Genomic DNA, 115,343 nt, shown 5'->3' on the forward strand with positions numbered 1-115,343 from the left:
AGCCGGACCGGTTGAGGTAGAAGATGGCGTTGAGGACCTCACGCATGGGGACCTTGCGGGGCCGGCCGGTCGAGTTGATGGGGATGAGAGGCTCGAGGATAGCCCACTGCTCGTCGCTGAGGTCGGAAGGATAGGACTTACGCATGGGAATAATCCTCGGACAGATGTCGATCGGCCTGACTCCTTCTACAGGTGTAGGTTACGAAATTTTCGGATTACCGGATAGCCTCTAAGACGTTAGGAAACGCTAACAATGCGACCATCGGAGGTAGGCCACAAAACGGAAAATTTTCGGATGGGACGAGCCTGGACTAGAGGTGTTTCAGACGGATAAGATGCCGATCCTAATGAAGGATTGATTAGTCCAACCCGTAGTGCCGCACGGCTTCTTGCGAATCTGGTGGAAACGTCGCTTTGTTCAACGAAAGCCAAAGAATAATGACTACTCCCACAAAGCTGTCGCACGCTAATCAATGCGATCGCGGATTTACCCTCATAGAAGTTCTGGTTGTCCTATTTGTCGTCGGGGTGCTGGTGGCGCTGCTCTTGCCGGCCGTCCAAGCAGCTCGCGAGGCCGGAAGAAGGGCTCAGTGTACAAACAACCTCCGGCAAATAGGCCTCGGGCTGACGTCGTACGCGACGGCTTCCGGAGTGTATCCCAGCTCGATCGGGCTCTACTCCCCGCTTGCCCGGCTTCTGCCTTACGTTGATCAAGTGAACATTTACAATGCAATTAACTTCGATGACAAGATTTTCGAAAAAACTTTGCAACGCATAACAGTTGATACATTTTTATGCCCTTCCGATAGTTTGAGCTGGTCTAAGCCCGGCAGGTCAAACTATGGACTTAACGCTGGATTCGGAGGCTTCAGCAATGGGCCTTTCAGCTGCGACCCCCAAATATTCGGTCGCGTCGGGTTCCCTGCCGTGACAGACGGCCTCAGCAACACCGCTTTCGCCTCCGAATGGCTTTCGGGCGTAGCCTTCCCTGATCGAGCAGGACGACGGTCCGTGTACCAGACGCCCGTCGTTTTGATAAAACCGGCCGAGTTCGAAAAATTTGCCGACGAGTGCAAAAGCCTCGATCCGAAATCGGCCCAAATCAACGGAGTGTTTCTGGGCCAAACCTGGGCCAAACCAGGCTTTGGATATTCCCTGTATAACCACATTTTGTCGCCGGATGAGAACTCTTGCACGAACGGAACCCTTACGTTGCAGGGTGCATGGACCGCTGCAAGTTCTCACGGCGGGACTAACGTGGCTTTCGGGGACGGCCACGTCAAGTTCGTGAGTGAGTCGATCACGCAACCGATCTGGCGTGCCATCGGCACGATGAACGGACAAGAAATCACCGAAGGTTTGTGATCCGTTTTTTCTAATCAGATCCTGTTTCGTGGAGAACAGGACGAGAGTTCCCTTTTCGAAGGAAGTTCACACGATGACTCGTCATGCCGTCTTAGCGGCCTCGTTCAAGGCCATATTCGCCATCATGGCATTCAATTGCCTCACGACAGATGCCAATGCAGTGTCTTACATGCTGATACAGTCGCCTGCGGACGATGCTATTATCCCCTCGGCTCCCGGGAGTGTTGGTGTTTCTGGAAAGATTGTCAACGCTAGTCAATCGCGCACTGTGGAGGTAAGCACTTACATAGCGCAGGAGGACGAAAACGGTGATTGGGAACGGTTTGGGGGTATGGTCAAGAGTTGTGTTTGGGGATTTTCAGGCGGCGGTCTTTTCCTTGACGCCGTCCTTGAAGACGGTCCCTTTCACGACGTCCTGGAGCAACGGTGAACCGTTCAACGATCGCCAACTCTTTGATGCACTCTCCATCAGCTTGAACACCATCGTCAGGCAGGCGACCCGGCTCCCGCTCCCCTTCGTCTTGTCGTGCCTCAGTCGCACCATCGAGAACACGCCCTCGATCGGGTTCGTCGTCCGGATGTGCCGCCAGTGCTCCGCAGGGAAGTCGTAGAACGCCAGCAGTTCCTCCTTGTCCTTCTCCAGGCACTCCGTCGCTTTCGGGTACTTCGCACCGTACGTCTTCACGAACAGGTCCAGCGCCTTCTCTGCTTCCGCCTTGCTCTCGGCACCATAGATCTCGTGCAACGCCCCCTTCGCCTTCGGTTGCGCACCCTTGGGCAGCTTGTCGAGGATGTTCGCCATCTTATGCACCCAGCAACGCTGCTCCTTCGTCTTCTCCCAGACCTGACGCATTGCCTTCCAGAAACCCAACGCCCCGTCGCCGATCGCCAGGCTCGGCTCGACCTCCAGCCCTCGGGCCTTGCAGTCGAGCAGCAGTTCCTTCCACGACTGCTCGCTCTCCCGGTAACCGTCGGCGATCGTGATCAACTCCTTCTTCCCCTCCTCCGTCACCCCCATCGGGACCAGGATACACTGCCGGCCCCCTTCGAGCCGGATGTTGAAATGCACGCCGTCGGCCCAGACGTAGACGTACCGCTTCCCCGACAGCGACCGCTTGCTCCAGGCGGCGAACTCCTCCTCCCAGGAGGCCTTCAGCCGGGTGATCGTGCTGGCCGAGAACCCCGGGGCGTCGGGGCCGAGGATCACCTTGAGGGCCTCGGAGAAGTCGCCCGTGCTGATCCCCTTGAGATAGAGCCAGGGGAGCAACCCTTCCAGGCTCTTGGTCTTCCTCAGGTACGGCGGCAGGATGGCCGAGGTGAAGGCCTCCCTCTGGTCGACGGGCCTGCGGTCACGGACTCGGGGTTGCTGGACGTCGACGGGGCCGATCCCGGTCTGGATGATCCGCTCGGGCAGGTGGCCGTTGCGGACGACCTGGCGGCGGCCCTGGTCGTCCTTGAGATGGGCATGATCATCGATCCAAGCGGCGACCTCGGCCTCGATGGCCTGGGCCAGGAGCCGCCGTGCACCGTCCCGGAGGATGTCGGTGAAGACGTCCTGGGAGGGAGCCAGGGGCACGATGCGGATCTCGGTTGTAGACTGAATCATGGCGGGGGACTCCTCGGCCTCGTTGGCCATCGGTGTGCTTTTTAGCGATTGCATCACCAAGGATACCCCGCCGCCTTTCGATCCCCCGAACACGACTTTCGGTTATACCCCCCGCATAGAGCAGGTAGGGCATCACTTGCCCTTGGCGCACCTCTGGCTTGCGGGATACGACACAGGTATTCAGTATCGTGGTCCATCCCAGGTGCCGCCGTGGAGATGATCTCCCTGTTCGCCGATTGCCCGTGTTGCCGAGGCTAGGGGCTTGTCTCAAGCCCCGATCTGCCCGATCCTTGCCCGGCATGTCGGGGGCAGGGGTTCGTACTCACGCCCGAGGGGCAGACGATTCTGAAGTTGTGGAAGCTGGCGGATGGGTATGGCGGAAAGGAGGTTTAGGCCGACGGACCAGAAGTTCGCTAGTTCCCAAATTGCTTGGACAGGAAGGCCACGATGCGAGTGTTGATGTCGGCGAGGACCGCTGGTTCCGTTCCGGCTAACCCGTGTACCCCGCCCTGGACCGTGATGAGCTCATGTTCTATGCCCTTGCGGGCAAGTTCTCGGTCCATCAATTCCGACTGCTCGAGGGGCACGTCCGTATCCTTCGTCCCGTGGATGAGAAGAGTTGGAGGGAAGGTATTCATCACGTTGCGCAAGGGACAGAATGGATCGAGCGCCCTCGGCTCAACAGCGGGGTCGTATCCGGCCACTTCCTTGGTCCAGAGCCCCTGCTGTCGGCAAAAGAGATAGAACCGTGATCGATCGTTCTTGCCGGAATCCTCCGAGATCACTCTGCTGCCGACCGCCTTCCGTGCCGCATTCTCCGAGATCAGGGGCAGGCTACGATAGAACGGGTCGGGCCGACTATACCAGGGGCCAGCAATGTCCCCATAGCCATAGAATGAGACAAGGGTCTTGGGACGAGGCTCGACTCGGAATCCCGTCATCAAGGCGAGATATCCGCCCGCTGAGGCTCCCATCACGGCGAGCCCATCCGGCACGATGCGGAACAAATTCGGACCACGGTCACGAATCCAGCGGCAAGCATCCTGGACGTCTTCGATGATGGCTGGCAGCTTCGTCTCGGGCGCGAGACGATAATCGATGGAAACGACCACGTAACCGGCCCCGGTGAGGGCGCCGAGTAAGGCGAGGTCGTTCCTTCCTTGGGCGATGCCTCCACGATGGCCCATGATGAGCGCACCGCCGTGGATCCAGATGACCACGGGTCGCGCTACTTCACGCGAGGCGCCGTAGACATCGAGCTTGATGTGACAGCCGTCGACGACCTTGTAATCATACGTCTGGCGTGGACCAACCTCATTGGCTTCAGGTGCATGGGGCTCCATCGCCCACGAGGCCGTCCCCAATGCGGACAACCCAAGGAAAATTCTCCGGTTGAGGCGAGGTCTCACAGTTAGCCTCTTTCACGAGGTGCGAGCGATGGCGGAACTAAGAAATCACAACAGAAACACCGAAAGGAATCTGAAGCTGAACGAACATCTCAAGGGCCGAATATGAGACCTCAAACCCTGCAGTACAACTGTTAGAGCGGTAGCCACAGAACACATCTACAGTGAGAGTTTCTTTGAGTCGACGCAGATAGTCCTTGTGCGGCTTGATGTGCGACCATAGTGTCTGAATGTGGACCTCGAGTGGACGATCTCGGGGTACGGGCGCTGTGTACTTCCACATGTCGAAGTCGTGGGGACGAAATCTCCTGCTCGATCTCTCCTCTCTTCTGTAAGCGTCAGTAGGGTTCAATCCTAGAGCTTTACTGATTTCATCTAGGTCTGGAATCTGCCCAAAGATACGAAGAGTGGCGCTGAAATCAAAGTAGTGAGCTTCTTCTTCCAGCTCTGTCGTTTCATCTCCCACGTCTATCTCCGATAGATGAGTGAGTGCGCACAGGATGTCGCGACGAGACCTCATTCTGCTCGGAGTACGCGACTGATTGCCGTTAGCTTTATTGAAAGTCTACTGGGTTCCAGACCTATTTTCTAGTTTCTTTAACGATGCCAACGCGCCGTTCATCGGCCAAGTCGACACGGCCCAAGCCAAGAAGAATTCTTGCCCGGTGGGAATCTGCCCACTCCGGAGGTTAAATTGCACTTCAGTCACGGAGCCAGTTAGAACCATCCTGACGAAGAGCCTCCTTGGCTTCGTCTCGCCCCGTGCTCGAATGTCGAGGCCTCTTCTGGAGCGGAAAATGCGTTTCCTTTGCCTGATTCTTATCCGACACGCCATCCTGGTCCTGCCGATCCTCGGCGTGAGCACACACGCCCTGGCCGCGGCGAATCCGCTGGAGGGGGTCCGGCGCGTGGTCTTCCTCGGGGATAGCAACACGTACGCAGGGGGCTATGTCGAGGATGTCGAGGCCGTCTTGCGGGCTCAGAATCCCGGGCTGGCGTGCGAGTTCCTCAACCTCGGCTTGCCGAGCGAGACGGTCTCGGGCCTCTCCGAGCCGGGTCACGCGGGGGGCAAGTTCCCTCGGCCCGAGCTTCGCGAACGGCTCGGGCGGGTGCTCGAGAAGACGAAGCCGGGCCTCATCGTCGCCTGCTACGGGATGAACTGCGGGATGTATTATCCCTTCTCCGAGGAGCGGTTCGCCAAGTTCCAGGAAGGGGTCCGACACCTCCGGGACCAGGCGAAGGCCATCGGGGCCAAGATCGTGATCGTCACCCCACCGGTCTTCGACCCGGAACCGATCCGGGCCCAGACGCTCCCCGCCGGCCTCGCCGAGTACAGGCGGCCGTTCGAAGGGTATGACGACGTCCTCCGGCGCTACTCCGAGTGGTTGATCTCGCAACGGGACCAAGGCTGGGAGGTCGTGGATGCCCACGGCCCGACCTCGGCGTACCTCGCCGAGCAGAGGCGCAAGGATCCGACGTTCCGGCTCGCCGGCGACGGGGTCCACCTGAACGCCGAAGGCCACTGGCTGATCGCGCAAGCGATCTTACGGCACTGGGGCGCACTGGGTGAAGGTCCCGCCAAGGCGGCCCGGGTCGAGCAGGCCCTGGCGGAAATCCCCCATGGGGCCGAAATCCTGCCGCTCGTCCAGCGCCGACAGGGACGGCTCAAGGACGCCTGGCTGACCGAGACCGGCCACACGCGCCCGGGCATGGCCAAGGGCCTGCCCCTGGCCGAAGCCGAACGGCAGGCCTCCGAGGCCGACTCCAAGATCCGGGCGATCCTCAAGCCGTCGCCTTGAGGATCGAACCGGCCGCAGACGCCCTTCAAGCCTCATCTCAACGCGAAGCGGCCGGCGCCGCCTTGGACTTTGCGGCCGGGCGAGTCCCGATGTCCGATTCCTTAGGGTCTTGCTCGGTCACCTTGAGATCTTTGCGGAGCCTCGCCAACTCCTTCAACAGGTCCGCCTGGACCGCCGCGTACCCGGGCTCGCCATAGACGCTCTTGAGTTCTCTCGGGTCGGTCTGGAGGTCGAAGAGTTCCCAGGAATCGACGTCAGGGCCGTAGAAGCGGGCGAGCTTGTAGCGGTCGGTCACGACCCCGTAGTGGCGTGCCACGCTGTGCGGGCCGGGGAACTCATAGTAGTGGTAATAGAAGCTCTTGCGCCAGTCCTCGGGCGTCTTGCCCCGGAGGATCGGCAACAGGCTCCGCCCCTGCATCCCGGCCGGGACCGGCTGGCCCGCCGCTTCGAGGAAGGTCTCGGCGAAATCCAGGTTCGAGACCAGGTCCTTGTTGACGCGCCCGGCCTCGATCACGCCCGGCCAACGCATCAGGCAAGGCGTGCGCAGTGATTCTTCGAAGATCCAGCGCTTGTCGAACCAACCGTGCTCGCCGAGGTAGAAGCCCTGGTCGGCCGCGTAGACGACGATCGTATTCTCGGCCAGCCCTTCGTCGTCGAGGTACTTCAGCAACCGCCCGACCCCCTCGTCGACGGCCTTGATGCAGCCGAGGTAGTCGTGCATGTATCGGTTGTACTTCCAGCGGACGAGGTCGTCGCCCTTGAGGTTTGCCTTGCGGAACGCCTCGTTGCGAGGGCCGTAGTAGGCGTCCCAGGCCTTGCGCTGTTCGGCGTTGAGCTGCCCGGGGGCGGTTAGCTTGAGGTCGAAGGGGGTCATGGTCTTGGCGATGGTCATGTCCTGCTCGTGCTCGGCCTTGCCGCGGCCCGCGTAGTCGTCGAACAGGGTCTCCGGCTCGGGATAGGTCCGGTCGCCGTCGTGGCCGAGGTGCCGAAGCGCTGGGGCCCACTCGCGGTGAGGGGCCTTCTGCTGGCACATCAGGAGGAACGGCTTCGACTTGTCGCGGTTCTTGAGCCAGTCGAGCGAGAGATCCGTGATGATGTCTGTGGTGTACCCTTCGTGGGTCACCTTGCGGCCGTTGTCGATCATCGGCGGGTTGTAATAGACCCCCTGCCCCGGCAGGATGTGCCAGTAGTCGAACCCGGCGGGATCGCTCACGAGGTGCCACTTGCCGACGACCGCCGTCTGGTAGCCCGCCCCCCGAAGCTGCTTCGGGAAGGTCTCCTGCGAGCCGTCGAATCGGCTGTTTGTGTTGTTGTAGAACCCGTTGGCGTGGCTGTACTTCCCGGTCAGCACGGTCGCCCGGCTCGGCCCGCAGATCGAGTTCGGCACGAGGCAGCGGTCGAAACGGATCCCCTGCCGGGCAATCCGGTCGATGTTCGGCGTGGCGACGAGCTTGCGGGGGTCGTTATAGGCACCGATGGCCTGGTACGCATGGTCATCGGAAAAAATGAACAGGACATTTGGACGCTTCGCGATCCCCTCCGCTGCTGACACCGGCACACCCGGGCCCGTCGCCCCGAGATTCAAGGCCCAGGCAAGCGCGAGGGCCGCCGTCCATCTCGAGGTGCGGACGTCCCGCGAAAAATCCCCTATCCTGCTCATTCGACTCACTCCCTGATCGTATCCGAAAGCCCGGTTGCCCTTCATGCAGGTCGTCGAGGCCTTATCTTCATCCCATTTGCGGGGTTCTTTCCTCGCACGACCTCGAGGCAATCCTTGTTCTCATGCCGGGAACGCTTCGAGTCAAGGAGGCCCCGGCCGCCATTCGGTCTTCTCCCGTAAGCGGCAAGGCTGGCCGCGTAAATCCCTGTAAATAGAATGAGGGGACCATCGAACGTCACTGTCACGGCACGGACGATGTCGGTAAAATCCTGAGCGACGTCGTGATGATCACGCTCATCCGATGTAAAGTGGATGTCGGCCCGATTCCGCCCGGTCCGTGGGCATGGGTCATCGTTTGATACCTTCCGGGAGGGGACCGCCATGCCTGCGCTCTTCGGCTATTTCGGGCCCGAGACGACCTTGCCTCTCGCCTCCGCGGTCGCGGCCGTCGTGGGCGTCGTCCTCACGGTGGGACGGCTCGGTTACGCCACCGTCGTTCGCTGGGTTCGGCTCACCAAGTCCCGGGTCTTCGGGACCTCGAGCCGGAAGTCGCCCGAATCCGTCGGATCGCCGAAGTCGTGACGGCCTTGCCCCGAATCCCCAATCCGTCGGCGTGTTTCGGGCCCGTCAACGACCTTCGATCGTGATGAGATGAATATCAATAAAGTCATCGTCGTCGGCCTGGATGGCCTCGAGCCTTCGATCGTCGAACCGATGCTGGCGTCGGGCGAGCTGCCCAACCTGGCCTCGCTCCGCGACCGGGGCGGCCTCACGCGCGTCGCGACCACGGCCCCGGCGCAGACTCCGGTCGCCTGGTCGACGTTCGCCACGGGGGTCAATCCCGGCGGACACGGGATCTTCGACTTCCTTCGCCGCGACCCCGCGACTTACCTCCCCGACCTCGCTTTGAACCGCTACGAGCAGAAGAACGCCTTCACCCCGCCGAAGGCCGTCAACCTGCGCCGAGGGACCCCGCTTTGGGACTTCCTGTCGGCCGCGGGAGTACGCTCGTCCGTGATCCGATGCCCATGCACCTACCCGGCCGACTCGGTCCGAGGGCGGATGCTCTCGGGCATGGGAGTCCCCGACCTTCGAGGTGGCCTGGGCACGAGCACCTTCTACACCTCGCTCGACGGCGTGACCCCGGGCGAAGCCGAGCAGGTCGTCCGGGTCCAGCCCGACGCCTCCGGGACGATCAGCACCTACCTGATCGGGCCTCGAAACCCGAAAGATCGGTCGGATCTCAAGCTCGAGATCACGATCCACCCCAACCCCGACGCCGGGAAGATCCTCCTACGCTGCCCTGGTGCGTCGCCCGGCGAGCTCGAGGTCGCGTTGGGGCGTTGGAGCGAATGGCTGCGCGTCAAGTTCAAGCTCGGGATGCTCCGAACGATCCGAGGGCTTGTGCGGTTCCGCCTCGTCCGCCTCGGCAACGAGTTCGCGCTCTACGCCTCGCCGATCAACTTCGACCCCGACTCTCCCCTCTTCCCGATCAGCAGCCCCGAGGACTATGCGAGGGAGCTCTCCGACGAGTACGGGCCGTACTATACGTCGGGGATGATCGAGGACCACGCCGGCCTCAGCAATGGCCGGATCGACGAACGCGCCTTCCTCGACCAGTGCGACCAGGTCTGGGACGAACGCCAGCAGATGATGGTCCACGAGCTGGCGCGCGGCAAGGACGGGCTCACCTACTGCCTGTTCGACACGCCCGACCGCGTCCAGCACATGTTCTGGCGTTTCCTCGAGCCGGATCACCCCGCGAATCGAGGGCAGACGCCCCCTGAGGAATTCACCAAGGTCATCGCGCAACAATACCGGCGTGCGGATCGTGCCGTCGGGGCGGCGCTCGAGTTCGCCGACGACCGGACGCTCACGATCGCGCTCAGCGACCACGGCTTCGGCAGCTTCCGACGCTGCGTCGACCTCAACGCCTGGCTCCACGCCCAGGGGCTCCTCACCTTGAAGGATGGCGTGCGCCCCGGCCACGAGGCCGGCGACCTGCTCCGCCAGGTCGACTGGTCCCGCACGAAGGCGTACGCGCTCGGGCTCGGCGGGATCTACCTGAATATCAAAGGGCGAGAGGGTCAAGGGATCGTCGCCCACGACGAGGCCGAGCCCTTGAAAGAGGCGATCATCCGAGGCCTCCGAGGCCTCCAGGATCCTACCAACGGCGAGATCGCCGTGCGCGACGTCCGGACGCGTGAGTCGCTCTACAGCGGCCCCTATGTCTCGGAGTCCGCCGACTTGCTCGTCTTCTTCTCGAGGGGTTACCGGGTCTCCTGGGGCACCTCGATGGGGGGCGTCGGCGCCTCCGTGCTCGAAGACAACACCAACGCATGGGGGGGCGATCATATCGTCGACCCGTCCCTCGTGCCGGGTGTCCTGTTCATGGATCGGTCATTCCGCCAGGAAGGGGCGAGGCTCCTCGATCTCGCCCCGACGATCCTGGCGGCACTGGGTGTCCCCCCCGGCCCGGCGATGGAAGGGAGTTCTCTGCTGTCATGAAGATCCTGGTCATCGGACTCGACTGCGCCGCTCCTGAGCTCCTCTTCGGCGACGAACGCCTCGAGAACATCGGCCGACTCATGGAGATGGGCTGCTACGGCCGGCTCGAGAGCGTCATCCCCCCGATCACCGTCCCGGCCTGGATGTGCATGGCGACCAGCCAGGATCCGGGCTCGCTCGGCGTCTACGGCTTCCGGAACCGGGTCGACCACTCGTACAGCCGTCTCGGGATCGTGAACTCCCGCTCCTTCGACGCGATCGCGATCTGGGACCAGATCGCCCGCGAAGGGGGCAAGTCGGTCGTGATCGGTGTCCCACCGAGCTTCCCGCCCCGTAAGATCAACGGGATCTCCGTCGGCTGCTTCCTGACCCCCGACACCACGCGCGACGTCTTCACCCACCCCGCGAACATCAGTGAAGAGATTCGCAACCTCGTCGGCGAGTATCCCGTCGACGTCAAGGGGTTCCGGACCGACGACAAGGCCTGGCTTCGCGACCAGACCTTGGAGATGAGTCGGAAGCACTTCGAGGTCGTCCGCCACTTCCTCAAGAAGGCCGAGTGGGACTACTTCCAGTTCGTCGAGATCGGCCTCGACCGGATGCACCACGGGTTCTGGAGCCACCATGACCCCGAGCATGTCCTCCACGACCCGAACAGCCCGTTCCGCGAGACGATCCGCGACTACTACCTCGAGCTCGACCGCGAGATCGGCTCGATTCTCGAACTGCTCACGGACGACACGGTCGTCCTCGTGGTCTCCGACCATGGCGCCCGTCGGCTCGACGGCGGGTTCTGCGTCAACGAGTGGCTGATCCGCGAAGGGCTCCTCGTCCTGAACTCGTACCCCGAGAAGGTCACCCCGTTCGAGAAGCTCGACGTCGACTGGTCCCGGACGACCGCCTGGAGCGAAGGGGGCTATTACGCTCGCGTCTTCCTCAACGTCAAAGGCCGAGAGCCGAACGGGATCATCGACCCGGCCGACTACGAGCGTGTCCGGGACGAGATCAAGGCCCGGTTCGAGGCCACGACCGACCCGGACGGTAAGCTCCTCGGGACCCTGGTCTTCAAGCCCGAAGAGCTCTACAAGTCGATGAAGAACGTCGCCCCCGACCTCATCGTCCACTTCGGAGCCCTGGCCTGGCGCTCGGTCGGCGGCGTCGGCTATCCGACGATCCACGTCCTCGAGAACGACACCGGCCCCGACGACTGCAACCACGCCCAGCACGGCGCCTTTATTCTCTGCGCCTCGAACAACCCGCTCTCGGGCGAGATCGAAGGAGCACGGCTCCTCGACATCGCCCCGACGCTGCTGGAGCTGGGTGGCTACGACATTCCCCCCTCGATGCAAGGACAGTCGCTCGTCGCCGGCAAAGCCCCAGGCGGCGACGGGTCGGCAGGTGAGGGGGAAGGCGAGGACAACGGCGAGTCGATCGTCCGCGACCGGCTCCGAGGCCTCGGCTACATCGGTTGACGGCGGCCCTTCGGGGCCGTCCGAGCGAGAGAGAACACGCATGGAACGTTCGAACAACGGCCCGGCCGGGCCGCAGGGGGTCGCGCCGCCATCGACGACCGACGATTCGGGCCTCCGCACCCAGGAACCGGAGCCCAACCCGATCGTCGAGAAACCCTCGACCGCCCAGATCGTCCTCTCGACGGTCGCGCTGGCCGCCTGGTGTGCCCTGCTGGTCGGGCTCATCGAATTCGGCCTGTTCGTGGTCCGTGCGGAGACGCTTCGCGACGGATTCTATCGCAAGAGCCCGCACGTCCTCTGGATGATCCCCGCCGCGAACCTGGCGATCTTCGAGACCACCGGGCTTCTGCTCGCGATCCTCGCCTGCCGGTTCCCGAGGATCGGCCGAGTGGTCTTGAACTACGTCCTGGCGATCCTCAGCTTCCTCGGCCCGCTGTTGATGATCCCGGGGTTGAAGGGGACCGCCTGCGGCGTGCTCTCGCTCGGATTGGCCTCCTGGGTCGTCCCCTGGCTCAGGTCGCACTCCCTCGGGTTTCATACGGTCGTGGGCCGCAGCCTCCCGGCGCTCATCCTGGTCTTCCTCGGCCTGGTTGGGTTTTCGTACGGCCGAGACGTCCTGGCGGAGCACCGTGCGACCGCGGCCTTGCCGGAGCCTCGCAAGGACGCGCCCAATGTCCTGCTCGTCGTGATGGACACCGTCCGCGCCGACGCCACGAGCCTCCATCGCACCGACCGGGACACGACCCCGAACCTGTCGAAGCTCGCGGCGAAGGGGACCCGCTTCGCCTCCGCGATCGCGACCGCGCCGTGGACCTTGCCCTCGCATAGTAGCATGTTCACCGGACACCGAGCCTGGGAGCTCGGCGTGGGCGCCGAGCGGCCCCTCGACGCGAAGTTCCCGACCCTCGCCGAGGCCCTCGGTCGTCGAGGCTATCGGACGGGTGGGTTCGTCGCCAACACGGTCTTCTGCACGACCGAGTACGGCCTGAGCCGGGGTTTCTCCCACTACGAAGACTACGTCATCACCCCCCTCGAGATCCTCCGGACGTCCGCCCTCGGAGGCCTGGTCTGCCACCGACTCGGGACCCTCCTCGACCGCATCTACCCGGCAGTCGGGCTCGCCCCTCGGCATCCCCTCGAGGTGGAGCAGTACCGCAAGACCGCGTCGAAAGTGAACCGCGACGCTCTCCGCTGGATCGCCTCGGAGCGTGGTCGCCCCTTCTTCGCGTTCCTGAATTACATGGACGCCCACGACCCCTACCTGCTCCCCCCAGACGCCCGTCGACATTTCGGCGTCCAGCCGAAGACGCTCGCCGATTACCAGACTCTCCGCGGTTGGATCGCCGAAGAGCGCTGGGTCCCCAACGCCTCGCAAGTCACCCTCGCCCGAGACGCCTACGACGACTGCGTCGCCTACCTCGACGACCAACTCGGGCATCTTTTCCAGGAGCTTGAAGCGCTCGGAGCCCTCGAAAACACGGTCGTCATCGTCACCGCCGACCACGGCGAGCACTTCGGTGAGCACCAGCTCGAGGGAAAGCCGGTCTTCGGCCATCGGGCGACGCTCTATCAGCCCGAAATCCACGTCCCCCTGCTCGTCATTTCTCCCGGCAAGGTCCCGGCCGGTCGGGTCGTCCCCGGCCCGGTCTCGATGCGAGACCTGCCCGCAACCGTCCTCGACCTTCTCGGGCCCGACCCTCGGACCGCAGCGGATTTCCCCGGGACCTCGCTCGCGAGGACCTGGCGTCCGGGGAACGGCGAGTCGAACGGGACAGCCGATCCGGTGGAGTCCGAGTTCGCCTTCAACACCAAGCTCCCCCCCCTGCTCCGTTACGCCGTCCCCAGCGAAGGCCTCCGCCGGGCCCTCATCTCCGAAGGGACGGTCTATCACCGGATCGGTCAGACCCTCGAAGAGCTCTTCGACCTCGAGAAGGATCCCGGAGAAGCCCGAAACCTCGCCAAAGCCCCCGAGTTCCAGCAGCGCCTCGGCGAATCCCGCCAGGAGCTCAACCGGTTGATCCCTCCGGCGAAGGTCCAATCCGGCGCTCGTCGATAGCAACGCGGGACCTGTCTCGAAACCTGTTGTTTTTTTAAACAAATGGTTTGTGTTTGAGTTCACGTTGCTATAACACCCCTGAGGGGTCGCCGACGTCGAGAGCATCAGATACCCGTTGTTTAAGAAAACAACAGGTTTCGGGGCAGTCACCGATCGGAATTCGTTGACCTCCACATCGCCGACCCGGGCGAGTTGCATTGTCGAGTCCGGTCGACTACGTTGGGACTTGGGCCCTCTCCCCTCTCCCCGAGCGTCGCCCACGGACCGAGGCGTGAACGCCCGGGCCCCCACCGTCCTCCTCGACGATCGAGGCTCGCCCGGCGCCGGAGTTTCGCCAATGCTGGTCGGTTACGTCAGCGACGAACGCTACGTCGCGCTCCCCGGAGTCCTCCTCGAGTTCGAAGGACCCTCCGGCTCGTTCGAGACGAGCTCTCGGGCCTCCGGCTCCGTCCACATCGACCTCGAGCCTGGCCCGTACAAGGTCACACTCCAGAAGCTCGGCTTCGGCGCGAAGAGCGTTCATATCGAGGTCGGGGGACGAGAACCGCACCACTTCCGACTCCTCACGGACGGCCTCCTCGGCTATGCCTGGCCGAAGTGGGTGCGCTCGGGCGAGCGCTCCGAATTCCGCGTCCACTCCGTCGAACCGTATAAGCTCGGTCTCTGGCGCTACGGGGCCGAGCCGGAGTTCCTCAAGAACCTCGGCTGGTTCGACGAGCACGGGCCGCGCGCGACGATGCAGATCACACCCGATGGCGACTACACCCAGACCGGCGTCGCGTGGAACAAGTTCGGCTACGCCAATCCCCACCACAAACAAACCATCGAGGCCCCCGCCCGCTCCGGCCTGTACTACTTCCACGCCCGGACCGCCCGAGGGGCCAAATTCGCCTTCCCCTGGATCGTCGCCCCGTCGTCTCCGACCGCGCCGATCGCCGTGCTGGCCTCCAACATCACCTGGAACGCCTACAACAACTTCGGTGGTCGGAGCAACTACATCAACCCCGACCGGCTCCCCGACACCCCCACCGTCAACGCCCGACTCGAGCTCCGACGCTACACCGACGCCGACAGCATCACCTACGCCACCGACGACTACGCCCCGCTCTCGTTCGACCGCCCCGAGCCGATCAACAGCATCGACGAGTCGGAACGGATCACCGACCCGATCGAAGGCCGAGCGGCCTGCCACCTCGCCCCCGCCGAGTGGCGACTCCTCGGCTGGCTCGAGCGCGAAGGGATCGCGCACGACTACTACTCCGAGACCCAGCTCGACTCCGGCGTGCTCGACCTCGATTCCTACAAGGTGTTGATCATCAGCACCCATCCCGAATACTGGACGCGACGGATGTATGAACGCGTCAAGTCTTGGGTATTCGAGCGAGGAGGGCGACTCCTCTACCTCGGCGGCAACGGCCTGAACTGCGAGGTTGAGCTCGTCGAACCTTCGGCCGCGATCTACCGGAACGGCGACGCCCGCGAGCTGATCGCGAAGAAGCTGGAGAGCCGGTTCCACATGCGCGTCGAGTCCGAGGCCAACCTCCTCGGCGTCGTTTTCGACGACGCGGGCATCATGACCGCCGCACCGTTCCGCGTCGGCGACGCCTCCCACTGGGCCTTCCACGGCACGGGCCTCGGAGACGGCGACATCTTCGGGGAGAAGAGCTTGCACATGCGTTGCGAAGGGGGTGCCTCGGGGCACGAGACCGACAAGGTCTCCCCGAGCTCGCCCGCAGGGGTCGAACGCCTCGCCAAGGGGACCAACCGCGACAACGGTGGGGCCGACCTCGTCCACTTCCGGACGAAGAGCGGAGGCGCCGTGTTTTCCGCGGGGTCGATCACCTGGCCGAGCTCGATCCTCGTCGATGAGCACGTCTCCCGGATCACGCGAAACGTCATCGAACGCTTCCTGGAGGGCTGAGCCACGGACACATCCTTCCCCCCGACCTCACCGGACTCCCTCGAGCGGCCGACGAACGTCCGCTGGGTGGTGCTGGCGATGCTCGCCAGCGCGGCGATCATGTCATATCTCACCCGGACGAGCCTCTCCCCGGCCGTGACGACGATCCAGGCCGAGCTGCACCTGACCGACGTCGAGGTTGGCGTCGTGCTCAGCGGCTTCTTCCTGGGCTACATCTGGCTCCAGATCCCCGGGGGCTGGCTCGGCGAGCGGATCGGGGCGAGGTGGACGCTGACGATCTTCTGCCTCTCATGGTCGGCGGCCACTCTCACGTCGGGCCTGGCCGAGTCGTTCGAGGTCCTCCGTCTCTCCCGGGTCGCGATGGGGGCCGCCCAGGCAGGCCTCTTCGCCGTCATCATCAAGGCGCTCGCCGACTGGTTCCCGGAGTCGCGACGAGGGACCGCCGGCGCGGTCATCACCGGCTCGATGTCCGTCGGCGCCGTCATCGCCAACGGCCTGACCGTCCGCCTGCTCGACCCCTTCGGCTGGCGGATGACCTTCGAGGCCTACGCCCTCGCGGGCGTGGCCTGGTCCCTGGCCTTCTACGTTTGGTTCCGCAACTCGCCAGCCGAGCACCCCGCCGTCAACGACGCCGAGCGCGAGCTGATCCGCGTGACATCCACGACGGACGCGAAGCCATCGAAGGCACTCGTCGAGGAGGAGCATCGACCGATCCTGTCGGTCCTCACGAGCATGGTGCAGAGCCGAAGCATGTGGGCCCTCTGCATTCAGGCGTTCTTCCGCGCGTTCGGCTACGCCCTCTTCATTACCTGGTTCCCGGCCTACCTGGAGAAGGCCTACGGCTTCAGTCTGTCTCGAGCGGGCGACCTCAGCATGCTCCCCCTCGCCGGCGTCGTGGGCGGCAGTTTCCTCGGGGGGCCGCTCATCGATGCCGTGCTCGTACGGACGGGTCGCCGCTGGCTGAGCCGCTGCGGAGTCGGCGCCACCGCGCTCGGCCTTTGCGCCATCGCGACCTTCGTCGCCTCGACCGTCCGTCACCCTGGCGCGGCCGTCGCCATCATCGCACTCGGCGCCCTCTTCTCAGGAGTCGGCGGCCCCACCACCTGGGCCGCCACCATGGACATCAGCGGCCGGCACACCGCCCTCGGCTTCGCCATCATGAACATGTCCGGCAACATCGGCGCCATGGCCTGCCCGATCGCGGTCGGCTATCTCATCGACCACATCCGCGAATCCGGTGGGCACTGGGAATGGGTCCTCTACCTCTTCGTCGGCATCTACGTCGCCGGTGCGCTCGCCTGGCTCGCCCTCGACCCCGACCGCTCGGCCGTGGACCGGCCCCAGCGGGTCTTGCCATCTGTTGATTGAGAAACGAGAACCCCCGGCTTCCTCATGGAAGCCGGGGGTCACTGGCTCTCGATCATTGCAGCTTCGAGATGGTCCTCAACGAGCCATCGGCGTTGCCTTGACCTCTCCCAGGTCGCGAACCTCGCCGGGTTTGGTGACCGGATTCGCGAAGGCCTGGCCACAGTCGAGGTACAGACCCGGACGATTCGAAGCCTCGACCGAGATCCTGGCCCTGACGCCGGGCACCAGACCTTCGAGCCGGAAATACCCATGGGGGTCGGCGAGGACCGGCTCATCGCTCGGCCAGAGGGATCCCGGGCCGAAGGGGAGATTCTGGCCCCCGTCGAGTGTCATCATCACAACCTGAAGTTGGGCGCCCGCCCAGGGGCGGCCGTCCTCGTCGACGAGCTTCCCGGTGATCGTCCCGGCGGGGGCGAGTTTCACGTCCAGCGGCTCGGTCGATTTCAGGTCCTCGGCCCTCGAGACGATCGAGCCGGCGAGTTTTCGAGACTTGTGCGTGAAGATCAACTGGCGGGGATGAGACGCCTCCAGGCCTCGGGCTTCGACGATGCTTTCGTGGTCGAGCGTCCGCACGCTTCCCCAGCGGGCGACGAGGCCGTAGGCCTGGGCCCCGACGACGGGTTGGCCGTCGGGACCGACGAGTTGGACCTTGCGGCTCGCGCCTCGGGTTAGATTCAACTCGACCTCGAGGGGCTCGCCGCCAGCTTTGACGTCGACGTAGCGATAAGCGTGGCTTCCGCTAAACGGGGACATAATCGTCTCACCGTCGCTGAAGTCGCCGATCCCCTTGCCCCGATCTTCCGGCCTCAAGCGAGCGCAGACGTAGGGGTCGTCGTGCTCGACGACGGCCGCGGTGGCGAGGATCATGCCGGAGCCCGGCGGGAGCGTTAGCCCGAACTTCCCGTCGTCCAGCGGGGTATAGCCCAGCGCCACGCCACCGTCACCGGTCTGGCCCGGCGACCTGAGGAAGTCGGCATGCGACGCCGGGATCCCCTGCTTCGTGGTCCCGTCGACCAGGCGGCCCCTGACGATGACCCCAGGTGGCAAATCGATCGCCGCCTCGATCGGCTTGAGCCCTTCGGTGTCGTTGAGGATCATCTGATGCCCGAGGAACAGGTCGATCCCCGGCCTCGGGTTGAGGCGGATCTGGTAGAACTCGGCCTTGGGCACCCCTTCAAGGCGGTAGCGTCCCTCGGCATCGGACCGGGCGGTGACGGCCGTGTGGGTCGCGGGATCGGCCGCCTGTATGAAAGCACCGGCCACCGGCTTGCCGGATCCTTTCAGGCGGACGACGCCGGTGATCGGCTTGGTCGGGCTCGCGAAGTAATCGAACGTCGCGCCGACGAGTTGAGTCGCCTGGGGATAGCGACCCATAAACGCAGCCTCCCGGCCCATCATCTCGATGGCTCGATCGCGGGCCGGCCGCGATCGGGCCCGAGGCGAGGCCTTCGCGACCCGAGCCATCACGTCGATCGTGCCGGCCGCCAGGCCGCCACCCTGGAGTTCCAGTCGGGCGATGCGGTCGCGACCGATCCCCTGGACCTCAAACTGTCCTTTCGCGTCGGTCTTCCAGGCGTTTCGACCTCCAGGCCAGAACGACGACGCGTCCGAGTGCCAGCTTTCCGTGCGCTGGGGAAGCCCGAACGTGCGGGCGATCTTGGCCTCATTCAACTCGCCCGAGGCCAGGAGCGCGTCGAGGTCGGCGTTGGCACGGGGTTCCCAGATCATCTGGATTCGGACGACGACGCCCGGGACGGGCCGGCCTTGCGAGTCGAGCACACGACCACGGACGGGCACGTCGTCCTTGACGAGTCGAATGGCCTGATCACCACGATCGGCGAGGTCTCCCGCATCGATCCAACTCGGCGCGAATCCGGGGGCCACGGCCGCAATCTGGGTCTTCCGCCAACGAGGCCCTCCCTCGAACGAAACCTCGCCTGCCCCCTTGTCCAGGTCGAAACGGAAGCGTCCATCGGAGCCCGTCGACGCGACCTTCCCCTTCTGCCTCGCGGCCGTCGGGTCGATCGGCACCCATTGGATTTCGGCATAAGGACGCACGTAGATCTCCGCGCCTTCGACCTGACGACCGTCGGGGTCGAGCACCTGGCCCTCGATCGGGAGTGTCTCGACCTTGTCCGCGTCGCCAGTAGCCGGGCGGGGAGCACCGGGCTCGGCCAGGGCCACATCCCGAGCCTCGGGAGGCCGGACGTCCGCCATGTCCTTCTTGGCGGGTTGTCGCCCGTTGACGACCAGTGTGGCCGACGCCCCCCAGGCCAGCAGGCCGGAGGTGGCGAGGACGGCCGAGATCAGGGTCGCTTTCTGGATCAGCATGGTCCGCAACACCTCTCTGGTAAGTACCATAGCGGTCGTCGAGACGGTGCCGGCTGTCGTCGGGTCCAGCACGGCCAGGGCGGCCCGCACGGTCGCGCCTCGCCAGACGGCCGGCACGGCGGCCTGGGCCCCGCCGAGCCCCGGCATCCCGAGCACCACGCAACCTTGCGGATATCCTCGGCCGGCCAGCCTCAGGCCGAGCTGTTCACGCCCCTCCACCAGCCGACGACGGAGCGTCCGCTCGCTGAGGCGAAGCTCCGAAGACGCCTCGGCCTGGGGAGTTCCTTGCAGGTCGCAGAGGACCACCGCGAGGCGATACTTCCTCGGCAGCCTGGCAACCTCCTCGTGGAGAACACGCAAGAGCTCGTCCCGGGCCGAAGGCTCCGACTCCGAGGTCGACTTCGCCATCTCTCCCGCCCGCCTTTCGTAAGCCCGACGGCGGCCCGCGGCGACATTCGCCCGCATCGCCACACGTCGGGCCGCGAGATAGAGCCAACCTCCGAGCGCAACGGGCCCCCGGAACGACCCGGCCTTCTTGACCAGGATCAGGAAGGTCGCCTGGAAGGCGTCCTCCGCGTCGTTCGCGTCGTGCAGGAGCCCTCGGCAGACGCCCAGGACCATCGGCCCGTGGCGCGTCACGAGGGCGTCGAACGCGTCGGCGTCTCGGTTGCCGGCGAAGCGCCGGAGCAACTCCCCGTCGGAAAGGCCCGTCAGGGTCCCGTCCGCGAATAACCGGCCGATCTGGTTCGGTTGGCTCGTCATCATCTGGCGACTCGCGTTCGTGGCCCGTTGTCACCCTCGAACACCAGTAAAAAGACCGGGCCCCATGCCGACCGGCCAACTTTTCTGAGGTATCAATGACAAAGACCCCCCGCAGAGCATGCGAGGGGTCTTCAATGGGCAAAAGGGAGAGAGGGTTCACCACAACGGCACAAAGAGCACAAAAGCAAAGCAAGAAAACAAATAATCCTTTTTTGAATTTACTTTGTGCCTTCGTGGTGAATCCTCCCCCTCGATTTTCAGGCGAAGAGAGAACGGACCGGCAATCCCTTGCCGTCCTCGGTGGCGTAGAACGGGCGTTTCTCGACGTCGAAGGCGGTCTTGGGCGAGATCCCCATGGCTTCGAAGATCGTGGCGTGGAGGTCGGTGATCGTCACCGGGTCCTTGGTCGTGATCAGCGGGCGTTCGGGTGCGGTCTCGCCGTGGAGGTGACCCTTCTTCATCCCGCCGCCGAACATGAGGACGGAACCGGAACCGGTGAAATGCCGGTGCAGGCCGTAGTGCTTCAGCTCCATCATGACGTCGGAGCTCGCGCGCGATTGGTCCTTCGCGGTGCTGCCGGGGACCCCTTCGATCATCATGTCGCGGCTGAACTCGCTCGCGAGGACGACCAGGGTGCGGTCGAGCAGCCCACGCTCTTCCAGGTCGAGGATCAACTGGGCAATCGGGCGGTCGATCGCCTTCTTCATCTCCTTGGCGGTCGTGTGGCCGTTCTCGTGAGTATCCCAGCTCATGAACGGGACATATTCCGTCGTCACCTCGATGAAGCGGGCCCCGGCTTCGGTGAGACGCCTGGCGAGGAGGCATCCCTGGCCGAACCGGCCGGTGTCGTACTTCTCGAAGCTCTCCTTCGGCTCCTTGCTCAAGTCGAAGGCGTCGCGTTCGGCGGAGTTGAGCAGGCGATGGGCGTTGGCGAAGGCTCGGAGCATCGACTCCTGGTGATAGTCGCTCGCCAGCTCGCCGACGGGGCTCTCCTTCACGAGTTGCTTGAACGCACGTTCGCGGCTGGTGAAGCGTTCGCGGGTCATCCCCTTGGGGGGTCGGACCGCCGCGACGGCGTCGAGCGGATACGGAAGATTGAAAGGTCCGAATTCGGTGCCGAAGAACCCGGCGGTCGTAAACGCCTTCAACTCTTCCGACTCACCGACCCCGTCCAGCCGCTGGCCGACGTTGATGAACGCGGGGATGGCGGGATTCTTCGGGCCGAGCGCCTTGGCGATCCACGACCCGATGTGGGGGGCGGCCACCGTCTGGGGCGGGATGTACCCGGTATGCCAGTGGTACTGGTGCCGCGAGTGGAGGATCGTCCCCAGGTCGGCGACCACCTGCGACCGAATCAAAGTCGCGCGGTCCATCACCTTCGCGACGTCCTCGAGACCTTGCGAGATCTTGATGTGATCAACGGCCGTGTCGATCGCCGGGAAGGTGCAGAGGATCTTGTCGGAGGGGACGCCGACCTCGAACGGGGTATACCGCTTCGGGTCGAAGGTCTCGGGACTCGCCATCCCGCCGCCCATCCAGAGGATGATGCAGGTGTCCGCCGTCGCGACCGGCGGCTTGACCGCCTCGTTGGCGAACGAGAGCCGAGGTGCTCCCGTCGCGAGGGCCGCAGCCGCGGCCGCCCCCATGCCTCGGAGGAACTCGCGACGGCTCGGGTCTTCGCCCAGTCGGGGTTGATGTCCCATGGCTTCTCGTTCCCTTCTCATGAACCTGTCTTGAAACCTGTTTTTTTCTTAAAAAAAACGGGTTTCTGACGCCCGCGACTCGGACACGCCCTCACGGGATGTCGCTGTGCCCTCCCACAGAAACCCGTCTTTAAGAAAAAAACAGGTTTCGGGGGAACACACTCATCGGATCAGTTGGAATTCGGGGAGCACGAACACCACCCACAAGAAGTCGGCCAAACCTTCGGGGGTCGCCGGCGAGCCGACGAGCCCCAGGGCCGTCGCAAGCTCGTCGGCCTTGGGCCGGCGTCCGAGGGCCTCGACATAAATCGATTCGATCCGCTCTTCCGGCGAAGCCTTCGGGGCCTTCGCGAATAGGTTCGCCGCCCCCTTCAAGGCGGTGTTGGTGAGGGTCTCGCCGTTGGAAAGGTCCAGGGCCTGCAAGGTCGTCAGGACGTCCCCGCGGATGGTGACAACCTGCTCACGGTTCGGTCGGCCAAGTGATCGCATCAACGCGTCGGAGTTCACCATCGACGCTCGGACAACCGGCCTCGCCGAGGGGCCCGAAGCGTCGTCGGCCGCGGACTTGACCGGGGCGTCGGGCTTGTCCGGACCGGCGCCGGTGATCGTCCAGACGGCGTCCAGGAACACCTCCGCCGACATCCGCTTGACCTCGGGTCCTCGATAAACGTAATCCTCGGCCGACGCCTCTTTGGCCTGGGGCACGGACTGCGACTGATAGGCTTGCGAGCTTACGATGTGCTCGAGGAGGGCCTTCAGGTCATACTTGTGGTCGACGAGGTAGCCGGCCAGGTATTCGAGCAGATCCTCGCTCCAGGGAGGGTTCGCCATCACGTCGACCGGGTGGACGATCCCCCGGCCCATGAGTCGCTGCCAGACCCGGTTGACGATCGTCCGCGAGAATCGGCCGTTTTCGGGCTTGGTCACGAGCCGGGCGAGGGTCTCGAGCCGCTCCCCCTTGGGAAGACCGGCGTCGATCGAGCCGAGCTCGGGCCAGAGGAACTTGGGGGTCGCCGTGCGTCCGGTCGGCTTGTCACACCGGTGGATCTCCAAGGGCTCGTCGGCGATGATCGCCGCGAGTCCATAGGCGTCGTCGAGCTTCCAGCGGTCGATGAAGCTGTCGTGGCACGACGCGCACTTCATGTTGACGCCGAAGAAGACCTGCGAGACATTCTGCGAGAACTGGACCTCCCGAACCTGGCTCGCATTCACGCGACCTCGCCACTTGATTCCGTTGATAAACCCTTCCGACTCGGTCGCCGGGCTGATCAGCTCGTAAACGAACCGGTCATAGGGGGTGTTCTCGATCAGGGCCCGGTACAGCCAGCCGGTGATCTGCTTGCGGCCCCCGTCGATGTAGCCGGTCCCCCGGTAGTCGTTGCGGAGCAGGTCGTTCCAGAAGCTCAGCCAGTGCTCGGCGTAGTCGCGGCGGTCGCCGAGGATCCGGCCGACGAGCCGGCCCCGCTTGTCGGAGGTCGTGTCTTTCGCGAACGCCTCGAGCTTGGCGGGGGCGGGCAGGAGCCCCACCAGGTCGAGCGAGACCCGGCGGAAGAACGTGTGGTCGTCGACGTTCGCGGGGGGCGTGACCTTATGCTCCGCCAGGTACTGGTCGATGATCCGATCAATTGGATGGTCCCGCCCGTCTCGGGCCGGCGGGAGGGTCGGGCGCTTGAGCGACAACGGCGCGACATACTCCGCTTTCTTGAACGTGAAGCCGGCCTCCCACGTCATCCCCTGATCGATCCAGGACTTGACGAGCGCGACCTCCGCGGCATTGAGCCCGGGCCCCTCGGGGGGCATGCGTTCCTCGGGGTCGTCGATCGTGAGCCGGCGCAAAAGGTCGCTCTCGCCCGACTTTCCGGGGACCACGGCCTCGGCCTTGAGGATCGACTCGCGGGTGTCGAGCGAGAATGAGCCTTTGTACTTGCCGTCGGTGTGGCACTTCGCGCAATGGGCCTTGAACAACGGCACGATCTCGTGGGCGAAGTCGACGTCCTTCGCCACGGCGACCGACGGGCCCCCCAGCGCGACCATGAGCAAGACCAACAAGGGCCGAGCCATTCTCGTCATTCCCGCGTTTGCCATCATTCCTCTCGCTCGTCCCTACGTTCGTCCTGGAGTCTCCCGCGACCCGGCCGTCGGGAGTCGTTTCACGCGATCACGGAGTTGACCACCTTACCGTGGACGTCCGTCAGGCGGAAGTTTCGGCCCTGGAACCGGAAAGTCAGTCGCTCGTGGTCGATCCCCAACAGCCGCAGGACCGTCGCCTGGAAGTCGTGGACGTGGACCTTGTCCACCAGTGCGTTGTGCCCGAACTCGTCCGAGGCGCCATAGCTCATGCCGGGCTTGATCCCGCCGCCCGCCATCCAGATCGTGAAGGCATACGGGTGGTGATCGCGCCCCCACTGCTTCACGTCTTCGATCTTGCCCTGGAGGAACGGCGTCCGGCCGAACTCCCCCCCCCAGATGACGAGGGTGTCGTCGAGCAAACCGCGCTGCTTCAGGTCGGCCACCAAGGCGGCCGACGGGGCGTCGGTGTCCTGGCACTGGATCTTGAGCTGCGTGTTCAGGTTCCGATGCTGATCCCAGCCCGCGTGCATCAGTTGGATGAACCGGACCCCGCGCTCGGCGAGTCGCCGGGCCATCAGGCAATTATACGCGAACGAGCCCTGCCGCTTCACGTCCGGGCCGTACATCGCGAGGACGTGTTCGGGCTCGTTCGAGAAGTCGGTCAGCTCGGGAACGCTCGCCTGCATCCGATACGCCATCTCGTACTGGGCGATCCGGGTGGCGACCTCGGGGTCGCCGAAGTCTCGGAGCGTCACCTCGTTCATCCGCGCCAGATCGTCGAGCAGGGCCCGGCGAGCCTCCCGGCTCATCCCTTCGGGGTTCGAGAGATATAGCACCGGGTCGCCGCTCCCCCGGAACTTCACCCCCTGGAACTTCGAGGGGAGGAACCCGCTCCCCCAGTAGAAGTCGTAGAAGATCTGGCCGCACGACGCCTCCTTGTCGCGTGAGGTCATCACGACGAACGAGGGGAAATCCTGGGTCTCGGTCCCGAGGCCGTATGTCAGCCACGAACCCATGCTCGGGCGACCCGGCTGCTCGGCCCCGGTGAGGAAGAAGGTGATCGCCGGGGCGTGGTTGACCGCCTCGGTGTGCATCGACTTGATGAAGCAGAGGTCATCGGCGATCGCCGCCGTCCTCGGCAGGAAGTCCGACACCCAGGCGCCGCTCTGGCCGTGCTGGGCGAACTTCGTGATCTCGGGGAGGACCGGTTTGGCGGTCTGCCCACTGGTCATCGTGCTCAGCCGCTGGCCGCCGCGGATCTCGGGCGGGATCTCCTTCCCGCGCCAGGCCGCGAGCTTCGGCTTGTAGTCGAACAGGTCGACGTGCGAAGGGGCCCCGTTCTGGAACAGGTAGATCACCCGCTTGGCGGTCGGCGCGATGTGGGGTAGCTCGGGAAGGCCGCCGATCCGACCGAGCGAGCCTGTGGCCTCCGCCCCGCGCAGGTCGGCGTTCAAGAGCGTCGCGAGCGCCGCCGAGCCGATCCCCGCCGCCGATCGGCCGAAGAACTGCCGACGGGTATACAGGGCCTGTCGTTCGAGTTGGGGGTTCATGGCTCACTGCTTCGTCAGGGTTTCGTCGAGGTTCAGGATCAGCGAGCAGACGGCCGCGTACGCGGCGTGCTCGACGGGGTCGAGCTCGTGGTTCCGGGGCGACTCGCCGACGGCCACGAGCGCCTCGGCGGCGGCTCGATCGGCGGCGAAGAGGGACCGCATCCGATCGAGGCTCTGCCGCAGGATCGTCGACTCCTCGGGCGTCGGCCTTCTGGAAGAGACCCGCCGGAATGCGTCCTCGATCCGCCCTTCCGGCGTCGAGCCCCCCTGTTCCATCGCCCGCTGGGCCAGGACTCGTGCGGCCTCGGCGAACGTCGGGTCGTTGAGGGTCACCAGGGCGTGGAGCGGCGTATTGGTCCGGACCACCTTCACCGTGCAGGTCTGCCGCGAAGCCGTGTCGAAGAACGAGGTCGGCCCCACGATCCGCCGCCAGAACGTGTAGAGGCTCCTCCGGTGCAGGCTCTCCCCGTGGTCCTGGTTGTACGAGATAAACCCGAAGGTCGCCTCCTCCCAGATCCCGGGCGGCTGGTACGGCTTGACCGACGGGCCGCCGACTCTCGGCGAAAGCAGCCCGCTCGCCGCCAGGGCCTGATCGCGGATCATCCAGGAGGGCAACCGATACCGGGGCCCTCGGGCGAAGAGCCGGTTCTCCGGGTCGTGCTCGAGGAGCGTCGGGGTGACCTTCGACGACTGTCGATACGTCGCACTCGTCACGAGCCGCCGGTGCATCGCCTTCACGTCCCAACCCGTCCGCACGAACTCGGTCGCCAACCAGTCGAGCAGCTCGGGATGCGTCGGCCGCTCGCCCTGGACGCCGAAGTCCTCGACCGTCTTGACCAGGCCGTTCCCGAAAAAGCCTTGCCAATAGCGGTTGACCGTCACTCGGGCCATGAGCGGGTGGGCCGGGTCCACGAGCCAGCGCGCCAGCGACAGGCGATTCTCCGGCGCGTCCTTTGGGAGCGAGTTGAGCACCTCGGGCACCCCGGGGACGACCTTGTCGCCGGGCTTGTCGTACGCGCCTCGGGCGAGGATGAACGTGTCGCGAGGCTTGGGCATATCCTCCATGACCATGACCCTCGGCAGCGTTCGTGTGAAATCCTCCTGCGCCTTCCTCGCCTCCTCGAGCGTGCCGAGGAGCGCGACGTACTCGGGCTCGCGGCCTTTGTAGAACGCGACGAGCTCGTCGGTGTTCTGTCGAGCCCGGCTGTTCGGCCCCTTGCGGAGAGTCGAGTCGATGATCGCCGGGAGCGAGCTCGTGACCGAGCCCTCTTTGATCGTCAGGGCCGCGTCGCGAAAGCGCTGCTCGATGTCGCGGACCTTCTTCGCGAGATCGCCGAAGGCGGTCTGGAGCTCGCTCCGCCGCCTCGACTGATCGGCGGTCGCGAAGTCGATGACCGGCGGCGTCTGGCCGTTCCCGCCGGCCCCGTCGACGGGCGTCCGGTTGAAGTAGGCGAAGAGCCGGTAATACTCGCGCTGGGTGAGCGGGTCGAACTTGTGGTCGTGACACCGGGCGCAGGTCATCGTCAGCCCGAGCCAGATCGTCGAAAACGTCTCGGACTGGTCCATGACGTACTCGACGCGATTCTCCTCGGCGATCCGCCCCCCCTCCCCATTGATCATGTGATTCCGGTTGAACCCCGTCGCGATCCGCTGCTCGCGAGTCGCGTCCGGCAGGAGGTCCCCGGCGACCTGCTCGACGGTGAACCGATCATAGGGGACGTTCTGGTTGAACGCCCGAACGACCCAATCCCGCCACGGCCACATCATCCGCTCCCCATCGCCCTGATAGCCGTTCGTGTCGGCATACCGCGACGCGTCGAGCCAGTCCCAGGCCATCCGCTCCCCGTACCGAGGCGAGGCCAGCAACCGATCCACGACCCTCTCATACGCATCCGGCGCCCGGTCGCCGAGGAATGCGTCGACCTCCTCGGGGGTCGGCGGAAGTCCGGTCAGGTCGAGCGTGACCCGGCGGAGCAAGGTCTCCCGAGGGGCCTCGGGAGACGCCGACAACCCCTCCCGCTCCAACCGGTCGAGGACGAACGCGTCGATCCCGTTCCTCGGCCATCCCGCGTCCTTGACCCTTGGCGGGGATGGAGGAGTCGGCGTCTCATACGCCCAATGCTTCCCCCATCGAGCCCCCTCGTCGATCCAGCGCCCGAGCAACTCAATTTGCCTCGGCGAAAGCTTGCGATTCGACTTGGGTGGGGGCATGACCTCCGACGCGTCCTGGCTGCTGACCCTCAGGAAGAGTTCGCTCTCCGCACGCTTGCCCGGCACGATCGTCGGCCCATCTGAGCGAAAGGCCCCCTCCTTCGTGTCGAGCCGCAGGTCGGCCTTGCGAGCTTTTGCGTCGGGGCCGTGGCAGTGGTAGCAATTCTCCGAGAGGATCGGCAGAATTTCTCGGCTGAAGTTGACGCGCCCAAGGTCGTCGGCGCGAAGTCTTATGCCGAGAAACCCCATCGCCAGCACGGCGAGGAGACACGCCCGAGCCCAGACCTTCGAAACTCGCGGGACTCGTCGAGGCGGTGAGATCTGCGGTCTCATGAGCAACCCTGGCGGTCGTTTGGGGAGGGAGGGACCCGCGAGGCACAACCCGGCCTCAGGTCCGGTTCATGAGGCATCGAAAACCGTCGGCCGTCCGCCCAGTCTCGCAATCGCACTGTCCGGAGGCAACCACAAACCGGTCCGGAGGTCGGAAGGTACCGTCTCGGCCGCAGAGCAGGAGGGAATCGATCCGTAGTCCTCAAGCCTCAGCCGCGCGGAGTCAACCTACTCCTCTACTCCGAGTCCCACGGAATATTCTCCAGGCGATCAAGCCATCGGTGGAAATGCGGGCACGCAGCCCGAATCTTCGCAACCCCAATAAACTCCGCGATGTCCGGCCCTGCTGTCGATTTGCGCCCGGCGTATGCTGGGATAACGGCGATGATCCGCTTCGAGGGGGCCGTCTGCCTGCCGTCGTCGATGTGTTCGATACTCGGGAAAGAGGCGGCGATCGCCTTCAATTGCTCGACCTCCGTGTCGCAATCCTCGAAGGCGATCCTAAACGACTCCGGCTCGGCGAACAGCATCGTCTCGTATTCGTAAAGCTGCAGGTGGGCGATGAAGCGATGGTAGTCGATGTCTTTCTCGAACGCATGTTGCAATGCCAGCACATAAGGAGCCGGATTAGCAGGATCTCGCACATTGTCCGCTCTTCCGGGAAAGCCGTCGGGCAAAGCATAGAGATCAAAGAGTGTCGTGAAGTAGACGTTCTTACCCTGCCGAAATTTGATGGTGTTATGGATGAACTTCCGCACTCTCTCATACTTCGAGTGCCGGCCTATCCCATACACATGCCGGTTGTTTTTCTCGCCGACGGCCAAAGTGTGGACGATCCCGTCACCGTCGGGAAACAAGTGCGGTCGCAAGGCCTGGTTACAAAACCCCTGCTCGGTCTGCCCCTCGCAGAAGACGTACAACTGCCTCACGGCAACGGCCCCGCGCCGAGAACGTTCCGCTGCCATAATTCGCCAAGCGAGTAGTCTTCCAGCCAGTCATTGAGAGGCGCCGCCTCCAGGCGGCGAAAGACCGACTGGCCGCCATGAGCCTCAACCGTGATGACTTCCGACGGATCGAAGTAGCCCAGGAAATCCTGCGACTGCGTGGCGGCGATCACCTGAGTCCTGGACGATGCGGCCCGGATCAGCCCCGCAACAATCTCCAGGGCGTGGGGGTGTAGGCCCAACTCCGGCTCGTCGAGGATGATGAGATCAGGGAGGTCATGTTCCGGCTGTAGGAACAGGGTGCAGATCGCCATTGCACGGAGCGAGCCGTCTGAAATCTGGTGCGGGCCGAATAGGTAATCATGCCCCGGTTTCCGCCAGTTGAGAATGATCTCATTCGGGTTCAATCGACTCGGTTCGAGGTCGAAGTCCTCGAACTCCGGCATGATCTTCCTAAGGGTCGAGACGATTCGCCGATAGACGACCTCAGCCTTTTCTCGGTACGCGTGCAGCATCGCCGCCAGGTTGCCGGCGTCCGGCATCAGCCAGCGGTTGTCGTTGATGTAGCCGTATTGACGCACCCTTGCCGTGGGAGACGTATCGTGAAAGTGGTACACCCGACATTGATTGAGGAGCCTGCGGATAACCTTGGCCGTCTGCTCACCCCGGTTCGCCTCTTCGCCGATCCGGGTTTCTTGGTGCCCCGCACCCAGGGAGAGGATTTTCGGCTTGTTGTAGCCCGCCTGGAGGAACTCAAGTGCTTCTTCGGCGAATACCAATGTGTCGCCTGCTGCATGGAACAGCCGCATTGAGTACCAATCCATGCCGTTGTCCGCCTCGAACTCCAACCGACCTTCTAATTGCGGCGTGACTTTGGGCCCGAAATGGAGGATCGACTGTCCCCTGCCTGACGTACCGACATACTGCTGGAGCCGCCCCCCCATCATCTCGTTGAGCATCTTGAAGAACGACACGAAATTGCTCTTCCCCGCTCCGTTGGCGCCGATCAGAATGTTGAGGGAGCGAAGTTCGAGGGAGATGCCTTTAATGGAACGGTAGCCTTTAACATCGATTTTTTTGAGCATCACCGTAACGCCTTCACACATTTCAATTTTTGAGCATCACCGTAACGCCTTCACACATTTCAAGGAGCTTGCCAAACGCCCTGGCGACGAGGCCGCTCCGACCTCCTCCCGACCCAACCTGCATGCTATCAGTTGATCCGCCTCATGATACCGGGCTCGGGGAAGGCTCGCAACGATGTGAAACCCATGGCGCTCGCTGGCGACGTACATCGGACCGCGGCCTTGGTCGTTGTAGAGCCTTCTCTCGGGATCATCGGCGTGAAACGGTCCGCGAACGGAAGCATGGCGAGTTCGCATGGTCCTTGGGTTCGTTTTGCCCTCGAGCGAACCCGAGGGCTTTCGGAGCCGTCCATATCGAGACTTTGGCAAATTGATCCGTCGGCGCCTTCTCGACGGGGCGTCGCACTGCACGGGACTCGCGATGTACATCCCCAGCTCATTCCAGATATCCGAGGCGTCGGAGCTCCACGAGTTCATGCGACGCCACAGCTTCGCCACGCTCATCACGCACGGGCCGGGCGGCATGCAGGCCAGTCACCTGCCGTTGATCCTCGACGCCGAGCTCGGGCGGCTTGGCACGTTGATCGGGCACATGGCGAGGGCCAATCCCCAGTGGGAGGACGTCGAGGGAGAGTCGCTGGCGATCTTCTCGGGGCCCCATGCGTACATCTCACCGACCTGGTACGAGAGCCCGGGGACCGTCCCGACGTGGAATTATGTCGCGGTCCATGCCTACGGCACGATCCGGCTCGTCGAGGAGCGGGAGGGGCTGCATGACATCCTGACTCGCACCGTTTTCGAGTACGAGCAAGGTATGCCGCAGCCCTGGTCGTATGATGTCTCCGACCCGGAGATCGACAAGATGCGGCGAGCCATCGTCGGGTTCCATCTCGAGATCACCCGGCTGGAGGGCAAGTCGAAGCTAAACCAAAATCACCCGGAGGAACGACGACGGAAGGTGATCCGCGCCCTGGAGGCTCAGGACGATGACGACTCCCGGGCAGTCGCCAAGCTGATGGCGGACACGCTCGCGAAGTCCTGAGATCGGCCATGGCGTCTTCCATCCCCAACGCCTCCGAGGTTCTTCTCGATGGAGCTCCTGAGAGACGCTGAGCTCGAGCGGTCGTCCGTCGTCGCCAACTGCCGGATGAACCGGGAGCGGAACCTGGTCGGATCCAACGGATACGGCAAGGAGCTTGGGTTCGACCCGCTCGGATTCCTCAAGGAGCGGGCGGCCGCGGGGAGGCGCATCGCCTGGCTCGACCTGTGCTGCGGGACCGGGAGGGCCTTGATCCAGGCGGCGAAGGCCGTCGAAGCCGAGGCGCTCGACGTGGAGATCGTCGGGGTCGATCTGGTCGGTCGGTTCGATCGAGTCGAATCGAGGTTGGGGTGTCTGCGGCTTGTCGAGGCGTCGCTGAGCGTCTGGCGGCCCGATCGACGTTTCGACCTCATCACCTGTGTTCACGGGTTGCATTATGTCGGAGACAAACTCGGGCTGGTTGCCCGTGTCGCCTCCTGGCTCGTCGAGGACGGCCAGTTCGTGGCGAACCTCGACCTAAAGAACCTCAAGGTCGCCGATGATCCCGAGGATCGGAGGTTGCTCGACGACCTCCGCCGATCGGGGCTGGTGTTCCATCGCCGGCATCGGCGGCTCGTTTGTCGAGGGAAGACGATGGTGGATTTGCATTACCGATACCTCGGCGCCGGCGACGAAGCCGGGCCGAATTACACGGGGCAGCCCGCGGTCAATTCCCATTATGAGCGGGGTTCGGATTTGATCGTTTGAGGGGAAGGGTGGTAAAGCTCCGTCGATCGACCTGCGGCTCTCGCTCCCAGGCGACACTCGAGAGGCGTCATCACTCCTGCAAAATCCTCCCTGATCCCTGATCCCTGATCCCTGATCCCTGATCCCTGATCCCCTCCTATCACGGGCCTGTTTGCGGGGCCGGCACGCATGTACCCAGAGCCGGTCCCGCCGATGCACACGAGGGCCGCGAAAACCTCGGAGCATGATCACGTGCCAACGCCGAGGAGGCTCGTCTTCGCACCCGACTCCCGCGGGCTCACTCCTGGCCATCACGCGCCAAGTCGAGCCCTCGTGACACGAGCGGGAATCCCTGGCGGATGGCTTCGAGCACGTCATGCCGACACGGCGTAAATTCCATTAAAATCGGCACAATATTTGCATTATTTGATACGGCCATTGAGAATCCGTCCGATGTCCGTTCCTCTCCTCAATGGAGGCCATCCCGAAGTTACGGGACGGCATCCCTCGCGAACCGCGACCGGGGGTCGACTGTCCTTCTCACCCGTTTCGGAGGCAGGGATTTCGATCCGGACCTCCGAGCGATTCTCTGACCAACAGAGAGGGCCCCCAGGCATGCGTGGCTTCGCACTGAGCATCGTCGAGTCCGTCCGTCACCCGCTACTGATCCTGGACCGGGACCTGCGCGTCCGGCAGGGGAACGCCGCGTTCTACCGTACCTTCGGCGTCACCAAGGAGGTTACGGAAGGCTACCACGTCTACGAATTGGGTGGGGGCCAGTGGGATATTCCGGAGCTGCGGAGGGTGCTGGACGCGGTCAATCGAGACGGTGAGGCCTTCCAAGATTTCGAAATCGAACACGAATTCCCCGACGTTGGCATCAAGCTCATGCGGATCGACGCCCGTCTCGTCTTCGACGCCGCCAACGGCACGGCCATGGTCCTGCTCGCCATCGAGGACGTGACGGAACGAGGCCGGGCCCAGACGGAGTTGCAGCAGCTCAACCGGGAGTTGGAAGACCGCGTCCGGGAGCGGACGGACGAACTGCAGGCGGCCAACCGGGAACTGGAGGCGTTCGCCTACTCGGTGAGCCACGACCTTCGTGCCCCACTGCGTGCGCTCGACGGCTTCAGCGACGAACTCCTGCGGAGCTATGCCGACCGGCTCGACGACCGGGGGCAGCACTACCTCCGGCGGCTCAGGTCGGGCACGCAGCGGATGGGGCAACTGATCGACGACATGCTCCAGCTGTCCCGGATCAACCGCGGCGAGATGAAGCGGGAGCGGGTGGACCTGACGACCTTGGCGAGGACAGTCGAGGCCGAGTTGCGTAACCAGGAACCTGATCGGGAGGTTGCCTTGGTCATCGAGCCGGGCCTATCCGCCGTGGGCGACGATGCGCTGCTGCGGGTGGCATTGGTGAACCTTCTCAGCAACGCCTGGAAGTTCACGTCGAAGACGCTGGCCGCGACCATCACGGTCGGCCGGGGGGAGTCCCACGGAGTCCCCGCGTTCTTCGTGCGAGACGACGGGGCCGGCTTCGACATGGCCCACGTCTCCAAACTGTTCGGGGCCTTCCAGCGGCTGCATGGGGATCGGGAGTTCCCCGGAAACGGCATCGGCCTGGCCACCGTGCAGCGAGTCGTCCACCGCCACCGCGGACAGGTCTGGGCCGAGGGCGTCCCGGGGCAAGGGGCCACCTTCTACTTCACCTTGCCCCTGGAGGGGACGCCGTGAGCGAAAAGATCATCCTGCTGGTGGAGGACAACCAGGACGACGAGGAGCTGGCCGTGCTCGCCTTCGAGCGGAGCCGTATCGCCAAGGCGCTGGTCATCGTCCGCGACGGCCAGGAGGCCCTCGACTACTTCTTCGGCACCGCGGCCAAGGGGGGCAAGGACGCGAAGGAGTTGCCCCAGGTCGTCCTGCTGGACCTCAAGCTCCCGAAAGTGGACGGCCTGGAAGTCCTCAGGCAAATGCGTGCCGACCCGCGGACCCGGAGGCTGCCCGTGGTCGTTTTGACCTCCTCGAAGGAGGAGCAGGACCTGCTCACCAGCTACGACCATGGGGCCAACAGTTACGTCCGCAAGCCGGTGGATTTCGTTAGCTTCACCGAAACCTTCCTTCAACTCCAGATGTACTGGCTGGTCCTCAACGAGGCACCAACGATCGGTGGCGACGGATCATGACCGTTGCGCTGCGAATTCTGATCGTCGAGGACTCGGCGGACGACGCTGAGGTGGCGATGCTGGCGCTTTCCCGAGGCGCGATCACCCCCGACTGGAAGCGAGTCGAGTCGGCTGACGAGCTACGGGCCGCCCTGGCTGAGGGGCCTTGGGACGCGGTCCTCTCGGACTTCACCCTTCCCGGCTTCGGGGCGGTCGAGGCCCTGGCCCTCTGCCGGGAGGCGGACCCGAACCTCCCCTTCGTGGTGGTTTCGGGGACCATCGGCGAGGAGAGGGCGGTCGAGATGATGCGGGCGGGGGCCGGCGACTACCTTCTCAAAGGTAACCTCACCCGACTCTCCGCCGCGATCGACCGTGAGGTACGCGGGGCCGAGAACCGTCGGGCACGCCTCCGGTCGGAGCAGGCCGCACTCCTCCTGGCCAGCGTCGTCGAGTCCTCCGACGACGCCATCCTCTCCAAGTCATCCGAGGGCGTGATCACGTCCTGGAACCCGGCCGCCGAGCGACTCTACAAGTGGACGGCGGCGGAAGCGGTCGGTCGGCACGTATCGCTGATCGTCCCGGCCGACCGTGCCGACGAAGTGGCCCGGATCATGGATCGGCTGGAGAGCGGCGAACGGATCGAGCACTTCGAGACGGTGCGGCTTTGCAAGGACGGTACGCGGGTCGATGTGGCGATCACCGGATCCCACCTCCGGGATCGGGACGGCCGGAACGTCGGGTACTCGTGGATCGCCCGGGACATCACCGCGCGCAAGCTGGCGGAGGAGGCTCTGAAGACGATCGAGGAGCGGCTCCGCCTGTTCATCGAGTACGTCTCGGCGCCGATCGCCATGTTGGACAAGGACATGCGGTACCTCCACGTCAGTCGACGATGGCTGGCCGATTACCGCCTGGGGGATCGCGACATCACCGGGTTGAGCCACTACGAGTTGTTCCCCAACGCTCCGCACCATTGGGAGGAGATCCATCGACGCTGCCTGGCCGGGGCGACCGACCGTTGCGAAGAGGCCCGGTTCGATCGAGGTGACGGCTCGGTCCAGTGGATCCGCTGGGAGATCCGACCCTGGCTCAAGCCGAGCGGCGAAGTCGGCGGGATCATCATGTTCACGGAAGACATCACCGAGCGCAAACACTCGGAGGAGGCCCTCCGGGTCGGCGAGGAGCGTTACCGGACCTTGATCGCCGCGACCACTTCCATCGTCTGGGATTCTCCGTCGTCGGGGGCGTTCGATTCGGAGCAGCCGGGGTGGACGGCATTCACCGGTCAGGCGGTCGAACAACACCGGGGGTGGGGGTGGTTGGACGCCGTCCACCCGGACGATCGGGAGAACAGCGCGCGGGCGTGGGCGACGTCGATGGCGGAGCGTCGGGAATATCGGGTGGAACACAGGCTCCGGCGGGCGGATGGGGAGTACCGCCATATGTCAGTCCGGGCCGTGCCGATCTTCGCCAAAGGCGGGGCGATCCGTGAATGGGTCGGCGTGCATACCGACGTGACCGACCAATACCGAGCGGAGGCGGACCTTCGTTTGCGGGACCGGGCCATCCAGGCGGCGACCCAGGGCCTTCTGATCACCGACCCTGGCCAGCCGGACAACCCGATCGTCTACGCCAGCCCCGGATTCGAGCAGATCACCGGGTACGCCTTCGAGGAAGCCCTCGGCCGGAACTGCAGGTTCCTCCAGGGCAAGGACACCGATCCCGCGGCCACGGCCCGGCTGCGCGCCGCGGTGCGGGCCGAGGAGGCCTGCACGGTCGAACTGCTGAACTATCAGAAGCACGGGACGCCGTTCTGGAACGAGATGTCGATTTCCCCGATCCGCGACGCGTTCGGGCGGTTGACCAACTTCGTCGGCGTCCTGTCGGACGTCACGGCCCGACGGGGCCTGGAAGAGCAATTCCGAGCGTCACAGAAACGGCTGGAGCACGTCGTGGCGTCCAGCCCCGCCGTCCTTCTCACGATGTCGGTCGCCGACGATCAAATCCAGGGTATCAGTTGGATCAGCGATAACCTGCGGGACGTGCTCGGGTACCAACCCGACGTGGTATCGGACCCGAACTGGTGGCTGGAACGTCTCCACCCGGAAGACCGGGACCGGGTCGACGCGGAGGCCCACGCGACGCTATTCAGCCACGGTCGCACGAGCCAGGAATACCGTTTCCGCCACGGAGACGGCGGCTACCGATGGTTGCGCGACGAGCGTCGGCTGATCCGCGATGCGACCGATCATCACATGGAGATCGTCGCCTCGTGGTCGGATATCACCGAACGCAAAAGCCTGGAGGACCAGTTCCGACGGGCGCAGAAGATGGATGCGTTCGGTCAACTCGCCGGGGGCGTAGCCCACGATTTCAACAACCTCCTCACCATCATCAACGGTTACAGCGAGTTGCTCCTCCAGAGGCTCCCTCAGGACGACCCGTCCCGGAAGCTGATCTCCGAGATCTACAAGGCCGGGGAGCGGTCGGCCGGGCTCACTCGTCAACTCCTGATGTTCAGCCGCCAGGAAGTCCTGGCCACGCAGATCCTCGATCTGAACGAGGTGCTGGCCGACACCGACAAGATGCTCCGCCGGCTGATCGGGGAGGATGTCCGGCTGACCACCACGTTGGAATCCGAGCCTTGGGCGGTCCGTGCCGACCTCGGGCAGCTCGAGCAGGTGCTCTTGAACCTGGCCGTGAACGCCCGGGACGCGATGCCCGAGGGAGGCCGACTGACGATCGAGACCCAGAATATCGAGCTGGATGCGGCCTACGTCCGCACCCACGAAGGTGCCCGCGCAGGCGAGCACATCCTCCTGAGCGTGACCGACACCGGGAGTGGCATACCCCCGGACGCGTTGGCGAATATCTTCGAGCCCTTCTTCACGACCAAGGAGCCGGGCAAGGGCACCGGGCTCGGATTGGCCACCGTGTACGGGATCGTCAAGCAGAGCGGCGGCCACATCGTGGTGTATAGCGAAGTCGGGATCGGCACGACGTTCAAGGTCTACCTGCCCCGAGTGGAGAAGGCGTCCGAGGTCTCGAAAGCCCCGTCCCGGAAGCCTCCCCTTTCTCACGGCACGGAAACGATCCTGTTGGCCGAGGATGAGGCCGGGGTGCGGACCCTGACCAGCTACGTCCTCGCCCAATGCGGGTACAAGGTGCTGGAAGCGAATAATGGAGACGAGGCCGTCCGGGTGGCGGCGGGGTACGACGGCCCCATCAACCTATTGATCACCGATGTCGTCATGCCCGGTGCAGGCGGCCGGGCCGTCGCCGAGCGCATGACCGAGCAATACCCCGGGATGCGTGTTCTGTACATGTCCGGGTACACCGACGATGCGGTCATCCGGCACGGGGTGCTGCGAGTGGGCGTGAACTTCATCCAGAAGCCGTTCACTCCCTTCGCACTGGCGTCCAAAGTCCGCGCGGTGCTGGACCGGAACGATTAAGAATAAGACTAAGACAGGGCGTAATCCTTTCTGGAGATGGCGAATGACCGAGACTCAACGAACACCCCGACTCATCTTGGTCGTGGACGATGAGCCCGCGATCAGCGAACTTGTAAGATTGGTGATGGAAGGGGAGGGCCACGAGGTCGTCGTGGCCGGCGATGGCCAGTCGGCGCTGGATCGTGCGGCGGAGCGCGTCCCGGACCTGGTGATCCTCGACATCGATATGCCGGAGGTGTCCGGATTCGAGGTCTGCCTGCAACTGAAGAGTCGCCCGGCCACGCGGCTGATCCCGATCCTGATGTTGACCGGCAGGGATCACGACGACCGCATGCGGGCTTGGGATTTCGGGGCCGACGAGTACCTGACCAAGCCGTTCAAAGCCATGGAAGTCGCCACGCGTTGCCGGTCGCTCCTGCGTCAGAAGGAGCTTGTGGACGCGTTGGATTCGGCCGAATCCGTCGTGTTCACCCTGGCACGCGCCCTCGAGGCGAAGTCTCCCTTCACCCATGGGCATACCAGCCGAGTCACCGAGCATGTGCAGTCATTGGCCGTACGGCTGGGACTGGGCGAGCCCGAGCTCGACGTCCTTCATCGCGGCGCGGTCCTCCACGACATCGGGAAGATCAGCACGCCCGACACGATCCTCAACAAACCCGGCCAGCTGACGCCCGATGAGTTCGAAGTCGTCCGACGCCATCCGGCCGAAGGCGCGAAGATCGTCGAGTCTCTCCGCTCCGCCCGCGATGTCATCCCGCTGATTCGCTGGCACCACGAACGGATGGACGGACAGGGCTATCCCGACGGACTCGCGGGCGGCGAGATCCCGTTCCTGGTTCGCATCCTGTCGGTGGCCGACGTGTATGACGCCCTGGCGAGCGAGCGACCTTACCGGTCGGCCATGCCCCACGAACAGTGCCGGGCCGTCATGGTGGAGAACGCCGACGCGGGCGGGCTGGACCCCGAACTGGTCCGGATTTTCTTCGAGACCGTCGTCGGGCCGGCGATCGCCACGACGGCGGGACGACGGGCGGAACCGACGGACCCCGGATCGAGCCAATCAATAGAAAAATCGTAATATTTAAATTAAATTATAATTAAACTTATAACCCTCTGTCGCCGCATGCGACGGAGGATCGACCCCATCAGACCGTCCGGCGTCCTCCTGGCATTCGACGTACAACCTGACGATCCGCTTCCATTGGCCGACGGTTTCCCACCACCGGAATTCGCAAAAATCATGAGGGATGGGGCTTGCGAGCCGCGAAGCCGGTCACTACAGTTGTACGAGACACGTCGTCGCACAATTCGCGTGGGTGGTGGGCCCGGATCGCCTCGGGCCATGGTTGGGAGGGCAAGACGATGAAGGGTTATCGCCTGGATCGGATCCGACGCCGGATCGGGTTGGGGATGCTGGTCGTCACGGGGTCCTGGGTGACCTGGACGTTACTGCCGGGGTTGCCGGTCTTCCTCGCCCCTCGGGCGAATGCGGAGGTGAAGGCGGTGGGGCTCGCGCTGTTCGAGCACGAGTGGCGGCCCCATGACGCGATGGCCAAGGGGGACGGCCTCGGGCCGGTTTTCAATGCCCGGTCGTGCGTGGCGTGCCACTTCCAGGGAGGGGTCGGGGGCGGCGGCGACAACAAGCATAATGTCGTCGCCTTCGAGGCCCATCCGACCCGCGATCGCCCCGAGGTCAAGGGGGGGCTGATCCACAAGTTCGCCGTCGAGAACCGGTTCTTCGAGGGCCGGAACACGCTCCAGTCGTTCTTCCCGATCGTGCCGAACGGCATCACGGTCGAGAGCGGCTGCCAGGTCTTCACTCTTGATTTCGACCCCATCCACACCGAGACCGTCAACAGCACCGCCCTCTTCGGCGCGGGGTGGATCGACCGGATCTCGAGCAAGAGCATCACCCACCAGCACATGACGTCGTCGGTGTCGAAGATTGCCCGCGAGCTCGACTCGGACTTCGGCGGGCCGGTGCCGGGGCGCCCGCGGATCCTGCCGGACGGGCGGGTCGGCAAGTTCGGGTGGAAGGCCCAGTTCGCGACGCTCGAGGACTTCGTGGCGGCCGCCTGCGCCAACGAGATCGGCCTCGGCAATCCTCGGATGGACCAGGCGAAGCCGATGGTGAAGGCGGGATATCCCCAGATTGACCGGGACCTCGACGACACGCAGTTCGACTCGCTCGTCGCCTTCGTCGACACGCTGCCTCGCCCGGTCGCGATCACGCCCGACTCGCCCGCCGAGGCGTTGGCGGCGGATCGCGGCCGCGAGTTGTTCACGAATGTCGGCTGCATTGCTTGCCACACGCCGGACATGGGGGGCGTCACCTCGGTCTACAGCGACTTCCTCCTCCACCGCCTCGACGACCGGACCAAGGGAAGCGGCAGCGGACCTTACGGCGGCGGCCGGACGCCCGTTCCGTTGCCGCACGCCTATCCCCTGCCGGAGGAGTGGAAGACGCCCCCGCTCTGGGGTGTCGCCGACTCGGCGCCCTATTTCCACGACGGCGGCTCGACCACCCTCTCGGCCGCCATCCTCCGCCACCACGGCGACGCCCAGGCCGTCACCGATGTTTACAACGCGCTGACCGCCCGCGATCGTGAGGCTGTCATCGCCTTCTTGCGGACCCTCAAGGCCCCCACAGAGGCGAAGCCTGCGGGCCTCCCCGCCCGGACGACGCTGGCCAGGGTGCCCTAAGGACTCTGTCTCGAAACCCGGCTTTTTTCTTAAAAACCGGGTTTCTGACACAGTGGATGTTGCCGACCCTTCCCGGGATGTCGTTGACGACTCCCACAGAAGCCCGGTTTTTAAGAAAAGACCGGGTTTCGCGACAGTCGTGCTCCGCTCTGAGACGCATGAAGCACTCCTGCCCCACGACGTTTCGTGGGGCAGGAGTGCTTTTTCTTTGTGGATTCGGCCGTGGAGTGATCTCCATACCGACTCAGGGTTCCTGAGTGACGGACCACACCCGAATCTTCCGCGTCTCGCGACGGAACTGGAGCGAGCTCTGACCGGTGAGGTTTTCGAGGATCTTGTCCAGGAGGGCGGGATCCTTGTCTCCGTCCAGGTCTCGGAGGTAGGGATTCAGGTGGGACTGCCACTCGAGTTTCCGCTCACTCGGCTCTTCGGATTCGTTGACGAAGGCACGCCCCGAGCGGTTCTCGAGCCAGCCCAGCATCTCCCCGAGCGTGTTCATGTTGGGGCCGCCTCGCCGAGGAACCGGGGGAGGCGTTTCGACATACAAGTGGACGAAGGGATCCTGTCCGGCATCCGGCAAGGGGCGGAACTGGAACCGGCCTCGGGCGACGATGACCTTGCGAAAGACCATGCGACTCGTGAAATCGACTCGGATCCCGGCCTCGTCTCGCAGAATGACCTTGAGCGCCCCCAGCAGGTCGGTCGGACTCGCGCCATCCCGGCGCACCCAATCCCCGAAAATCTTCAAATCGCCGAGAGCTTCGGGGATCTCGAATTCGTAGGGACGGAGGCGAATCACGTCCTGGAGGAGACTCCGAAGATTGCGTTGCTCGACGCCCGAGGTAGAGACGAGCTTCGGCGATGTCTCGTATGCGAAGAGATGAGAGTATCGCTCGAAGCCGAGCCCGTTGGGGTCGAACTCGAAGAGATACTCAGACCGCACTTGCGGGAACGGGGGAGCCACTCGTCTCAGGAACTTCCCTTCGGCGAGGGCATAGTGGGCCTGGAACGCCTCCAGGCCGGGGAAGGGAGCGGCGGCGACCCCGAAGAGCGTCTCGAACTCTTGCACGGGGATCGCTTCGAGATTGAAGGGCAAGGGTTTGTCGAGGAGCCGGCCGTCGGGCCCGACGAGTTCGTTCACGGGTAAGAGCCGCCCACCTCGGGCCTCGTCGACGATTCGGTAAGCGGCGTGAGTGGCCCCTTGAGCCTTCAAGAGCATCCCCGGGATTTCCGACTCGCCTCCTCCATCGATCGCGACCCGGAACGGGACCTTTCGACCTCCCCACATGGTTCGGCTCAAATCATCGAGAGTGACCCTGACGCTATCGACGGTCCGCCCGGAATCCGGGAAGACGACGAGGATCTTGAGACCGCGATCGCCGAACTGCTGGTGGAGACGCATGAGTCCCGGCATTTGCTGCGGGCTAGAGGTGTTCCAAAAATGGATCAAGACATGGGACCCTCGGAGATCGGCGATACGGGTTGGTTCTCCATAGGCCCACCCTTTGATCTGGGCGAGTTCCGGGGCCGGCTTCCCCACGAGGATGTTCCCGCGTTCTGAAGGAGGAGACGGCGGAACCTGCGGATTGACCCTGTCTCGTGTGACCTTTTCGACGACCTCCTGGGGAGGTTGGATGCGGAGGACGTAAGCCGTCCCATTGCTCAAGGGGGTCGCGATATGGTGGCCGTCCGGGGCGAAGGCCACGCCAAGGATCTTGGGAGAGCTCGCGTTGGGAAAGCGGATGGTTTGTCGTAACGCCCCATCGCGAGGGTCCCAGACGCGAAGCTTGCCGTGCCGCGAGTCGAGCGTCACGAGACTCCGGCCGTCGTCGGCGATCGCAAGCCCGTCGATCGCGTCGTGACCGTGGTTGAGGACCAACCGGGTCTTTCGCTTCTGGGAGTCCCACAAGACCACGAGGGTCCTGGCGAGACCATCCGGCCCAAACCGCGGGCCGGTGAGAACGATGGTCTTACCGCCAGCACCTGTACCTTCGACACGGAGGCGGGCCATCCCCTCGAATTGGGGGAAGCTCGCTCGTGTGCTTTGGTCCTGGATATTCCATTGAGTCAGAGAATCCAACAAATTCGAATTCGGCGTGGATGTCGAGGTAAAGAAGAGCTGACCTCCATCCTGCGAGAAGCCGAAATTTCCCTCCGAGAGCACGAGACGGCTGTGGAGCTTGCCCGACGCCATGTCCCAGAGTCGAAGGGTCATCTCCCCCGAACGGTCGAGGGTCCGCGCCGCGAGCCAGCGAGCGTCGGGGCTGAAGCGGACCGACTCTCCGGCTTCTCCGGGAAGGCTCCAACCTTTCATAACGCGTCCGGACTTGGTCTCCAGGATCTTGACCTGCATTTCACCGGATCGATCGACGGAGGCAAGCGACTCACCATGAGGGCTATAGTCGACGCCCATCACACTCGCGTTGGACTGGTCGGTCCATCGCTCGCGACGGTTCGGGATGTCCCAGAGTGTCAGCCGACCGTCACTGCCCCCCGTCGCGACGGTTTGGCCATCGGGACCGAACGCCAGGCAGTTCATCCGGCCGATGTGGCCGGAGAATTGCAGTTTGGGCGTTCCCGACTCCGCATCCCAGACGCGGATCCCCTGCCCGGCCGACACGAGCGATCGGCCGTCCGGGCTGAACGAGAGCGACGCGGGACCTGTCGTCGGGCTGACTCTCCAGCTCTTCCGCAGGGCGCCCGAGCCGATCTCCCAGACCTTGATCTCGTTCCCGAGGCTCCCGGAGGCCACGGCCCCATCGCCCCGGACGGAGAGAGTGAGGATGGTCGATTCATGGGCCTTGGGGATCGACCGGAGCAACCTCCCGCTGGCGGGATTCCAGACGTTCACCGAGCCGTCTGCCCCTCCCGAGATGAGGTGAATCTGGTCCGCATCCGTCGTCAGGGCGCGGACACCTCCCTCGTGGGCCTGGAAGGTCTTGAGCCGCTTGCCGGTCTCGAGATCCCACGCGCCGATCGTCCCATCCGGGTAACCGACCGCGATCGTCCTGTCCCTCGAGAGGAACGCCAGGGCGACGCGATCCGACCCATCGCCGCGCCGAGGTGTCTTCGTGTTCGGGGTAAAGGTGAAGAGCGCCTTACCGGTCGACGCATCCCAGAGGGTCGCGTCGCTCTCCTGCCCGGTGGCCAGCCTCCGCCCATCGGGATGAAAGGCGAGACTCGTGACAGGCGCCGAGGCCTGGATCGTGCGGAGTCGGCGGCCGGTCGCGACCTCCCAGATCGTCACGGAATGGTTGATCCCCCCCGCGGCGATCGTCCGGCCATCGGGGCTGAACGCCAGACAGGAGAGTCGGATCTCTCTGCCCGGCGAGGCCGTGCGGATCTCGAGCCGGAGCCGCTCCTCGCCCGAGCCGGCGTCCCAAAGTCGCAGGGTTCCGTCGTCTCCCGCCGAGGCCATCGCAGTCCCGTCCGGGCTGTAGGCCACGGCGTTGACGTCGGAACCATGCTTCAGCCGGCTGTCTCCGAGCACGGCGACGAGACCGTCCGGGGCGTCATCCGGCACGCCCGATCCCGCCACCTTCAGCTCATACGGCGGGATCTGATCCCGAGCGAGGCGATCCACGGGACCTTGGGAAACCCGTGGCGGAATCTGTTTAGGTCCCCCCTTCGCCCCCTCCTGAATCGCGAGGACGGCGGTGCCGCTCGCCGCAAGGCCTGCAAACATGAGCATGATCGAGGCCACGGCCTTCAGTTTTGCCATGAACAAGTTCCTCAGGGTCGATTCCACCAAGGCGACCACCGTCGCCGATGTCACGTCCACGAACGGCCGCCCCGAGGCGAACCGGGTGGACGCGATGACGGTCGGGCCGATCAGGCTCGCAGGCAGTTCCTCGGCATGGGGCTCCGTCCTTGCTCGCGAAGGCACCACCGCCGCATCCGGCTCCAGCCCTCGACTCGCCAGTCGGCCTCGGAGTCGATCCCTCGCACGGGTGAGGCGGCTGTGGACGGTCCCCACCGGACATGCCAGTTGCTCGGCGATCTGAAGGTGCGTCCAGCCCTGGAAGTAGTGGAGGACGACGGGCGTCCGATACCGCTCGGGGAGCCTCCCGATCTCGTCGTCGAGGAGCGACCGAACTTCCCGAACTTCGGCGTCATCGAACGCGACGACGCTCGGCACGTCGTCACGACTGTGACATTCGCGTCTCCGACGCGTCTCGATGTCCCGCCTCGACCGGGCCGCGACCCGATAGGCCACCCCATAGAGCCAGGTCCCGAGGAATTGCCGCTCCCGGATCGAACCGGCCTTCCTGGCCAGCACCAGGAACGTCGCCTGGAACGCGTCTTCCGCGTCGTGGGGATCGCGGAGCAGTCGCCGGCAGACGCTCCAGACCATAGGTCCGTGACGTCGAACAAGGACCTCGAACGCCACCTCGTCATGGGCCGAGACGAACCGTTGCAACAACTGGTCCTCTCCGGCCCCGGACACGGTCCCCTCGTCGAATAGCCGGGAGACCGCCCAAAGCACCTGGCTCGAATTGCGCCGGACCATAGACCGTCGAAGCCTCGGGGGCCAATCGCGACCGGATTCTTCCCGTCACGAATGGTTAGTGCAACCAGGCGCGGGACGCATCCCTTTTTTCGGGAATCCTCCGAGAATCTCGAAGGCTCGCAGGCGGTCGGAGCCCGGGGCGCTCTCTGGCGCTGGGTTGATTTCATCGAGACCTTCCGAGACATTGAGACGACCGATTCTCTGCCGGAGAATGCTCCGAGCTGGCGTCGAGCCGTCGTGCGACCAACTTCCAACGCGGACCCAGACCCTCATGTCGAGTGCTCACCACCGTTGCCGATCTCTCGTGCAGGCCGTCGTGATCGGGCTCTGGCTCGGATCGTGGGCGATGGCCGCGCCGCCGGAGGTACAGACGCAAACTCAGCCTCCGGCCTTGAACGCGGCGCCGCCAGCGTTTCGGGTGCCGAAGGGGTTGAAGGTCGAGTTGTTCGCGGCCGAACCCCAGTTGGCCAACCCGGTCGCGTTCTGCCTCGACGAGCAAGGGCGTGTCTACGTCGCCGAGGAGTATCGCTTCAACCGAGGGACCGAGGAGAACCGTACCCGTCCGTTCTTCCTCGAGGACGACCTGCAACTGCGGACCGTCGACGACCGGCTGGCCATGTATAAGAAATGGGCCGATCGGTTCGAGGGGGGGATGGACTGGTTCTCGAAGTATTCGGACCAGGTCCGGCTGCTCGAGGACCGGGACGGCGACGGCAAGGCCGACCGCTCGACGGTCTTCGCCGACGGCTTCAACGGCCCGCTCGACGGCCTCGCCGCCGGGGTGATTGCCCGCGACGGCGACATTTACTTCACCTGCATCCCCAACCTCTGGCGCCTCCGCGACACCGACGGCGACGGCAAGGCCGACGACCGGAAGGCCCTGCTCCACGGCTTCGGGGTCAGCGCCGGGTTCCTCGGACACGACCTCCACGGCCTGGTCTGGGGCCCTGATGGGAAGCTGTATTTCTCGATCGGCGACCGCGGCTTCCACGTCGAGACGCTCGAAGGGACGACACTGCACGGCCCCCGCACCGGCGCGGTGTTCCGGTGTAATCCGGACGGCTCCGCAATGGAGGTCGTCGCCAAGGGACTTCGCAACCCCCAAGAACTTGCCTTCGACGCCTACGGCAACCTGTTCGCGGCCGACAACAACTGCGACAAGGGGGACCACTCCCGGCTCGTCTACATCGTCGAAGGGGGCGACTCGGGTTGGAACATGTCCAACCAGACAATCCCCGAGCCTTATCTGACTGGCCCCTGGCACGCCGAGCGGATGTGGCACCTCCCCCACGAAGGGCAGCCGGCCTGGATCATCCCGCCCGTCGGCAAGCTCGGCGCGGGCCCTTCGGGGTTCATCGCCTACCCCGGCATCGGGCTCCCCGACCGCTACCGCGACCACTTCTTCTATTGCAACTTCGCGAGCGCGGACGGTGTCGAGTCCCTCGCCGTCAAACCGAAAGGCGCCGGGTTCGAGATCATCGAGCATGAGGATTTCCTCAAGCCGACCCTCGCCACCGACGTCGACTTCGGCTACGACGGCAAGATGTACGTCTCCGAGTTCGGCCGGCTCGAATGGGACGGCAGCAACAAGGCGGGACGGATCTACACCGTCTTCGATCCCTCCCAGCGCAATACCCCGGCGATCCGCCAGGTCGAGTCCCTCTTCAAGGCCGGCTTCGCCAAGCGTCCCGAGGCCGAGCTCACGACACTCCTCCACCACCCCGACATGCGCGTCCGGCTCCGGGCCCAGTATGCCCTCGCCGATCGGGGAGAGGCCGCGATTGCCTGGTTCGGAAAGGCCCTCGACTCTCCCGACGAGCCGCTCGCCAGGCTGCACGCGATCTGGGGGCTCGGCCAGGTCGGCCGCACCCACGCCAATGCCCTCGAGGCGGTCGCGGGACGCCTGGTCGATCCCGACCCTCGCGTCCGAGGCCAAGCCGCCAAAGTCCTGGGCGATGGGCACCGGAGTCCCGCTGCGGAGGCGTTGGTCAAACTCCTTCATGACGCCGACCTCCAGGTCCGGTTCCACGCCGCCGCGGCCCTGGGCAAACTCCGGCACTCCCCCGCGGTCGGCCCGCTGTTCGACGTGGTCCGGGAGGATGCCGGGCATGACCCGTTCCTCCGGCATGCCGTCGTGATGGCGTTGCTCGGGATCGACGACCAGGAGGCCGTCAACGCGCGGGCGAACGACCCGAACCCGGCCGTGCGGCTGGTCGTGGCGTTGGTCCTGCGGCGAAGGGCCGACCCGACGATCGTCCGGTTCCTCGACGACCCCGACCCGAAGGTTGCGACCGAAGCCGCCCGAGCGATCAACGACCTGCCGATCGAGGAGGGGATGAAGGCCCTGGCCAAGCACATCGGGAAGGTCACGGCCCCGGCACAGGACGACGTCGAACCGCTCGAACGCCGGGCCATCAACGCCAACTTCCGCCTCGGCGCCGCCGAGAACGCGAAGGCGCTGGCCGAGTATGTGGCCAACCCATCGCACCCGTTGCGGATGCGTGAAGAAGCCCTCTCGGCGCTCGGAGACTGGGTCACCCCGTCGAGCCGGGACCGCGTGATCGGCTTCTGGAGGCCCCTGCCCCGTCGTGATCCGGCGATCGTCCGGGGCGTGCTCGAAGGCGTGGCCGGCCCGTTGCTCTCCGGGACGTCGGGCACGCTCCAGGCCCGAGCGATCGAGCTCCTGACCTCGCTCAACGCCGAGGCCGACGGCGCGTTGTTCTTCCGGAACCTCGGAAACGCGAGCACCGACCCGGCGATCCGACTCGCCTCGCTGCGATACCTCGTCGCGCGGAAGGATCCGAGGCTCGACTCCGCGCTCCAGGCGTTGCTCAAGGACAGCGACTCCACCCTCCGCGCCGAGGTCCGTCAGGTCCTCGCCGTCGTCGACCCGTCACGCGCCGTCGCGTCGATCGCGGACGTCCTGCCCGATGCCGGAGTTCCGTTCGCGGAACGGCAACGGGCGTTGGCGACCCTGGGCGATATGAAAACACCACCCGCCGACGCCCTGCTGAAAGATTGGACGACCCGACTGGCCACTGGTGGCGTCCCCCTGGGACTCCAACTCGATGTCGTCGAGGCCGCGAGGACGAGAGGCACCCCCGAAATTCTCGGCGCCCTCGAGACCTTCCAGTCGTCCCAATCGAAGGCCGACCCGCTGGCCGCCGTGCGATTCTGCCTCGAAGGGGGAGACCGCGAGCGTGGCCGCATCGTCTTTGCAGGCCACGCTCAAGCGGAGTGCATCCGCTGCCACCGGGTCGGCGGCCAAGGGGGGGTTGCTGGCCCCGACCTCTCGGACGTGGCCTCGAGGGGCGACCGCGCGTACTTCCTCCAATCCCTGATGGAACCCGACGCCAAGATCGCGAGCGGTTACGGCACGATCGTCCTCGCCCTCGAAGACGGACAGATCGTCTCAGGCATTCTCAAGTCGGAAGCGAACGGCAAGATCACTGTCGAGACACCGGGCGGCCAGGTCGTCGTCCCCGCCGACAAGGTCGAGGAGCGTTCAGCGGTGACCTCGGCCATGCCGAAGGTGGGAACCATCCTCTCGCCCCGAGAGCTCCGCGACGTCGTCGAGTTCCTCTCGGGATTGAAGACGCGTCGATAAGGTTCAACGACCCGACCTTGGGCTCAACCTCGAGAGTCAACGCTTGCTCGTTCAAGGTCGGTTCGTCGATCGACCCAGTCACGAATGAATACCGGAAGAGAAGGCGAACTTATCAACAAATTGCGCAGATTAGCACAAATGATAATTATAAATAACTAATCAAATTATTTTTTATTTATATTTTTTAGATTGACCCGCGTTCAATCCGTGGCTAAAAACCATCCCCAGACCTTTCGAGGGAGGAGACGGCCTTGGCTCTCGAGATCTTCGCCATCGTCTTCGCGCTCGTCCTGCTGATGGCAATCGCCTATCGGGGGCTCCCTGTCATTCTTTTTGCGCCCCCGTGTGCCCTGCTCGCCGTCGGGCTATCGGGCCGGGCGCTCCTGCCGAGCTATACCGAGACGTTCATGACGAGCGCCTCGGTGTATATCCGGTCGTTCTTCCCGCTCTTTCTTCTGGGGGCGGTGTTCGGCAAGTTGATCGAATCGAGCGGCGCGGCCGGCTCGATCGCCGCGGTGATCGCCCGATCGCTCGGGCCTCGCCACTCGATCCTGGCCGTGGTGCTCGCCTGCGGCGTTTTGACGTACGGGGGCGTCTCGCTGTTCGTGGTCGCGTTCGCGGTGTACCCGTTCGCGTCGGCCCTCTTCCGCGAGGCGGATATCCCGAAGCGGCTCATCCCCGGGACCATCGCCCTCGGGGCGTTCACGCTCACGATGGACGCCCTCCCGGGCACGCCCCAGATCCAGAACTTGATCCCGACCCGGTATTTCGGGACGGATGTCTATGCCGCTCCTATTGCCGGGATCCTCGGCGGCCTGACCGTGCTGCTCGGGGGACTGTTCTGGCTCGACCGTCGCCGATCGAGCGCGGCGGCGGCCGGCGAAGGCTACGGGGTCGGGCACACGGCCGAGCCCGATATCGTCGAGGAGGGACGCCGGCCGAACTTCGCGGCGGCCCTGCTGCCGCTGGCGCTGGTCCTGGTGGGGAACTTCGTCCTGAGCCGGACGTCCTGGTCGGTCGCAAATTGGTATCCCGCCGAGATGCTGAAGCGCGACTTCCCCTCGGCGAATGTCCCGGCTTCGTCGCCGACATGGGCCCTGATCGTGGCCTTGCTCTTGGGGATCGGGGCCACACTTGTGATCGGAGCCGGGCGTTGGCGAGGCCGGCTCCAACCGGCGCTGTCGGCGGCCACGTCCGGGGCATTACTGGCCATCTTCAACACGGCGTCCGAGGTCGGGTTCGGGAATACGGTCAAGGCCCTGCCCGGGTTCCGCGCGATCCAGGACGGCGTCTTCCTCGTGAGCCGATATGTCCTCGTGTCCGAGGCGACTGCCGTGAATGTCCTGGCGGGGATCACCGGCTCCGCCTCCGGCGGCCTGTCGATCGCCCTCGACGTCATGGGGACGCGCTACATGGAACTCGCCCGGGCCCAGGGGGTCAGCCCCGAATTGCTCCACCGGATCGCCTCGATGGCCTCCGGAGGAATGGACACCCTCCCCCACAACGGCGCCGTGATCACCCTGCTCGCCATCACCGGACTGACCCACCGCCAGTCCTACGCCGACATCTTCGCCATCACCATCCTCAAGACGGTGACCGTGTTTGGCCTCGCCTTCGCCGCGTCGGTGGTCCGTTGAGGCAACGGAATTCCTTCGCCACGGATGAAACACGGATTGAACACGGATCGATCAGAGGCCAGACAACGAGCCAGCAGACCGTGAAACGCTCAAAACACAATGACTTCTATTTAATTTATTATTCTTATTTCATCCGTGGCTAAAATGCCCCTGACTTGTTTCGGCCTAATCCAGCTTGGCTCCGGCGGCCTGACGTAGACCCCCTCTAGGTTGAGACCGATCCGGCATCGCGTGCGAACTGCTCTTGAATTCCTTCGGAGAATCGTCGAAATTACATTTCCTCAGCACTTGGACGTCGGGAATACGTTCATGTGCGATGAACCGTCATGCAGCTTCGATTTGCTTCCAGGGAGGGACGAGATGCGCCTTAAATATGTCGTCGGCTTTGGGCTTCTCGCAGGAATCCTGGCCGGACGCCCCGTGTCGGCCGATCCGCTGCAAACCTTCGTGGCGACGTACACGGACTCGCTCGGCTCGTCGTTCTCGGGCATTCCGGTGACGATGAGCGACTTGACCCAGGGGGCGACCATTGAGCTCGGGACACTCCCGATTACGGGCACACCTGGGCCGGGGGGGACCTACCCGCTCACAGGGACGTTCGAGCTCGACGTGAGCCTGAAGCCCCCTCAGGGCTGGCCCGACCAGAACCCCCTCCACTACGATACGGCCCTCCTCAACGGCGAGTTTAGCGGGTCCATCCTGGGTCCGACGGGGAATTCGCCGAGCCTAGGGGGCGGGTTTCACGCACCAGTCGGAGGCGCTTCATTCTCCCCGGGCTCGTACAACGACATTCCCGCGTTGGGTGCCTTGATGCTGCACCCAGAACGGGTCCAAGTGAATGCCGACGTGATTACCCTGGTTTCGGGCAAGTCTGCGCTGGATATCCGCATGACCATCGCACCGCCGGGCATCATCATCCCGCCACCACCTCCGACAGTCCCCGAGCCGACGACATTGGCGACCATCGTGCTGGGTCTGACGGGGATAGCCTTCCGCCGGATTCGCTTACGAAGGTGATCCCGTAGCTAAACCGAGACTTGGCTGCGAACGAGGAGACGAACCGCGGAAAATGCAAATCTATCCACAGATGACACAAATTAATGCAGATGGAAAATCTGGACTCTTGATCTTATCTGCGCCGAGTTGTGTCATCTGCGGATCGTCTCCCGCCGCATAGGACCTTCTAGCATGAGTCAGGTCCTCGCCTCGATCAGGCGAGGATCTCCTTGACGACGCGGCCATGCACGTCGGTCAGACGATAATAGCGTCCCTGGAATTTATACGTGAGCTTTTCGTGGTCGATCCCCAACTGGTTCAGGATCGTCGCCTGGATGTCGTGGACGTGGACGGGGGACTCGACGATGTTGTATCCGAATTCATCCGTCGCCCCGACGGTGGTACCCGGCTTGATGCCGGCGCCGGCCATCCACATGGTGAAGCAACGCGGATGGTGGTCGCGGCCGTAGTCGCTGGCGGTGAGCTTGCCTTGCGAGTAATTGGTGCGGCCGAACTCGCCCCCCCAGACGACGAGGGTATCGTCGAGCATCCCGCGTTGTTTGAGGTCGGTGATCAGGGCATAGGTCGCGCGGTCGATGTCCTGGCACTGGCGGCGGATGCCACCGGGAAGTCCCCCGTGGTGGTCCCAGCCGGGGTGGTAGAGCTGGATGAAGCGGACGTCGCGCTCGGCCAGGCGTCGGGCGAGGAGACAGTTCGCCGCGAATGAGCCGGGGTTCTTGGCCTCGGGACCGTAGAGGTCGAAGACGTTCTTGGGCTCCTTGGCGACGTCCATCACCTCGGGGACGCTCGTCTGCATCCGGAAGGCCATCTCGTATTGCGCGACCCTCGCGTTGATCTCGGGGTCGCCGAGGTCTTCGTACTGGATCGAGTGGAGCTCGGCGAGGCGGTCGAGCATCTTCCGGCGCCCCGCGCTACTGATCCCCGCAGGGTTGTCGAGGTAGAGCACCGGGTCGTTACCGCTCCGGAACTGGACCCCCTGGTGGATGCTCGGGAGGAATCCATTGCCCCAGAGGCGGGCGTAGAGGGGTTGGTCGATCCGGTTCTTCGAGATCAGGACGACGAACGCCGGGAGGTTCTCGTTCGCGCCGCCGAGTCCGTAACTGAGCCAGGCGCCCATGCTCGGACGTCCGGCGAGTTGGGAACCGGTCTGGAAGAACGTGATCGCGGGGTCGTGGTTGATCGCCTCGGTGTAGACCGACTTCACGAAGCAGAGCTCGTCGGCGACCTTCGCCGTCCACGGGAGGAGCTCGCTCACCGTCGCGCCCGACTGCCCATGTTTGGCGAACTTGAAGATCGACCCGGCGAGCGGCAAGGCGGCCTGGAACGCCGACATCCCCGTCAGCCGCTGCCCCATCCGGACGCTGGCGGGGAGGTCCTGGCCGTTCATCCGGTTCAGCGTCGGCTTGCCGTCGAAGAGGTCGAGCTGCGACGGCCCACCGCTCATGAACAGGTAAATGATCCGTTTCGCCTTGGGAGCGAAGTGCGGGGCCGAGAGGATCCCCCGGAACGGGTTCGCCGGCTCGGGCGACGCGGCCGGGGCCTCCCGGCCGAGGAGCGAGGCCAGCGCAGCACCGCCGAGGCCCATCCCGAACCGCCCGAAGAAATCTCGGCGATTCATCGCGAAATTGATGTGCTCGCAGTTCATGACCGAGTCCTTATCCTTAGCGGCGGAGGACCGCCTCGTCGTGGTTCAAAAGGGCCTCCGCGAGCACCGTCCCTGCGGCGAGCTCGACCGGGTCGAGGGCCGGATCGGCCTCCGAGTCGCCGACCTTCAGGAGTTCCCGGGCGGCCTTCGGATCGGCTCGGAAGAGCGTCTTCTGTTCGTTGAGGAGCTGCTCGAGGACGGCCACCTCGGGGGCGGTGGCGCGTCGCCCTGTGACGAGCCGGAAGAGCCAGGCCACGCGTTCGCGGTCGTCGCGGCCCCCTTCCTTCGCCATCCGCTGGCCCAGGTGCCTCGCGGCCTCGACGACCTGCGGGTCGTTCAGGAGCGCGAGGGCCTGGAGCGGAGTGCTCGTGCTCTGCCTCTTGGCCGAGCAGACGTTCCGCTCGGCCGCGTCGAACGCGACCATCGCCGGGTGAGGGACGGTCCGCTTCCAGTAGGTGTAGAGGCTCCGCCGATAGAGGCCGGGCCCCTTGGACTGGTCGTAGTTCGGCCGCCCCATGGCGACCTCCCAAAGGCCGTCGGGCTGGTACGGCTTGACGCTCGGCCCCCCCTGAGTGTCGACCAACAGGCCGCTCGAGGACAACGCCTGATCGCGGAGCATCTCGGCGGTCAGGCGGCGAGCGGGCCCCCGGGCCAGGAGTTGATTGGCCGGGTCGCGGGCGAGAAGGTCGGGACTGGCCTGCGACGACTGACGATAAGTCGCCGAGGTCGCGACCAACATCAGCAGGTGTTTGACGTCCCACCCCGAGTCCACGAATTCGCGGGCCAGCCAGTCAAGCAGTTCGGGGTGCGTCGGCTGGGCTCCCTGATTACCGAAGTTGTCGCTCGTCTCGACGAGGCCGCTGCCGAACATCATCTGCCAGTACCGGTTCACCGTGACCCTGGCCGTCAGCGGGTGGTCGGGGTCGAGGAGCCAGCGGGCCAGGCCGAGCCGATTCCTCGGCTGGTCGGACGGGAACGGCGGGAGTGCGGCGGGGGTATTCGCCGACACGGCATCCCCATGCGCGTCGTAGGCCCCTCGCTTGAGGACGAATGCGGGCTTCGGCCGCTCCATCTCCTGCATCACCATCGCTTCGGGGATCGGGTTGACGAGCTGGCTCTGCTCCTTCCGCAGCGCGTGCAGATCTTCATATCGGCGAACGGACGTCGGGTCGACGTTCGCCGCGAAGTACGCCCGCAAACCCTCTCGGGCCACTGGCGTAAGTGACTCGGGGCTCGCCTTCCAGGCTTCGGCAAGGTCGGGGCGACCGGCCAGGTGCGCCGCTTCGAGCGGCGTGAGCTCTCGGTTGAAAACGCGGAAATCGTCGACGCGACCGCCCTGGAACCCATGGTCGCGGAACCGGTAGCCGATCGCGAGGTCCGGCTCGCCCCCTTCGTAGGTGATGTCCTTGGTGAGCCCGTCCCGGATGACCTCGTGAGGGACCTCGACCCCACCGAGATAGATGTGAATCCCGGAGGCCCGACTGGAGCCGTCGTAAGTCAAGGCGACGTGGGCCCACTCGCCAAGAGGGAGGACAGCCCTGGTCACCACCTTCAGCGAGTTCCCGGGCCACATGTGGTGCAGCCCGACGGCGACGTGCCCATCCTCGAGCAAGAGCTCATAACCCCGGCTGCCGGCGTCGATGGGCGCCCGGCTGTGGTGGATCACGACGTCCCTCGGCGTCCTGGCCGAAGCTCGCAGCCAGATCCCCAGCGAGAACGGGTCGACGCGGGAGAAATGCCCGAGGCCGGGGAATGTGAACCCATCCTCGCCGTCGAGCTCCGCGGCCTTCCCGAGCTTGCCTTCGACGAGCTTCGGCCCCTCGACGGCGTTCGCCGGCTTGGCGGCGTCGGCGGAATTCACGGCCTTCCCGCCCGCGAGGTCGTCGAAGCCGAACCCCCCGACGAGGCCGGGGAGAGTCGGCTCCGCCGGCTTCGAAGTCAACCACTTGGTGAAGCCGTCTCCGTCGGATTGGCGAGCGTCCTCGCAACGTCGCGCCGTCTCGGAGATCCGACGATCGAGGGCAGCGATCTTCGCGTCGGTGGCCTCGTCCGAGAGGAGCATGGTCGGGACGGCCATCGACGACGTGAAGTACGAGGTCTGGCCCGACTCGTCGATGTTCTGGAAGAACGAGAAGAGCGAGTAGAATTCGCGCTGGGTGATCGGGTCGTACTTGTGGTCGTGACAGCGCGAGCATTCGAACGTGAGCCCGAGGAACGCGGTCCCCATCGTGTTCACCCGGTCGACGACGTAGGCGACCCGGAATTCTTCCTCGACGATCCCCCCCTCCTCGTTCTGCATGTGGAGGCGGTTGAAAGCCGTGGCGAGGCGTTGCTCCTTGGTCGGTTGGGGCAAGAGGTCGCCGGCAAGCTGCCAGGTGACGAAGTCGTCGAAGGGGAGGTTCCGGTTGAAGGAACGGACCACCCAGTCGCGCCAGGGCCACATGGGGCGGTAGCGATCCGACTGATACCCGTGGGTGTCGGCATACCGGGCGAGGTCGAGCCACTCCGTCGCCATCCGCTCGCCGTATCGCGGCGATGCCAGGAGCCGCTCGACGAGCCGCTCGTAGGCGTCGGGCGCCGGGTCGGCCAGGAACGCATCGACCTCCTGGGGAGTCGGCGGCAACCCCGTCAGGTCGAGGGTCACCCGGCGGATCAACCGCTCCTTGTTGGCCTCGGGGGCCGGCTTCAAGCCTTCGCGATCGAGCCGGTCGAGGACGAAGCGATCGACCTCGTTCCGCGACCACGAATCGCCCGGCTTCGCGGGGGGCACCTCACGCGACGGCGGGACGAAGGCCCAGTGCTTGCCCCACTTTGCGCCTTGCTCAACCCACTTCGATAGCGTCTCGATCTGCGCCTTCGACAGAGACCGATTCGAGTCCGGTGGCGGCATCGTCTCCTCGGCATCCTCGCTGAGGATGCGGCGGATCAGTTCGCTCTCGTCTCTCTTGCCGGGGACGATGATCGGATCGTCCTTCCGGAACGCCCCGTCTTGCGTATCCAGCCGCAGGTTCCCCTTGCGCGTCTTCGGGTCGGGCCCATGGCAATGGAAGCACTTGTCGGACAGGATCGGAAGGACGTCTCGGCCGAAGTCTACGCTCCCGGGAGAAGCGGCTGAGGCCGAAATCCCCAAGAATCCGAACGTCAACGCGGAGACGCCGAGGCGGAGCAGCCGGGGCGGGACGGAGAATCGCATAGGCTATCGCGTCCGTTGCGGAAGGTCGGGGTACGCATAAGACCTGTCCCGAAGCCCGGATCATTCTGAAAAACCGGGTTTCTCTGGAACAGGCAACGACATCCCAGGAGAGATTGTCGGGGTCGAGTGCACCAGAAACCCGGTTCTTCCGAAAAAACCGGGTTTCGAGAGAGACTCAAAGGCAGGCATCCTTCCGTGCATTATCCCCACCGGCGTGAAGCCGCGACAAGTGGGAGCCGACTCCCGGACAATTACGGTCGAGGCCTCCGCACGGCTCATCTCGGCTCGAGACCGGAGAGGTTGCGCTCGTTGCATCCTACGAAGCGATCCGCTATTTTGTTTGACGCTTGTTTGATGAACGATCGACTTCGATCGAGGAAGGCCAGCTCCCGCGGCGTCGCCGGGCGGCCGAGAACCCGAGGGTGAGGGCTAGGCATGCGCCAGGGGAACGAGCAAGGCCGGCCTCGGCCCTTGAATCGCCGCCAGTTGCTCAAGATCGGCGGCCTCGGCTCGCTGGGTCTCGGGCTCTCGGACCTGATCCGGGCCGAAGCCCTCGGCGCCCGGGATGCGTCGGCCTCGCCGATCCGCTCATGCATCCTGCTCTTCTATTACGGCGGGCCCAGCCACCTCGACACCTGGGACATGAAGCCCAACGCCCCGCGCGAGGTCCGCGGGGAGTTCCGGTCGATCGCCACGAACGTGCCCGGCATCCGGGTTGGCGAGCACCAGCCTTACTCCTCCCGGGTGGTGGATCGGCTCGCGATCATCCGGAGCATGCACCACCCGATGACCAACCACAACGCGGCCGCGTTCGCCACGCTCAGCGGACGCGACCCGTTGAAGGGGGACCTCGAGCTCCTTGGCAACGACCGCAACGACCCGCCTTGCCTCGGGTCGACCTTGAGCCACCGCCTCCGCGAGCGGCCCGGCCTGCCGACGTTCGTGGCGTTGCCCCACGTGATGTACAACGTGGTCACGCTCCCCGGCCAGTCCGCCGGCTTCCTCGGCTCGGCGCACAACCCATTCCAGCTCGTCCGCGACCCCAACGCCCCCGGGTTCCGGCTCGACGAGCTGGAGCTCCCCGGCGACGTCTCGCTCGACCGCCTCGGCCACCGCGAGTCCCTCCTCCGGCTCGTCGACCTCCAGCTCGAACGGTCGGAGCGCACGGCCGAGATCCAGGACCTCGACGCCTACAACGACAAGGCCTTCCGGCTCCTCCGCTCCGAGGCGGTCCGCAAGGCGTTCCACATCGATAGCGAAGATCCGAAGCTCCGCGACCGCTACGGCCGAACCAAGCACGGCCAGAGCGTCCTCCTCGCCCGTCGGCTCGTCGAGTCGGGCGTGCGGTTCGTCACCGTCTACGACCACGAGGTCAACGGCCAGCTCGCCAACTGGGACGCCCACGCGAGCGTCTTCCCCCGCCTGAAAGACGATCTACTTCCGCCGACCGACCAGGCCTTCGCCGCCCTGATCGACGACCTGACCGAGCGAGGGTTGCTCGACTCGACGCTCGTCATCGCCATGGGCGAATTCGGCCGATCCCCCAAGATCAACGCCGCGTCCGGCCGTGACCACTGGCCCTACTGCTTCAGCGTCGTGATGGCGGGTGGCGGGGTCCGTGGGGGGACCGTCTACGGCTCGAGCGATAAGCTTGGCGCCTACCCGGACCTCGACGGCGTAAAACCCGCCGATCTCGCCGCGACCCTCTTCTGGCGCTTCGGGCTCGACCCCGAAGCCGAGATCGTCGACCTCACGGGACGCCCCTACCGACTCGCCGAAGGCCAGCCGATCCGCCCCCTGTTCGGCGCCTGACACCCTCCCCACTTCCCCGAAACCCGGCTTTTTCTACAAAATCGGGTTTCTGACACCGTCGACATCGCTGCTCCCTCCCGGAACGTCGCCGTCTCCTGTCGCAGAATCCCGGTTTCGAGACCGGCACTGTAGGGTAGGCTCGTCCTCACCTTCGGGCTATCCTCTTTGAAGCCAGGTCGACGGGCCGAGGCGTCTCCTTGAATCCCCTCCCTGCGTCCGAAGCGTCGTCCGGCCCTCTTTGGCGATTCATCACGACATTTCCTCACAAGGTACGACTTTCATGCCTCGGCGACTGTTCACAGGGCTCGTCGTCTTCGCCTTCATCGCGACGGCCTCCTCGACCTCGGTGCTCGGCCAGGACCTCCGGATCGAACGCATCTTCGGGCGAGAGATCCCGACCGGTCCTTATAAGCACCCCGCGTGCATGACCGACCTCAGCGACGGCGACCTCTACCTCGTCTATTACGGCGGCCAGGGCGAATACGCGATCGACACCGCAGTGTATGGCTCTCGCCTCAAGAAAGGGGAGACCCAATGGTCGGCACCGAAGGTCCTGGCCCACGACCCGTTCCGTTCGGTCGGCAACGGCGTGATCTGGCAGGCGCCCGACGGCCTCGTCTGGCTCTTCTACGTCGTCCGATTCGGCGAGACGTGGTCGAACTCCCGGATCCAGGTCAAGGTCTCCACCGACAACGCCGAGACGTGGTCGGATGGCTCGGTCCTCGCGCTCGAGGAAGGCATGATGGTCCGCAACCGGCCGATCGCGCTCTCCGACGGAGACTACCTCCTGCCGGTGTACAAGGAGACCGGCCACGACCAGGAAGTCGTCGGCGCCGAGAGCACCTCGTTCTTCCTCCGGTTCAACCCGAAGAAGCGGACCTGGACCGAGAGCGGCCGGATCCGCTCGGCGAAGGGGAACATCCAGCCGGCGCCGTTGCAGATCGACGACACGACCGTGGTCGCCTACTGCCGAAGAGGCGGAGGCTACCTCCCCTCCGAGAAGGGCTATCTCGTCCGGTCCGAGTCGCACGACCTCGGCAAGACTTGGAGTGAGGGCAAGGATTCCCAATTCCCGAACCCGAACGCGGCGGTCGACTTCCTCAGGCTCCAGAGCGGCAAGCTCCTGCTCGTCTACAACGACTGCATGCACGGGCGGACCCCGCTCACCGTCAGCGTCTCGCCCGACAATGACAAGACCTATCCCTTCAAGCGGAACATCCTCGAAGGCCCCGGCGACTTCGGCTATCCGCTCGCGTTCCAGACGAAGGACGGCGTGATCCACGTCGTCTACACGTCGGAGAGGCGGTCGGTCATCAATCATGCGGCCTTCGGCGAAGAGTGGGTGCTTCAAGGGAAGAGCAAGTGATCCTCCGAGTGAACGACCCGACGTGGGGCTCGATCCGGCCGCGGAGGGAGCCGGGACAGGAAGAGGCTGATTGATCTGCCGATGACGCAGATTTCCACGGATAGAAAGCTAAGAGTCTTCAATTTCGACTGTGTCCATCTGCGCCATCGGCAGATCGTTTTCAGCTTCCCCTTCTTGCCCGATGTCGGGCCATTGCAGAGAATCCCGTTTATCAAAGAAAACAGGCTCCCGCTCCCGTCAACCCCGACCCCCCTCTCCCTCTGCTCCGACCAACCGACCAATTGGCGAGGACTGACCCGATGGCGATCAAACGTGGCGGCGTGGCCTGGGCTTCCTGGACCGTGTCGATGTCGCTCGGCCTGGCTCTGGGCGCGGAACCGTCGGTGAAGCCCTCGACGGAGGCGCCGCGATCGCTCGACGACCAGCTCGAAGTCAAGCTCTTCGCGCAGTCGCCGGAGATCGTCCACCCGATCGCCCTCGAAGTCGACCGTGCAGGCCGCATCCTGGCGATCGAGAGCCATACCCATTTCCGGCCCGAGGGTTACCAGGGGCCGGTCGCCGACCGGATCCGTATCCTCGAAGACACCGACGGCGACGGCCGGGCCGATCGCATCGGCACGTTCTTCGAGGGGACGAAGTTCTCGATGGACCTCGCCGCCCACCCGGACGGCTCGATCTACCTGGCGACCCGCAACGAGATCCTCCGCCTGCGAGACGACGATGGCGACGGCAAGTCGGACGGCTCGAGCACGATCGTCCGGCTCGACACCGACGGCAACTACCCGCACAACGGCCTCTCGGGCCTCAGCTTCGACTCCAAGGGGAATCTGACCTTCGGCATGGGGGAAAACCTCGGCGCGAGCTATACCCTCCGAGGCTCGGACGGGGTCGAGCTCAAGGGCGGTGGCGAGGGCGGGAGCCTCTTCCTCTGCTCGGCGGACGGGAAGCGGCTCCGCCGGGTGGCGACCGGCTTCTGGAACCCGTTCGGGACCACCCGCGACATCTACGGGCGTCTGTTCGCCATCGACAACGACCCCGATTCCATGCCCCCCTGCCGCCTCCTCCACGTCATCGAAGGGGGAGACTACGGCTACCAGTTCCGCTACGGCCGCTCGGGCCGGCACGCCTTCCAGGCCTGGAACGGAGAGTTGCCGGGCACCTTGCCCATGCTCTCGGGGACCGGCGAGTCCCCCTGCGAGGTGCTCAGCTACGAGTCCGACGGGCTCCCGAGCGAGTATCGAGGAGACCTCCTCGTCACCACCTGGGCCGACCATCGGATCGATCGTTATCGACTGAAGACGCGCGGGGCCTCCTTCGTTTCCGAGCCCCGCACCCTGGTCCGAGGCGGCAAGGACTTCCGCCCCGTCGGCCTGGTGGCGGCCCCGGACGGTTCGCTGGTCTTCAGCGACTGGGTGCTGAGCGACTACACGCTCCATGGCAAAGGGGCCATCTGGCGGCTCCGCCAGAAGGACCAGGCGACCCGCCCCCCTTTGAAGCCTCTCAAGCCACCCCTCGACAACCTCCACCGGCCCCGTCGCGAGGCCGGCGCTCGGACATTGGCGTCGTCCGAAGAGGGGCGGGCCACCTTGCGCAAGCAGTTGTCGAGCACCGACCCTCGGATTCGAGCGGCGTGCCTGACCGCCCTGATCGACGCCGATGACCGGACGGTCGACCTCGAGGCCATCGCCGAAGGCGACCCCGAGATCGGCCTCCAGGCCCTGGCCGTCCGAGGCCTCGCGGCCCGGGGCCACGAGGCCAGCACCTTTGCGAACAAGGCGAATCCTCCCGAAGTCCGACTCGAGGCCATCGCCGCACTCGACGCCTTGGAGGACATGCCCAGGCTCCTCACGTTCCTCGAGGATACCGACCCGTTCCTGAGGACGGCGGCCGTCAATCGTCTCGCCCGGTCCCCCGAGCTCCTCGCGTCGATCGAACGGACGACCCTGACGTCCGCGAAGAAGCGGGCTGGACTTCTGCTGGCCGACCGGGCATCGGGTCGGCCCGAAGCCTCGCGGTTGATCCCCGGGTTCCTCGCCGACCCCGACGAAGACGTCCGGTTCCTGGCCGTGAAGTGGATCGCCGACGACACGCTCGCCGAATATGAACCGGCGATGGCGAAGCTCCTGGATGACCACAAGCTCAACGTCCGGATGTACTCCGCCGCGTCGACCGCCCTGGCCAGGCTCCAGGGGCGCGACACGAAAGAGACGACGATGGCCGACTACTTCTCCGGCAAGCTCGCCGACGACCTGGCGCCGCCCGCCGTCAGGGCGATGGCCCTTAGGCTCCTCCCGGCGACGTCGAAGGTCCTGACGGTCGACCTCCTGACGAAGCTCATGAAGCGCGGCGACGCGACGCTCAGCCTCGAAGCGGCACGGACGCTCAGCGAAGCCCCGAGCGCCGAGCGGACCCAGGCATTGCTCGCCGCCGCCAAGGATCCGACCCTGAACCCAAACGTCCGCGCCCAGGCGACCCTCGGGCTGTCGGGAGCCGCCCAGGACCTCCGGGATGAGCTGATCGCCATTGCCGTCGGCGACGACGAGGTGCTCCGCTCCGAGGCCCTCCGGGCCCTGGTCGGCACCACGTTGACCCCCGCCCAACGCCAAACCTTGGAAGAGGTGGCCGGTCGACAGGCGAACTCCGCCCCCTTGGTCGCCCGAGTCCTCGGCGAGCGGTCCTTCGCCGCCGGTCGTCCCCCGACCGAGGACGTCGACGCCTGGCTCCCTCGACTCGAAGGCCCTTCCGACCCCGACGCCGGCCGCCGCATCTTCTTCCAGCCGAAGCTCGCCGGTTGCTTCCGCTGTCACCGAGTCGAGGGACGAGGGTTCGAAGTCGGCCCCGACCTCAGCACCATCGGCCGCATCGAGCGCCGGCAGATCCTCGGTTCCATCCTCCGACCGAGCGACGAGATCGGCCCGAGCTATCAGGCCTGGATGATCGCCACCAGCGACGGCAAGGTCGCCACCGGGATGCTGGTCAAGACGGTCCTGGACCAGTGCATCTACCTTGATGAGAAGGGGAGCCTGTTCACCATCAACGAACCCGACGTCGCCGAGCGCCGGGCCCTCTCGACCTCGATCATGCCCGCGAATCTCCCCGACCTCCTCACCGACCAGGAGCTCCGCGACCTCCTCGCGTATTTGACCTCGCGCCGCTGACCGTCCGCAGCCGCCCAATCAATCGGCCACTGGGCAAGAGTATCCCATTTACCGGGTTGGCCGCGGGGCAAGAGTGCCCCGCGGCCGTTCGACTCGGCCAGAGCACGAGCCTTTTCAATTTGATGAATTCATTTAAATAAATGAAAACAAAACAAATCAATAATTTTCACCGGAGAGGACTTCCCCGCCGGCGCGGGTCGCGAGCCCTCGCCAAAGGGTGGGATTAATGCCGTCGCGGACGAACTGGGTATGGCCGTCGCAGAAGAGGACATTCGCCCCACCGGGGTGGGGACTCCTCGCCGCCTTCCAGCCGGGGTTGTGGTAGGTGATGCAGTCGAGACGCCGGGAGTTGGGCGTCAAGTAGTGGTTATAGAGGGTGTTGAGATAGTTGCCATCCCACCACGAGGCCCCTTTGTTGAGGAGCCATCCCGAGACCGCCGCCGCACAGCCGGCGTCGTTCAAGGGGGGGACGGCGACTCGGGCGAACGCCCGAGGGGTAGGATGAGGGACCGGCAGCGGGCTCGTCTGGGTATACGGCCCGGCGATTCCGAGCCACTGCTCGGAGACGGCCGCGGTCTGGCTCGTCCCGTCGGTCAGGCTGGCCACCGACTGCGAACCGCCGAGGATGAACGCCCCGTTCGAGTTCGTCGCATCTCCGCCATTGGCGCCGTCGCCTGTGCAGAATGAGTAGTTCGTCGGCCCCGAGTCGTCCGCGGGCGCGGGGGCGCCGTCGCTCGGGCAGAGGAAGGTCGCGACCTTAACCGCTCTCGCCGTCGCATTCGCGGGGTAGAACGGCCAAAACGCCGAGCCGCCCCCGCTCGGCTTGTACGCGATCGGGAAGTCGAAGTTCAAGGCGTGGAACAGGCTCTCCTGCTCCAGGTATGGGGTCATCTGCGCGAGTGCCGACCAACGGTACTGGAGCGGCGATGTCGTCGCGGGGACGGGCCCGGCCGGCGAAAGAAATCCGACGGGGAAAGAGCCGAGGGCGGCGTGGTAGGTGTTCAGGGCGAGGCCGAGCTGCTTGAGGTTATTCCCACACTGGACCCGACGCGCCGCCTCGCGGGCGGCCTGGACGGCGGGGAGGAGCAATGCGATCAGGACGGCGATGATCGCGATCACCACCAGCAGCTCGATCAACGTGAACCCCCGCCGAAGCGGGGGTTTTTCTCCGAAGAGTCGTCGAGGCATCGGCCGAGACCTCCCGGGCTCACGGACGGCTCTCGGCGGCGACCCGCCAGACCGTGCCCGACCCATCGTCGGTCACGAGCAGCGCGCCGTCTTTCGCGACGGTGACGCCGACGGGGCGTCCCCAGACGTTCCCCTCGGGTGTCACGAAACCGACGAGAAAGTCTTCATATTCGCCGGTGGCCTTGCCGTCCCGCATCGGGATCCGGATCACCTTGTAGCCCGTCCGCCGCTCGCGATTCCAGGAGCCGTGCTCGGCCGCGAACCCGTCGAGATGGTACTCCTTCGGGAAGGCCGTGCCGGTGTAGAACGTCATGTCCAGCGAGGCCGAGTGCGACTGGAGGATCACGTCGGGGACGATCACCTTCCCCTTCAATTCGGGATGCTTGCCGGAGTGGCGGGGGTCCAGATGGTCGCCGATATAGTACCAGGGCCAGCCGTAGAACCCGCCCTCCTCGACGTGGGTCACGTAGTCAGGAACGAGGTGGTCGCCGAGCCCATCCCGCTCGTTGACCGAGGCCCAAAGCTGACCGGTCGTCGGGTGGATCGCCAGGCCGACCGCGTTGCGGATCCCGGTCGCGAAGATCGTCTCGCCGCTGCCGTCGGGCTTGAACGCGAGGATATCCGCCCGGCGCTTCTCCCCTTCATTGTCGTCGACGTTCGACTTCGAGCCGACGGAGACGAACATCCGCTGCCCATCCCCCGAGAAGATGACGTCGCGGGTCCAGTGTCCCCCCCCCGTGAGCCGGCCGCCTCCGGGGATATCGGCGACGATCGTCTCGGGAGCAGCGTTCGCCTTCGTGTCGCCCGCCTTGTACGGGAAGCGGACGACCGAGTCGGTGTTGGCGACATAAACATGGGTCGGATTTGGGCCGGGGGGATAGAACGCGATGCCGAACGGCTGCCGGAGCCCCTGGGCATACACCTCGTTGAGCTCGGGCGTGCCGTCGCCGTCCGCGTCGCGGAGGACCTTCACCCGGCCCGGCTGGCTCTCGGCGATGAAGAGGTCGCCGTTGGGGGCCGTGATGATGACCCTGGGGTTCGTCAGTTTCGTGGCGAACTCGGTCACCTTGAAGCCTTCGGGGGCCTTCGGCCAGGCCCCTTCGGGCCTGGGGACGACATGCGGCTGGTTCTTGGCCGAGGGAGTGTCAAAAGGGGCGGGCAGCTCGGCGATCGTCAGCCGGCGACGCGTCCCGGGTGAATCGGTCGTCCAGTCGCCGAGCGCGTCCTTCCCCGTCAAGACGTCGCGGCGGGGTTCCGCGGCCGAGGCCCATCCCGCCAGGATTGCGGCGGAGAGCAGACCCAGCGACGCGAAGGCCATCGCCCCCCGAGGCCTGACACACACAATGTCCCACATTTCGATATTTCCTCGTGTGTTGCGAATCCCCGGTTTGGTTCGCGCGCAGGCGCGGCCGACGAACACGAGGTTACACGCCCCGGAGCCCCCTCGCAACGCTCGGGTCCCGCCCCCCGAGGTCGAAGGTCAGACCGATCCGAGGGCCGAACGTCTCGCTCGCTCGTGGTCTCCGGGCCTCACGCGCGGCCGTCCGAAGGCCGCGGCCACCCCTGGAGCATCCCAACCGCGGCCGCCTGGTCCACGGCCCTTCGCCAGGCGATCTCGGCCGTCGGCCCCCGGGAACGGATCAAATTCTCGCCGTTCGAGCCCGAGACCAACCAGAGGACGGTCCCCGTCTCCCCCTCGATCACGAAATCGTGGATCAGCCAACCCGAACGAGCCAGAATGTCCATAGAGTCATTGGCTCTCATGCGACCGATCCTTCGGCCGACGACGCCGAGCCCTCGAGGGCGGCGAGACGTGCCAGCATCGAGGACAGTCCCATGTCGTCATTCCGCGGCTCAGGTCATTTCGAGGCATCAATCTCCTCGGCAATTCTGGTCGGCAGGAAGAAAATCCGCGGCCTCCCCGTCAGGACCATCGACGAGGCGAGCCGAGTGTCAACCACAGACGTTTGCGTTCGCCGACCCAGAGGCGGCGAATACTGGGACAAAAGGCCCAAGGCCGATACGCAACCCACTCCTCCCTGATACAGCCCTCCCGGGGTCCTCCCGAAGAATCGCCAGGATGACCAGGCATCAACCGACAGGATTGCCCCTGAGAGACCTCCGCCGTTTCAACGGCCGCCGCAGGTTGCGGATGGGGCGGTCGAATCGCGAGCGCAGCATTCGCCAGCGAGTTCACATGAATGATCAGACCACCTGTTGCCGCCTTAATTCATCCATGGTGCCGAAATACTGGACCATTTTTGATTTATTTGTATTGCCTCTGCAAGGCCCGCGCCAAAACAGCCATTCTTCTCGTCCCTCGCCCCCCCGGACTTCCGGTCCAACCCGCAAAGTCCGAGGCAACGGAGAAGGTCGGAAGTCGCCCAACGAGACCCTCCTCCAAACCCATCACACGTTTGGGATTATTTTTTCATTTAGGAGGGCGTATGGGACGTGGAGATCCACCAATCGAATCCGAAGTGGCGCGCACCGGAGCAATCCCCGGCGGTATGGAGTTCGAGACAGACGCCGCAAGTCGTCCGGTGCAAAAGGGTTGGAAGGTTCTTTTCGTTATTTGCGTCGCTCGCGAGGTTGGGCTGATCTCGTCGCCCGCCTCCGCGGTGCTCCAGGAGGGATAGCAAGGCGATCCCCCTCATTTCGTCGAGCGGGAACCGCCTTCTGGGTTGGGAAGGTCCGGTGGGCGAGGCCCGCCCTACCTGCCGTGCATGATTTCCCTGGCCCACAGTGAGGTCGTTCCAGGCAGCGCAGGGGAGATCGATAACCGGTCGATTCGGCCGATTTGAGAGAGCCACGTGCAAACCGATGCGCAGTATCCCGAAATGAGGCCGAATCCAGCGCGTCCATGCTTTTGTGATGCGGACGGCGGGAGGGCACTGGAGGGCGGCTCGCATCCTGCGGACTGCAAGAGAAATGGCCGACTGCGGAGCCCCCCCATCATTCGACCGAGGGGGCTGGAACGACGTCCCGGGAGACCGTCAGACCTTCAACGTCCGGAGATAGGCCACGCTCTGACGAGTGAGGTCCCAGCTCTGCTCAACAAAGTAATTCTTAACGCCCCCGATCTTGGCCGCCTCGAACGTCATCTTCCAGTCGATGGTCCCCTGCCCGACCGCGACCTGGGGCCGCTTCCCGGTCTCCGGGTCCGCCGGGACGTTCATGTCCACGTCCTGCAGGTGCATCGAGTAGAAGCGGCCAGGGTATCTCACGAAGTACTCGACGCCGACGAGTCCGACCGTGATCGCCGACATCTGGAACTGGAACTTCACCAGCTCCGGGTCGAGCAGGTTGAGCAGCCGGTCGTAGGCCAGGATCCCGTCGACCATCGCGTGCTCGAAATCCTCGTTGTGCAGGCCCTGCTGGAGCCCTGCCTTCGCCGACGCCGCGGCGATCCGGTTGTATTCGTCGGCCGCGCGTTCGACCTCGGCCAAGGTCGGACGAGCCCCCCTGCCCCCGAGCGTCGCCGTGATCATCTGCGTGATCCCGACGTCCTTCGCCCAGGCGATGCTCTCCTCATGACGCTCCCGAAGTTCGCCCATGCTGAAGTGCGCGCTCTCCGCGAGCATGCCGTGATCGGCCATGATTTTCTTGATCGCCTTCCCGTCCGAGAGCGACGCGAACTCCTCGCCAAACCCGATCGGCGAACACAGCTCGAGCCTCGTCACGCCGATCTCGGCCAGCTTCCCCACGAGCGAAGGGAAGTCCTCGAGCATCGCGCGTATCGGCCAAACCTGGCACCCCACCGGCATCCCGAGCGGACCGGTCACGCCCGTGTCCGCCGAACTCTCGGTCGTCATGGAAACCCCCGTCATTCCTGGGTGAAAGGCCGCGAGAAAGGCGGTCCGTTAACGTCGGCATTCTCCCCGATCTGTCGAGGCCGGGCAATCGTGCGACCCCCGGCCGGCAACTCCCGGGCGAACCGGCTGATTTCCCGCACCCGAGCCCGATCACTGTGGCGACGTACCCCGCACGCCTCGTATACATCGTGAAATCCGCTCGGCGTCACCCGAGATCTCGAAGGAGGGAGCCATGCCACTCGCGCCCGGAAATCGACCTCTCCCAAGGCCGACGCGACTCACCTTAGCCCTTGTCCTCTCGCTCTGCCCCCTCACGGCCTCCGGGGCCGACCTCGAGGACCCGGCTCCGTCGACACCCCCGGTGCGCGTGACGCGGCTCCTCTCTCCCGACGGCCGGCTCGAGGCCCACGGCCTCGACATCGTCGGCCCCGACGGCGAGGCCACGTCGAAGATCGTCGTCGCCAACGTCGACGGCTCCAATCGACGCGCCATCGACCTGACGCTTGACGGGGCGGCCGTCGTTTCCTGGTTCGGCAACGACCGCCTCGCCTTCTCCACCGACGCCTCGCGCCAGAAGTCGCCGAACGGCCCGCCGCCCGGCCCCCTCTATCGCGTCGTCGACCTCGACGGACGACCCGCCGGCGAGATTCGCATCCCCACAGCCTGCGATGTCATCGATCACATCCTCTCCCCCGACGGCCGGTCGGTCGCCTACTGCGGGAGCCTCTCGACCGACGATCCCGCCAAATCCGAATACGGCCTTTTCGTCGTCGACGTCGCGTCAGGCCGAGTCCAAAAGGTCCTCAAAGAGGCGGTCAAAACCCTCCCGGCATGGTCCCCCGACTCGCGCAAGCTCGCCATCGGCGCCGCGGGCGGATACGTCAAGCACTACCCCCTGACCATCATCGACGTCGAGACGGGCCGGGCCGAGCCGGTCGGTTGCGAGGGCGTCGGCGCCTCCTGGTCCCCCGACGGCAAGTCCCTCGCCTTCACGACCGAGGTCGTCCGCGGCAATAGTTGGGGCGCCGGAATTCCCTACGACGGCCGGATCGGCATCTGGGACCTCGACAAGAAAACCCTGAGCCTCGTCTCGATCCCGGCCGTCAACGTCAGCGACACCGCAACCCACCGCTGGGAGATCTCCGGCTCCCATGAACCCGTGTGGTCTCCCGACGGCCGGCGACTCGCCTATCAACAATCACATACCATTGAGGAGGGCCGGAAGGGCACCACCGTGGAGGAGACCTGGGTCGTCGACCGCGACGGCAAGGACGACCACAAGGTGCTGAACCATCGCGCCGAGGTCGCCTGGCTCCCCGACGGCAAGACTCTCCTCTGGCAGCACAAGGGCCGAGTCGGCCGGCTCGACGTCTCCCTTCCCGTCTCCCTCGGCCCGACCCCGACCCGCCCGACCGGCGAGTTCACCGTCACCGGCATGGTCGTCGACGAGGCTGGCCGCCCCCTCCCCGGCGTCTCGGTCAAGGTCGCTCGAGGCCATGGGAGCCTCTTCAACACGTCGCCAGTCGAGACCGACGCCCAGGGTCTCTACACCGTCCACTTCGGCCCGGGGATCCATTCCGCCGACGACGTCGGCCTCCAGGCCGCGGTCGTCCACGCCTCCAAACCGGGTTACTACGAGAAGGACCTCTGCCGCGCCGGCTACCTCGGCATGGCCTACAAACGCCCCGGTGGCCCTCGTGTCGATCGCTACGTCGCCATCGCCTACCCCGGCCACCCCTACCGCCTCGACTTCACCATGCACCCCGCCGCCCGCCTCCGCGGCCAACTCCTCGACGCCGACAAGAAGCCCCTCGTCGGCTACACCCTCCACCTCGAAGGCGAATCCTACCCCGCCACCAACGTCCTCGCGGCCCAGAAGACCGACCCCCAGGGCCGCTTCACCTTCGACTCCATCCCCCTCACCCCCTACCGACTCTCCCTCGGCTCCGGCCGCGTCACCATCCTCAGCGAACCCATCCCCTTCCAGACCCCCGACGAACGCCTGATCATCGCAACCTACCTCACCCTCGAAGCCGTACTCGAATGGCACCCCGCACCAGACGCACAACCACAGAGCAAATAACCTCCATTATTAATCATGCGATTCTATTCTAATTATCCGTGTTCCATCCGTGTTTCATCCGTGGCTAAAAAATTCCCTCCCGCCGATTCGTTCAACTCGGAAAGCACTTCCCGAACGCAGCCAACAACCGCAACGGCCCCCTGACTCGGATTTTCCCCCGGATCATCGCCCAGACCAGGCTTCGCCGCTTTGCCAGAAATCCGAGCCAGGTGTCGCTATCCGCCGTAACCCGGACTTCGGCCTCGCCGACGTGGCCGTTCGAAATCGTGATCGTGCGGTCCCGGATCGCGACCGTCGCCTCGGCCGGCTCCCGCCCCGTGAAGGTAAACTGATAGGTCGCCGATAGCCCCCGCGAGGCCTCGCGCTGGAACGTGAGCCTCATCCCGAAGAGGAACCCTCGGATGGACCCCGGACGCATCCCGCGCACGCGTCGGATCCTCTTCGTCGGGAACCGCTTCGCGACGTGCCCCTCGGCATCCGAGCCGGGGATGACATACACCGGCTCCTCCTTCGCCTTGAGCGGGTCGACGACCCCCTCGAGGAACCCCTTCCGGTCATCCAGGAACGGGCCGATGACATCCTCGCCCGCGGGGCAAACCGCGACGCAATATGCGGCCTTGTAGTTCGCCTTGAACGAGAGGCTCTGCCACATCGACGCCGACTCATTCTCCGGCACACGCCGGCGGTAGTCGTTCCCGTCCTTGCTATCGGCGATCGTCGCCACCCAGTCGGTGAACCCGCTCATGAACTCGCGATAGTTGTGCGTCATGCAGGCCGAGAAGTTGAAGTAGCCGTCGGGAGCGATCGCCCCCACCGGGCAGGCCGCCACGCAGAGCTTGCACCCAAGGCAAGGGTTGTAGTCGATCGGCGCGGCCTGGTCCGAGACGTCGGCCGCGATCAGGATGGTTCCCAGGTTGATGAAGCTGCCGAACTTCGGATGGATCACGCATCGGTGAAGCCCGACCTGTCCCAACCCCGCCGCCACCGCGACCGGCTTGTGCGAGACGACCCAGATCCGCCCGGGATATCGATCCATCTCCATCGGGAAGGCCGAGGTCGGGTTCAACGCCGGCACCCCCGCCTCGCCCAACTCTCTCACGATCCGACGAGCAACCTCATCGATGTGCTCGTAGTTCGCGTGGAACTCCTGGTTCGCCGCCGACCGAGCCGTACTCCGGACCGGCTCGGGGTTGAGCCGACACACGAAGCTCACCAACGCCCGAGTCGCCGGGAACGCCCCGACGATCTCGGCCCGCTGATCGTCGAGCTCCGCTCGGTCAAGCGCCACAAACCCCACGTCATCCGCCCCGGCCTCCAGACAAAGCCGACGCAACCACGCCGCATCCAACGACCTTGGTGCCGGCGTCTCCGACGCCAGTCGCTGCCGGTGACGGATCACCGTCGGATGTTCATCCAACTTCGCCACGGGCTCCTCCTAAATTGTTTCGACAACCGGGGCTCGCTTCGGCCGTAGGGTTTCGGACGCCAAGCCTAAGTTGTATATACTACATCCAACGGAGTCAAGACGGGCCCCTTTAAGGCCCGAAGACTTGTCGAGATTGCACCGGCCTCCTGCGATGGCCGCTCAAAGGATGGATTCGCGGTGTCCCTATCCCGCTCGCAGCGATTTCGTCTTACGCTTGATGCTTCCGATCACTCCTTGTTCATAACGAATAGCCTTGAGGGGCGGGACATTACCTGTCCATCCCCTGTGCTATCATCGTGAGTGTCGGGGAGAGGGCCGTGAGCGGTTTGGGGCGTGCGTCGTCGTGGAATGCAGCGCCCTCCGACGATGGTCGCCAAGCAGACACAGGCCGGCATGAGAGCTGTCGACGGAGATCCGGTCGATGCGCGACGAGTCTTCGCTATTGCGCCAGTGGATTTTGCTGACGTCCCTCATCACCCGGCGTTACGGCCTGACCATCCAGCAGATGGCCAGCGACACGGGCGTGACACCGAAGACGATCCGCCGAGACTTCGACACGTTCCGGCGAGTCGGATTCGTCCTCGAGGAGACCGTCGGTGAGTTCGGTCGCAAGACCTGGCGGATCAAAGACGATGGCCAGCTACCGGCCCTGACCTTGACTTTCGAGGAAGCCGCGGCCCTCGAGATCGCCCGGCATCGACTCGAGCCCATGGCCGGAACCCCGTTCCACGAAGCGGCCTGCCGAGCCTTCCAGAAGATCAGGGCCACGCTCTCCGAGACGGCCCGAAACTACATCGACAGCCTCGATCGTTTCTTCCACCAAACCCCTGGAGGAACGGCCGACTACTCGCAGAAGAGCGAGATCTTCGAGACCTTGCAAGTCGCGAGCGAAGAGCAGAAAGCCGTCCATATCCTCTACCAGTCCGACCAGGCCACCGAGCCGGCCTATCGCGACGTCTATCCCCTCGGGCTGGTCCGGAACAAAGAATGGTATTACTTGATCGCACTGGATCCACAATCGGACAAAATCAAACATTACAAATTAGATCGAATCGAAGCCGTGGAAATCAGCTCGTTCCCCTTCAATCGCCCCAAAGACTTCTGCCTGGCCGACCACCTGGGGCCATCCTTCGGGATCTTCAAAGGGGATGGTGGTCCTACCACCATCAGGGTCAGGTTCGCCCGCTCCGTCGCCCGATTCGTCCAGGAATCGAAGCGGCACGACACCCAGAAACTGACGAAGCAGCGCGACGGCAGCCTCCTCGCCGAGTTTCGCCTTTCGTCCACCGAGGAATTCAAAGCTTGGGTCATGAGCTTCGGATCCAAGGCGATCGTCCTGGAACCGGAGTCGCTCCGGAGCGAGATTCGCGAAGATCTGGAACGCCTCCTGGCCGCCTATTCCTCACCCAAGGGTCCGACCGCTCGCCCCCTGTCCAACACGCCAGCCCTCAAACAATAACGCACAATTTTGCCAACTTATTTTGATCTCTATCGACTCTCGGAGTCTCGCCTCATGCCCATGATCGACCTTGGATTCAAGCTCGAGGGGCAAACGATCCCCCTGGACCACGGCTACAGCCTATTCTCGGCCCTTTGCAGGATCGTCCCGCACCTACACGGTGATAAGCGAATCGGGATCCATCCGATCCGAGGCGTTTTTGCCGAAGCGGGCCGGCTTAAGTTGACCGAGCAGTCGCTCCTGCGTATCCGGCTACCGTCCGACGAAATCGCCCCGTATCTCGCTTTGGCAGGGTCCGAGATCGACGTCGACGGCCACACGCTCCGGATCGGGATCCCCCGCGCGGAGACGCTCGTCCCAGCAGCGACTCTCGCCTCTCGACTCGTGACCTTCCGAGGAGCCCTCACCCCCCCTCAACTCGAATCGAGCCTCCAGCGAGAATTCAGCCGGCTGCAGATCGGTGCCTCTGCGACGTTCGTCCCCTCGGATCGTCCACCCTGGGTCGGCCAGCCCAAGCGTCGGATTTTGCGAATCAAGGAAAAACGGATCGTCGGCTACGCGATAAGAGTCGTCGGCCTGTCCTCGGAAGAGTCGATCCGGCTCCAGGAAGAAGGGTTGGGAGGGCGTAGGCGGATGGGCTGTGGGGTGTTTCTACCCTTCACGACGGGCTCCCCAATTACTGCGTTCGGAGTCGCCAAGTGAACCTCCAAGCGTTTGTCTCGCCACAGGCTTTCGTGAACTGTCGCGACCCCCTAAAATCTGATCTACGGTTGACTCGCTTCATTCGATTTACTACCATGTCATTGGAAAGAGTTGGGGGAGGGGTGAGATATCACACCTCTCAGGTACCGGGTCCAAACCGTACTGAGATCGAGACGAACGAGGCCCCATCTCTTTCCACAGGTTCGGGCGCGACTCGGCGTTGAGCATGTAGTCAATCGTATGGGCTTACATTTAAGCCTACTACGAAACTCTGTGATGTCTTGTCGCGTTCGATCCTTCCGTATAAGGCAAATCGATGCCCGCTGGCCACCTCCTGGCTAAGTCTTCCAAAGCTAATGCTCCGGGCCGTTCGCTCGTCGGACATACTCAAGATGTCGTCGACGCCTTCGAGGCCTTATTCGGGAAGCCCGAGCATCCGACCGCGTTCGCGATGCGTTGGGCTCGATTCTTCCGCCTCGTGGACTTACGTGCCTTCCTGATCAATGGCCGAGTCGCGGCCGAGACCCACGACTGGGGTAAAGCGAATAGCGAATTCCAGGCGATGCTCCTCCGCAAGGGGACCCAACTCTTGCGGCACGAGCAGATCAGCGCGGTCTTGCTTCATCAATCCAACGTCTGGGAATGGATCGGTCGAAATCGACGCCTTGACTTACCCGTCATCCTCGCGGCGGTCGTCGGGCACCACTTGAAGGTGAGGGGATCGGAATTCGGGTGTCCGCAGGGGGACACCGTCGTTCCGTTGCGGGTCCTGTGGGATGACAAGGACTGGCAGGAGTATCTGGCCACTCTCATCCCTGGCTCCTCGCAAGCCGTACCGGTCGTGCCGAAGTTGTGGAGTTATCTCCCGCAGCCGGGGATGGCCAACCTGTACGATGCCCTCAAATGCGTTCGCGACGAACTCGAAGGTCTTGGGGAAGACCTGGACGATGACGAGCCGCGTCGGCGTCTCCTCTGGGCGATTCGAGCGGCGTTGATCGTCTCCGATTCCGCCGGCTCGGGCTTGTTCCGCGAGGGGAAGCCCCTGAAACCGTGGATTGGCGAAGCGTTCGACGAGGCGAAGCGACTCGACGGGGAATCGGTCCGCCGCAAGGTCATCGAACCTCGGATCGAGCAGATCGGCGAGCGTTGGGCGGGTTGGAATGGATTCCAGGAGGCCTGCGGGAACCCCAAGCAGGTTCCTGCGCGGGCGTTGCTCTTGGCCCCTTGCGGCAGTGGGAAAACCCTGGCAGCCTGGCGATGGATCGAGGCACGTTGCGCCGAGAACCCCGTCAGCCGGGTAATCTTCGTGTACCCGACTCGTGGCACAGCGACCGAGGGCTATCGCGATTATGTCTCACACGCCGGGCCCGAGGAAGCCGCGCTTGTCCACGGGACGGCCGACCTCGAGATCGACGACATCCACCCCGACCTCGACGCCGAGGCGCGAATCAAGGAGGCTCGGCTCTTCGCCCTCAAGCAATGGCCGAAGCAACTCTTCAGCGCCACGGCCGACCAATTCCTGGGATTCCTCCAGCACGGTTACGGGTCGACATGTCTCCTGCCGCTCCTCGCCGATTCGGTCCTGGTCCTCGACGAGATCCATAGCTACGACCGAGGGATGTTCTCCGCCTTGCTGGACCTCCTGCGGCACTTCGACATCCCGGTCCTCTGCATGACCGCGACCCTCCTCAAGAGGAGGCAGGATCAATTGGAGATAGGCCGCCCGGACCTCGGCGATCACGGCCTGACCCTCGTCAACGGCCTGGCTTTCGGGGGAGACTCCGGGCAACTTCAGGCCATCGCCGATCATCCGCGATATCGGATCCGTATCGCGAGTGATTCGGCCGAAGCGGAGCGTGCGGTCCGGCTCGCCCTCGAGGAAGGCAAGCGTGTTCTCTGGGTCGTCAACACCGTCGATCGCGCCCGGGAGATCGCCCGTCGATTGGCCGATGATCCCGCCGCAAACCAATTGACCGTCGGCGGCATCCCCCTCTACTGCTATCACAGCCGCTTTCGTCTTGACGACAGAAAATCACGGCATGATCAAGTCATCAATTCATTTCGCGGCGGGCATGCCAGCCGGTCCCCCTCGCTCGCCATAACGACCCAAGTTTGCGAGATGTCCCTCGACCTCGACGCGGGCCTTCTCGTCACGGAGCAGGCCCCGGCGTCGGCCCTCGTCCAGCGGTTCGGCCGTTGCTGCCGCGACATGACGGCCCATGAGGCGACCCCGCCACGCGTCGGAGACGTGCTCATCTACCCGCCGGAAAGCCCCGCGCCCTATGGGAAGACCGAGATGCTCGGGGTCGACGAGTTCGTCCGTGCGCTGGTCGCGGAGGGGGACGTCTCGCAATCGCGGCTTGAAGAACTCCTGGCCATGGTCCCTCACACGGGGGAATTGCCCAAAGACTGCCGGTTCATCGAGAGCGGCCCCTGGGCCGCGTCGGGTGAGGAGACGCTCCGAGACATCGACGATCGGAACCGACAGGCACTACTCCCCACGGACACGGAGGAATATCGCCGCCTGAGCCGTGGGGGGAAACCCTGGGAAGCCCAGAAACTCATCATCACGGTCCCGAAGGGTTTCATCGACCCCGAGCCGCATCCGGACCTGCCCAAATGGCTCCGAGTGACCCGGGGCGGCGACTATCACCCGGCCCTGGGATACGGCGAGCGAGAGAAACCGCCCGGAGCGTTGATTTTATGAAAGGTTGAAATGGCCAAGCAAAAGACCCTCAAACAGCCCGAAACGATCGCGGTCGAGTATCTCCTGCACGAATTGCCGACCGCCCAGCACAAGGCAGGCCTCGCCGGCCTAATACTCCAGATCCGAAGTATGATCGAGCGAAAAGCGGCGGGCCTCCTGCCTTCGGACACGGAGATCCCGGAGATCGTGGAGATTTCCGCGTCGACCGCCACGATCCGCTTCTCGGCACCCTCGACACAGGCGATCTTCGACGACATCTATTCGGCCGAGATCGTCGAGGCTAGGTCTACCACACGTTGGGCGGGGGCAACGCTGAAGGAGGAGCGGCCGAACCCGTCGGCCAAGGAGGGTGAGCCGAAAAAGTGGTTCATCTACGACGTGGTCGAGCCCGTCGGGCCCTTCTTGCGACGATATACCGACGACGGGAAAGAGCGCTGGCATAAACTCTGGCGAGACATGCTCTGGGCCATCCCTCGCGGTCGACCGACGACCCGGACACCGTTCAACGCTCGAGCCGAAGGCCAATCGACCAAAGAGGGGATCGACGCCTGGAAAGACCTCTTGGCGAACGAGAAAGCCAAGGAGGGGGGCCGATTTCGAACGGTCGAGTTGGCCGGGGCGATCATGATCGGGGCCCAGGCGGTCAATGCCGAAACCGTCGCCTTCGAGGATCGGGCGGACCACGCCCTTCTGCTCCATTTCTGGTCGCTCGTCGCCCGGATTTTCGTCCCCGAACGGGTCGATTCCGACGGCAAGCGAGAATTCGCGGGCTACGTCCTCGCCTTCCCGGACGTGAGCAATCTTCCGGCATTTTGCCGAGCTTATGTCCGGGCGCTCGCCGATTTGAAGTCCGACGTCCATGGCTATCGACCCGCGGAATCCGTGATCTCGATCCCCGAGCAAGGGGCGCTCGAGTTCATGCGCCACCTCGAGGCCTTGACGACGCAGAAACTCATCGACGACACCCCCGCCCGCTACATCGCGGGAGTCGAGTTCTTCTCGATGATCCGTGTCGGCCAGAACGTCAAGCTTGCGGCGAACGGCCGGATTCCGCCCGACGACGCCCTCTTGTTTCGATACTCCGGCATTCGCGCGGCCTTCCGCAATCCTGTCTTCCTGGCCGGCTACTTGTCGGCGTTGCTGCGCGGCAGGCCCTGGTTCGCCGAGTTCGAAACCCGCTTCACCACTCTCGACTGGTCGTTCTTCCTCCACTCGACGCAGGAGAAACACCGCACGCCCCCCACGATGATCGGATTCGCCTGGGAGGCGAACCGAGCATTTCAAACGATCATAGCCACCCTTGAATCGATGAAAGGAGCGGACATGGCGATATCGAGCGATCGCGCGGACACGGTCGACCGGCTCGTGTATCAGTTGATCGGCCGTTACGTCTCTCTGCGCACTCTCGCACGACTGCGAATCGATCCCGACGACCCGAAACAGCCCTGGAAGCGGGACGTGAAGGACAATGAAGGCAAGCTCTCCAAACGAGAGACCCCCGAGTATCAGGAGGAGCGACGGAAGGTTTGCTCAACCCTGTTCCTGGAACTTCGGTCCCGGAACGAAGACGACTTCGTTCAGCATTTTACGGCCACAGTCGGCTCGGTCACGCAGCGTTGGCCCTTGACCGACGAAGACCATTTCGCGGCCATCGCGGCCGCCCTGATGCGAACCCATACCCACGAGGTCGGCGAGAACCGGCCGCGGACGCGCGACGACGTCAAGACCCTGGCATTGCTCGCGCTCTCCGCGCACTCCCGCAGCTTCATGGCTCGATCCGAGACCGATCCCGACCAAGACTCAGCCAAGGAGAACAACGGATGAATCTCTTCGCCACAGTCCTGACCCACGCCGCCCCGACGGCCAACTATCGCGGCGAGAGCGAGCTGAACCGGACGGTCATCCAGAAGCTGACCGACGGCCGTTTCGAGTATCCGATCGTTTCCCCCGAGGCGATGCGCAACGCCTTGCGAGAGATCCTCGCGAGCCCCAAGTACAACCTGGACGCGAACCGCGAACGCATCCATCCCACCGCCGGGGAAGGTGACGAAAAGCAGCAGCTCGCCGTGAAGTACCAGGAGTTACCCGACCCGGAAGCGTATGCCGATGATTTTCTGTTCGGCTATCTCCTCGCCGTGAAGGGCCCGGAGCTCCAGCGGATCCGCAAGGAGAAGGGCAAGGACTACCCGCTCAAGCGGGACAGCATCCTGAGGATGAACCTGGCCAAGGGGCTCGAACCCTACCGCCACGCGACCGTCTTCACCCAGTCGCCGATGTTCCACAAGGAGAACGCCTGGAAGGTCGGCGGAGAAGGCGGAACGGGCTCCGCCCTCCTCCACCGAGAGACGGCCGACACCGCGTTTCAATATCCCTTCGCCCTCAATTGCGACGATTGCCGCGAGCACCCGGAATGGGCGAAGAAGCTCCTGGGCGCCATCGGCGAGCTGGCCAACGTCTCGGGCAACCACGCCCGCAGCCTCTTCTTCATGGCGCCGGCCAGCATCATCGTGCGGCTGACCGACCAGCTCTCACCCGGCTATGAGCAGTACCATTTCACCGTCCGCAGAGACCCGGCCACGAATGATCGCATCTACGATTCCAAGCTCCTCAAGAGACTCCTCGACGACGAGTCCTTCCTCCCTCGCGACCAGTTCTACGTCGGGGGCGAGATCGTCGAGACCCTGACGAAGGACGATCGCGCGAAGCTGGGATCGGGGGACAAGAAGGTCACGCTCGACCCCGACCCGACGCGACTCTTGCAGAGGGTGGCGGAGATCGCCTTTGGATGAGGAGTGACGCACGATGCTCTGGCTCGACATCGAGGCCCCGTTCGCCGCTTGCCGTCCCATGGTCGCCGGTTGGTACAGGCCGACGGCCGGGTTCCTGACCCACTCGGCCCTCTACGGGTTGGCGCTCAACATCGCCCGTCGAGAGACCCGTCTCTACGAACACGACGAGCGGCATCCCGGGAAAGTCCCCTCGACCCTGACCCTCGAGGGCTTGCCCAAGTTCTCGATCGCCCTCGGACTCCCCTCCGGGGCCGCGATCCCCGTCGTCCAATCGATCTTCCAGCAGTTGCACAACTATCCCGTCGGCTCCCAGGCCGGCATCGACCCGGCCCTGGCGAAGGGGCGGAAGAACAACATCGCCCCCGTCCGCCGCGAATTGCTCTGCTCGGTCCGCGCCCTCGCCGTGATCGACGCCGATCCCGACCTCGAAGACGACATTCGCCTCGGGCTCGCCGGGAAACGCAACGAGGGGCGATACGGCTTGCCGTTCCTCGGTGACAACAATTTCACGATCGACCGCATCGATGAGGTCGAGGCCCAACCGGCCCGTTGGTACACGCTCGTGGCCCAACAATCCGGGCGACCGCGCGAGGGGACGACCCGTCTGACCCTCCACGTCGATCGTGCCAACATGTCCGGGACCCGCTCGGCGCTCTTCGCCCCCGACGCCGAACAACCCAACGGGCCGCCCGCCGGGGCGATGGTCCCGATGGGCAGTCCCGACGCCCTGGCAACCTGGCTGGAAAAGCACAGCCGAGGTTGATCCGTCATTCACCGACGTCCCCCGAGGCGTGGTCTCCCCCCCACCACGCCCCGGGCCCTCGCGCGCTTATCGAACGAACTTTTGACCAGGAGGTTCCGATCATGCCGACCTCACCGCTCCTCGCCGACCAGTCCTCTCTCGAGACGCCTTTGCGCGTCATGTCGCTCCATGCGTTGTCCTATTGCCACCGCCTTTTCTACCTGGAAGAAGTCGAGGAGATTCGCCTCGCCGATGCCCGCGTCTATGCCGGCCGGGAATTGCACGCCTCGCTCGAGGCCGATGAGCTCGGGATGCCGACGCAACTGGAGCTGGCCGACCCGGTCCTGGGGCTCGTCGGCAAGGTCGATGCCTTGCGCAGGCGCGACGGTTCGTTATTGCCGTACGAGCACAAGCGAGGCCGGGCTCGGCGCGAGGGGAAGGAGGCCGAAACGTGGCCCTCAGACCGGCTCCAGGTCATCGCCTATGCGGTCTTGATCGAATCCGCGACCGGCCAAACGGTCGCCGAAGGGAGGGTCCGTTACCACGCCGACAACGTGACGGTCCGGGTCCCGATCGACGAGAAGGCACGTCGAGAGCTCGCGGAGTCGATCGCCCTGGCGCGTCGCCTCCGCGAGAGCACGGAGCGGCCCCCCGTGGCCGAGAACGAGCGGCTTTGCGTCCGTTGTTCACTGGCCCCCGTCTGTCTACCCGAGGAAGTCCGTCAACTCGACCACCCCGACCGCGAACCGACCCGCCTCTTCCCCCCCGACCGCGACGGCACCAGCCTGCACATCGTCACCCCAGGCGCAACGATCGGCCGCAGCGGCGAGACCCTGATCGTGAAGCCGCCCGACGGCGCACCGGTCACGAAGCATGCGATACGCGAGATCGATTCCCTGCTCGTCCACGGCTACGCCCAGGTGACGACCCAGGCGCTCAACCTCTGCGTCGAGCGCGACGTCCCGGTGCACTGGCTCACGACCTCCGGCCGACACACCGCCAGCCTCACGGCGGGTGCCGGCCAGGTCCAGCGCCGGCTCCGGCAATATCGCGCCCTCGCCGACGAGGCGACTTGCCTCCGGCTGGCGAAAGCCTTGACCCTCGCCAAGATCGAGGGGCAACACCGCTACCTGCTCCGCGGCTCCCGAGGCGACCAGGAGACTCGCGACGCCATGCTTCCGGACCTCGTCCCGATCCGATCGGCCCTCGCCTCGATCGAACGTGCCTCCGATCGCGACTCTCTCCGGGGCTTCGAAGGCTCCGCCGCCGTCGCCTACTTCCGAGGCCTCACTCGCTTGATCTCCCCCTCGGTCCCCGAGTCGCTGAGGTACACGACCCGGACCAGGCGCCCGCCGCTCGACCGATTCAATGCGCTCCTCGGATTCGGTTACGGGCTCCTCCACACGGCCGTCATGAGGGCAATCCTCGCCTCCGGACTCGAGCCGTCGCTCGGCTTCTTCCACACGCCGAGGAGCGCCGCCTATCCCCTGGTCCTGGACCTCATGGAAGCCTTCCGCGTCCCCCTCTGGGACATGGTCCAGGTCGCCTCGATGAACCGCGGCCAATGGAACCCGGACAGTGATTTCGTCGCGACCAAGGGCAAGGTCTGGCTCTCCGACGAGGGGCGTCGAAAGGCAATCCAACTGTTCGAGGACCGACTCGACGAGACCTGGAAGCACCCGGTCATCGGTTACTCGCTGTCCTACGCCCGGTCCCTCGAGCTCGAGGCCCGCCTCTTGGAAAAAGAGTGGAGCGGCGAACCCGGCCTCTTCGCCCGGATGCGGCTCCGATGATCGCCCGAACGGTCGCCCGTCCACCTTCGCAAGGCCGCGCTATGTCGAGCCGATGCGGGGTATTAACCGATGGCATTCGACCCAAGGCATTCACCATTCTTCGGAGACTCGAAAACATGAACAGTGCGAAGTGGTGGCTGGTCTGCTACGATGTCCATGATCCGAATCGACTCCGTCGCGCCGCCAAGGTCCTGGAAGGATCGGGAAGCCGGATGCAAGAGTCCGTCTTTCGATGCTGGATGACCCCGAGCCAGATGCACCGACTCCGCTGGGAGCTCACTCAGGTCCTCGAGCCTAACGACGAGGTCCTCATGATCCCCTTATGCCCGCATTGCGTCTCAGGGATGGAAACCACCTACTCGGCCCAGAATCCGATCGCTTGGCCCGATTCGCCCGAGTCTCATCGAATCCTTTGAGCGTCAAAACTCAGTCCCCAGATTTCACGCACCGGCGTCCGTCGTCGACAACCTGGACAATCGAGAGACCTAACCCTCAACGTCTTCTCGACATACCGCTCATTGTCAATTCGGACGATGCATGATTCCTTTGAACCCCGCACCGCCGAACGACTTACAATCGGCCTTCCGGAGATCCGGGCTCTCCCCCCGGAGACTCTCAAAGATCGATCGGCCACCCCTTGAAAACCCAGCGCCGATCCTCTTTACTGATAGCCGTTTGCAATCGGGCGGTGCCGCCCTCTGTGATGCCGCAAGGCGTTGAGCACCGGGAAGTGAAAGCAGATGGCAAGCTGGCCGAGTGTGTGCCGCCCTCTGTGATGCCGCAAGGCGTTGAGCACCGATTGGTTGGCTTACGGGAGCCATCCGACATCTCTTGTGCCGCCCTCTGTGATGCCGCAAGGCGTTGAGCACACAAGCGGGGCGGCCGTTCGCGTGGCGGTCTTGGGTGCCGCCCTCTGTGATGCCGCAAGGCGTTGAGCACTAGTGAGTGATCAACAGACACGAGTCAACAAGGGGGGTGCCGCCCTCTGTGATGCCGCAAGGCGTTGAGCACTAGGGGTCGCCAACGGGCTCGCCCCCATCGGTGTGTGCCGCCCTCTGTGATGCCGCAAGGCGTTGAGCACATCGATGGGTTGGCCAGGGAGTTGACCGGGATGGGGTGCCGCCCTCTGTGATGCCGCAAGGCGTTGAGCACTGATTTACAAGGTGTATCATTCTATAAGTCAGACGTGCCGCCCTCTGTGATGCCGCAAGGCGTTGAGCACTGATTACTCCACAACTAGGACTTCAGTTCCGTCGGCCTGTGCCGCCCTCTGTGATGCCGCAAGGCGTTGAGCACCTTGAACGCTCAAGGTCAATGTCCCGGCCGGGGAGTGTGCCGCCCTCTGTGATGCCGCAAGGCGTTGAGCACGAGGTAGCCGAGCGCGTATGTGTCTTTTCCGGCGGTGCCGCCCTCTGTGATGCCGCAAGGCGTTGAGCACGCCTTGGCATCAAGACTCTCGACGACCTCGTCAAGTGCCGCCCTCTGTGATGCCGCAAGGCGTTGAGCACGCCTCGACCTGCTTCCCCTGGAAGTCGACTTCGGTGGGTGCCGCCCTCTGTGATGCCGCAAGGCGTTGAGCACTGATCGGCCAGGGGCTTGAGCGCCGCCTCGCGACGTGCCGCCCTCTGTGATGCCGCAAGGCGTTGAGCACACCACCATCAGGACGAGGAGCGAGAGGACGGCCTGTGCCGCCCTCTGTGATGCCGCAAGGCGTTGAGCACCCACCGCCGCATCGGGCCTCGTCGCCCAGTGTAAGTGCCGCCCTCTGTGATGCCGCAAGGCGTTGAGCACGCTCAGGGCGGCCCGCGAGCATGAGGGGTTGCCAGTGCCGCCCTCTGTGATGCCGCAAGGCGTTGAGCACTATCCGGTCGCGAGGCGATAGCGTTCGGCCGCGTCGTGCCGCCCTCTGTGATGCCGCAAGGCGTTGAGCACTCACTATCACGTTCCTCGGTCGCGCAACCTCTCCTGGTGCCGCCCTCTGTGATGCCGCAAGGCGTTGAGCACTTCCCCGGGATACACCCGTGGACCCTGATCGGGAGTGCCGCCCTCTGTGATGCCGCAAGACGTTGAGCACTCGGGGTGCCCGGCCTCGTCGACTGTCCTGGCTGGTGCCGCCCTCTGTGATGCCGCAAGGCGTTGAGCACAGATAATCATGAATTTGACTGACGCGTGATTCGCGTGCCGCCCTCTGTGATGCCGCAAGGCGTTGAGCACGCGTTCCCCTGAAGCTCTGCGGAGACCGGATATCGGGTGCCGCCCTCTGTGATGCCGCAAGGCGTTGAGCACAAGGTCTGGGCCTTCGTCGGGTCTCCGCAGTGGGGGTGCCGCCCTCTGTGATGCCGCAAGGCGTTGAGCACAAGACAACCCCACCCTCTGGGATCACGCCAAGGGTGTGCCGCCCTCTGTGATGCCGCAAGGCGTTGAGCACGCACTGGGGAGGGTCTCCTGATACCAGCCCTGGCCACGTGCCGCCCTCTGTGATGCCGCAAGGCGTTGAGCACTCGTTGGTCGTCTTCACGGTGTGCTTGCGGGTGGCGGGTGCCGCCCTCTGTGATGCCGCAAGGCGTTGAGCACATCTTGGAACTTGTGGGTGTACCAAAGGGAGACACGTGCCGCCCTCTGTGATGCCGCAAGGCGTTGAGCACAGTTCCCGGTGATGGAGTCCACCAATGCCTGAGCAAACCAGTGCCGCCCTCTGTGATGCCGCAAGGCGTTGAGCACCTCGCTGCGACCGTCAGTTGCGGGGGATGCTGGCCGTGCCGCCCTCTGTGATGCCGCAAGGCGTTGAGCACTCCTTAGCCTGGCGAACACGTCGACAATCAGCAAGTGCCGCCCTCTGTGATGCCGCAAGGCGTTGAGCACCTTCCGTGGTGCCGATTCACGAGATCCGGGCGGAGGTGTGCCGCCCTCTGTGATGCCGCAAGGCGTTGAGCACTTGAGAATCTTAGCCATTTTGGCCGTTCCTTCCTTGTGCCGCCCTCTGTGATGCCGCAAGGCGTTGAGCACGTGTGGCCGACGTAGACGAGGGCGATATCGCCGTGTGCCGCCCTCTGTGATGCCGCAAGGCGTTGAGCACCAGATTGTCTCGCCGTTCAGCATGAATCGCCCGTGTGCCGCCCTCTGTGATGCCGCAAGGCGTTGAGCACACTTAAAAAAATCCTTGACAAGCGGACGGGTCGGTGTGCCGCCCTCTGTGATGCCGCAAGGCGTTGAGCACACATACGGGTTGTCAACTGACAAACTAGCTCGAGCGTGCCGCAAGGCGTTGAGCACCCCCTGTCTCACGAGCTTTCGCTCGCTTACCCATCGTGCCGCCCTCTGTGATGCCGCAAGGCGTTGAGCACATCAACGTCATCCTCGCCCTGCCCTTCATCGCCATGTGCCGCCCTCTGTGATGCCGCAAGGCGTTGAGCACGCTACGGTTGGTTCGTCGCCTACGCTGACCGATTTGTGCCGCCCTCTGTGATGCCGCAAGGCGTTGAGCACATTACCGAGATCGACCAATGGGGCCACTAGGAGTGTGCCGCCCTCTGTGATGCCGCAAGGCGTTGAGCACCAATCGATCGTGACGTCGGCGTAGGCGGGATGAGAGTGCCGCCCTCTGTGATGCCGCAAGGCGTTGAGCACCGTAAGAGCTCTCCCGCATCGACGACAAGCCGTTGTGCCGCCCTCTGTGATGCCGCAAGGCGTTGAGCACATTTCGTTCTTGTCGAGCCCGCAATTGTGGATTGCGTGCCGCCCTCTGTGATGCCGCAAGGCGTTGAGCACCCTTGAACCCCGTCACTCGCGAGCGGATCGAGGCCGTGCCGCCCTCTGTGATGCCGCAAGGCGTTGAGCACCCTGAAGCCATTGCCGCATAGGCTATTTTGCCCCGTGCCGCCCTCTGTGATGCCGCAAGGCGTTGAGCACGTCTCCGGCCTTGAACCCTTCGGTCTCATCGTCGTGTGCCGCCCTCTGTGATGCCGCAAGGCGTTGAGCACCCGTCTTGACCCCCTCTTGCTCGGCCGCAGCCTCCCGTGCCGCCCTCTGTGATGCCGCAAGGCGTTGAGCACCATTTTCTTGACCGAGATTGAGAGGCAATGCGACTTGTGCCGCCCTCTGTGATGCCGCAAGGCGTTGAGCACAGGCGGATCATGAGCGGGCTGTTCTGGATGCCCAGCGTGCCGCCCTCTGTGATGCCGCAAGGCGTTGAGCACCCAGGATCCTCGATCGCTCCGGGGTGCCGGCCTCGATGTGCCGCCCTCTGTGATGCCGCAAGGCGTTGAGCACTCCTCGTCGACGTCGGGGACCAGGCCGTCGCGATGGGTGCCGCCCTCTGTGATGCCGCAAGGCGTTGAGCACGCACGAGGGCCGAGGATCCGGCGGTCTTGGCCGAAGGGTGCCGCCCTCTGTGATGCCGCAAGGCGTTGAGCACGTGGATTGTAGCGATTGGGCAATACGGGTAAGATGTGCCGCCCTCTGTGATGCCGCAAGGCGTTGAGCACATCCGCAGGCTGGAACACCGTGAACGCTTGGACATGGCGTGCCGCCCTCTGTGATGCCGCAAGGCGTTGAGCACAAACTCGCCCTTGCCCTCGTGGCGCTGCTATCCGTGTGCCGCCCTCTGTGATGCCGCAAGGCGTTGAGCACAATGATCGTCTGAACGCCTTTCTCCTCAAACTCGAGGTGCCGCCCTCTGTGATGCCGCAAGGCGTTGAGCACGCGTGAAATCCTCCCGCTTGCCTGAGTTTTACAAGTGCCGCCCTCTGTGATGCCGCAAGGCGTTGAGCACTAGAAATAGTCGGAGTGATTGGCGCTGGATTGCTCGGTGCCGCCCTCTGTGATGCCGCAAGGCGTTGAGCACGCGTCTTGTCCTTTGGTTCACCCCTTGAGGCGTGCCTTGGTGCCGCCCTCTGTGATGCCGCAAGGCGTTGAGCACCCTTCGAATGAGCCGACCTTCGTGGCGAAGTATCTGTGCCGCCCTCTGTGATGCCGCAAGGCGTTGAGCACGGTTCGACAACAATTACAACGGTACGCAGGACGAGGTGCCGCCCTCTGTGATGCCGCAAGGCGTTGAGCACATGTGGAACGATGTCGCGTCGAACTCGGGCACGTCGTGCCGCCCTCTGTGATGCCGCAAGGCGTTGAGCACCCGACCGTGAAGCCATTGAAGGCCGGCCCGTTGAAGTGCCGCCCTCTGTGATGCCGCAAGGCGTTGAGCACCTTCGGCCGCTAGCGCATGCCGTCGCGGCGAGTACGTGCCGCCCTCTGTGATGCCGCAAGGCGTTGAGCACCCAGCTACGAGGAAGTCCCCCACGCCACCTTCACCGTGCCGCCCTCTGTGATGCCGCAAGGCGTTGAGCACCAAGGGATCTATAACCAGATCCCGTCTAGCTGGATGTGCCGCCCTCTGTGATGCCGCAAGGCGTTGAGCACATTTGGTACGTGTCCAGGCATCCCGAGGGAAGGGAGTGCCGCCCTCTGTGATGCCGCAAGGCGTTGAGCACAGGGCTTGGTGCGGGGGTCGAACCCGCCGTGACACGTGCCGCCCTCTGTGATGCCGCAAGGCGTTGAGCACCCCTCTCGCGACCGCAGACGCCGCCCTGGACGGGCGTGCCGCCCTCTGTGATGCCGCAAGGCGTTGAGCACCGTTCAAACGCGCCGCGGTCAAGCTCGGCGTGGCCGTGCCGCCCTCTGTGATGCCGCAAGGCGTTGAGCACGTCCTGGCGGGCTGCGGAGTGGAGGGGGTGGTTTGTGCCGCCCTCTGTGATGCCGCAAGGCGTTGAGCACGCGATCGATACGATCGTACACTCATTCACGGATATGTGCCGCCCTCTGTGATGCCGCAAGGCGTTGAGCACGAGGTTACCCAGGGGCGACGCGTCGGGCTCCTCTGGGTGCCGCCCTCTGTGATGCCGCAAGGCGTTGAGCACGCATAGTCGGCCGTCATGCTCCCGATCGTGTTCGACGTGCCGCCCTCTGTGATGCCGCAAGGCGTTGAGCACCCAGACGACCAGGACGACGACGGCGAAGATGAGCAAGTGCCGCCCTCTGTGATGCCGCAAGGCGTTGAGCACACTGGAGGTCGACACTCCTCAATGAGGCGTCTGAGCGTGCCGCCCTCTGTGATGCCGCAAGGCGTTGAGCACTCGACCCGGTGAAGGGCGACCGCGACGGGTCCTCTTGTGCCGCCCTCTGTGATGCCGCAAGGCGTTGAGCACACAAGAACCGGCAACTCGAGATCCAACTCGCGAAGACGTGCCGCCCTCTGTGATGCCGCAAGGCGTTGAGCACGTATTGTGACAACGTGGTGAGCCGGTTCGCCACATGGTGCCGCCCTCTGTGATGCCGCAAGGCGTTGAGCACCATCGGCTCGAGCGAGTCGTTGCCGGATCGGACGTGTGCCGCCCTCTGTGATGCCGCAAGGCGTTGAGCACCCGGATCGTCTCGGTCGCCGGCGAGGGGACCCAGGGTGCCGCCCTCTGTGATGCCGCAAGGCGTTGAGCACTTTCCGCTGGCGTCCGGGGTTTCGGAAGCCCAGGTGCCGCCCTCTGTGATGCCGCAAGGCGTTGAGCACACTCCCGTCTTCGAACAATACAGAAAGGAATAGGTCAGTGCCGCCCTCTGTGATGCCGCAAGGCGTTGAGCACTACGCGAAAGTGTAGCAATCACCGAATGGCGTCGGTGCCGCCCTCTGTGATGCCGCAAGGCGTTGAGCACACGTCGTAGGTTCGCTCCCTGAGTTTGAGCCGCTCGTGCCGCCCTCTGTGATGCCGCAAGGCGTTGAGCACCGGTGGGCATGGGAGGTGGGATCCTACTTGTGAGGGTGCCGCCCTCTGTGATGCCGCAAGGCGTTGAGCACATGGGAATGATCCGCGAACAGGCCCGCGAAGAACGCGAGTGCCGCCCTCTGTGATGCCGCAAGGCGTTGAGCACACCGTGGGCGCCGTGTCACACGACCGGCCGTGAACTTGTGCCGCCCTCTGTGATGCCGCAAGGCGTTGAGCACGGATGAACGGCAAGCGTCAGGCCAGCGTCCTCGGCGTGCCGCCCTCTGTGATGCCGCAAGGCGTTGAGCACTGGAAGACAGTCAAGACACCGTACGGTGATTGCCAGTGCCGCCCTCTGTGATGCCGCAAGGCGTTGAGCACTCTTCACTAGCCGCAATTACGAGACGGCCGAAAAAGTGCCGCCCTCTGTGATGCCGCAAGGCGTTGAGCACTTTCAAGGATCGTCAATGGGGCGTATCTGATAACGTGCCGCCCTCTGTGATGCCGCAAGGCGTTGAGCACCGTAGGAATTTGTCGTCTTCGGCCGTGAAGATTTCGTGCCGCCCTCTGTGATGCCGCAAGGCGTTGAGCACGAAGCGACGCTGGAGACCTGCCGTCGACTCCAGAAGTGCCGCCCTCTGTGATGCCGCAAGGCGTTGAGCACACCTTGAACGTGACGTTCCGCTGGGCGATCGACCGGGTGCCGCCCTCTGTGATGCCCCAAGGCGTTGAGCACTCGAGCCCCGCTTCCAGTCGCCGCAGGATCGCCCTGTGTGCCGCCCTCTGTGATGCCGCAAGGCGTTGAGCACATCTTCCGCGTGATGGTCCGGCCATCGGGGAGATAGGTGCCGCCCTCTGTGATGCCGCAAGGCGTTGAGCACGCGACGGCCTGCGCCGTGACGGTCTTGCCGTCGTGTGCCGCCCTCTGTGATGCCGCAAGGCGTTGAGCACTACCAATCATCCTTGTGTTCGTCGTCGTGTACCCAACGTGCCGCCCTCTGTGATGCCGCAAGGCGTTGAGCACATCTACGTCGATGTCCAGACTCGCCCGTACTTCTGGTGCCGCCCTCTGTGATGCCGCAAGGCGTTGAGCACAAGCGGCAAGTCAACGTTTGCGACGGCTGCGGTGCGTGCCGCCCTCTGTGATGCCGCAAGGCGTTGAGCACTACCCACCTTTATCATGACCGGCCGAAAGCCTGTTGTGCCGCCCTCTGTGATGCCGCAAGGCGTTGAGCACGTTTCCAATGCGGTGGGCATGGGAGGTGGGATCCGTGCCGCCCTCTGTGATGCCGCAAGGCGTTGAGCACCACCGTCAACCGCCAATCCATGCTCACAGCCTTCGGGTGCCGCCCTCTGTGATGCCGCAAGGCGTTGAGCACCCAAGCCGCCCAGCGGAACCCCCGTCCTGAGCGTCAAGTGCCGCCCTCTGTGATGCCGCAAGGCGTTGAGCACGTGTCACTCTGAAGTGCGATTGTTGCGGCAGGGCGCGTGCCGCCCTCTGTGATGCCGCAAGGCGTTGAGCACACGTACGCGATGGCTTGCTTGCGGGTCATGGCGCGTGCCGCCCTCTGTGATGCCGCAAGGCGTTGAGCACAGGACCGCGAAGTCGACGCGGTGGGTATCCGAGACGTGCCGCCCTCTGTGATGCCGCAAGGCGTTGAGCACTTGGATGTCCAACGACTCAAGCGACATGCGAGAGGGTGCCGCCCTCTGTGATGCCGCAAGGCGTTGAGCACGAAGGAATCAGTAGGATACGCCTTCTTGTTAGTCGTGCCGCCCTCTGTGATGCCGCAAGGCGTTGAGCACAGCTTCGAGGACGACTTCACGCTGATCGATTGGTTCGTGCCGCCCTCTGTGATGCCGCAAGGCGTTGAGCACCTTCGACATCGCAAACCCAATCCTCTGGGAAGCCGTGCCGCCCTCTGTGATGCCGCAAGGCGTTGAGCACCCCTAGCTATCGGTATGGTCTTGGCCAGCGTGGTGTGCCGCCCTCTGTGATGCCGCAAGGCGTTGAGCACGCAAAATCTATCAGGGTGGAGACGAGGCGTACATGGGGTGCCGCCCTCTGTGATGCCGCAAGGCGTTGAGCACCTCGCCATTGAAAAGTCCCTTGATGAATACGAAGGTGCCGCCCTCTGTGATGCCGCAAGGCGTTGAGCACGTTCTACGTCGGCGTCTTTTCTTCCTCCTGATTGGAGTGCCGCCCTCTGTGATGCCGCAAGGCGTTGAGCACTCCTGTCCGGTCGAATCGTCATATCAGCGTGTGCTGTGCCGCCCTCTGTGATGCCGCAAGGCGTTGAGCACGCGACACTCCAGACGGGCAACCCAAACCCGCTCTCGTGCCGCCCTCTGTGATGCCGCAAGGCGTTGAGCACCTGAGGCAAACTGTGTTGGAGGAGTTGGCCCACTATGTGCCGCCCTCTGTGATGCCGCAAGGCGTTGAGCACCTGACCAAGACACCGAAGTCGATGGCCGAAAGAGGTGCCGCCCTCTGTGATGCCGCAAGGCGTTGAGCACAACGACCCGACCATTCAAGCGGCGACCGACCACCCCGGTGCCGCCCTCTGTGATGCCGCAAGGCGTTGAGCACCAGTTCGTGCTCCACACCCTTGGCCACATTGTCTTGTGCCGCCCTCTGTGATGCCGCAAGGCGTTGAGCACCACTACATCACGGCCCGGACCGTGATGAACCGCCGTGCCGCCCTCTGTGATGCCGCAAGGCGTTGAGCACTCGGGATCCGTAACGAGCTTGTGAAGGGAGACCATCGTGCCGCCCTCTGTGATGCCGCAAGGCGTTGAGCACACAAACCTTATATTTTGGTCGGAAATCTGAGAGAGTGCCGCCCTCTGTGATGCCGCAAGGCGTTGAGCACGCATGGGGCTCGTGCGTAGCGTCGAGGGTAACACGTGCCGCCCTCTGTGATGCCGCAAGGCGTTGAGCACCACACGCATCTTTGCCAGTTTTGCCGACAGCCCTACGTGCCGCCCTCTGTGATGCCGCAAGGCGTTGAGCACTTGATGGCCCGGCCGAACAAGTGCTTGTGGAGAAGTGCCGCCCTCTGTGATACCGCAAGGCGTTGAGCACCTACCGTTACACTACGTTCGGGAGTGCCCCGCGCGAGTGCCGCCCTCTGTGATGCCGCAAGGCATTGAGCACTCGTTGATCTGTTGTTTGGCGAAGCCCCAGGTCTGGTGCCGCCCTCTGTGATGCCGCAAGGCGTTGAGCACAGTGATATCTACGGTGCGTTGGGTCTGAATCCGACCGTGCCGCCCTCTGTGATGCCGCAAGGCGTTGAGCACAGATGGGCCGGGTTAAGGGCCAGATAGCCGGCCCGTGCCGCCCTCTGTGATGCCGCAAGGCGTTGAGCACCCACTCAAGCTTCTTTACCTACTGAAGGGAGCGGGTGCCGCCCTCTGTGATGCCGCAAGGCGTTGAGCACTCGGTGCCGACGGGAAAGAGCTCATTGAGGGACTTGTGCCGCCCTCTGTGATCCCGCAAGGCGTTGAGCACGTCGAAGATCGAGGTTGGGACGCCCACACGCTTACGTGCCGCCCTCTGTGATGCCGCAAGGCGTTGAGCACTCGAGGACCAGCAACTTCTTGTTGTCGGTCGTCGGTGCCGCCCTCTGTGATGCCGCAAGGCGTTGAGCACTCGAGGACCAGCAACTTCTTGTTGTCGGTCGTCGGTGCCGCCCTCTGTGATGCCGCAAGGCGTTGAGCACGCATTCTTGGCCTCCATGAAGGCCCTCCAGGCGAGTGCCGCCCTCTGTGATGCCGCAAGGCGTTGAGCACTTGCCCGTCTTGCCAACGTCCGGGCTCCATCCTCGCGTGCCGCCCTCTGTGATGCCGCAAGGCGTTGAGCACCCACTCAAGCTTCTTTACCTACTGAAGGGAGCGGGTGCCGCCCTCTGTGATGCCGCAAGGCGTTGAGCACAGATGGGCCGGGTTAAGGGCCAGATAGCCGGCCCGTGCCGCCCTCTGTGATGCCGCAAGGCGTTGAGCACGTGCTGCTGATCGGCGCCCACTACCTCAACTTCAGTGTGCCGCCCTCTGTGATGCCGCAAGGCGTTGAGCACGACTCCCTTCCCATAACTCCCCGGGTTATCCCCCGAGTGCCGCCCTCTGTGATGCCGCAAGGCGTTGAGCACCGAAGACGGGCCGCCGGCTCGACGACCATCTGCCGTGCCGCCCTCTGTGATGCCGCAAGGCGTTGAGCACCCGATCATCGAGTCGATCGGAACGAAGGTCAAAGGTGCCGCCCTCTGTGATGCCGCAAGGCGTTGAGCACGTGCAAAATCAATCTGAGATCACTCCACTCGGCCGATGATCGAGTATGACATAACCGCGGAATGTTCTCACAGGCTTCGCAATATATTCATCAAGGTGCGGTAGTTTCAAGACTCGGCCATTTTGGGCTTTCTCGGGCGGGACGCGAGTATCCGCTCCCGAGCCAGCATCGAGGCCGATTCCAACCTACCTTGGGTCGAAGCTCTCCTTCCCTGACCTTCTTGGTGCGGTCGCGACCGCGGTGAGTCGGAGTCCATGAGGTGAAGCTGTATTTGATGGCGTGTCGAAGCCAATGAGAGAGGACCGAATTGGGGAAAGGCCGTATTCCTGAAAATGGGTGACGATGCCGTCGTTGGATTCTAGCGGCTCCGATAGGTCATCCGAACGTGGCCGGTCCTCAATCGCCTGGTTGAGAGTGCGAAACATAGCATCGAGCTTTGACTTGAAGTGAATGCCCTCCGACGTCTGCCTGCGGACGTCATTCCTTCCTTGACTGATGCGACCGGGATCGGCTTCGGGAATAGGCTCCGAGGCGGGCGCCACGGGACTTGGTATTGGCCGCCGGGATCGCATCACCCCCCTCAGAAAGGGACCGTTTCATGCTTCGGGATCGTAAGGGATTTACGCTGATTGAACTGTTGGTCGTCATCGCGATCATCGCCGTCCTGATTGCGTTGTTGCTCCCGGCCGTGCAGTCGGCCCGCGAGGCGGCGCGGCGGGCTCAGTGTGTGAACAACCTCAAGCAGATGGGACTGGCCGCTCACAACTTCGAGTCTTCGAACGGTTGTTTCCCGCCGGGCTTCGGACCGACCCCGACGATTGCCGTGCCGCTCTATCCTCGATGCACCCCGCAGGTCCAGATGCTGTCGTATCTGGAGAACTCGAGCCTGTACAACACGTTCAACTTCTCGTTCAACCTGAACGGGATCTACAACAACAAGATCAACGACGCGAACTACACGGCCGGGACTCAGCTCATCTCGGCGTACCTTTGCCCGTCGGACCCGGCCAACGTCAAGTTCGCGGGGATCCTCGGCTACGACAACTACTTCGCCTCGCTCGGCGGGACGGCGTGCCCCGAGATGGGCCCTGCCCCTGCGGGGTATACGGCGAACCATACCGAGGTGAACACGGCCCTGGCGGGCATCTTCAACGTCACGCTCGACTACGGCCAGCCCGCACAGGTGAATGGGGCCAACAATCCGGACTATCAGAAGGTCGCCAGCAAGACGACCATCGCGTCCGTGACCGACGGGACCAGCAACACGGCCCTCTTCTCCGAGATCACCCGTTCGGTCGCCAGCGCCAATCTCGCCACCGAGGTGGACCCGCTCAGCTATCTGAACGTGTTCGGGATCGCCGCGGCGAGCTTCACCACGAGTGTCGCGCCGCCGACCTCCACCTGCCTTGCCGGCGCTCGGCTGAAATATCGTGGCCAGCAGTACTATCGCGGCATCGCCCCGATGGCCTTCTATTCGCATACGATGACCCCCAACTCGAAGTCCTACGACTGTGCCAACAGCAGCGACTACATCTGTGCCCATATCGCGGCCCGTAGCAACCATACCGGCGGCGTGAACACCGGGTTCGCGGATGGCTCCGTCCGCTTCATCAAGAACTCGGTCAACCCGACCACCTGGCTCGCCCTGGGGACTCGCGCGGCCGGCGAAGTCGTGAGCGCGGACTCTTATTGATCGAATCGGAGTTTCCCGGGTCGGCATAAACCGACGTGATGGCGAATCCCGAGTCGCATCCTGGACCTCGGACCGAGAACGCGAGGGAACGGGCCGGGCTCGACTTCGGTCGACGCCCGGCCCGAGCCGTTGACAGGGGCGCCTCGTTTCGGGACCGTACGAAATGATTCGCGTGACTCCGGCGAAGAACCTCAAGAATCATTCATTCCCCGATACTCCGACGTGTTATCGTCCGAACGCTTCCCCGCGAACTCACTCTCCTCTTCTTCGAGAGACACGATGCGACAGAGGATTCGGTCCGTGAGAGGGTTGTGGCTCCTGGGATGCTGGGCCGGGATGCTCGCGGCGGCCGGCTGCGGGCCACAAAACGTGCAGTACACCGCCGATCAGGCTGAAGAGATGAAGCTCCTCGAGGTCGGAGAGGTCCTCCGCGAATATCAGCTCTTCAAGAACTCGCCACCGAAGGCGATCAAGGACCTGATGAAGGCGTCGGGCAGTTCTCCTGGAGGATACGAAGCCGTCAGGTCGGGGGATGTCGTGGTTCATTGGGACGCGGCGCTTCCCGACACGAACGAAAGACCCGGCGTGAATCCGTCGGACAAGGTCCTGGCCTACGTGAAGCGGGTCCCGAAGGAAGGGGGTCCCGTCCTCATGCTCGACCGGACGGTCCGCCGAATGTCGGCCGAGGAATTCCAAGCGGCCCCCAAAGCCGGCACATCCGCGGCGAAATGACCCAACGAACTGACCTCCGCCTCAACTCCGCCGCGGAAAGAATGCGGCCAAGAAATTGGACTCCGAAGACGATCCGGGGCGGATTTGAGCCTGGTCGCGGCTCGTTCAAATCATTGGAAGGGAACCTGATGACGATCACGAGATTCGGTGTCTTGCTTGGCCTGGCCTCACTCACCCTCGGCAGCACGTCCGCCTCGATACGAGGTGCCGAGCCCACCCAGATTCGCGTGCTCAGCTATAATATCCACCACGGCGAGGGGACCGACGGCAAGCTCGACCTCGAGCGCCTGGCCGCCGTGATTCGATCCGTCAATCCGCACCTCGTCGCGCTCAACGAGGTGGACCGCGGTGTCCAGCGATCGCAGCAGGCCGATGAGCCCGCGGAGCTGGGCCGCCTGACGGGGATGGCTTCGATCTTCGAACGGAATATCCCCTACCAAGGGGGAGACTATGGGAATGCCGTCCTGAGCCGGCTCCCCGTGATCGGCCATAAGAATCACAAGCTCCCCTCGCACTACGTGGGCGAACAGCGAGGGGTGCTCGCCGTGGACGTGAAAGCGCCGAATGCCGGGCAGACCCCGATTCGCTTCCTCGCCACCCACCTCGATTATCGGCCCGCCGACGCGGAACGAATGGACTCCGTGACGCGGATCGAGGAGGTGGTCCAGGAGGCTCCCGAACGTCCGACCTTGCTCGTCGGCGACCTCAACTCCCTCCCGGATAGCAAGGTGCTGCGGGCGTTCGAGGTCAACTGGCGCAGCTCCAATCCCAACGCGCTATTCACCTATCCGTCGGACAAGCCGCTCCGGCAGATCGACTACGTCCTCTATCGCCCCGCCGCGCGTTGGAAGGTCGTCGAGACTCGCGTCCTGGAGGAACCCGTCGCCTCCGACCACCGTCCCCTCCTGGTTGTCCTGGAGTTCAAGGATTAGACTGCTTGGTCGGTCCGTGGTGTCTCCCCATGCCCGATTGAGGTCGCGGGACTCGATGTCGACGACGTGGAGGGAAGGATCTCCAGCGGTGGCCTTGATCGGGGCGGCCGTTCTCCTGGCGGTCGGGATGGGGCGGGCGGGCTCCTCGAGTTGGCTGGAGTCCGCCTCGTTCGTCACGGGGGCCGCGTGCGTCTGGCTGACGGTGAAAGAGAATGTCTGGAACTTCCCGATCGGCCTCGTCAACGTGGCCACCTTCGGCGTCGTCTTCCTGAGTGCCGGGCTCTATGCCGACGCGGGTTTGCAGGTCGTCTACCTGATCCTCGGCATCCAGGGGTGGTACCTCTGGCTCCGCCGAGGACGTGACGGCACTCGCCTCCACGTCTCGCGGGCCGGTCATCTCGAGCGGAACGGATTGATCGTCGGCGTCGGCCTCCTCACGCTGTTGCTCTGGCTGGTCCTCCGACGGATCGGTGGGTCGGCCTCGTTCTGGGACGCATTGACGACCTCGATGAGCCTCGGGTCCCAATGGCTGTTGAACCGGAAGCGGCTGGAGAGTTGGCTGGTCTGGATCCTGGTCGACTTGATTTACGTGCCCCTGTATGTCTCGAAGTCGCTCTACCTGACGGCGATCCTTTACGCGATCTACGTGGGCCTGGCGATCCTGGGGTGGCGGCGATGGCGGGAGAATTGGTTGACTAACCAGGTCGCCCCGTAATCGGCCTGAGCCCTACGCAGCGGGGAGGCCACGACATGACGTTGGGGTTCATCGTCGGCAAGTTCTACCCACCCCATCGGGGCCACAAGCACCTGATCGACTCGGCGCGTCGACAGGTGGATCACCTCATCGTCATGGTTGCCCATCATCCCTCCCAGGTGATTCCGGGCGAGTTGCGGAAGGCCTGGCTGGAGCGGATCCATCCCGACTGCGACGTCCGCCTCGTGCCGGACGAGTTGGAAGATGACAGCCGGCAATGGGCGGAATTCACGACCGCCTATCTCGGACGAGCCCCCGACGTCGTCTTCACCAGCGAAAACTACGGCTGGGAATACGCCAGGCTCATGGGCTCTCGGCACGTGATGATCGACCATGCCCGCTCCGCCGTGCCGATCTCCGGCACCAAGATCCGCTCCGCCCCCCTGGACCACCTCGAATGGCTTGAGCCCTGCGTGCGAGCCTACTTCGTCCGGAGGGTCGTCCTGATCGGCGCGGAATCGACGGGCAAGACCACCCTCGCCCAACTCCTCGCCCGCCACTTCCAGACCGCGTGGGTCCCCGAATACGGGCGCGAGCACTGGGAGAAGAAGGTCGCCGGCCTGACGATGGACGACCCGCTCCCCTCCTGGTCGCCCGAGGGGTTCGTCCATATCGCCCGCGAACAACAGTCACGCGAGAACGCCCTCGCCGAGGTCGCCAACCGCGTCCTCATCTGCGACACCAACGCCTTCGCCACCGGCACCTGGTTCGAACGCTACCATCAACGCCGGTCCCCCGAAGTCGATGCGATCGGGGCCAAGGACAAGGTCGAACTCTACCTGGTCTCGGCGCCGGACGTCCCCTTCGTCCAGGACGGCTTCCGCGATGGCGAGAAGATCCGAGAGTGGATGCACACCAGGTTCGTCGAACAACTCGCCCTCGGTTCGACGCCGATGTGCATCCTCCAAGGGTCTTACCCCGAACGTTCGGCGTCGGCGATCGAGAAGGTAGATGGGCTGCTCATGATGCCTTCGGACTCCCCCACGAGACGACAGAACAACTATTCAAACTTTCATTAGTTTTAAATTGATAGACTGAACTATTTGTTCATAACACAATCGTACCCAAGAAACTCGACCACGAAACCAACAAGAAACCCTCGCCCTCCAAGACACCTGACGATCGAGGGAAACGTCGCTGGACCGCCCCTTGGCTCGCACGGCTGGAGGAATTCATGCCCTTACGACATTCTCGTGGAGCTTTACCTGCGAAACTCCCCTCGCTCGACTCGAGAGGCAGGAAGCGACAAAGCGGCATGTCGCGTCGGGCCACGAGTCAGGGAGACGTCCTCTTCCAGAAGGATGCGATCAGGCGAGTGGCCCAGGATTTGAGCTCGCCTGCGTAGTGAACCCCGCCGGTTCTTAGCCCGATCTCTGCCGAGTTTGGCATGTCCATAAGCCTCCTTGACCGTCTCGGCAATCGGGAGCCGGCATGAGTTTGTATTGCCGTGTCGGATTGAATCATCACGGCACCACAACGGTGGGTTGGAACAGGCCATGGGGGATTTTCTTGTTGATTATGGACATTAAGGTGTGTAAAAGGTAATCTCTCTTCTTAAATGGTCGCCGCATCGTCGAAGAAGACTGCGGCGAGGAAGTCCATCGCCTTGTCGCGGCTTGAGTTTATGGCTGCCGAGACGAATCCCCCCCTTCTTTCGTTCTCGGATTTGCATCTGCATCTTCAATCCCAACCGTTGATGCCGCATTCGGGATAGGAATGCCGGCGGCAACGGCAGCCCCTGTCTGAATTCTCGACGCAACCGAAACACGCATGCGTGCTTGCACCTAATAACTGCAAGTCCGTGAGCCGGTGTCGCACGCGACGTCCGTCACCGCAAGACCGTTGCTCGCCTTGATCCGCACCATGAGGGTTCGCGCCGTGCCATCCCCCAAGTCGTTGCTCGTAGGCGCTTCCGGTTTTCGCAAAATCATCGGTGATCGTTTCGGGGCCCCGCCCGGGTCCTCGGCACGAGCGGCGCGACCACGACGGCGGAGATCGAAGTCAGGCAGAGCCATGCAGCCCTTGCGCGACTTCCGGCTTCTCTTTTTCGAGCGGTTGGAAGAACGCCGTATGTTGACGGCGCCCGTGGTGACCGGCATCACCCCGACTCAGGGGCCCGCGGCCGGCGGCACGCAGGTGACGATCTCGGGGTCGGGCCTGGGCTCGAGCGAAGCGGTCTACTTCGGCACGACTCCCGCCCGTGGCCTCTATATTTACAGCTTTATTAACAACACTCTCACGGTTTCGAGCCCGCCGGGTCTCGGGATCGTGGACGTCATCGTGGATTCGCCGAGCGGCGAGCCTTCGGCACCTTCGGCGGCGGACCGATTCACTTATGTGCAACCTCCACCGACGGTGAGTAGCGTCAGTGCGGGGGCGGGTCCCACGGCTGGTGGGACGACCGTGACGATCACGGGCTCGAACTTCACCAATACCACCGGCGTCTACTTTGGCGGTATCGCGGCCGCGGGCTTCGCGGTCAAATCGGATACTCAGATCGCGGCGACCAGCCCGGCCGGGGTTGCAGGCACGGTCGACGTCTCGATCGTCACCCCTGGCGGTGCTTCGCAGGCGTCGTCCACTGACCAGTTCATTTATCTCGCGAATCCCGCCGTGACCGGTGTCGGCCCGGCGACGGGTTCCACCGCGGGTGGCACGACTGTGACGATCGCCGGGTCAGGCTTCACCGGCGCCACCCAGGTGGACTTCGGCACCCTGGCGGCGACCAGCTTCACGATCAATTCGGACACGCAGATCACGGCGACCACCACTCCGTCTGCTATGGCGGGCACGGTGGACGTCTCGGTCGTTTCGCCGGGAGGGACTTCGCCCACCACGGCCGCGGACCATTTCACCTATGCCGTCGGTCGACCGGTGGTGACGGGCCTTGCTCCGGCGGCTGGTCCCATGATGGGCGGGGCTTCGGTGACGATCACGGGATCGGGCTTCACGGGCGCGACCGTCGTGGATTTCGGTACCCTCGCGGCGACGAGTTTTGTCGTCGACTCCGACCTCCAGATCACCGCGACCAGCCCGGCTGGCGCGGTCGGCGTGGCCGATGTGAAGGTGGTCACGCCGCGCGGGACTTCGGCCGTTTCTTTGGCCGATCGGTTCACCTTCGTGACGCGCCCCGTGGTGAGCGGCGTCAGCCCCGCGACTGGGTTCGCCTCCGGCGGGACGACGGTGACCATCACGGGCACGGGCTTCACCGGGACCACGCAGGTCTTCTTCGGCACGACCCCCGCCACGAATGTCGTGGTCAACTCCGCCACCCAACTCACGGTCATCAGTCCGGCGGGTGTCGGGACGGACGACGTGACCGTGTTCGCGACAGGCGGCCCTTCAGCCGTCTCTCCCGCCGACGGTTTCACTTACCTGGTTCCATCGACATTCCCCATCACCGCGTCCGATGGGACGGCGGGCGGCGGCTTCGGGTCCTCGGTCGCGATCAGCGGCAACATTCTCGTCGTCGGCGTAGGGAGCGGCGCGCTCATCGATAACTCCCCCGGTGCGGCTTACGTCTACGTGGCGTCCGGCAATGCCTGGAACCAGGTGGCCAAGCTCACGGCGTCCGATAGTGCGGCGGGAAACCGCTTCGGTAGTTCGGTCGCGATCAGCGGAAACACGATCGTGGTCGGGGCGCCCGAGGCCATGGTTGGCAGCAACAGTGGCCAAGGGGCGGCGTATCTCTTCACACTGACCGGCTCTTCCTGGACCCAGGCCACCGAACTCACCGCCGGAGATGGCGTGGCGCACGACTTGTTCGGCTCGTCGGTCGCGATCAGCGGCAACACCATCCTGGTTGGTGCCGAGGACGCGACGGCCACGCAGGGCACGTTGTTCAGCCCACCTGGACCGGGCGCGGTCTATGTCTTCACCGGGGCCGGATCGAGTTGGACTCAGGCCGCCAGGCTCGCCGCCAGTGATGGCGCGTCGGGAAATCAGTTCGGCGAGTCGGTTTCGTTGAGCGGCAACACGGCGGCGATCGGAGCGGCGAATACCACATACATCTTCACGGGGACCGGCGCGGGCTGGTCCCAGGAGGCCGAGTTGTCTCCGACCGGCGGAGCGCCATTCTCCGGTTTTGGCGGTTCGGTTTCGCTGAGCGGCGACACGGTGGTCGTCGGGGCGCCTGCCTCGACGGTCGGCCAGAACAGTAGCCAAGGGATGGTTTATATCTTCACGCGGTCCGGATCGAGCTGGTCCCAGGCCGCTGCGCTCACCGCCAGTGACGGCGCGGCGTACCAGTCGTTCGGTGACGCGGTCGCGATCAGCGGCAGCACGATCGCGATCGGAACCCTGGCCCCTAATGCTGGCTCTCTCAATACTTCGGGGGCGGTGTATCTCTTCACCGGGGCCGGCGCCGCCTGGAGCCAGTCGGCCAAGCTTTCGGCGCCTTTCCCCGGGATTGGCGATGAATTCGGCGACGCGGTGGCGATCGACGGCTCGACTGTCATTGTCGGTGCGTCGGGCACCAGTGTTGGTGCCAACGCCGGCCAAGGAAAGGCCTACGTGATCGGGGCGCCGACCAATGTGACCGGGATCGGCCCCGCGGTCGGTGCGACGGCGGGTGGGAACCTCGTGACGATCACCGGCTCTGGTTTCACGGGTGCCACAGGAGTGAACTTCGGCACGGCGGCGGCGACCAGCTTTGTCATCGACTCCGACACCCAGATCACCGCCACCAGCCCGGCCGGCACCGCGGGTGCGGTGAGCGTGACCGTCATCAAACCGGGGGGGACCTCGCCGGTTTCCTCAGTCAGCCAGTTCCGTTACGTCGATGCGCCGGCAGTCACCGGGATCTCCTCGGCCACGGGTCCCGTGGCAGGTGGGACGACGGTGACGATCACGGGCTCGGGCTTCACAGACGCCACCCAGGTGGACTTTGGCGCTGTGGCGGCGACCTACGTCGTGATCAATTCCGGCACCCAGATCACCGCCACCAGCCCGGCGGGTCTCCTCGGCACGGTGGACGTGACGGTCGTGACGCCGGGCGGCACCTCGGCAACGTCGGCAGCCGACCAGTTCAGCTATCTGGCCGTGCCGACGGTGGCGGGCATCAGCACGACTTCGGGGCCGGCGGCCGGCGGGACGACGGTGACGATCACCGGTACGGGATTCTCCGGTCCGACCGGGGTGCTCTTCGGGACGATGTTGGCGACCAACGTCGTTGTCAAATCGGGCACCCAGATCACCGCCACCAGCCCGGCCGGAATCGGCGCGGTGGATGTCATCGTCATCTCGGCGGGGGGGACCTCGGCGTTGACCTCAGCCGACCAGTTCAGCTATGGCCTTGCGCCTGCGGTCACGGGGCTCAGTCCGGTGGCGGGTCCGTCCGGCGGCGGCACCAGCGTGGTCATCACGGGCATCAACCTCTCGGGCGCCACGAAGGTCAACTTCGGCTCCATTGCCGCCACCAGCGTCGTGGTCAAATCCGCGACTCAACTCGTGGCCACCAGTCCGCCAGGCGCGGCGGGAGTCGTGGACGTCACGGTCATCACTCCGGGAGGCACCTCGCCGGTCACGCTCGCCGATCGCTTCACCTATGGGACACAAATCACGGTCACCGGCGTCGGTCCCGCCTCAGGGCCGCTGGTGGGAGGCACGACCGTCACGATCTCCGGCACGAACGTAGGGAACGCCACCCAGGTACTGTTCGGGACAGTCCCGGCGCAGATCGTCAGTGTCTCGCCCACGCAGATCGTCGTAACGAGCCCGTCGGGCGTGGCCGGGGTGGTGGACGTGACGGTGACGTCGCCCAATGGTCAGTCGCCGACATCGGCTGCCGATCATTTCACCTACAAGTCTTCGCTGACGACCGTGACAGGCGTTGCCGCGCCCGAGGGGCCCAGCTCGGGAGGCGACACGGTGACGATCACGGGGACCGGCTTCACCGGGGCGACACAAGTCGATTTCGGCGGTGTCCCGGCGAGCCGCGTGGTCGTCAATTCCGACTCCCAGATCACGGCGGTGAGCCCACCGGGCTCGGGCATAGTGGATGTCACGGTCGTCACGCCGCAGGGTTCCTCCGCAACGAGTCCGACGGACCGGTTCACCTACGTCGTTGCATCCGTGGTGACGCAAATCAGCACCACGGTCGGTCCTGAGGCGGGTGGGACGCCGGTGACGATCACGGGCACCGGCTTCGGCAGCGTCGCGCAGGTGTACTTCGGGGCGACCCTGGCGAGCAACATCGTCGTCAACTCGGACACCCAGATCACGGCCACCAGCCCGGCCGGTGCCGCGGGCATGGTGAACGTCACCGTGGTCACACCGGGGGGCACGTCACCCGTCCTCCCGGCTGTCCAGTTCACCTACGTTGTTCCACCCGTGATAACCGCCCTGAGCACCGATAAGGGGCGCTCGGCGGGTGGCACGACGGTGACGATCACGGGTTCGGGCTTCAATATCGCCGCGCAGGTGTACTTTGGGACGGCCTTGGCGAGCAATATTGTCGTCAACTCCGAAACCCAGATCACGGCCACAAGTCCGGCCGGCGCACCGGGCGTGGCGGATGTCACGGTTGCGATCCCGGGGGGAACATCGGGGATTCGTCCGGAGGACCAGTTTACTTACGTTATTGCGCCGGTGATATCGAAGTTCACCGCGTCGGACGGCGATGCCAACGACGCTTTCGGGACATCGATCGCGATCAGCGGCAACACCATGGTGGTTGGAGCGCCGAGAGCCATGGTCGGCTCCTCCAGCAACCAGGGTGAGGCCTACGTCTTCACGAAGTCCAGCACGGGCTGGATTCAGACCGCGACGCTCACCGTGCCGGCGTCGTATGGCGCAGCCAATACCTATTTCGGGATCTCGGTCGCGATCAGCGGCAATACCATCGTCGTCGGCGCCTATGATGCCACGGTCGGCTTCAACAGCGCTCAGGGCGCGGCCTACGTGTTCTCGGGATCCGGCACGAGCTGGACCGAGACGGCCAGGATCACCGCCTCCGACGGCGCGGAAGGGGACCATTTCGGCCACTCGGTCGCGATTAGCGGAGGCACGATCGTCGTCGGGGCCGAGAACAACAATGAGGCGACGGGTGCGGCCTACGTCTTTACCGTTTCCGGAACCTCCTGGACTCAGGCCGCCAAGCTCACCGCGTCCGACGGCGAGCCGATCGAATACTTCGGCTCGGCTGTAGCGATCAGTGGGAGCACGGTGGTTGTCGGGGAGTTGGGCAGCAGTGGTCTCAACGATCCCGAGGCGGTGTATGTCTTCACGGCATCCGGCTCAACCTGGACCCAGGCCGCTAAGCTCACCGCGAAAGACGGCAAGGAGGGCGATGGTTTCGGCGCCTCCCTCGCGATCAGTGGCAGCACGATCGCGATCGGGGCGTATGGGACGAATAGTTTTCAGGGGGCGGCCTACGTTTTCACACCTTCGGGCTCGACCTGGATCCAGACCGCCACACTCACCGCCACGGACGGCCAGCCGTATGACGGATTTGGAGGCTCGATCGCGATCAGTGATGCGACGATCCTGGTCCGAGGACCCAACGCCGCGTATGTCTTCACGCGAACCGGCACGTCCTGGAGTCAAACCGCCAAGCTGACGGCGCCCGACGGCCAACCCGACGACGGATTCGGGGGCTCGGTCGCGGTGGATGGCGTCACGGACGTGATCGGGGCGTCGGGGGCTGCGATCGGCACGAATCCTGGTCAAGGCGCGGTCTACGTCGGCCCCTGGCCCGTCCCGAGCGTCACTGGCCTCAGCACGGCCCTGGGGGCCGTGACGGGCAACACGACGGTGACGATCACAGGCACAGGATTCACGGCCGCCACGGAGGTCCGTTTTGGCGCGGCGGAGGCGACCCGCGTCGTGGTCGTTTCGGACACGCAGATCACGGCCACCAGCCCGGCCGGCAAGGCGGGCACGGTGGACATCACGGTCGTCACGCCGGGAGGAGCCTCGGGCGCCGTGGCGACCGATCGGTTCACGTATGTCGCTGCACCGATTGTCACACGGATGAGCACTACGGATGGTTTGCTCGCGGGGGGCACGGCGGTGACGATTATCGGCACCAACCTGGCCCATGCGATCGGGGTCACGTTCGGCGGCGTGGCCGGGACGATCGTCAGCGACACGGCCAACGAGATCGTGGCCATCAGCCCACCCGGGAGCACAGGGGTCGTGGACGTGGCCGTGACCACTCCCGGAGGGATGTCAGCCACCACACCGGCCGACCGGTTTTCCTACACGCCCCTGGCCGTCATCAGCCCAAATCAGACGCTCTTCCAAACAGGCACGGCCGGATCATATACGTTCAAGACGGGCGACCCCTCCGCCACATTCGCGGAGTCCGGCACCCTGCCCAGCGGCGTGACGTTCAACTCCCACGGCACGCTCAGTGGTACGCCGGCCGCGGGCACGGTCGGCATCTACTCGATCGTCGTCACGGCCGCCGACGGCGCCTTGCCGCAAGGAATTCAGACATTCGTCTTGATGGTCGCCACTCCGGCCGGCACCGTTTATTCGCTGACCAGCGTGGCCTCGGGCGGCTGGCTCGAGATGCAAGCGGCCGGTTCGACCGTGTTGCGGGTGATCGACACCAACGTGCGCGGGTACAAAGTCGACGGCTCAGGTGCAGCGATCGCCCTGGAGGGGAACGGGAGCCTCGTTCGATTTGCGGCGAACACGGCGACCCGGCAGCCGATGGCCACGGGCGTGAGCACGTTTGCCGTGGACGGCTCGGGGTCAGTGGTGGCGTTGGTATCGAACCAGGGACTTCTCCGATTCGCCCCGGGCTCAACGGTGGGGCAGTTGCTCCTGCCGAACGCGACCCGACTCGGCAATGACGGCTCGGGGTCCCTGGTGGCCCTGGATGCGAACCAATCCTTGTGGCGGTTTGGGCCGGGCTCGATGAGCGGGCAGATGATCGCCGCGAAGGTCAGCTCGTTCCTGACCGACGGGGCCGACTCGGTCGTGGCGTTCGTGGTAGGGGCGGGCAGCAACTCCGGGAGTCTCGTCAGGTTCACCTCCGGATCGTCAACGGCCGTGGCGATCTCAGGTGCGTTCGTGAATTTCGCGGTGGATGGTTCGGGCTCCCTTTGGGCCCTGGACTCGAAGAACTCGCTGTGGCTGTTCGCACCCGGGGCGTCAACCGGTCAGGTGACGGCCTCCGGCGTACTGACCTTCCTGATGGATGCGGCCGGGTCCGTGGTGGCCTACCAATCCCCTTCGGGGGCCGCGACGGCGACGCTGCTGCGTTTCGCCCCCGGGTCGTCGACGCCGCTGCCAATTGCGGGAGTCTTCAAGCAACTCGGAATGGACGGCTCGGGCTCGCTGATAGCCCTGGACACCGGCGGGAACCTGGAGCGGTTCGCACCGGGGTCGACGACGCCGCAGATGATGCTCAGTGGGGTGGTCTCGTTCACAGTGGACGGGGCCGGCTTCGTGGTTGCCGAGGCCCACTTCCCCCTGGGTCTGGCGGTTGACGAGCTCGTTCAATTCGCGCCGGGCTCGAATGGAGGCCGGGGCTTCGCGTACGGAGTCGTGCAATACGCCCTGGACGGGACGGGATCGATCGTGGCGCTAAACGGCTATGGGGAGCTCGACAGCTACGCCCCGGGGTCGATCCAAGCGCGTCCGATGGATGGATGCTTGCTGACCGGTTATGACGTGAGCGTTGTAGCCTGGGGAGACGGCTCGGGAGTGCCGACCACCGGCAAGAGCCTGGTGATCGTCGGCACCGACCCGTACGGCGAATTCCACATCCGCATCTTCGATGCCAGCGGGAATGTCCGTCTGGACACGATCGAATATGAGCTGCCACCGTCGGTTTCGGGGGCGATCAAGGCCCTCAAGTCACAACTCCCACCCCCGGGTGTCCTGACGCCCGATGAGGAGGTCTTTCTTCTCGGGAAGATCGTACCGATCGTCGGCAGTTTCCTCGTCGTGACCGCCTTCGCGGTCGACGGCGCCGGCCAGGTGGTCGCAGTGGAGGGCGACGGGACCCTCGTTCGTCTCACCGCCGGCTCGGCGGCCGACGGGGTCGTGCGGACCGTGATGCACGGCTCCGGCTACATGACCGGGACCGGTCAGACCTCCGACGGCGTTGGATATCTCCATGTCGACCGGAACGGCGACATCATCGCCGCGGCCGGCTTCAGTGGGACCTATCATCTCTTCTATTTCACGCCAGGATCAAATTTAAATCATGATTATACATTTAATTTTTTAGGCTCGACATGGGGCGACAGTGCCGCGCCGAACCTCAAGTATTTCCAAGGCTTCTGGGTGTTGGCCGACGGGACGATGCTGGTCACCATCGAGGCCGACAGCCTTGGATTGTTCCACGGCGACGATTACGAGCTCTTCGAGATCCAGGCCGGGACGTACCCGACGAACCTGGATATCGTGCCGGGCGGCCTTTACATCAAAGACGTCTGGGTTTCCGACGACGGGACGCAGGTCAAGGTCACCGTCAACCAGAACATCGCGCACGATTTCGAGGAGTTTCAAAGCATCCTCAACACCGTCGCGACGGTGCTCGAGGTGTTCGAGGTGGTCTTCGTAGCGGTCGTGGGTATCGCCATCTCGATCGCCTCGGCCGGCATCCTCGCCCCCGAAGTGGCCGCGGTCGCGGCCGACCTCGGCGCCGCGGCGGCGTCGGAAGTGATCGGGGCGACGGTCGCGGCGGGTGTGGCGAGTGCGGTCACTCAAGAGATCAGCATCGCCGTGACGGGGAAAGGGTCGTTCAACTGGACGCAGGTCCTGACGGCGGGGTTCACCGCGTTTGGCGGCGATCTCATCGGTGGTCTCAGCGACCTCACCGGTCTGGCGGACTCGGCCGACGAGTCCCTTGTCGCCAGCACGCTCGACGCGACTCTGTCCGAAGCCGCCGATTCGTTCGAGACGGCCTTGACGCAAGGCGGGTCACTCGGCACTGCGCTCGGACAGAGCGTCACGAGCGGCTTGAATGCGTTGACCGACGGAGTCGTCGACGCCCTGAGTGATTCGCTGATCAGTTCGACGTTCCTCCAGGATGCCGCGTCCTTCGTGGACCAGGTTTCGGACCTGATCGATGACCTTCCCTTCGCGGACTCGGCGATCTCGTTCTTGACCCAGGCGGTCACGACGGGCGACTGGAAGAGCGCGGCGTTCAATGCGTTCGCGCTACCGGCCGCTTCGCTCCTGGAGCAGACCGTCTCCGAAGGCCTCGCCGGGACATCCTTCGGCGACACCGTCAGCTCGTTCCTCGACCAGGTCGTCACGGACGGCCTCACCGGCAGTGCCTTCGCGCAGGGCGCGTTGTCGTTCCTGGAGGATACGGTTGCCGACCAACTCACGAATTCCAGCTTCGTGCAAGATGTAGGGGGATTCCTCGACCAACTGGGCGGGGACGACTTCAGCAATTTCGTGAGCTCGACATTCGGGGGCGGCCTCGGGGCGTTCCTGCAGCAGGTGGTCGCCAGCAATGGGATCACGTCGGACCTCGCGCAAGGTCTCGACGACTTCTTGCAGCAGGCGGAGGCATCAGGACTGGACTTCGCCTCTTCGACGCTTGCCGACGGCCTCGGGACGTTTCTTCAAGAGGCACAGTCGGTGGGGCTCGACCTGGTCGACTCGCCGCTGGCGCAGGGGATCGGCGACTTCCTCCAGCAAGCGCAGGCGGTGGGCTTGAACCTCGACACATCGCCGCTGGCGCAGGGCCTCGGGACGTTCTTGCAGCAGGCGTTAAGTCTGAACTTCGACACGTCGCCGCTGGCCCAGGGACTCGGCGAATTCTTGCAACAGGCGGAGTCGTCGGGGCTGGACCTCGGGTCTTCGGTGCTGGCGCAGGGACTTGGGACGTTCCTGGATCAGGCCGAGTCGGTGGGGCTCGATTTGGTCAACTCGCCTCTGGCGCAAGGAATTGGCGACTTCTTGCAGCAGGCGCAAGCGGCCGGACTGGACCTTGACACATCGCCGCTAGCACAAGGCCTGGGCACGTTCTTGGAGCAGGCGCAGAGCTTGAACTTCGACACGTCGCCGTTGGCGCAAGGGATTGGCGACTTCTTGCAGCAGGCGGAGTCGTCGGGACTGGACCTCGCCACATCGACGCTTGCCGAAGGGCTCGGGACGTTCCTCCAAGAGGCGGAGTCGATGGGGCTCGATCTGATCAACTCGCCGTTGGCGCAGGGGATCGGCGCCTTCCTCGAGGAAGCGGCACAAGAGGGTGGAGCATTCCTCAATTCGTCCGTCGCCGTCAATGTCGGGGCATTCCTCCAAGACGCCGGACAAGCGGCGACAACCTTCGCGAATTCCACGCTGGGGGCGGATGCCGGCGTCTTTCTGGAACAAGCCGCTCAGGACGGCATGGATTTTCTCAATTCTTCATTCTTTGCAGGAGCGAGCGAATTCTTGCAGGTAGCCACCGGTGACGAGGCCGGTTTTCTCAATTCGGTCGTGGGAGGTAACCTCGGGACGTTCCTCCAGGAAGCCGCCCAGGCCGGGGCGAACTTCGCCGCCTCCACGCTCGGCGAAGATGCCGGCGAATTCCTGGAGCAAGCCGCCCGGGATGGCGTCGACTTCTTCAATTCGAGCTTCGGCCAAGATCTGAGCACATTCCTGGATCAAGCCCTCGTGGCGGGCAACGGTTTCCTGACGTCCACGTTCGCAGGTGAAACCGGTCAGTTCCTGCAGGAAGCGGCCGTTGCCGGAGTCGATTTCGCGAATTCGACGTTCGCGCAGGATGCCGTTTCGTTCCTGAACCAGGCTCTCACGGGCTCGCTCACAAGTACGTCTCTCGCGCAGGATGCACTCTCCTATGTGAATCAAACAATTGCCAATACCGCGGTCGGCTCGGATTTCGCAAACCTTACACTCCCGTTCCTGGATAACGCCGTCGCGATCGGTCTCTCCGGTGCGACGTTCGCACAGGACGTCGGGGCGTTCGTGTCCCAACTCGTGTCGGACGGCCTGACGGATGCGAAGGATCTGTTGTCCAGCGTCAAGGTCACGAACGCGACTTTACTGACCGCGCTGGGCAATGCCTGTATTTCCCAAGGTTATCTCTCCAATGGCCTGTCGGCCCTGCGGTTGGCCGCGCAACTCAACAACAACGCGGGCGCCGTTAGCCTCGCTCAGTCTCTCGTGACCCTCTCCACGACGAGCATCCCGTATGGGACGACGACGACGGTAACCCTGATTGCTCGGGACGCCACGGGGCATCTGGAGACGACCGGCGGGTTGAAGGTCGTGTTCGGTCTCGGTGGCAGCGGGTCGAGTGGTACATTTAGCACGGTGACCGACAACGGCAACGGGACCTACACGGCCACGTTGACTGGTACTGGGGTCGGCTCGGCCCGGACCATCACCGCCACCATCAACGGACAGGCCGTTACATCGGTGATGCCGACGATTACGGTCACTGCCGCAGCCACGAAGGCGACGGTCACGGCATCGCCGGGCGTCCCGGTTTTCGGCCAGTCCGTGACGTTCACCGCGACCGTCGCCTTCAACGGCACTCTCAGCGGGAATCCGGGCGGACTCGTGACATTCTTCGACGGCACGACCGCGCTGGGTACCGGGACTTTCAGTACCACGGGTGGCGTCACCGCCACCTCCACGTTCTCGACGACGCACCTTCTCGTCGGCCTTCGTACGATCACCGCATCCTACGCCGGGACGAATAATCAAGCTCCGATCGTCTCCTCGCCGTTTTCTTTGATTGTGGGTCAAGATACGACCACGGCCGTGGTCAAGCCGTCCCTGGGTTCACTCTCCTATGGCCAGTCGGAGACGTTCACGGCAACGCTGAGTGTCTCGAGCCCAGGCGCCGGCGTTCCGACGGGAACCGTGACTTTCAAGGATGGGACCTCGACGCTCGGGACGGGGACGCTCCAGATCAATCAAGGGATTGCAACCGCGACCTTCACGACCAACGGTCTCGCCGTGGGAAGCCACTCGATCACCGCGGTGTACAGCGGAGACGCGAACGACCTGACGACATCTTCCGCGACGTTGACGCTACCCGTGTCCATCAACACGACGACCGTGGTTTCGGAGTCCTCCTCGGGAGTTCTCACCGTGAAGGGCGGCCAATCCGGTAGCGCCGACGACACGATTAGCCTCGACCTCCAAGGAAGCAATTTCGTGGTGTCGGTCGACGGCCAGGCGACGCCTTGCCTCGCCACTCAGGTGAAGTCGGTGATCATCCAGGCGAGTAACGGGAACAATACGATCAATATCAACGCCACGATGGCCGGAGTCTCCGTCACGATCAACCTCGGTTCGGGCAACAACGTGGTGAACCTCAGCCCGACCACGAGAAATCTTAATACCATCTTGGGGGCAGTGGCCATTGCTGGCGGAAGTGGCCTTAATACGCTCAGCTTCTTTGACACGAATGACACGATCAATAGCACGTACACCGCGACCTCGGGATCTCTCAAGAGTAGCGGCTCGGCCGTCATCCAGTGGAGTGGGATCTCCAGGGAGACGCTCGTCGCAGGCGCCGGGACCAATAGCTTGGTCGGGCCGAACGCAAATTCCACCTGGAATATCACGAGTGGCAACGCCGGCTCGCTCGGAAACCTCGACTTCGGCAGAATCGCGAACCTGACAGGGGGTACCGGGAATGACAACTTCGTCTTCACGAACGGCGCCAACCTCTCGGGCACCGTCTCCGGCGGTGGAGGCGTCGACACCATCGACGACTCGGCAAACTCCGCGCCCCTGACCGTACAGTTGAGTCAACCCGTACTCAGGATCGGCGGCCTCACAAACTTCAGCGCCATACAGAACATCGTCGCAAATCCCTCGAACTCCAATACCATCGACGGACCCAACTTCGCCAACTCCTGGAGGTTCACAGGGAGCAATATCCTGACCCTCAACGCGGCCCAGACCTTCTCGGGTTTCGGCAACATCGTCGGCGGCACCGACATCGACGACTTCATACTCGCCGCGGGAGGATCCGCCTCCGGAAACCTCAAGGGAAACGGTGGCGCCGACATCCTCGACGTCTCACGACTCACGACCCCCGCCGTCGTCAACCTCACCACATCCACCGCGACAGGCATCGGCGGAACCTTCAGCGGAATCCAGTCCTTCGTGGGGCTCTCCACCGCGGGCGACACCTTGATCGGACCACACGCGACCAACTCCTGGAACATCACCGGCTATAATACCGGGGTCTTGAATAGCACGATCAAGTTCGCCAACTTCGCGAACCTCACCGGGAGCGACGGCAGCGATACCTTCGTCTTCAGCAATGGCGCGAGCCTCTCGGGGATGGTCGCGGGTGGGGGGGGCGTCGACACCATCAACGACGCAGCCAACACCGCCCCACTGACCGTCCAGTTGAGTCTGCCAGTCCTCAGGATCGGCGGCCTCGCAAACTTCAGCGCCATACAGAACATCGTCGCAAATCCCTCAACCTCCAATACCATCGTCGGCCCCAACATCGCCAACACCTGGAGATTCACGGCTGCCGACACGCTGACGCTCAATGGCAGCGCGTCCTTCAAAGGCTTCGGCAATATCGTTGGTGGCACCGGTAGTGACGACTTCATCCTGGCCGCGGGCGGTTCCGCCTCCGGAAACCTCAAGGGAAACGGCGGCGCCGACATCCTCGACGTCTCGCGACTCACGACCCCCGCCGTCGTCAACCTCACCACATCCACCGCGACAGGCATCGGCGGAACCTTCAGCGGAATCCAGTCCTTCATCGGACTCTCCACCGCAGGGGACACCTTGGTCGGACCCCGCTCCAACAATGCGTGGAACATTACCGGCTATAACTCCGGGGCCCTGAATAGCACCATCACGTTCGCCAACTTCGCGAACCTGACCGGCGGCCAGGGCAATGACGACTTCATCTTCAACAACGGAGCCACCCTCTCCGGCATCGTCACCGGCGGAGGTGGTGCCGACACCATCGATGACTCGGCAAACACGGCTCCTTTGACCATCCAATTGACCCAACCCGTTTTCAGGATCGGTGGACTCACAAACTTCAGCGCCATCCAGAACATCGTCGGCAACACGTCCGCGGCCAATACGATCTATGGCCCAAACACTGTGAACACGTGGAGGTTCACAGGCGCCAATATCGTGACCCTGAACGGGGCCCAGACCTACTCGGGATTCGGCAACATCGTCGGCGGCACGAGCAGCGACGACTTCATCCTCGCCGCGGGAGGCTCCGCTTCCGGAAACCTCAAGGGAAACGGTGGCGCCGACATCCTCGACGTCTCGCGACTCACGACCCCTGCCGTCGTGAATCTCGACACGTCAACCGCGACTGGCATCGGAGGCACGTTCAGCGGCATCCAGTCCTTCGTCGGCCTCTCCACCGCGGGCGATACCTTGGTCGGACCCCACGCCACAAACACTTGGAACATCTCCGGCTATAACACCGGGATCTTGAATAGCACGATCAAGTTCGCGAACTTCGCGAATTTGACCGGAGGCCTGGGAATCGACATCTTCGTCTTCGGTAACGGCGCCAGCCTCTCGGGCATCGTCTCCGGAGGGGGTGGCATCGACACCATCGACGACTCGGCAAACTCCGCGCCTCTAACCGTCCAACTTAGTCAACCCGTGCTCAGGATCGGGGGCCTCACAAACTTCAGCGGCATCCAAAACATCATCGCGAACCCCTCGACTTCGAATACCATCGATGGCCCGAACATTGCAAACTCGTGGAGATTCATCGGTAGCAACACGCTGACGCTCGACGGCACCGAGTCGTTCAGCGGTTTCGGCAACATCGTCGGCGGCACGGACGTCGATAGCTTCGTCTTCGCCGCAGGCGCTTCCGTGTCCGGGAATCTGAAGGGAAACGGCGGCGCCGACATCCTCGACGTCTCGCGACTCACGACCCCCGCCGTCGTCAACCTCACCACATCCACCGCGACAGGCATCGGCGGAACCTTCAGCGGAATCCAGTCCTTCATCGGACTCTCCACCGCAGGGGACACCTTGGTCGGACCCCGCTCCAACAATGCGTGGAACATTACCGGCTATAACTCCGGGGCCCTGAATAACACCATCACGTTCGCCAACTTCGCGAACCTGACCGGCGGCCAGGGCAATGACGACTTCATCTTCAGCAACGGAGCCACCCTCTCCGGCATCGTCTCCGGCGGAGGTGGTGCCGACACCATCGACGACTCGGCAAACACGGCTCCTTTGACCGTCCAGTTGAATCAGCCGATCCTCAGGATCGGCGGGCTTACGAACTTCAACGCCATCCAGAATATCATCGCCAACGCCTCGACGTCGAATACCATCAATGGCCCGAACACGACAAATACCTGGAAAATCACCGGCTACAACACCGCGACACTGAATGGGCTCCAGACCTTCTCAGGATTCGGCAACATCGTCGGCGGGACGAGTCACGACGCCTTTGTGTTCCTGCCCGGCGGGACGCTCTCCGGGAAGGTCAAGGGCAACGGCGGGGCCGACACACTCGACGTTTCGGGGCTCACCACTCCCGTCATCGTCAACCTTGAGACGGGGTCGGCAACGAACATCGGGGGTGGAATCAGCGGCGTTCAGACTTTCGTGGGACTTGCGAGCGATGGCGACACATTGATTGCTCCGAATACAACGAACTCCTGGAACCTCACGGGCGCCAATTCCGGGAATCTCAACAACGCTTACTTCTTCACGGCGTTCCAAACTCTTGTTGGTGGGACGGGTGCCAATACCCTGGTCGGACCTAACTCGAGCTCCAATTGGACGATTACGGGGAACAACGCGGGTTCACTCGGCAGCCTGAATTTCTCCAGGATGGCGAACCTGACAGGGGGTACCGGGAGTGACAAATTCCTCTTTAGCAACGGTGCGAGCATCTCCGGCCTCGTCTCCGGCGGTGGAGGCGTCGACACCATCGACGACTCGGCAAACTCCGCGCCCCTGACCGTACAGTTGAGTCAACCCGTACTCAGGATCGGCGGCCTCACAAACTTCAGCGCCATACTGAACATCGTCGCAAATCCCTCGAACTCCAATACCATCGACGGACCCAACCTCGCCAACTCCTGGAGGTTCACAGGGAGCAATATCCTGACCCTCAACGCGGCCCAGACCTTCTCGGGTTTCGGCAACATCGTCGGCGGCACCGACATCGACGACTTCATACTCGCCGCGGGAGGATCCGCCTCCGGAAACCTCAAGGGAAACGGCGGCGCCGACATCCTCGACGTCTCGCGACTCACGACCCCCGCCGTCGTCAACCTCACCACCTCCTCCGCGACAGGCATCGGCGGAACCTTCAGCGGAATCCAGTCCTTCATCGGCCTCTCCACCGCGGGCGACACCTTGGTCGGACCGCACGCGACCAACTCCTGGAACATCACGCGATATAACTCCGGCACACTCAACGGCTCCACAAGTTTCGCCAACTTCGCCAATCTGACCGGGGGCCAGGGCATCGACGGCTTTATCTTTAGCAACGGTGCCAGCCTGTCCGGGATCGTCTCCGGCGGGGGCGGTGTCGACACCATCGACGACTCGGCAAACATCTCGCCGTTGACCGTCCAGTTGACCCAACCCGTGCTCAGGATCGGCGGACTCACCAACTTCAGTGCCATTCAGAATATCGTCGCCAATCCCTCGACCTCGAATACCATCGATGGGCCTAATACGACGAACACCTGGAGGTTCAACGGCGCCGATCTCGTGTCCCTGAACGGGGCCCAAACCTTCTCTGGGTTCGGCAACATTGTCGGGGGCACGGCCGTCGATAACTTCGTCCTCGCCGCGGGCAGCTCCCTCTCCGGGAATCTCAAAGGCAACGGGGGAGCCGATATCCTCGACCTTTCGCGCCTCACGACCCCTGTCCTCGTGAACCTCACCACATCCACGGCGACGGGGATCGGCGGCACCATCAACGGCATCCAGGCTTTCGTCGGCCTCTCGACCGCGGTCGACACGCTGGTGGGGCCGCACGCCATCAACACCTGGAATCTCACCGGCTACAACACCGGGGTCTTGAATAGCACGATCAAGTTCGCCAACTTCGCGAACCTCACAGGAGGCGATGGCAACGACACGTTCGTCTTCAGCAGCGGGGCAAGCCTCTCGGGGATGGTTGCAGGCGGGGGCGGCATTGATACGATCGACGATTCGGCAAATACGGCGGGATTGACTGTCCAATTGAGTCAGCCGGTCTTCCGGATCGGTGGCCTCACCAACTTCAGCGCCATCCAGAACATCCTCGCCAATCCCACGACGTCCAACACGATCGTTGGTCCGAACACGGCGAATGCCTGGAGGATCACCGGCTCCAACATCGTGACCCTGAATGGGTCGCAGACGTTCTCCGGCTTCGGCAACGTCGTCGGCGGAACGGGCAACGACGCCTTCGTC

The 115,343-nt window shown here is 64.2% G+C and carries 56 protein-coding genes and 2 CRISPR repeat arrays (1 of these 58 running past the window's edge); of the genes, 36 read left to right on the forward strand and 20 right to left on the reverse strand.

What is annotated here, in order from left to right; translation table 11 throughout:
- On the reverse strand, positions 1 to 145 hold a 145-nt coding region (locus ACYOEI_RS16985; protein ID WP_462850925.1), incomplete at its 3' end, for a transposase.
- Positions 146 to 438: 293 nt separating this feature from the next.
- Here ACYOEI_RS16985 and ACYOEI_RS16990 point away from each other — a divergent pair.
- A complete protein-coding gene (locus ACYOEI_RS16990) occupies positions 439 to 1,365 on the forward strand; it encodes a DUF1559 family PulG-like putative transporter (RefSeq protein WP_462850720.1) in 927 nt (308 codons plus the stop codon).
- Positions 1,366 to 1,723: 358 nt separating this feature from the next.
- Here ACYOEI_RS16990 and ACYOEI_RS16995 read toward each other — a convergent pair whose 3' ends face one another.
- The 3 genes from ACYOEI_RS16995 to ACYOEI_RS17005 all read right to left on the reverse strand — a co-directional run bounded on the left by ACYOEI_RS16995 (position 1,724) and on the right by ACYOEI_RS17005 (position 4,897).
- Positions 1,724 to 2,971: an IS256 family transposase gene (locus ACYOEI_RS16995; RefSeq protein WP_462850721.1), complete on the reverse strand. Its 1,248-nt coding sequence runs from the start codon at positions 2,969 to 2,971 to the stop codon at positions 1,724 to 1,726.
- A gap of 413 nt (positions 2,972 to 3,384) precedes the next feature.
- On the reverse strand, positions 3,385 to 4,344 hold the full coding sequence (locus ACYOEI_RS17000; RefSeq protein ID WP_462850722.1) for an alpha/beta hydrolase: 960 nt from the start codon (positions 4,342 to 4,344) through the stop codon (positions 3,385 to 3,387).
- Positions 4,345 to 4,417: 73 nt separating this feature from the next.
- On the reverse strand, positions 4,418 to 4,897 hold the full coding sequence (locus ACYOEI_RS17005) for a DUF4279 domain-containing protein (RefSeq protein ID WP_462850723.1): 480 nt from the start codon (positions 4,895 to 4,897) through the stop codon (positions 4,418 to 4,420).
- A gap of 277 nt (positions 4,898 to 5,174) precedes the next feature.
- On the opposite strand from ACYOEI_RS17005, the gene ACYOEI_RS17010 reads away from it, so the two are divergent.
- Positions 5,175 to 6,176, forward strand: coding sequence for an SGNH/GDSL hydrolase family protein (locus ACYOEI_RS17010; RefSeq protein WP_462850725.1), 1,002 nt, complete (start codon positions 5,175 to 5,177; stop codon positions 6,174 to 6,176).
- Positions 6,177 to 6,213: 37 nt separating this feature from the next.
- On the opposite strand, the gene ACYOEI_RS17015 is transcribed toward ACYOEI_RS17010, so the two are convergent.
- Positions 6,214 to 7,836, reverse strand: coding sequence for a sulfatase family protein (locus ACYOEI_RS17015; RefSeq protein WP_462850727.1), 1,623 nt, complete (start codon positions 7,834 to 7,836; stop codon positions 6,214 to 6,216).
- 381 nt (positions 7,837 to 8,217) lie between these two features.
- Between ACYOEI_RS17015 and ACYOEI_RS17020 the strand changes: the two genes are divergently transcribed.
- From ACYOEI_RS17020 to ACYOEI_RS17045, 6 genes are all read left to right on the forward strand, one after another.
- Entirely contained in the window at positions 8,218 to 8,418 is a 201-nt protein-coding gene (locus ACYOEI_RS17020; protein WP_462850728.1) for a hypothetical protein, read from the forward strand.
- Between the two features lie 69 nt (positions 8,419 to 8,487).
- Positions 8,488 to 10,344: an alkaline phosphatase family protein gene (locus ACYOEI_RS17025; protein ID WP_462850729.1), complete on the forward strand. Its 1,857-nt coding sequence runs from the start codon at positions 8,488 to 8,490 to the stop codon at positions 10,342 to 10,344.
- Positions 10,341 to 11,816, forward strand: coding sequence for an alkaline phosphatase family protein (locus tag ACYOEI_RS17030; protein WP_462850730.1), 1,476 nt, complete (start codon positions 10,341 to 10,343; stop codon positions 11,814 to 11,816). Before ACYOEI_RS17025 ends, ACYOEI_RS17030 begins: the two co-directional genes overlap by 4 nt.
- A gap of 40 nt (positions 11,817 to 11,856) precedes the next feature.
- On the forward strand, positions 11,857 to 13,872 hold the full coding sequence (locus ACYOEI_RS17035; protein ID WP_462850731.1) for a sulfatase: 2,016 nt from the start codon (positions 11,857 to 11,859) through the stop codon (positions 13,870 to 13,872).
- Between the two features lie 271 nt (positions 13,873 to 14,143).
- Entirely contained in the window at positions 14,144 to 15,793 is a 1,650-nt protein-coding gene (locus ACYOEI_RS17040) for a N,N-dimethylformamidase beta subunit family domain-containing protein (RefSeq protein ID WP_462850732.1), read from the forward strand.
- A 66-nt stretch (positions 15,794 to 15,859) separates the two neighbouring features.
- Positions 15,860 to 17,161, forward strand: coding sequence for an MFS transporter (locus ACYOEI_RS17045; RefSeq protein WP_462850733.1), 1,302 nt, complete (start codon positions 15,860 to 15,862; stop codon positions 17,159 to 17,161).
- A 75-nt stretch (positions 17,162 to 17,236) separates the two neighbouring features.
- Here the strand turns inward: ACYOEI_RS17045 and ACYOEI_RS17050 are convergent, their stop codons facing one another.
- The 7 genes from ACYOEI_RS17050 to ACYOEI_RS17080 form a co-directional block, all read right to left on the reverse strand.
- Positions 17,237 to 20,257: a sigma-70 family RNA polymerase sigma factor gene (locus tag ACYOEI_RS17050; RefSeq protein WP_462850734.1), complete on the reverse strand. Its 3,021-nt coding sequence runs from the start codon at positions 20,255 to 20,257 to the stop codon at positions 17,237 to 17,239.
- Between the two features lie 254 nt (positions 20,258 to 20,511).
- The gene (locus ACYOEI_RS17055; RefSeq protein ID WP_462850735.1) at positions 20,512 to 21,957 is read right to left on the reverse strand and encodes a DUF1501 domain-containing protein; all 1,446 of its coding nucleotides are present in this window, start codon (positions 21,955 to 21,957) and stop codon (positions 20,512 to 20,514) included.
- Positions 21,958 to 22,119: 162 nt separating this feature from the next.
- The gene (locus tag ACYOEI_RS17060) at positions 22,120 to 24,018 is read right to left on the reverse strand and encodes a PSD1 and planctomycete cytochrome C domain-containing protein (protein WP_462850736.1); all 1,899 of its coding nucleotides are present in this window, start codon (positions 24,016 to 24,018) and stop codon (positions 22,120 to 22,122) included.
- 89 nt (positions 24,019 to 24,107) lie between these two features.
- Complete coding sequence (locus ACYOEI_RS17065; protein ID WP_462850737.1) at positions 24,108 to 25,577, reverse strand: DUF1501 domain-containing protein; 1,470 nt, start codon at positions 25,575 to 25,577, stop codon at positions 24,108 to 24,110.
- Between the two features lie 3 nt (positions 25,578 to 25,580).
- Positions 25,581 to 28,121, reverse strand: coding sequence for a PSD1 and planctomycete cytochrome C domain-containing protein (locus ACYOEI_RS17070; protein ID WP_462850738.1), 2,541 nt, complete (start codon positions 28,119 to 28,121; stop codon positions 25,581 to 25,583).
- Positions 28,122 to 28,354: 233 nt separating this feature from the next.
- Positions 28,355 to 29,047, reverse strand: a complete 693-nt coding sequence (locus tag ACYOEI_RS17075) for a DUF4276 family protein (protein ID WP_462850739.1) — start codon at positions 29,045 to 29,047, stop codon at positions 28,355 to 28,357.
- Positions 29,044 to 30,147, reverse strand: a complete 1,104-nt coding sequence (locus ACYOEI_RS17080) for an AAA family ATPase (RefSeq protein ID WP_462850740.1) — start codon at positions 30,145 to 30,147, stop codon at positions 29,044 to 29,046. The genes ACYOEI_RS17075 and ACYOEI_RS17080 overlap by 4 nt, the downstream gene beginning before the upstream one ends.
- A 370-nt stretch (positions 30,148 to 30,517) precedes the next feature.
- Between ACYOEI_RS17080 and ACYOEI_RS17085 the strand changes: the two genes are divergently transcribed.
- From ACYOEI_RS17085 to ACYOEI_RS17115, 7 genes are all read left to right on the forward strand, one after another.
- Positions 30,518 to 31,189 carry an FMN-binding negative transcriptional regulator gene (locus ACYOEI_RS17085; protein WP_462850741.1) on the forward strand — a complete coding sequence of 224 codons (672 nt, stop codon included), beginning with the start codon at positions 30,518 to 30,520 and terminating at the stop codon, positions 31,187 to 31,189.
- A gap of 48 nt (positions 31,190 to 31,237) precedes the next feature.
- Positions 31,238 to 31,933 (forward strand): class I SAM-dependent methyltransferase, encoded by a 696-nt coding sequence (locus ACYOEI_RS17090; protein ID WP_462850742.1) that lies wholly within the window; start codon positions 31,238 to 31,240, stop codon positions 31,931 to 31,933.
- A 594-nt stretch (positions 31,934 to 32,527) separates the two neighbouring features.
- Positions 32,528 to 33,649, forward strand: a complete 1,122-nt coding sequence (locus ACYOEI_RS17095) for a sensor histidine kinase (RefSeq protein ID WP_462850743.1) — start codon at positions 32,528 to 32,530, stop codon at positions 33,647 to 33,649.
- The gene (locus ACYOEI_RS17100; protein ID WP_462850744.1) at positions 33,646 to 34,098 is read left to right on the forward strand and encodes a response regulator; all 453 of its coding nucleotides are present in this window, start codon (positions 33,646 to 33,648) and stop codon (positions 34,096 to 34,098) included. Before ACYOEI_RS17095 ends, ACYOEI_RS17100 begins: the two co-directional genes overlap by 4 nt.
- Positions 34,095 to 37,532: a PAS domain S-box protein gene (locus ACYOEI_RS17105; protein WP_462850746.1), complete on the forward strand. Its 3,438-nt coding sequence runs from the start codon at positions 34,095 to 34,097 to the stop codon at positions 37,530 to 37,532. Before ACYOEI_RS17100 ends, ACYOEI_RS17105 begins: the two co-directional genes overlap by 4 nt.
- Positions 37,533 to 37,575: 43 nt before the next feature.
- Positions 37,576 to 38,610 (forward strand): HD-GYP domain-containing protein, encoded by a 1,035-nt coding sequence (locus tag ACYOEI_RS17110; protein ID WP_462850747.1) that lies wholly within the window; start codon positions 37,576 to 37,578, stop codon positions 38,608 to 38,610.
- Between the two features lie 284 nt (positions 38,611 to 38,894).
- Complete coding sequence (locus ACYOEI_RS17115; RefSeq protein ID WP_462850748.1) at positions 38,895 to 40,235, forward strand: di-heme oxidoredictase family protein; 1,341 nt, start codon at positions 38,895 to 38,897, stop codon at positions 40,233 to 40,235.
- Between the two features lie 244 nt (positions 40,236 to 40,479).
- Here ACYOEI_RS17115 and ACYOEI_RS17120 read toward each other — a convergent pair whose 3' ends face one another.
- Positions 40,480 to 44,745: a sigma-70 family RNA polymerase sigma factor gene (locus tag ACYOEI_RS17120; protein ID WP_462850749.1), complete on the reverse strand. Its 4,266-nt coding sequence runs from the start codon at positions 44,743 to 44,745 to the stop codon at positions 40,480 to 40,482.
- Positions 44,746 to 45,016: 271 nt separating this feature from the next.
- Here ACYOEI_RS17120 and ACYOEI_RS17125 point away from each other — a divergent pair, with 271 nt between their 5' ends.
- The 3 genes from ACYOEI_RS17125 (at position 45,017) to ACYOEI_RS17135 (ending at position 51,006) form a co-directional block, all read left to right on the forward strand.
- A complete protein-coding gene (locus ACYOEI_RS17125) occupies positions 45,017 to 48,352 on the forward strand; it encodes a PVC-type heme-binding CxxCH protein (protein WP_462850750.1) in 3,336 nt (1,111 codons plus the stop codon).
- A 251-nt stretch (positions 48,353 to 48,603) separates the two neighbouring features.
- Entirely contained in the window at positions 48,604 to 49,989 is a 1,386-nt protein-coding gene (locus ACYOEI_RS17130) for a GntP family permease (protein WP_462850752.1), read from the forward strand.
- Positions 49,990 to 50,349: 360 nt separating this feature from the next.
- Positions 50,350 to 51,006 carry a PEP-CTERM sorting domain-containing protein gene (locus ACYOEI_RS17135; RefSeq protein ID WP_462850753.1) on the forward strand — a complete coding sequence of 219 codons (657 nt, stop codon included), beginning with the start codon at positions 50,350 to 50,352 and terminating at the stop codon, positions 51,004 to 51,006.
- A 193-nt stretch (positions 51,007 to 51,199) separates the two neighbouring features.
- Here the strand turns inward: ACYOEI_RS17135 and ACYOEI_RS17140 are convergent, their stop codons facing one another.
- A complete protein-coding gene (locus tag ACYOEI_RS17140) occupies positions 51,200 to 52,651 on the reverse strand; it encodes a DUF1501 domain-containing protein (protein ID WP_462850754.1) in 1,452 nt (483 codons plus the stop codon).
- A gap of 16 nt (positions 52,652 to 52,667) precedes the next feature.
- Positions 52,668 to 55,844 carry a DUF1553 domain-containing protein gene (locus ACYOEI_RS17145; RefSeq protein WP_462850755.1) on the reverse strand — a complete coding sequence of 1,059 codons (3,177 nt, stop codon included), beginning with the start codon at positions 55,842 to 55,844 and terminating at the stop codon, positions 52,668 to 52,670.
- A gap of 435 nt (positions 55,845 to 56,279) precedes the next feature.
- Here ACYOEI_RS17145 and ACYOEI_RS17150 point away from each other — a divergent pair, with 435 nt between their 5' ends.
- From ACYOEI_RS17150 to ACYOEI_RS17160, 3 genes are all read left to right on the forward strand, one after another.
- Complete coding sequence (locus ACYOEI_RS17150; RefSeq protein WP_462850756.1) at positions 56,280 to 57,656, forward strand: DUF1501 domain-containing protein; 1,377 nt, start codon at positions 56,280 to 56,282, stop codon at positions 57,654 to 57,656.
- A 280-nt stretch (positions 57,657 to 57,936) separates the two neighbouring features.
- On the forward strand, positions 57,937 to 59,022 hold the full coding sequence (locus ACYOEI_RS17155) for a sialidase family protein (RefSeq protein ID WP_462850757.1): 1,086 nt from the start codon (positions 57,937 to 57,939) through the stop codon (positions 59,020 to 59,022).
- Between the two features lie 299 nt (positions 59,023 to 59,321).
- On the forward strand, positions 59,322 to 62,180 hold the full coding sequence (locus tag ACYOEI_RS17160; protein ID WP_462850758.1) for a PVC-type heme-binding CxxCH protein: 2,859 nt from the start codon (positions 59,322 to 59,324) through the stop codon (positions 62,178 to 62,180).
- 156 nt (positions 62,181 to 62,336) lie between these two features.
- Here ACYOEI_RS17160 and ACYOEI_RS17165 read toward each other — a convergent pair whose 3' ends face one another.
- The 4 genes from ACYOEI_RS17165 to ACYOEI_RS17180 form a co-directional block, all read right to left on the reverse strand.
- Entirely contained in the window at positions 62,337 to 63,368 is a 1,032-nt protein-coding gene (locus ACYOEI_RS17165) for a DUF1559 family PulG-like putative transporter (protein ID WP_462850759.1), read from the reverse strand.
- A 19-nt stretch (positions 63,369 to 63,387) separates the two neighbouring features.
- Positions 63,388 to 64,722: a PQQ-dependent sugar dehydrogenase gene (locus ACYOEI_RS17170; RefSeq protein WP_462850760.1), complete on the reverse strand. Its 1,335-nt coding sequence runs from the start codon at positions 64,720 to 64,722 to the stop codon at positions 63,388 to 63,390.
- Between the two features lie 176 nt (positions 64,723 to 64,898).
- Positions 64,899 to 65,132: a hypothetical protein gene (locus tag ACYOEI_RS17175; RefSeq protein ID WP_462850761.1), complete on the reverse strand. Its 234-nt coding sequence runs from the start codon at positions 65,130 to 65,132 to the stop codon at positions 64,899 to 64,901.
- Between the two features lie 1,232 nt (positions 65,133 to 66,364).
- The gene (locus ACYOEI_RS17180; RefSeq protein WP_462850762.1) at positions 66,365 to 67,183 is read right to left on the reverse strand and encodes a sugar phosphate isomerase/epimerase family protein; all 819 of its coding nucleotides are present in this window, start codon (positions 67,181 to 67,183) and stop codon (positions 66,365 to 66,367) included.
- Between the two features lie 232 nt (positions 67,184 to 67,415).
- Here ACYOEI_RS17180 and ACYOEI_RS17185 point away from each other — a divergent pair, with 232 nt between their 5' ends.
- A complete protein-coding gene (locus ACYOEI_RS17185) occupies positions 67,416 to 69,266 on the forward strand; it encodes a hypothetical protein (protein WP_462850763.1) in 1,851 nt (616 codons plus the stop codon).
- A gap of 91 nt (positions 69,267 to 69,357) precedes the next feature.
- On the opposite strand, the gene ACYOEI_RS17190 is transcribed toward ACYOEI_RS17185, so the two are convergent.
- The gene (locus ACYOEI_RS17190) at positions 69,358 to 70,692 is read right to left on the reverse strand and encodes a 4Fe-4S binding protein (RefSeq protein WP_462850764.1); all 1,335 of its coding nucleotides are present in this window, start codon (positions 70,690 to 70,692) and stop codon (positions 69,358 to 69,360) included.
- 421 nt (positions 70,693 to 71,113) lie between these two features.
- On the opposite strand from ACYOEI_RS17190, the gene ACYOEI_RS17195 reads away from it, so the two are divergent.
- The 14 genes from ACYOEI_RS17195 to ACYOEI_RS17260 all read left to right on the forward strand — a co-directional run.
- Entirely contained in the window at positions 71,114 to 72,151 is a 1,038-nt protein-coding gene (locus tag ACYOEI_RS17195) for a helix-turn-helix transcriptional regulator (RefSeq protein WP_462850765.1), read from the forward strand.
- A gap of 54 nt (positions 72,152 to 72,205) precedes the next feature.
- Entirely contained in the window at positions 72,206 to 72,853 is a 648-nt protein-coding gene (gene cas6 / locus ACYOEI_RS17200; protein WP_462850767.1) for a type I-MYXAN CRISPR-associated protein Cas6/Cmx6, read from the forward strand.
- Between the two features lie 316 nt (positions 72,854 to 73,169).
- Positions 73,170 to 75,560: a CRISPR-associated helicase Cas3' gene (cas3, locus tag ACYOEI_RS17205; RefSeq protein ID WP_462850768.1), complete on the forward strand. Its 2,391-nt coding sequence runs from the start codon at positions 73,170 to 73,172 to the stop codon at positions 75,558 to 75,560.
- A gap of 9 nt (positions 75,561 to 75,569) precedes the next feature.
- Positions 75,570 to 77,384 carry a type I-MYXAN CRISPR-associated protein Cmx8 gene (cmx8, locus tag ACYOEI_RS17210; RefSeq protein ID WP_462850769.1) on the forward strand — a complete coding sequence of 605 codons (1,815 nt, stop codon included), beginning with the start codon at positions 75,570 to 75,572 and terminating at the stop codon, positions 77,382 to 77,384.
- Positions 77,381 to 78,349 (forward strand): type I-B CRISPR-associated protein Cas7/Cst2/DevR, encoded by a 969-nt coding sequence (locus tag ACYOEI_RS17215; protein ID WP_462850770.1) that lies wholly within the window; start codon positions 77,381 to 77,383, stop codon positions 78,347 to 78,349. The genes cmx8 and ACYOEI_RS17215 overlap by 4 nt, the downstream gene beginning before the upstream one ends.
- Positions 78,350 to 78,362: 13 nt before the next feature.
- Positions 78,363 to 79,112 (forward strand): CRISPR-associated protein, encoded by a 750-nt coding sequence (locus tag ACYOEI_RS17220; RefSeq protein WP_462850771.1) that lies wholly within the window; start codon positions 78,363 to 78,365, stop codon positions 79,110 to 79,112.
- 101 nt (positions 79,113 to 79,213) lie between these two features.
- The gene (gene cas1 / locus ACYOEI_RS17225; protein WP_462850772.1) at positions 79,214 to 80,884 is read left to right on the forward strand and encodes a type I-MYXAN CRISPR-associated endonuclease Cas1; all 1,671 of its coding nucleotides are present in this window, start codon (positions 79,214 to 79,216) and stop codon (positions 80,882 to 80,884) included.
- Positions 80,885 to 81,000: 116 nt separating this feature from the next.
- Positions 81,001 to 81,300, forward strand: a complete 300-nt coding sequence (cas2, locus tag ACYOEI_RS17230) for a CRISPR-associated endonuclease Cas2 (RefSeq protein ID WP_462850773.1) — start codon at positions 81,001 to 81,003, stop codon at positions 81,298 to 81,300.
- Between the two features lie 272 nt (positions 81,301 to 81,572).
- A CRISPR array of direct repeats spans positions 81,573 to 84,102; the repeat unit is 36 nt; unit sequence GTGCCGCCCTCTGTGATGCCGCAAGGCGTTGAGCAC.
- A 90-nt stretch (positions 84,103 to 84,192) separates the two neighbouring features.
- A CRISPR array of direct repeats spans positions 84,193 to 91,921; the repeat unit is 36 nt; unit sequence GTGCCGCCCTCTGTGATGCCGCAAGGCGTTGAGCAC.
- Between the two features lie 598 nt (positions 91,922 to 92,519).
- A complete protein-coding gene (locus ACYOEI_RS17235) occupies positions 92,520 to 93,614 on the forward strand; it encodes a DUF1559 family PulG-like putative transporter (protein WP_462850774.1) in 1,095 nt (364 codons plus the stop codon).
- 300 nt (positions 93,615 to 93,914) lie between these two features.
- Positions 93,915 to 94,346, forward strand: a complete 432-nt coding sequence (locus ACYOEI_RS17240; RefSeq protein ID WP_462850775.1) for a hypothetical protein — start codon at positions 93,915 to 93,917, stop codon at positions 94,344 to 94,346.
- Between the two features lie 128 nt (positions 94,347 to 94,474).
- Complete coding sequence (locus ACYOEI_RS17245; protein ID WP_462850776.1) at positions 94,475 to 95,278, forward strand: endonuclease/exonuclease/phosphatase family protein; 804 nt, start codon at positions 94,475 to 94,477, stop codon at positions 95,276 to 95,278.
- An 88-nt stretch (positions 95,279 to 95,366) separates the two neighbouring features.
- Positions 95,367 to 95,993: a nicotinamide riboside transporter PnuC gene (gene pnuC, locus ACYOEI_RS17250; protein ID WP_462850777.1), complete on the forward strand. Its 627-nt coding sequence runs from the start codon at positions 95,367 to 95,369 to the stop codon at positions 95,991 to 95,993.
- Between the two features lie 35 nt (positions 95,994 to 96,028).
- The gene (locus tag ACYOEI_RS17255) at positions 96,029 to 97,051 is read left to right on the forward strand and encodes an AAA family ATPase (RefSeq protein ID WP_462850778.1); all 1,023 of its coding nucleotides are present in this window, start codon (positions 96,029 to 96,031) and stop codon (positions 97,049 to 97,051) included.
- Between the two features lie 1,051 nt (positions 97,052 to 98,102).
- A protein-coding gene (locus ACYOEI_RS17260) for an IPT/TIG domain-containing protein (RefSeq protein ID WP_462850779.1) crosses the window boundary here: on the forward strand, positions 98,103 to 115,343 show its 5' portion. The gene runs 582 nt beyond the window's last position; only the first 17,241 of its 17,823 coding nucleotides appear in the window; it begins with the start codon at positions 98,103 to 98,105; the stop codon falls past the right edge of the window.

Source organism: Singulisphaera rosea (genome assembly GCF_054877945.1).

Coding starts and splice junctions, on each gene's coding strand:
- ACYOEI_RS16990 (WP_462850720.1), top strand. CDS start 439: ATGACTACTCCCACAAAGCTGTCGCACGCTAATCAATGCGATCGCGGA.
- ACYOEI_RS16995 (WP_462850721.1), bottom strand. CDS start 2,971: ATGATTCAGTCTACAACCGAGATCCGCATCGTGCCCCTGGCTCCCTCC.
- ACYOEI_RS17005 (WP_462850723.1), bottom strand. CDS start 4,897: ATGAGGTCTCGTCGCGACATCCTGTGCGCACTCACTCATCTATCGGAG.
- ACYOEI_RS17010 (WP_462850725.1), top strand. CDS start 5,175: ATGCGTTTCCTTTGCCTGATTCTTATCCGACACGCCATCCTGGTCCTG.
- ACYOEI_RS17015 (WP_462850727.1), bottom strand. CDS start 7,836: ATGAGCAGGATAGGGGATTTTTCGCGGGACGTCCGCACCTCGAGATGG.
- ACYOEI_RS17020 (WP_462850728.1), top strand. CDS start 8,218: ATGCCTGCGCTCTTCGGCTATTTCGGGCCCGAGACGACCTTGCCTCTC.
- ACYOEI_RS17025 (WP_462850729.1), top strand. CDS start 8,488: ATGAATATCAATAAAGTCATCGTCGTCGGCCTGGATGGCCTCGAGCCT.
- ACYOEI_RS17030 (WP_462850730.1), top strand. CDS start 10,341: ATGAAGATCCTGGTCATCGGACTCGACTGCGCCGCTCCTGAGCTCCTC.
- ACYOEI_RS17035 (WP_462850731.1), top strand. CDS start 11,857: ATGGAACGTTCGAACAACGGCCCGGCCGGGCCGCAGGGGGTCGCGCCG.
- ACYOEI_RS17050 (WP_462850734.1), bottom strand. CDS start 20,257: ATGATGACGAGCCAACCGAACCAGATCGGCCGGTTATTCGCGGACGGG.
- ACYOEI_RS17055 (WP_462850735.1), bottom strand. CDS start 21,957: ATGGGACATCAACCCCGACTGGGCGAAGACCCGAGCCGTCGCGAGTTC.
- ACYOEI_RS17060 (WP_462850736.1), bottom strand. CDS start 24,018: ATGGCTCGGCCCTTGTTGGTCTTGCTCATGGTCGCGCTGGGGGGCCCG.
- ACYOEI_RS17065 (WP_462850737.1), bottom strand. CDS start 25,577: ATGAACCCCCAACTCGAACGACAGGCCCTGTATACCCGTCGGCAGTTC.
- ACYOEI_RS17070 (WP_462850738.1), bottom strand. CDS start 28,121: ATGAGACCGCAGATCTCACCGCCTCGACGAGTCCCGCGAGTTTCGAAG.
- ACYOEI_RS17080 (WP_462850740.1), bottom strand. CDS start 30,147: ATGCTCAAAAAAATCGATGTTAAAGGCTACCGTTCCATTAAAGGCATC.
- ACYOEI_RS17090 (WP_462850742.1), top strand. CDS start 31,238: ATGGAGCTCCTGAGAGACGCTGAGCTCGAGCGGTCGTCCGTCGTCGCC.
- ACYOEI_RS17095 (WP_462850743.1), top strand. CDS start 32,528: ATGCGTGGCTTCGCACTGAGCATCGTCGAGTCCGTCCGTCACCCGCTA.
- ACYOEI_RS17105 (WP_462850746.1), top strand. CDS start 34,095: ATGACCGTTGCGCTGCGAATTCTGATCGTCGAGGACTCGGCGGACGAC.
- ACYOEI_RS17110 (WP_462850747.1), top strand. CDS start 37,576: ATGACCGAGACTCAACGAACACCCCGACTCATCTTGGTCGTGGACGAT.
- ACYOEI_RS17115 (WP_462850748.1), top strand. CDS start 38,895: ATGAAGGGTTATCGCCTGGATCGGATCCGACGCCGGATCGGGTTGGGG.
- ACYOEI_RS17120 (WP_462850749.1), bottom strand. CDS start 44,745: ATGGTCCGGCGCAATTCGAGCCAGGTGCTTTGGGCGGTCTCCCGGCTA.
- ACYOEI_RS17125 (WP_462850750.1), top strand. CDS start 45,017: ATGTCGAGTGCTCACCACCGTTGCCGATCTCTCGTGCAGGCCGTCGTG.
- ACYOEI_RS17135 (WP_462850753.1), top strand. CDS start 50,350: ATGCGCCTTAAATATGTCGTCGGCTTTGGGCTTCTCGCAGGAATCCTG.
- ACYOEI_RS17140 (WP_462850754.1), bottom strand. CDS start 52,651: ATGAACTGCGAGCACATCAATTTCGCGATGAATCGCCGAGATTTCTTC.
- ACYOEI_RS17145 (WP_462850755.1), bottom strand. CDS start 55,844: ATGCGATTCTCCGTCCCGCCCCGGCTGCTCCGCCTCGGCGTCTCCGCG.
- ACYOEI_RS17150 (WP_462850756.1), top strand. CDS start 56,280: ATGCGCCAGGGGAACGAGCAAGGCCGGCCTCGGCCCTTGAATCGCCGC.
- ACYOEI_RS17155 (WP_462850757.1), top strand. CDS start 57,937: ATGCCTCGGCGACTGTTCACAGGGCTCGTCGTCTTCGCCTTCATCGCG.
- ACYOEI_RS17160 (WP_462850758.1), top strand. CDS start 59,322: ATGGCGATCAAACGTGGCGGCGTGGCCTGGGCTTCCTGGACCGTGTCG.
- ACYOEI_RS17165 (WP_462850759.1), bottom strand. CDS start 63,368: ATGCCTCGACGACTCTTCGGAGAAAAACCCCCGCTTCGGCGGGGGTTC.
- ACYOEI_RS17170 (WP_462850760.1), bottom strand. CDS start 64,722: ATGTGGGACATTGTGTGTGTCAGGCCTCGGGGGGCGATGGCCTTCGCG.
- ACYOEI_RS17175 (WP_462850761.1), bottom strand. CDS start 65,132: ATGAGAGCCAATGACTCTATGGACATTCTGGCTCGTTCGGGTTGGCTG.
- ACYOEI_RS17180 (WP_462850762.1), bottom strand. CDS start 67,183: ATGACGACCGAGAGTTCGGCGGACACGGGCGTGACCGGTCCGCTCGGG.
- ACYOEI_RS17185 (WP_462850763.1), top strand. CDS start 67,416: ATGCCACTCGCGCCCGGAAATCGACCTCTCCCAAGGCCGACGCGACTC.
- ACYOEI_RS17195 (WP_462850765.1), top strand. CDS start 71,114: ATGCGCGACGAGTCTTCGCTATTGCGCCAGTGGATTTTGCTGACGTCC.
- cas6 (WP_462850767.1), top strand. CDS start 72,206: ATGCCCATGATCGACCTTGGATTCAAGCTCGAGGGGCAAACGATCCCC.
- cas3 (WP_462850768.1), top strand. CDS start 73,170: ATGCCCGCTGGCCACCTCCTGGCTAAGTCTTCCAAAGCTAATGCTCCG.
- cmx8 (WP_462850769.1), top strand. CDS start 75,570: ATGGCCAAGCAAAAGACCCTCAAACAGCCCGAAACGATCGCGGTCGAG.
- ACYOEI_RS17215 (WP_462850770.1), top strand. CDS start 77,381: ATGAATCTCTTCGCCACAGTCCTGACCCACGCCGCCCCGACGGCCAAC.
- ACYOEI_RS17220 (WP_462850771.1), top strand. CDS start 78,363: ATGCTCTGGCTCGACATCGAGGCCCCGTTCGCCGCTTGCCGTCCCATG.
- cas1 (WP_462850772.1), top strand. CDS start 79,214: ATGCCGACCTCACCGCTCCTCGCCGACCAGTCCTCTCTCGAGACGCCT.
- cas2 (WP_462850773.1), top strand. CDS start 81,001: ATGAACAGTGCGAAGTGGTGGCTGGTCTGCTACGATGTCCATGATCCG.
- ACYOEI_RS17235 (WP_462850774.1), top strand. CDS start 92,520: ATGCTTCGGGATCGTAAGGGATTTACGCTGATTGAACTGTTGGTCGTC.
- ACYOEI_RS17245 (WP_462850776.1), top strand. CDS start 94,475: ATGACGATCACGAGATTCGGTGTCTTGCTTGGCCTGGCCTCACTCACC.
- ACYOEI_RS17255 (WP_462850778.1), top strand. CDS start 96,029: ATGACGTTGGGGTTCATCGTCGGCAAGTTCTACCCACCCCATCGGGGC.